Origin of the sequence: Ruminococcus sp. RTP21198st1_G1_RTP21198_201120, from assembly GCF_040924265.1 — a bacterium.
GTDB classification, from domain to species: domain Bacteria; phylum Bacillota; class Clostridia; order Oscillospirales; family Ruminococcaceae; genus Hominimerdicola; species Hominimerdicola aceti.
On the sequence record NZ_JBCOMH010000011.1, the window covers coordinates 1 to 115,343 of the forward strand.

Here is a 115,343-nt window from a genome sequence, read left to right on the forward strand (position 1 = left end):
TTTCTAATGCGCTGTCTTAAATCAGCTTATCTATTATATCATATTAGCTAAGCTTTGTCAAGACTTTTCTTTGTGAACTTTTTATGAAGTTCTTTTCGAGCTACTCCTCAGGTCTCTACTGTTCTCCCGAACCTTTTACCTTCGTTTCGCTTCTTCCTTTATCGCTCTCTCTCGAGGCGACTTGTTTATTTTATCACTTTTATGCCATTTTGTCAAGCGTTTTGTACCGTTTCTATGTTTTTTATAGATATTTTCATTATTTTGCACAGAAACAGTACAAAACTTACACAATATTGACGATCAGAAGAACGTCGAATATATCTTTGACTCGCCTACACTATAAACTACCCCTTCATTGAACGTAAATACAACTGTTAAAGTAAAAGTACCCTTGCTATCTGTAAAAGCTCCGTTCTGAGAACGTACAGTAAGCGTTCTGCATTCATTAGTATAATTAACACCGAATGTCTTATTCACTTCCTCTATAGTTGATCCAGTCTTTATTCCGCCTATAGAGAACTCAGGACAGTTATCCAAAAACAATCCCATGACATCACAATTGCTTGCTTTCGCTTCCTCATAAGTGTTATTGTCAATTGTCATGCTTCCTGAATATCCTGTTGCTCCATTACTGAAAAAAGTTTCCATATCATCTTCCGCTATCACATAATTTTTCGGGTCAACGCTCTCAGAATAACCACTTAGACCTGCCGCCCAAAGACCCATATCCGCTACATCACTATACTTTGCAGGAAACGCAAATGCCCTGCCCTTTAATGTCATATCAAAAAGCCTTTCGTCCTGCACATATATCTCAGGGTAAACAGGGTCTTTTTCATCGAACTCTATAGGGTCTTCCGTTTCATTTTTGGACGATGTGGTCTCCGATTTGCTGTCGTTTGCATTACTATCTGTATTTTCTGTATTACTATTGTCTGAAATAATTCCGCCATTGTTGTCACTTATGCGGTCATTGTCTGTTATGTGCGTATTTCCACCCGTATTGTTGTTTATATTGGGCGTATCGTCCGTCTTGCCGTTGTCGATCTTTGAATCATGTGTACTGTCGACAATGCTTTCCTCTGTTTCGCCACCAGCTACTGTCTTATTTTCGTCAGAGCCGTTCCCATTTCTATTTATAAGGTCAGGCGACCAACTGTCATTGTACTGCACTGATGAACTGCCGCTTGTCTTTATGCTGTTTTTATCAGTTTTGCTGTCGGATAAAAACAGACCTGCTCCAACTGCCACACACAGTGCCGCCGCACATACTCCGCCTATCCACATAGGTTTCCTGCTTACCGCCGCAGTATTTTTGAGCTTATTTTTCAGCTCCTCGACCTGCTCTTCATCAGGCTCTATCTGCTCTTTCATGCCTCTGAAAAATTCCTTATTCATAGAAATATCCTCCTTTCAGCTTTTTTTTCAACATTTCTCTTGCCCTTGTAAGCTGCATTCTCACCGTTCCACTGCGTACTTTCATTATCTCAGCTATCTCATCAGTAGACACCTCTTCAAAATAGTAAAGATAAACCACCATTCTGTATTTTTCAGGCAGTTCCGTTACAGCACAGAAAACATCATTTTCCTCGCGGCTTCTGAAAAAGCTTACCTCTTCCTTTCTTTCTTCAAGGGGAACTGTACGCCTGCGCCAGCTTGACAATGTTATCTTTTTGCACTGATTGAGAGTAGTCCTGATAAGCCAGAACTTCTCCTCATCATTGTCCTTGACTGTTATCCCCTTTCGATAAGCTGCAAGAAACACTTCCTGAAAAACATCGTCTGCATCTGCTTTTGAGCCAAGACGTGCTATAGCGATTCCATAAACGGTACTTTTATATTTATCTATAAGCCTGTCTATCTCTGAAAGCGTATTTTTCAAATTGACGTCCATTTGATCACCCCTTTATAATAAATACTTTTTCTCTCCTGAAATGTCACAAAAAAATAAAAATTTTTTCAAAAGCCGCCTGAGCATATGCCCAGACGGCTCCACTTTCTTTAGAACAATCCCTGCTCCTCTGCAGCAGACGGCACATATTCCTCGTTCTCGATTATATAGTCCACCACTCTGCAATAGAAGTCTGTAGGATTCATCTGAATTTTCGATTTTATATAATTTGCCTGCTCCTGATCGGGTGCGTAAAGAGTTATGTCCATAAGCACCATATCATCGTCACAGCAGCGGCAATGCACGTTATAACCACGCTTTGCAGGCTTTATATCAAAACTTACATCACGATCGTTTTTAAGCTTGACGAACAGTCTTAGACCTGCCGCATATATCTTATCTCTAAAACTTTTCGGCACAAGTTTTTTGAATTTCTCAGCGCCCTCAATGCCCTTTTCAGTGAGCCGATAGTAATTCGTGCCTTCTATTTCCGCAAGCTCCAGCGTGCCGTTTTCCAACATTCTGCTGACAGCCTCAGTGTACACAAAATAATTCACAACGCCTTCGCCCGTGGCTATCTCAGTAAGCTGATTAGGCGTACAAAGCTGATTTATCTGACCGAGAAAATAAGCCAGAAGTATTTGAACCTCATACACGTCGGAAATGTTCTTCATGTTCTCTGATATATGAGCCTCAGGATTTTGTACCAAGCTATCAATCCTCCTTTGGAAATTTCTCTAAAAATTTGGGTATTCAAGCATATGATTGAGCAAAGCTATATTAACAGCCGCCTCAACACATGGCACAGCTCTTGGAACAACGCAAGGGTCGTGTCTGCCCTTTACTTCGAGAGTTTCATTTTTCATAGCTGAATAGTCCACAGTTGCCTGCGGTCTTGCTATTGACGGAGTAGGCTTGAAAGCAACTCTAAGTGTGATAGGCATACCAGAAGCTATTCCGCCCAGTATTCCGCCGTGATTGTTTGTCTTTGTCACAACGTGACCCTTATCATTTACATAGAACTCGTCATTGTTCTCCGAACCTGTCATTTCCGCCACCTTAAAGCCTGCACCAAACTCCAGACCCTTTACCGCAGGGATACCGAAAATAAGCTGAGCTATAGAGTTTTCAAGTCCGTCAAAGATAGGCGAGCCGATACCGGCTGGAACATTGATAGCGATACATTCTATAATTCCGCCAACGCTGTCCTTATCCTTTCTTGCCTTGTCTATCTCCTTTATCATTTCGTTGCCCTGAACGTCGATAATAGTCGGGAACTCTTTCTCACGAACTTCCCTTATCATATCCTTAGTGGTATCGATAGGGTCAAAAGCCTTATCCTTTATGCCATGGACTTCTGCGATATGAGCGCCCACATAGATACCTCTTTTTTCAAGTATCTGACCTGCCACTGCTCCTGCAAAGCATAGGGGCGCAGTAAGTCTGCCTGAAAAATGTCCGCCGCCTCTTACATCATTGAAGCCTCTGTATCTCAATGCGCCTGTATAATCAGCGTGACCTGGTCTTGCAAGCCTTGAAAGATTTGAATAATCCTGTGAGTGCTGGTCTGTATTGGCTATAAGCGCACAAAGAGGAGTACCCGTAGTCTTGCCGTTGAAATAGCCAGACATTATCTGCGGCATATCCTTTTCTTTTCTCTGTGTAGAGGTCTTGTTCTGCTTAGGCGCTCTTCTTGCCATAAATTGATATATCTTGTCAAGGTCGATGCTCTCCCCCGGCGGTACATTATCCATAACAACGCCTATTGCAGGGCCGTGGCTCTCACCGAAAACGGTAAAGCCTATATTGTTGTTCCATGTTGATGACATTTTACTTCCTCCTGTCAGCTTATAAAGCCTGTATAAATAACGGCAGATACCCGCCAGATAAGTACAAATTTTTGTACTAGCCCACGTTAAGGCTCACGGCTTATCTCTCCTCCAATGCTCTCATATACCTCAAAGAAATCGGGATATGACTTGCTGACGCACTCCGCACCGTTTATCTTCAGTGGTGAAGTACATCTTGTGGCAGCCACCGCCATTGACATTGCGATCCTGTGGTCGTTGAAGCTGTCAACTTCTCCGCCATTCAGTGAGCCAACACCATCTATCTCCAATCCGTCCTCAAGCTCAGTTACCTTTCCGCCAATTGCGTTAAGGCACTGTGAGATAGCCGAAAGCCTGTCGCACTCCTTTATCCTAAGACGTGCGGCATTTCGTATATAGCTTTTTCCCTCGCAGAAGCTTCCAAGTACTGTAAGAACAGGTACAAGGTCAGGTATATCCGAACAGTCGAGGTCAAAAGGCCGCAAACCGCCATTTTTATTATACACTATTTTCTCGCATATTTCAACAATTTTTTTATCTCCCTGAAAAGATTTTTCAGAAAGCCCTGCGATATCAATATCACTGCCCAAAGAATTTGCCACCTTGAAGAAAGCCGCCTGAGAATAATCCCCCTCAACTCTGCCGCTGAAAGGCATATAATGCTGACCGCCCTTTACAAAATATCCGTTCTCTGCTTCCTCAACCTGACAGCCATGCTCTCTCAAAGTGCCGAGAGTTATGTCAACATATGGCTTTGACTCCAAATGAGAAGTGAGTATTATCTCGCTGTCCTCCTCAAGAAGCGGCAGAGCAAACAGAAGCCCTGTGATAAACTGAGAAGATATTCCACCATCAACATAGAACTTGCCCCCTGTCAGCTTGCCGTTCACAGAAAAAGGCATGGTGTTGTTGTATTCAAAGCTTATGCCATGTTTCGGAAACTCTTCAAGATATGGTGTGATAGGTCTTTGCGGAAGCCTGCCCCTGCCGATGAACTGAGTATCCACCCCAAGCGCACAAGCAACAGGTATGAGAAATCTCAGCGTTGAGCCGCTCTCACAGCAATCCAAAACTGCGCTCTCAGGAATATCCTTTATGCCCTCTATCACAGCCTTGTCACCGTCAAAATCTATTTTCGCCCCAAGCGCCCTCATGCAATCCATAGTCGCAAGGATATCCACCGAGGGATAAAGATTTGTTATCTCAGAAATGCCGTTTGACAGCGCCGCCGCTATCACCATTCTGTGTGCAACGCTTTTTGAGGGCGGAACTGTCACCTGTCCGCTGAGTTTTTTCGGAAATACAGTTATGTTCATCGCTATCCTCCGTTACATCTCTGTGATTATTTCAGCTATCTGCTCCTCGGATATCTCTTTGCCGTACTGATTTTCACCGAAGCACATCATCTCGCCTATTTCTTTTTGGAAAACAAATCTCAGCTTTCCGTCACGGACCTTTTTATCTGTATAAAGCTTTTTCACAAGAGCCTTTCTGTTGATATAGTCAGGTATTTTTGTAGGCAGCTTTGCCCTTTCAAGAAGCTTTTCCACACGCTGTTCATTTTCATGGGATATGAAACCAAGCTTCTCGCCCAATCTTGCCTGTGCCACCATACCGATAGCTACAGCTTCGCCATGATATAGTCTATAATCAGACACAGTTTCGATAGCTCTGCCGACAGTGTGGCCGAGATTGAGCACCTCTCTCAGACCCAACTCTCTCTCGTCTTTCATTACCACTTTGTACTTGACTTCGCAGTTTTTCTTTGCGATATACTCGCAGGCTTCACCGTCACATTCAAGCACCTTTTCCACGTTTTTTTCAAGATACTCAAACAGCTCCTTATCACCAAGACAGCCGTGCTTTATAGTTTCCGCAAGACCGCTTGAAAGCTGTTTTTCAGGCAGAGTTTTCCATGTGTCTATATCGAGATAAACTTTCTTGGGCTGATTGAACAGACCGATAAGATTTGTAGCAAGGGGCGTATCAACGGCAGTTTTTCCGCCCACAGAAGCGTCAGCCGCCGCAAGGAGCGTTGTGGCATAATTCACAAAAGGCACTCCTCTGCCGAATGTCCCTGCAACAAAGCCTGCAAGGTCTGTGACAACTCCGCCGCCAACGGCTACCACACAGCAATCACGGCGAAAGCCTTTTTCAAGCATAGAGTCCTCAACAAACTCTTTCATCTGCCTGGTTTTGGACTTTTCTCCCTCAGGTATCACAAAAAGCTCAGCCTTTAAGCCTGCGGCGTTGAGCCTGTCATAAATATCTCTGCCATAGAGATCCACAACGATAGAATCCGTCACAACGGCAAATTTCTTTATCTTTCCCACAAGACCGCCTTTAAGGTCGCTGACCAGCGTATCCTGCAGTTTTCTGCCTATTTCTATATCATAAGAATCGTCCACGACCCTTTTAAGCTCGCAGTTGAATTTCATTAATATCAAAACCTTTCAGTACAATTTTTTACACAGCTATCATAAAAGCCTAATTGCCGTCTGAGCATTTCTCGGCGTCTATCGCAAGTGCAATGAGCAATCCTGCCAAAGCATTGCTATCGTCATAAACGTCTATGACATAGGTATCAGTAAGGTGCAAAAGCTCCTTTGACACATACATTATCTGTTCAGCACCGCTATAAACGGAATAGTCCCAGCCGAAAATATCACCATCCACTCTCCAGCCGCAGAAATCTATATGGAACTTTGGCTTGAAAAAGGTGAACTCTTTCTTTATACAGCCCATATACTCTCCGCCTATGTATATCTCAAAGGTAGGGAAAATTTTCAGCACCTTTTCTTTCAGCACGCCGACCTTGTTTCCCATGTTGTCGTATATCTCCAGCAAGTGACCCCATGCGAGTCTGCCTTTTACGCTGAAAACTGCGTTACCGTATTCGTCGCACACATCATAGCTGTCAAACCATGAAAAAAGCCTTTGTTTAAGCACAAGTTTCATCGTTCTTCCTCCTTTGTACTTTATCCATTTACAGTTCTAAAACATTATACCACATAACTGAATATTTGTAAAGAAAAAGAGGTGCGAAAACACCTCTTTTTCAATGTCTTGTTTATTCGTTTACATCAAGAGGCTTGCCCATGAACTCGGAAAGTGCCTTAACTTTCTTCATTGTTTCAGCGAACTGTGCAGGCGTAAGTGACTGCGCACCATCGCTCCATGCGTTCTTAGGGTCATTGTGTACCTCTATCTCAAGTGCGTCACAGCCTGCTGTTACAGCACAAAGTGCCATTGGCTCAACAAGTGAAGCGATACCTGTAGCGTGGCTAGGGTCGACAGTGATAGGAAGGTGTGTTTTCTGCTGAAGCAGAGGTACGGCTGAAAGATCGAGAGTATTTCTTGTGGCAGGCTCGAATGTACGGATACCTCTTTCGCAAAGGATAACGTTCTGATTGCCCTCAGACATTATGTACTCAGCGGACATGAGAAGCTCCTGAAGTGTTGATGAAAGTCCTCTCTTGAGAAGAACTGGCTTGTCGCTTCTGCCGAGAGCCTTTAGAAGTGTGAAATTCTGCATATTTCTTGCTCCTACCTGAACAACGTCAACGTCAGCAAAGCAGTCAAGATCAGAAAGATCCATGATCTCAGTAACGATAGGCAGACCTGTTATCTTTCTAGCCTGAATAAGAAGGTCGATGCCCTCCTTGCCAAGACCCTGGAATGAATATGGTGAAGTCCTTGGCTTAAATGCACCACCTCTGAGCATTGTTGCACCTGCTTCCTTTACAGCGATAGCAGTTGTGATTATCTGCTCCTCAGTTTCAACAGAGCAAGGGCCTGCGATGACCTGAAGCTTTCCACCGCCTATCTTTCTGCCTGCAACGTCGATAACAGTATTATCGGGGTGGAACTTTCTGTTAGCATTCTTGTAAGGCTCCTGAACACGCTGTACATTTTCAACACATTCCTTAGCCTGAACTGCTTCTATATCGATCTGAGTTGTGTCGCCAATATGACCGATAACATTTGAATGAACGCCCTCTACCAGATTTGTCGATACATGGAACTGGTCGAGCCAGTTCAAAAGCTCTTCTACCTGTTTTTCCTGTGAATTGTTTTTCAATACGATGATCATGTTACTTTCCTCCGAAAATCAAATTTGTATAGGCAATAAAAACAGCCGTGACATTCTTTTACAAGAAAGCCACGGCTTATAATAAACGCAGATATAAAAACAGAAACTTCTCTATACGCCTATTCTGATCTCGTCGCTTTCTTCACACGCCAAAAAAACTCGAAGCCATAAAAGTAGCTCAAGCTCATAAAGAAGTATGTAAAGACTGCAGACATGATAACAGTAGACATATCCTGTTTTTTCCTTTCGATTTATTTGTTATTGCTAACCACGATTATTATACTCTCACAGGCAGGGCTTGTCAATAGCCAAGCCGAGAGTTTACATTTTTTTAACGTTTGAAAAACACTTTATTCTTCATTTTTTACCTTATAGCTTTCCACAAGATGATAGACCTTGATATCCACAAGAGCGTCAAGAACGATACCCTCAGCGGTATAATCCTCGCTGAATATCCTGCCCTCCTGCCTTATGGTGTTCACAAGACCCGCCTTGTCAAAAGGCAAAAGAAGCCTGCATCTTACGCTGTTTTCGGGTAATGCCTTTTGTATAGCCGCAAGCAGGCTGTCAATACCTGTGCCGTTTTTGGCGGATATCTTCACCGCTTCACCTGATGTGTCAAGCTCGTTTATATAAGGCACTTTGTCGCACTTGTTGAACACTGTCACCACAGGTATTCCCTCACAGCCAAGCTCTTTGAGCAGTTCAAGGGTAACTTTTGCCTGTTCCTCGCAGTCATCAGCCGAGGCGTCGCACACATGGATTATAACGTCCGCACTTGCCGCCTCTTCAAGAGTGGATTTGAAAGCTTCCACAAGCTGGTGCGGCAGACGTCTGATAAGTCCAACCGTGTCAATAAGCGTCACCGACCTGCCGTCAGGAAGCTCTATAGCCCTTGATGTTGTTTCCAAAGTCGCAAAAAGCTTGTTCTCTGCAAGCACGCCCGCTTCTGTAAGATAATTAAGCAGTGTGGATTTGCCCACGTTTGTATAGCCCACTATCGCCGCTGTAAGAACACCGTCTTTCTTGCGACGTTTTCTCATAAGCCCACGACGCTTCTCTATCTCCTTAAGTTCGTCTGAAAGTGCCGCAATACGTGTTCTGATGTGTCGCTTGTCAGTTTCAAGCTTCGACTCACCAGGACCTCTTGTGCCGATACCACCGCCAAGACGTGACATATTGGTTCCCATGCCTGCAAGCCTTGGAAGTCTGTATTTGTTCTGTGCTATCTCTACCTGCAATCTGCCCTCACGAGTAGTCGCACGCTGAGCAAAGATATCCAGTATGAGCATAGTTCTGTCGATAGTGAAAACGCCGCACACGTCCTCGATATTTCTTATCTGTGTGGCTGTCAGTTCGCAGTCAAAAACTATCCTGTCAATATTTTCATTTCTGCATATCTCAGCCAGTTCTTCAAGCCTGCCTGAGCCTATGCAAGTGCCGCTGTCAAAGGACGGCCTTTTCTGTGTTACTCTCGCTATCACCTCACCGCCTGCTGTTTCTGTCAGCTCTTCAAGCTCGTCAAGGGAAAGCTCCACGTCATACGAACCTGTATCCACTGCCGCCAACAGCACACGGTCTTTCTTTATTGTGTTGTCAAACATTTCTGCCATATTAATCACTCCTAATGTCTGTTATCAAGCCGCTCTTCGGCTTTTTCAGGCATAAAAAAACACACCCTCAGGCGTGTAACCAAAACGTTATACGGAAGAGTCGGAGCGGCTTGTGCCAATGCACCTGCCTGATATTCGGTTTAATAGTTTCTCACCCATATTCTTGTAATTCTCATGTCATCCGACGCTCCTTTCGTAAAATATGTTTTATTATATCACAGCCATGATTTTTTGTCAAGCATAAAAACAAAAAGCAGGCTGCCTTTTTCAGACAGCCTGCAAATGTTATTCATAATCGCTTTTAAGTATGCTCCTCTTATGCTTTTTCTCCTCATAAAGCAGGATATCAGCATGGCTGAGAAGCTCTCCTATCTCAAGCGTGGCACTGCATACGAACGGATAAACGCCTACGCTCGTATGGATTATATATGGCTTATCGGCGGCATATTTAATATTGTATTCTCTTGTGACCGCTTCTATATGATTTCTCATTGACGGGATATCTATTGCGTTATCAAGAAAAGCACATACAACGAACTCATCGCCACCTATACGACCCACTATCTCACTGTTGCCAAAAGAGTGTTTAAGTATCTTTGCCGCAGATAGTATAGCAAAGTCGCCCTCCTCGTGACCAAATTTATCATTTATGGTTTTCAGACAGTCAAGGTCGGCAAAGACCATGATAGCCTTTTCACCCTCGTTTTTGTCATTGCTGAGTCTTTTACGAAGTTCCTCAAAAAATCCCCTTCGATTGTAGCAACCCGTCAAAGCGTCCTGCCTTGAAAGATCTCGAAGAAGCTCATTGTTCTCCTTGATCTCGATCAGGCTCTTTTTAAGCTGCTTCTGGGTAACAGCCTGCTGCTTCATCAAGGTTATTATTTTAAGTGCCGCACAAAGTTGAACTGTCACCGACTGCAAATAATTAAAATACTCATGCTTTATCTCACACATCAGTATTCCGTAATGCTCCTCGTTAGAGAACAATGGTGATACCACTAATGTATAACGTCTGTCTGTTGGCAGATACTTATTCGACAACAGCTCTGTATACTTTACAGCCTGCTCTTCATGTGGGAGCTGGATAGCGTCAGAACCATTGTGATAGGCTTTGAGATACATATATTCCGGCGGTTGCCACTTATCTGTACCAAAGTGAATAATGGCAGGCTCGAAGCTGAACAGAAAGCTTGATTCCATATGAAGCCTCGTAAGCTTATCCACAACGGTCTCATATGCTCTGTCATCATAAGCTTCAAATACAAGCATATCCCTTGTGATAGAATTTGCCTGCCATGCAAGAAACTCATTATCCTCAAGTTTTTCCTTACAATAATTCGCATTGCGTTCTGCCAGTATCTTGTATATCTGAATAAAAGTCTGATTTAACTTCAAATGCTTCTCCACGTTATCAAAACGAGAGATAAGCTTTTGCTGAATATACTCAACAGAAGCATAAAGCTCATCAACGTTCACAAACCTAAAAAATTCTTCACTGGCAAGAGTTGAGACCATTTCTAATACTTTGTCTTTTTTGATCTCATTATCAAGATTTTCCTCACGGGCATAATCATCAAGAGCATATATTATCTTGACGTAAACTTCTCGCATTTTCGCAGTTGTTTCACTTGCACTGTATTTATTGAACAAAAACTGGCTCATTCTTCTTGCAAACGCTTCCGGATCATCTGATATGCGGCCAAAAGATATGGTCTTTAATTTTGAGTTGCCCTGACAGCCGCAGGAATTTCTTCTTACCATTTCTGAAGAGATCTTATCGTTGTTTATAGCCTTATTTATAACATAGTTCACAGCCTCCTGAACGGCATGATAGCCAAGCTCAGAAGGGTCAGCCTTGACAGTCGTCAAATGCGGATTAAGCTCCTCAGCCACTGGATCGTCATCAAAGCCTGTCACAAGGATATCCTTACCAGGACGTATTCCACGCTCTTCCATAGCCTTATAGCCTGCGATTGCCATCTGGTCGTTTGCAAAAACTATAGCTTCAAGTTCTGGATTATCGTCAATTAGCTTTCCGACTTCGTCAACACAGAATTTTGAAAAATTACCATATGCAACACGCTTTTCGTCATAGATGATACCATTTTCCTCAAGAGTCTCCTTGTAAACGTCAAGTCTTTCAAGGGCATCATCACTTGTTTTAGGTCCGCTTACCATACCTATCTTTTTACAGCCATGCACCTTTATAAGATGTTCTATAGCCTCCTTCATTCCCGTTCTGTTGTCGAGCATGATACAAGGATAACCATCAATATGTGCCGTTATAGTTATAACAGGCGTTCCAGCAAATTTTTTCAGAAACTGAACCTTATGCTCGTTGTCAAGATATGTTCCCAGTGTGCCGATAAGCACAAGCAGAACGTCGAACTTATTTGCCGCCGCCATATCGAACAAAGTATTATACTGATACTCATACACCGTTCTCAGCTTGTCGGCATAGATCCCATCTATATATCTGCCTGGAAAAATAACGAGGTCGGCGTCGCACTGCTCTGCGCCTATCATTGCGCCCTCTGCAACTGCATCGTCAAAATCATCTTCAAGGTGGCTCACCAAAAGTCCTATTTTTATACGTCTGCGTTTAGCAGTATCATTCATCATCTCATGATCCTCCGTACAAATCAGCCGTGCTGCTTCAGACGATCTAAAGCAGCGTCACACAAGGCACGCCTATGGGCTTTGCCTTATTTGTTTATCTTGATATCTTTCTTACAGTCGACTACTGAAAGCGTACCATTTGGACTTCCAAGCCACCAGCCATCGCCTGTAAGGAACATTACGTCGAACTGACAGCTTTGTGCTGTCACGTCACCTTTACCAGTTTTATCTCCAATGCCTGAGACAGAACCGCCCTCGCAATAAAGCTTAAAGACAGTATTTTTAAGCTCACAATCCAGCTCGCCGTCCCTTGTTCCCACACAGTTGAGAGTTCTTCCCTTCATAGAAATGTTGAGCCTGCCATCAAGAATACATATCCTTCCGGTCCCGTTACTCATAACTCCCACTGCAGTCAGGTTATTTCCAGAAAGCTCACAACTCATGTTATAGTCTGAAATGCTTATATCAGCACTGCCCTTTACAGCACCAACGCCCACTGACATCCCTGCCGCAAGCTTTAGCCTGCAGCCACAGTTTGATATAGTCACATCTGCGTCGCCGTCGATGCTTCCAATACCAACGCACCTATCGCCACTGCAATTTACAGCTATATCACCGCCTGCAATGACAATACCATCTTTGCAGCCTCCTCCGCCTATTCCGACGCACTTGTCGCCATTTGCAGTTATATCAAGAATACCTGTCATTGCGACAGTTATCCTTCCGCAAGGCTGCCTGCTGTCAGTGCCTATTGCATAGCAATCCTTCGACTCTGATCTGACATAAAGCTCACCTGAGCCTACAAGCTCTAACGACGATCCCTCAGGGACATAAATGCCTCTGCCGTCTATATGATCTTCACCGCTGCACACTATCCTTACTCTCGAGCCAGTGCCAAGCTTTATGTTCGGTAGTTCCCCATATGTAGTGAGCCATGCGTTTTTCAAGTGAATGACGCAATCAACGCCACTACCAACTGTCACAGACAGAGGCACTGCATGATCGTCCTCAGCCTTTCCTGAAAGAGTAAATGTACCTGTGCCGAGAAAAATGTCAGAATATCTTTTTTTATACATCTCAGCAAGGTCGATAACGTCATTATCCTCAGCGTGGAAGACCTTTTTATCTTTATCTCCAGCCTCGATACTGTAAGCCACTATCTCCTCACGGATATTTTCCGAGATATCGTGGATAAGCACAGGCTTCGGCTTAGAAACATAATAACCCTGAATAAGATCGACGCCGAAATATATCATGGTCTTAAGTTCTTCGCTTGTTTCAACGCCCTCTGCAAGTGCGGTATATCCGCTTGAATGGAAATATTCCACCATTTTTGAAACTATCTTCTGAGCCTTAGGATTCTGGTCAATGCCAGAAATGAGGGAACGGTCTATCTTTACCACCTCAGGATCATATCGCAGAAGATTCGATGTATTTGAATAGCCTGTGCCGTAATCGTCAATAGCAAGGCTCATATTGTTCTTTTCAAGACGCACCCTTATTCTATCGAGGTCGTCCTCGCTGATCTCTGTCTGCTCTGTCATTTCGATAACGACCTTTTCAAGAAGTTCGCCATAGTCATTGACGATCGCATAAAAATCCTTATCGTCAAGAGCATGAGATGATATTGAATTTATATACAGCCTACGGTTTTCAAAATCGAGCTGATGCTTGCTGAGATATTTAAGAGTATTTTTCAGTGTAGCCTTCTCTATATCGTAAAGTCTGCCGAAATTTTTAGCACAGTTGAGTATCTGAAGCGGATTGAGTGCTATATTTCCCTTTGTTCTCATAAGCGCTTCATAAGCGACTATCTCGCCTGTTGAAGAACTAACGATAGGCTGAAAATGATATGTAAACAGATTTTTATCAAGAAGCTCTGAAAAAGCCCTGATACTCTCAATATCACTCTTCTGCTTTGCATATTTTTCAGGATCAAAGCAACAAATACTGCCTGCACCCTTTGCCTTAGCTTCATAGAGTGCAAAGCCTGCTGCGTGCATGAGTCTTGCTGGCACTTCAAAGCCGCTGCTTATGCCTGCCGTCACAGACAGCGAATGATTCGAAGATGATCTCACTCCAAATTCATCTGGCAGGCAACACTCCTTCACCGCTTTACGTATATTGTCAGCAAACTCCTCAAGCTTACCTCCAAAGCGTGGAACATATATCCAAAACTGACCGTCTGAATTGAATGCCGTCACAGTATTTTCAGGCAAAACCGCAACAGCCGCCTTAAGTGCCTCCCCTATGCAGTAGTCTGAATCCAAAAGCTTCCCTGCTCCATCAAATCTTACAAGAGCAAGCAATGATGAGCGTGTCATTCCATCAAGAAGTCTTACAAGCTCTGATTGTGGTATAATGTCGAGCCCTTCAAAAACACTTTTTGACATATATTCTTTCGACAGATACACTATTCCGGCGGCAATGCCACTTGGAGTGTCAAGAAGTTCTATACACAACGGCAGACCAAGATCTCGTCCTCCGCCGTTCAATGCAACTATATCTCTGAACTTGTCATAATCTGTGTTCTCTCTAAGTCCCATAAGAGCACGACAGTTTTCATCGGCATAAAACTCTCCGCTTTTCTCGTCCATAACAAACCCGCCGATATTGTGCCATATTGAACAAACCTTTCCCCAGACAGCACCAAAATAGCTTTGCCACAATTTATTTTCCATATCCATGATCTTCACCATGCCTGAATATACGACTGTGTTCAGACAACCCTTCCTTTGGAGATTTGTTAATTTTTTATATTTTTATAACTAATTATTTACCAAGCCTATTATAACACAATCCCGATAAAATTACAATAGCGACTAAGGAAAAGATGTTACAAAATCGTGCATGGAATTTTGTATATCTGTTTGACTTAGCTGGTTTTTGGTAGTATAATATAAGCATACACACAATGGAAAGTTAGGATAAAATGACAGATTTTCGCAATAAGTATTCAGTGCTTCAGGACTTTTTCGGGCACTCTCAGTTCAGAAACGGTCAGGAGCAGATAATAGACAGCATACTTGCAGGGCGTGACTGCCTTGGAGTTATGCCAACAGGCGCAGGCAAATCTATGTGCTATCAAATACCTGCTCTTATGTTTGACGGGATAACTATAGTTGTTTCGCCGCTCATATCCCTTATGAAAGATCAGGTGAACTCGCTGATACAATCTGGAGTGAGGGCAGCGTATCTGAACTCCTCACTGACGGCGGCACAGTATGAAATGGCTATATCAAACGCCGCCCGTGGTATGTACAAGATAATATATGTTGCACCTGAAAGGCTGATGACAGGATCGTTTCTGTCACTGGCTTCGTCGGTGAAGATATCCATGCTTGCGGTGGACGAAGCCCACTGCGTTTCTCAGTGGGGACAGGATTTCAGACCTTCCTATATGAAGATACCCGAGTTTCTTGGTAAACTTCCCTACCGTCCCATAGTCAGTGCATTCACCGCCACTGCCACCGCAGAAGTAAAAGCAGACATTATCAAAATGCTTGAACTACGTGACCCTTTCACCATAACCACAGGCTTTGACAGAAAAAATCTCTACTTTGGCGTTTCTCACCCTCATGACAAATACAGTGAAGCAGTGAGGATAGTTGAGAAATACAAGGACAACTGCGGAATAATCTACTGCTCCACAAGAAAAAATGTTGAGAGCGTGTGTGAAAAGCTCTGTGCCGACGGCTACAACGCTTCACGCTATCATGCAGGACTTTCTGATGAGGAAAGGCGTAAAAATCAAGATGATTTTATTTTTGACCGTGTCCAGGTCATGGTGGCGACCAATGCTTTCGGCATGGGAATAGACAAATCAAACGTGAGCTATGTCATACATTACAATATGCCTAAGAATATTGAAAGCTATTATCAGGAGGCAGGCAGAGCGGGACGTGACGGAAACGAAGCAAAGTGCATTTTGCTCTACAGCGGTCAGGACGTTGCGACCAACAAGTTTCTTATAAACAATTCACATGACAATCCCGACCTTGACGATGACACTCTTGAAATGATACGCAAACGTGATCTTATGCGTCTGAAAAAGATGACCGATTACTGCAACACAAACGGCTGTCTGAGAGAGTTTATCCTTGGATATTTCGGTGAGAAGCAGGACAAGCCTTGTCAGAACTGCTCAGGCTGTTTGGGTGATTTCGGAGAAACAGAAGAAGTTGACGTGTCTGTAGATTGCCAAAAAGTGCTTTCCTGCATTTATAGACTTCACCAGCGAAACCTTTCTTTTGGAGCAGGTGTCATAGCACAGATACTTAAAGGCTCAGACTCCGAAAAGGTAAAGCGTTTTGACCTTTCCACTCTTTCAACCTACGGCATAATGAAAGACTCCACGCAGGTATATATCCGCAGGCTCATAGCTTTTCTTGAAGCTGATGATTACATCACACAGACTTCACACGGGGATTTTTCTGTGCTTACACTTACCAGAAGGTCTGCAGAGATATTAATGGACAAAAAGACTATTACAATACGCCTTCCAAAGAAAAAGCCAAAGAGCGAAACGGTCACAAAGATCGGCAGGGACGAAGTTACGACATTTGACAAGGAGCTTTTCGGACGGCTCAGAGCTGTGCGGAGCAAGCTTGCGACACAGGCGAGTCTGCCTGCATATATCATTCTTACAGACGCTTCACTGCGTGATATGTGTATAAAGCTGCCTAAGACGCAGACGGAGCTTTTGAATATCTCAGGGGTGGGAAAGTCAAAGCAGGAACGTTATGGAAGATACTTTGTAGCTGAGATACAGAAATATCTCAAGGAAAATCCTGACGCTGCTTCGGGTTATAAATATATCCCAGAGGGCTATCTGCAAAAGCAAAATGCGGTTGGCGGTCAAAGCACAAAGGAATATATAATCGCCCACGCAGGTGAGCTTTCAGGCAAAGAACAGGATATGACCCTTTCAGAAGTATGCGACAGCATTTTCTATCAGCTCGGCACAGACGGCGATATAAGAAGCATAAAACTTGCCATAAAAGAATGGCTCATAGGTGAAAATTATCTTGCAAAAGACGGTGCAAACGGCAGGGGCTTTCTTGAAACTACAATACTTTCCCCTGAAGCAGGAATAATAGAGCGTGAAAAAATATCACAGCTTGGAAACAGCTACAAAACGATACTTTTTCCAAAGCAGGCGCAGGAATTTATTTTTGAGAACATAGAGGAGATACTCAGCAAAGATGTACAAAACTCATAATAAAATGCGGTTTTGCGGCTGTTTTCATTCATGCAGAAAAAAGGACGAACACAAAATGTTCGTCCTTTTATTTATCAGTTATAACCGCAGGCAAGACGTTTTTCAAACTCAGCCGCAGGCAGAGGCTTGTCAAACACAAAGCCCTGAACAGCGTCACAGCCAACTTCTCTGAGATAGTCAAGCTGCTGCTCAGTTTCAACTCCCTCGGCGATAGTTTCCTTGCCAAGCTTTTTAACCATTTTTATAATGTAATAGAACATTATAAGATCTTTATCCTTGCCCTCATAATCCTTTTCAAGAGGAATAAAGGACTTGTCTATCTTTATTACCTGCAGATCAACGTTCTTTATCATATTGAGCGATGAAAAGCCAGTACCAAAATCGTCCATAGATGTGACGATACCATTAGCTCTCAGACCATTCACAATCTCTGTGATAAGCTCAAAATTCTGATAATCCTCGCTTTCAGTAAGCTCTATTTCTATAAGCTGGTGATCAAGCTCGTATTTGTCGATCAAGGCAACTATATTGCCTATCATATTTTTTTCTTCCAGGTGCTTCCTCGAAAAATTCACTGATATCCTCAAGGGTTCAAAACCCATATCTATGCGTTTTCTCAGCCATTTGCAAACTTCTTCAAGCACATAGTAGTCAAGCTTTATTATGCTTCCGTCATTCGTAAGAAGCGGAACAAACTCCACCGGTGCTGATAACCTTCCCTTTCTATGCCAACGTACAAGGGCTTCTGCACCAAATATCTCCTTGGTTTCGATGCGTACCTTTGGCTGATAATACACCTCGAACTCACCTGCCATAAGCCCAGCCATGAAGTTTGACAGCACTCCCTGAATTTTCATCAGTTCTTGTTTTATATTTTCGGAATACTCCATTACATGGCCTGCACCAACTCGTCTTGCAGCAGAATATGCAATGCTCGCACGAGCCATTACTTCTCTTGGATATCTTATACCCACAGTTGACGAATATCCGATGGTTGCACTAAAAATAAAATCCTTTGATACTTTGCCATCGTCATACCTTATGTTCATAAAGCTGAGCATATCAATATATTCTCTGAGCGATTCGTTCTTTACAAGCATAACGAAATTATCGCCGCCAAGTCTTGTGATCATCTCACCATCTGAAAGATTTCGGTATATTGTCTTTGTATAATTACGCAAAACAACGTCGCCCTGTTCGTAATTTAATACCTTATTTACATATTTGAAGTTATGTATATTGAAAAAGATTATACTGAAATCCTCTATCCTGTTTTGCGCTATAAGCATACCGGCGTAATTTATCAAAGCGTCTAAAGTTGCTGCACCTGTTTCGATATCCGTTTTTATAACATGAGTAACAAGCTCCTGCATAATTACCCTGTTAAATTGGGTAAAAACAGTGTTTGCGATTATCTCTACGATATTCCTTTGCTCGTTATCAAAGCCATTGGAATTACCAGAATAAAAGGTCACTGTTATAAAGCCGCCTTCAAACAAAGGAAAACTTGCCTCAAAAGGCTTGTTTTCCACGTCCTTCTCTCTGTCATAAAGCACCATGAGCATATCTGCTCCATCCTCACAAAGCTTTGTTGCAGGCATTTTCACTGCAAGCTCCGCTCTGACGATGTCAAGCTTGTCTGCCACAGCAGCCACAGCACTTTTCACCTTGGCACTGCATTCGTCCATATTCTCCGAATCTTCATATATCGTTCGGAAGAAAAGCATCAAATCATTATCAAAATTCATTTTTATCCCCACTAATTTTTTATTCAATGATCACGTTCAGGAAAACGTTTTCAAAAATACCTGTACTTACCTTATTTCATTTTACTACTTTTTATAAAAAAAGTCAAGCAAGCATAGCAAAACGCCGTCATTTTCCGACGGCGTTTTATCGTCTTAGTATCTATAGCTGCTTTCACCTACAAACTCCCTTGCAAGGGAATTTACAGGCACACTTTCGAGCATCACCGGCTCTATCTCCTCAAGGGCTTTTAGCATAGGCAAAAAGCGTTCAAAATCCTTATAGCTCCTGCTCTCACGTCGCAGTGTATCCAAAAGATAGTTCTTATACAAGGCAGGCTCATAAGCGTGAAAAGTATCCACTGAAAACTCAGCCCTGTGCTTGTATGGCATTATATACTTGTTCTCGCCAGCCTCAACGCTGTCGAACATATCTAGTGTTTCCGCTGCACTTCTGCCACGGAAAAATCCGTCCCTTATAAGTCTGCGCATAAGCCTGATATAGCAAGGATGCAGAAGCTCACCGTCTTTCAATTCGAGTCTGCTTCTTACACTGACGTACATACATCTTGCATAATCTCCTGCCGCACCTGTGACCTCCGGGTTAAGGGCATGGATACCCTCAAAAACAACTATGTCGTTTTTGTTTCGTCTGAGTCTTTCTCCATCACGCCTGCATTGTTCTGAAAATTCAAACTTCGGCAGAACGACTTCCTCACCGCTGTTTATCTTTTCCATATGCTCATAAAGAAGCTTTCGGTCTATTCTGTCAGGAGATTCATAGTCAGGCTTTCCGTCCTCTCCTATAACAGCGGTGAAGCTGTCCGATGGAAGAAAATAATCGTCCATAGAGATAGTGTGGGTGTGTATCCCCCTGCTGTCAAGTATTTCCTCTATTTTCAACGCTGTTGTGGTCTTGCCCGCCCCTGACGGACCTGCCAAAAGCAATATAGGCTTCTCCTTTTGATGCTCCTCGATGCTGTCTGCAATGGCAACGAGCTTTTCATTATATTTTCTGTCGCACTCTTCAACAAAAAGCTTTTCGTCATCTCTGACCTTTCTGTTTATAGCACTGACGTGTATCTTTTTCATTGTGTGGTTTGTTCCTTTCGTATGCATCAGGCAACACCACACATAAAGCGTGCAGTGTTGCCCTGTATCTCATATTATATGTGGAGCAAAGGCTAATCGTTCCACTTCGCACAGATATTATTTATGGTATCAGTGAGCTTTGCGAGGTCTTTATTCGTAAGACCTGAGCTTTTGTTTACCAAAGCCGTCAGCCTGTCAAGAGCGCTGAGCAGACGCTGATAGTTAGGGGACGCACCTGTCTTCTTGACTATCTTTATAGGGGTCGTGTTTTTGAACTCGCCGCTTATAAGGTCAAGCTCCGCACCGCTGTATGGTGCAAAGGCGTTAAGCCCGAAATCGTTGCGCAGATGCTCCTTATACGCCTCGGCAACTGAATCCTCGCCGTGGTTGACAAAGACTTTCTTAGGCGGCTTTTCATAGCTTTTTATCCACCTGTCCAGACCGTCAACGTCAGCGTGACCGCTCACGCCTGGCAGCACCAGTATCTCAGCCCTGACAACAATTTCCTCACCGAAAAGCTTTGCAGTTTTTGCACCCTCCACAAGACTTCTTCCAAGGGTATTCATAGCCTGATAGCCCACAAAAAGTATGGTGTTTTCAGGCTTCCACAAATTGTGTTTGAGGTGGTGTTTTATTCTGCCTGCCTCACACATACCGCTTGCGGAAATTATTATCTTAGGTGTGTCGATAAAGTTTATGGCTCTTGACTCGTCACTTGTGACAGCGATATTAAGTCCGCTGAAAGTGATAGGATTTATGCCCTTGTTCACATAGGACATTGCTTCCTCGTCAAAGCATGAATTTTTGTTTTTATTGAATATCTGCGTTGCCTCGATAGCAAGTGGAGAATCCACATACACAGGAAAATCCCCATGTCCAGTCACCATATTCTCCGCCTTGATATGCCTTATAAAATACAGCAGTTCCTGTGTTCTGCCCACTGCGAATGACGGTATAACAAGGTTTCCTCCCCTATCAAAGGTCTTTTGAATGACCTCTGCAAGACTCTTTGCATAGTCCTTCGGCTTATCATGGCGACGGTTACCATATGTGGACTCCATTACAACATAATCCGCCTCCGTTATATACTGCGGATCTCTTATAAGAGGCTGGTTAAGGTTTCCTATATCTCCCGAAAATACGATCTTACGTTCTTCACCGTTCTCTTTGAGCCATATCTCGATGCTTGATGAGCCAAGCAGGTGACCTGCGTCAATAAAGCGTACCTTTATGCCCTCGGATATCTCCGTCACCTCACTGTATGGGTGTGGGCAAAGGCAAGCAATAGCCGCCTCTGCGTCTGCCATAGTATAGAGTGGCGACACCTCGCCAGTGCCCTTACGTTTGCCCTTTCTGCTTCTCCACTCAGCTTCAAACTCCTGAATATGTGCTGAATCTCTCAGCATTATCTCACATAAATTACAAGTGGCCTCAGTTGCGTGTATCTGTCCAGCAAAGCCGCCTGCCGCCAACAGTGGAAGCAGACCTGAATGATCTATATGAGCATGAGTCAGCAATACAAAATCTATATTTCCAGGAGGACAAGGTATCTTCGCATTTTCAAAATAGTCAACGCCCTGCTCCATTCCGAAATCCACCAGAAATCTCTTTCCGCAGGCTTCTATATATGTACAACTTCCCGTTACCTCATGTGTTGCACCGATAAAATTAAGTTTCATTGCCCTTATCCCCTCGTTTCGTTCATATTCTGTGACAGTATCTCTATCACACTTACATTATAGCACATTCCCAGTGTGATTTCAAGCATTTTGCATAAAAATATTTGATTATCGGCAATTATTTTGTAAAGTCTGAAAGAACGTCAAGTAATAATGAAGTAAGGAACAGCATATAGATTACTACAGAAAAATTTAATGGGGTGTGAACAATGAATGGATCCGAAAAGGAACGATGTGTGCTGCTTGGAGAATATGTTGCGGCACACAGAGCCACGGTACGCTGTGCGGCAAAGGAATTTGGCATAAGCAAATCCACTGTACATAAGGATCTGACAGAACGTCTGCCGAAAATCTCTCCTCAGCTTTTCAAAAGCGTAAAAGAGGTCCTTGAGGAAAACAAACGTGAAAGACATATAAGAGGCGGAATAGCGACCAAGCATAAATATGAACAGCAGTTCAAAAAGGCTGTAAAATGAAAAAAGGACGGTTTGAGCCGTCCTTTTTATGTTATCAGAATTTTCTTGCTTCCGCCCTTTTAGAAATAAGATCTTTCCATGCAGAGGGGTGGAAAAGTATCAGCAGAGGGAAAAGCTCCAATCTGCCTGCAAGCATATCGAACATGAAAACGAACTTTGAAAAAACAGAGAAGTTTGAAAAGTTGCCTGCTGGACCTACCTCCGCAAGACCAGGTCCCATGTTATTGATGGTTGTCAGCACAGCAGTAAAGTTTGTTACAAGATCTTTACCATCAAATGCCACCATAAAAACTGATGAAGCAAAAATTATCACGAATGTTACGATATAAACATTTATAGAACGTACTATCTCATGCTCAACCGGTTTGCCGTCAAGGTTTACCTTGCGTATGCTCTTTGGGTGTATATATGAGTGAAGCTCCTTTATCATTGTCTTGAAAAGCACGATCACTCTTGATACCTTTATACCTCCGCCCGTACTGCCTGCGCAAGCTCCTATGAACATTATAAGTACAAGCACCGTCCGGCATATCTGAGGCCACAGATTAAAGTCAGTGCTTGAAAAGCCCGTACTTGTAATGAGCGACGCCACCTGAAATACTGATTTTGTGAGTGCGTCAAAAATGCTAACACAGCGGTCGAGGATATTTGCGAATATTATAGCTGTGGCAATGAGGATTATAGCAAAATAGCACCGTACTTCCTCCATTTTGAATGCCTTTTTAAAGTGCCTGTATATAATATAATAGTATGCGTTAAAATTCACGCCAAACAGTATCATGAAAATGGCAACCACCCACTGCAAATATGGCGAATAGCTTCCTAAGCTGTCGTTCTTGACTCCAAAACCACCCGTGCCTGCCGTTCCAACGGCTGTACAAATGCTGTCAAACACAGGCATTTTGCCAATAATAAGGAAAATAAATTCCAATATGGTCATGCCAAAATAGATTATATAAAGTATCCTTGCGGTATATTTCATCTTTGGAACAAGCTTGCCCACTGATGGTCCAGGGCTTTCCGCCCTCATAAGATTTATATTTGAGCCACCGCTCAGCGGTATGATAGCAAGCAGGAAAACTAAAACTCCCATACCGCCTATCCAGTGCGTGAAACTTCGCCAAAAAAGTGCAGTATGAGAAAGCGCCTCAACATTGGTAAGGATCGAAGCACCAGTTGTTGTAAAGCCGGAAACTGTTTCAAACATAGCATCCGTGAAGCTTGGTATCTCTCCGCTTATCCAAAAAGGCATACACCCAACAAGGCTCATAACTATCCAGCTCAAAGATGTTGCTATACAACCCTCTTTGAGATAAAACACATAGTTTTTAGGCTTTTTCCAAGCCATTACCACGCCAAAAGCAAGGCACACAATGGCTGTTCCAAGATAATAAAGTCCCACGCCTTCCCCGTAAACCAGCGACACTATACAAGGCAGCAGCAAAAAGCAGGCTTCCATTCGCATAACGTTTCCTAAAATATATCGAATGATCGAGCTGTTCATATTTCCTCCGCTATTTCAGAATATCAGTGATATCGTTAAATCCCGTATGAGTAGTGACGACCATTACAGTGTCGCCCCTCTCTATAGTATCCTGACCGCTCGGGATAATGATCTTGCCGTTTCGGTTTATGAACGCCACAAGCAAATGTCTTTTTAAATCAAGAGCCTGAAGCGGTGTACCTGTGACCTCTGACTCCTGATCCACCTTGAACTCGATAGCTTCTACTCTATGATCGAACAAATGATACAGCGTTTCGATATTGCTATCTCCCGATTCGTTCTTCGCACGGACGTAGGCTATTATCGCCTCAGAGGTGATATATCTTGGATATACTACGCTTCCAAGGTCCAGTCTGCTTATAACGTCCTTGAAGTTTATCCTGTTTATCTTTGTGATAGTCTTAGCATTTGACACCTGTCTGGCATGAAGAGTGAGCAAGATATTTTCTTCGTCTATTCCCGTGAGAGCCACAAATGACTCTGCATACTCTATGCCCTCTTCCTTCAGAAGTTCCTCGTCAGTGCCATCACCGTTTATTATTATCGCCTTTGGCAAAAGCACGCTGAGATCCTCACAGCGCTGTCTGTCATTCTCGATTATCTTGACGTTGATCCCCATGCCAATAAGACGTTTTGCAAGATAATAAGCCGCCTTGCCACCGCCTATTATCATTGTGTTCTTCACCTGATTTGTCTTCACACTGATATCCTCAAAGAACGTTCTTGAAAAATTTCTTTGGGTGCAAAATGAGATAACATCATTCTTTTTCATTGTGAAATCGCCAGATGGAATATATATTTCCCCTTCTCTCTCAACAACACATATAAGCAGGCTTGTTGCCGTTTTACGGCTAAGCTCAGCGATCGTAGTGCCCACAAGAGGATTGCCCTCAGGTATCTTATACTTTATAAGCTCAGCCTGACCATTCGCAAAGGTGTTTACCTCAAGAGCTGTTGGCAGACAAAGTATTCTTGACGCTTCTCTTGAAGCCTCAAGCTCAGGATTTATGACCATTGCAAGACCAAGCTTCTCTCTTAGATAGACTATCTCCTTGCTGTAATCAGGTGTTCTTACTCTTGCTATAGCTGAACACTTTGCTACTCTCTTGGCAAGTGTACAACAAAGCAGGTTAAGCTCATCAGACTCTGTGACAGCAATTATAAGGTCGGCGTTCTCTATGCCGGCATCCTGCTGAACGCTAAAGCTTGCGCCGTTTCCTACGATGCCCATAATGTCATAAAGGCTACTGAGTTCCTGTATCTTCTTTGCATTCTTGTCGACTATCGTGATATCGTGGCCCTCTTTCACAAGCTGTTCAACAAGGGTCGTGCCTACTTTTCCGCAGCCCACAATGATAATATTCAAACCGCCTGCAGGCTTCTTTTGTTTACTCATATTTTTCCTCCAACCGAATGACATACTGCCATTCACAGCAGTTCTCTGCACTTCTTCTCTTCATTAAGCAGAGCCTGATCATCAAAAGCGTATAATTCCATATCATATAATGTATCACTATGCTGTTAATAATATGTTAAAGTATAGTAAAGATATTAATAAAATTTACGACGATTGCCTAACTCATTTTTCCAAATTAGCGATTTTAAAAAAAGTTATAAAAAAAGCACAAAAAAACTGTGCCGCCGATACATACCGACAGCACAGCTCAATTAAGAAAGAATGATTTGGAAGAATTACTCTACATTTTTGAGTGCCTCATCAAGAGGTACTTTCTTTACACGTCTTGTAAGGATAAATGCTATCACCGCATATGAAACGATACCGAGCAACGGCACTTCAACAAATATTTTTGCTGGCACATAATATGGCATCCAGCCTGAATACTGAGCGAAAGCAACTTTGAATATATACTTCAAAGTGACATTTACTATAGGAACAGTCAGCAGCATTGAGGCTATAACGACTATGGTCGTAGTCGTTATATAAAGGCTGTTTATTTCCCTGTTGTTGTAACCCAGTATCTTTGTCATAGAAATAGACTGGCTGTTCTTTTCTATTATGACCTTTGAAAGAAGATAAACAATTAGCATGAACATTATAACACCCGCTGTCGCAAACATACTTATCATAGAACCCATAGACAGTATGAGCTGTCGTGATGTTTTTGTCAGGTCGTCTTTAGTTATAGTTGTCGCAATATACAGATCGTCTATATCCTTTATCTTTGTATTGGAGAAATAACCATTAAAATACCCGTCCTCAAGTTCAAAGGTCTTTATGAAGTCGCTGTCTGTCAGATAAACTGCTATAGTTGCAGGATCGTCATAGATACCCTCTACCTTAAAATTGTATTTTTTATCTCCGTAAGACTCTTTCAGCGTCACTTCATCACCGACCTCTATGTTATACTTCTGAGCATAACCATCAGAGATAAACGCTCCGCCGTCTTTTATATCTGCATGAACGAACTTGCTGTTTTCTTTAACTCCGTAAATTGTTGCCGTTTCCTCTTTGAGCTTGTCATCGACAGTTTTAAGAGAGCCTGAACAATATTTCTCTACACCCTCTGTTTTAGTTTCAGCAGGCATTTTCAGCACATACTGATATTTGCTTATCATATTATCTTCTATTATATCCTGATAATGAAGAAGCATAGGCTTCATGCCAAGGCCAAAGAAGATGATAACATTGGCAAAAAGAATGCCAACAAACACTGTAATATAGTTAGGAATGTTTTGGAAGATGACCCTAAGTCTGAAACGCTTTAATATGCCTATCCTTGTGTTGAGCTTAAAAGCCTTTTTCTTCTGACGCTTTTTAAGATCACGCCTTAAGAATTTAAGCGGTGAAAGACTTAATTTATTTACAAGCATTACAAGGTTTATTACGAAAAGTATTATAAGAGGAACTACTGTCGTCTTTATAAACGCATCTGCGTTCCAGATCGTTTTGTATGTTGGCAGACTGTAGCTTCCATAGTACGCTTTGACTGCAAATTCCTTAAAGCAGGTGTAACCAAGTATGTTGCCTACAATGGCAGATACAAGCACGACTATCATAGGCGTTGCAAGATAATGTCTAACAAGCTCGCCCTTTGTGTAGCCTGAGGCTCTGAGCGTACCTATAACGTTTGCTTCTTTTGCAATAGTGTTTCCCGTTGTTATAGCAAAAACAAATGCGATTATGACCATAACAAGATAAAGAAAAACTGTTATCATGGTGTTATCGCCCTCGATATCGTCGCCTGTAAAATGTATCGCCTGATTTGAGTATTCCGGAATAAACTGAGTGAGCATTGAGATTCCATTTATATGCTTCATGACCTTCTCAGCCATATCCTGAGCTTCCTCGTCGTCTGCCGGGGTTTTATCATATTTCCATGAGTAGCTGTAATGAAGATCAGCCTCACCATAATCGTCAAAAAGCGTATCGGTAACGATAGCTACACCGAACTTCAAAGCGTCAAACATCATATCAGACGGATTAGAATACAGTGCGCTGTAATCTGAAAGTGCAACAAGACCTGTTATCTTAAGCTTCTTGCCGCCGACCGTCAGGCTGTCGCCGACTTTAAGTTTATTATTGTCAGCATACATTCTGTCAATAGCGATCTCGTCATCAGCAGAAGGAAGCTCACCGTCCATTATACATATCTTGTCGATATCCTTACGATTTTTGAAAAGCCTGATTGTGCTGTCAACTTCTTTTGTTTCTTTGTCAAGATAAAAATTTTCGTATACCTTTATCTTCTCCTCACCGTCCTCTATCTTCTTGATAGCATCATCATCGGCTTTTTGAAGAAGTTCAAAATTTCCGCTTTCGATATTGTATTTCTCAAAGCTTTCGTCATAAGCAACAGACATACTGCCTGCCGCAACAAGAAAGCCTGATACTATGCCTATCATCATTGTGATGAACAAAAATAGAACGATGTATTTTCCTATTTCGCCCTTAAGCTCTCTGGGCAAACGTTTGATAAGAGGGTTTTTCATGCTGACCCTCCTTACCAATCAAGCTCTGCGGCTGTGAGCTTAGTTTCATTAAGGTAATTCTTTCTTATCATACCATCTCTAAGCTTTACAACTCTGTCAGCCATTTGCTTGATAGCGTCGTTATGCGTTACCATTATGATAGTGTTGCCATACTTCTTGTTTACGTCCTCTATAAGCTTCAATATCTCCTTGGAGGTATTGTAGTCAAGCGCACCTGTAGGCTCGTCGCAGAGCAGGATATCAGGGTTCTTGACGATGGCTCTGCCAATAGCAGTTCTCTGCTGCTGACCTCCCGAAAGCTGATTAGGAAGCTTGTGACAATGCTCGTAAAGCCCAAGGGTTTTAAGCAGGTCGTCAACGTCAAGAGGGTTGTCGCTAAGATATGCGCCTACCTCGATATTCTCCTTGATATTCAGGTTAGGTATAAGGTTGTACATCTGGAAGATATAACCCAAGTGCTTTCTTCTGTAAAGGGTCAATGCCTTTTCGTTCATGTCGGCTGTTTTTTCACCATTTATTGAGATATACCCCTCGTCAGCGGCGTCAATTCCTCCTATAATGTTCAGAAGTGTTGATTTACCTGAGCCTGACGGTCCGAGAAGCACGCAAAACTCTCCTTTTTCTATTTCGATATCAATGCCCTTAAGCACTTCAACCCTGCTCTCGCCCTCGCCAAAATGCTTTTTTATGTTCTTTATTTCAAGAAACACATTCATTCCCCTTTCTAACTATTTATTTTAATAATGTATCTTTGCCGTTTTTAAACGTCATATTATACATATTTGTATGCCATAACTTACTTCGCATTGTGGTTAATTGCAACTAACTGATATATCTGATAAATCCCGCCAAAAAAGGCGGGATCTAACGATATAAATATTACTAATTTAGCCGTTTGTCGTGCTTTGCAAAGCAAAGCTTACAAGCTTGTCGAGAGCGTCATCAGATATTTGAGAAACAATAGCCACCGAGTCATTCTCGGCATTTTTTCTCTCAACGCCCACACGGTTTTCAAGAAAATCCTGAAGTATCACACTTGGAGTATAAAGCTCATTGGCTGCCTTTATGCCCTCAGATGTCAGTGTGATCTCACGGTAAGGCTCTTTGATTATATAGCCCTCGTCTATAAGCTTCTGAGTCATCTTGACGGTGCTTGCCTTTGTCACGCCCAGAACAGAAGCTACCTCTGTGGACTTGACAGGTCTGCCGTTCTGACCCAGTCTGTATATGGCAAATAAATACCTTTTCTGTGATTTAGTCAGCATTCAGATGACCTCCCCGAAGTTTATTACTGTTTTATCATGATCTGTGACAGCGAGAAGAATTTGGACAACAGCCGCAGCTGCCACCGCAAGAGCTTTTGCCCTGCTTCTTATCCTTTACGAGCTTGTAAATTATAGCTGCCACGATAGCAGCAAGAATCACTGCAACCAGAATCGTACCGCCTACTGTGTCCATAATTATCCTCCCAACTGTTTATGCAAGATCAGTGATGATATTTGCTTTTTATTATGCGTTTGCGCCTACCTTAACGTCCTTTTCAAGCTTTGTGCTTTCCTTATAAGGTCTAACGAGCATATAGATGATAAGAGCGATAAGAGCTATTGCAAAGATAAGACCGATAACATTCACATTACCAGTGAAGAGGTTGCCAAGCTGATTTACGATAAGTGCGATAACATAAGCAAAACCACACTCGTAGCCAATAGCGAACCAGAACCACTTTCTGCTGTTCATCTCACGCTTGATAGCTCCCATTGCTGCGAAACAAGGTGCGCAGAGGAGGTTGAAGATAAGGAATGACATACCTGTGATGCCAGTGAATGCAGCACCGATAGCAGAGTAAACTGAACCATCTCCGCCGCCGTAAAGGATACCCATTGTACCAACGATGTTCTCCTTAGCAACAAGACCTGTAACAGCAGCAACAGTTGCCTGCCAGTTGCCCCAGCCAAGAGGTGCGAAGATCCAGCAGATAGCCTTACCAATGTGAGCCAGGATACTGTATTCCATCTGATCTTCTGTGAGCATACCGAATGAACCGTCTACCCAACCGAAGTATGAAGTGAACCATACGAAGATAGTTGAAAGTGTGATGATAGTACCAGCCTTCTTGATGAATGACCAGCCACGCTCCCACATTGATCTGAGTACGTTGCCTACCGTAGGGATATGGTAAGCAGGAAGCTCCATAACGAATGGTGCAGGGTCTCCTGCGAACATCTTTGTCTTTTTCAGCATGATACCTGAAATAATGATAGCTGCAATACCGATGAAGTATGCGCCTGTTGCTACCCAAGCAGAGCCACCGAAGATAGCACCTGCGATCATTGCGATAAATGGTGTCTTAGCACCGCAAGGAATAAATGTTGTTGTCATGACAGTCATACGTCTGTCACGCTCGTTCTCGATAGTTCTTGAAGCCATGATACCAGGGATACCGCAACCTGTACCAATAAGGATCGGAATAAATGACTTTCCTGAAAGACCGAACTTTCTGAAGATCCTGTCCATTACGAATGCGATACGAGCCATGTAACCGCAAGCCTCAAGGATAGCAAGGAGAATGAAGAGTACGAGCATCTGTGGTACAAATCCAAGAACCGCACCAACACCGGCAACGATACCGTCAAGGATAAGACCCTTGAGCCAATCTGCGCAGTTTACTGCGTCAAGACCGCTTTCGATAAGTACAGGGATACCTGGTACCCATACGCCGTAATCCGCTGGGTCTGGATCAGCGAAGCTGTATTTCTCAGCGGCTGCAACTGCAGCTTTCAGATCAGCATACTTAGCTGTTTTTGTTGTTTCTTCAAGTGTTTCCTCGTCCTCTACTGTATAATCAGCAGTTGCGGACTTATCTACTGTAGCAAGCAGGTTGTCTGCTGTTGCCTTAGCAGCGTCAACGTCAAAGTCATCAGCTTCGTTGTCGATAGCCTCGCCGCCCTGCTGCTCGATAAATGCGTTGATTATGTCAAGCGAGCTGCCATATTCGTCAGCAGCGTCCTCAGCGTCAGAAGAACCGATACCGAACAGGTGCCAGCCGTCGCCGAAGAGTCCGTCGTTTGCCCAGTCAGTTGCGGCTGAACCTACTGTTACCATTGAGATATAGTAAACAAGGAACATGACCACTGCAAAGATAGGAAGACCGAGCCAACGGTTCGTTACGATCTTATCGATCTTATCTGATGTTGTAAGACCACCCTGATTTTTCTTTTTATAGCAATCCTTGATTATTGAAGCTATGTAAATGTATCTCTCGTTTGTGATGATACTCTCTGAGTCGTCGTCCATTTCTTTTTCAGCAGCGCAGATATCCTTTTCGATATGGGTCTTTACCTGCTCAGACATACCGAGCTGTTCGATGACCTTCTCATCTCTCTCGAATATCTTTATAGCGTACCATCTCTGCTGTTCTTCAGCAACATCATTGAGGAATGCTTCCTCAATATGAGCGATAGCGTGTTCAACAACACCGTTGAATGAATGCTGAGGTACCATTGGAACTTTTGACTCAGCAGCCTTTACTGCAAGCTCAGCAGCTTCCTTGATACCGGTGCCTTTAAGTGCGGATATCTCGCAAACCTGACAGCCAAGCTCCTTAGCAAGCTGATCTGTATTTATCTTATCGCCATTCTTTTTAACAACGTCCATCATGTTGATAGCAACAACAACAGGGATACCAAGCTCAACAAGCTGTGTTGTAAGATAAAGGTTTCTTTCGAGGTTTGTACCGTCGATGATATTGAGGATAGCGTCAGGACGCTCGCTTATAAGATAGTTTCTTGCAACTACTTCCTCAAGTGTGTAAGGTGAAAGTGAGTAGATACCAGGAAGGTCCATGATAACTACGTCCTTATGACCCTTGAGCTTACCCTCTTTCTTTTCAACTGTTACGCCCGGCCAGTTACCTACGAACTGGTTTGAACCTGTAAGAGCGTTGAAAAGAGTTGTTTTACCGCAGTTAGGGTTACCTGCGAGAGCAATTTTGATCTCCATACAATTTGATCCTTTCAGAATTTCGGCACTCTGATATATCCTCATCTTCTAAGTACACATCAGCTCTGCCGATGAAATTTTTTGCTGTTTGCCTGAACTATGTATCAGACCGTTTCGATCATCTCAGCGTCAGCCTTTCTGAGCGAAAGCTCATAGCCTCTGACCGTTACTTCAATAGGGTCACCCAAAGGCGCAACCTTTCTTACATGGACTTCAACACCCTTTGTGATGCCCATATCCATGATTCTTCTCTTTACAGCACCAGTGCCGTTGAGCTTCTTCACGGTAACTGTTGAACCGATCTTAGCTTCTTTCAATGTTGCCATAACCTGATCCTCCTAACTATACAAAATATCTTCAAACATATTTATCATGGCTTGACCGCCAAATGTTTCCTATACCATTATCTTCGCAGCCATTTCCTTTGAAACAGCTACTCTTGATTCTTTGACCTTAACGATAACGTTTCCTCCGATAGTGCTTACTACCGTTACCGTTCCACCTGCGACAAAACCCAGATTTTCAAGAAACTTTCTTGTTTCAGGTTTTCCGCCTACTTTCTTTATCATGTTTTCTTCCCCTACGTTTGCAAATGTCAGCGGCATCATTCAGACCCTCCTGTTCTTTTGTCAGTATCAAAAGTTAGATTTGTCTAACTTTTAGGCTTATTAAAAAGGTTAGCATTTTCTAACCCGTAATATAGTTTAGCATGGCTAACCGAATTTGTCAAGACTAAATGTGCCGTTTTTTCAATTTTGTAAGCTTGCACAAAATCATGAGTTAGTTAGGTATAACTTTAGTTAGTTTTCAATAACTTAATCACTGCACAAACGCAGACAGAAAAGCAAAACTGCCATTTTCCGCCTGCGTTTGCAGTTTACATTATTACATTAGAGATATATGCTTACTTAGCAAGAGCCTCGCCCAAAGCCTTGCAGCTTGCGAGAGCATCGTCGTCAGGAGTTTCGTTTACAATAAGTCCCTCGCCATTTACAAGTGTTGCACCGTCGCCCGTAACTCTATCCTGCCACTGACGCATCCACTCGCCGTCACCCCAGCCGTACGAGCCGAAGAGTGCTATCTTCTTGCCTGAGAGCTTGCCCTCGATACCTGCGAAAAATGGCTCGAACTCGCTGTCCTCAAGCTCCTCTGCACCCATTGCAGGGCATCCAAGAGCTATTGCGTCATAATCCTCAACATTGCCGCTAAACTCAGAAACTGCGAAGCACTCTGCGCCTGCACCCTCTGCAACTGCCTTTGCCATAACCTCTGTGTTGCCTGTACCGCTCCAATAAATTACTGCTGTTTTCATTATGATTACCTCCTAAGAAATTTTCAGGGCTTGGTAAATGCTTTCGCCCTGAGCAAGTTTATTACACAGATAATTTCTGCACTTGTCATAATTGCTGAAAATACGTCTTGCTCTGTTTTCGTCAGAGTAGACTTTCCAATATCCGCAAAGAAGATAGTTTCTTCCCTTGTTCTGAATGAACCCTGTCACATCATCTACAGGATAGCCTAGAAACAGACCTATCTCATGAGGAAAATCCTCACTTGCGGATATTCTTCCAGACAGCCTTTCAATCTGCTGTTCAAGGGTCATACGGCTGTCATAGCCAAAGCTTTCAAGAAGCTTTCTTACTCTGTTGTCTGCAAGTCTGTCAGATAAAAGCTTTTCGTTATAGAGAAAAAGCAGCTTTCTGCTTTTGCACTCGCAAAGCACTGTTAGCTTCATGCCCTTTGTATATGCCCTGCTGTTAAAAAGCTCGACATTCTCTTCAAGCCCGTCCTTGTTCTTTTCCATTGACATAAGACAGGCAGGCTTTATTCCAAGCATTGCAGGGGCAAGATGATAAGCCATGCTTCTTTCAAAATTTCTCAGCTCAGACTGTGACATAGTCCCTCCTTTGGTTAGAAATTCCTAACCTATACATATAGATCTATGCGTTTACAACGCCTTTAGTACAATATTTTTCAAGCACGTTCTTCAAAGCCGAACAGCTTGATGAATGGCATATAGCCACGGGAAAATCAAGTTTGCTTGCTCTTTGGTTAAGACCATTGAGCATTTTATGTGACACTGTATCAGTAAACACCACTGCCAGATCAGGACTGCCTATCTTCTTATCAAAACCTGTAGGATATTTGATGAACACCTTAGCCTTGCAATCATATGATTTGCAGATATCCTTATAGCGTGTTGCCATACGGTCATTTCCGCCTACTATTATAACGCTCATACTTTTCTTAACTCCTCCTTTTCATTAATTTAGGTTAGTATTTACTAACCACATTCATATTAGCATAAACTAACCCCGTTTGTCAAGGGAAACTTATGTCAGAAGTATAAACTTTTCATATGATAAAATATTCACGGCAAAAGCGAAGATACTATATATAATATGCGTTACATATCGCAGATTATGTTTGGTATTGTTTTGCAAAAAAATACGGCGAAGTGTCAAAAGACACAACGCCGTATAAAAACAAATATTATTTGCCTAAAAGCTCTGCGAATTGTTTCATGAATGCCTCGCAGACAGTGACAAAGCCGCTGCCATTATAAGTGATATTACCTTTTTCATCTATGTTTTTTCTTTATTAAAGACTATTAGTCCATAGCAGCCTTTATTGCAGCCATAAGCTCATCATATGTTTCATAAGCAGGAAGCTCAGGATATTCAGCCTTTATGCTGTCTGTGCTTCTGAAAAGGAAGCCTGCCTTGCTCGCCTGAATCATGCCAAGGTCATTGTGGCTGTCACCGCTTGCGATAGTTTCAAAGCCGATAGACTGAAGAGCCTTTACAGTTGTGAGCTTTGACTTTTCACATCTCATCTTGAAGCCTGTTATCTCGCCGTTGTCAGCAACTTCAAGAGTGTTGCAGAAGATAGTAGGATAACCAAGCTTCTTCATAAGAGGACCTGCAAACTGTGAGAAAGTATCGCTGATGATTATTACCTGTGTGAAGCTTCTCAGCTCGTCAAGGAACTCCTTTGCGCCTGGCATTGGGTCGATAGTTGCGATAGTATCCTGAATTTCCTTAAGACCAAGACCATGCTCCTTAAGAATGTTGATACGGTATTTCATAAGCTTGTCATAGTCAGGCTCATCTCTTGTTGTTCTTTTAAGCTCAGGGATACCTGTAGCCTCAGCAAAAGCTATCCATATCTCAGGAACGAGAACTCCCTCAAGGTCAAGACAAGTGATATACATACTCATAATTATTTCCTCCTTAGAAATATACAAAAAAATTCGTAATTTGATTATACCATACTTTTTATAATAATACAAGAGTTTTGCTTTAAATCATTAAGGCAAAAATAATACAAAAAATCGTTGCCCATTGTAAAATTTCGCTGTTACCCCTTTCTGATACTTGACAATTTGTGTTATATATGTTATAACTAATACACATACTAATTTATAAATCATTATTAATAAATAATGAAAAGAGGTGATACATATTTCTACAAGAAAAGACGGTATCGAAACGAAAAAAAAGATACTCACTGTATGCGTCCAACTTTTTCTGGAACAGGGGTATAAACAGACAACTATTTCGCAGATAGTGAAAAAAGCTGGCGTTGCAAGAGGAAGCTTTCAGAACTTATTCTCCACAAAAGACGCTATTCTAATGGAACTTGTGGGCACGATGTTCAGCGGACAATTTGGAGTGGCAAAGAACATTGTTGGTGATAATATGTCGCCGATATACACATATGCGGTGGAAACTGCCATACAGATAACCCTCACTGAGCTGAATGAAAATCTCCGAGAGATCTACATTGAAGCTTATACTATGCCTGAAACGGCTGAGTATATCTATGTCCACACTACGGCGGAACTGAAACAGATATTCGGCTCGAATTTTCCGGGCTATACCGAAAGCGATTTCTATGAAATGGAAATCGGAACATCAGGAATAATGCGCAACTATATGGCAAGAAAATGCGATATCCATTTTCCTCTTGACCACAAGCTTAGACGTTTTCTGACGGCGGCAATGCGGGTTTATAAAGTACCGGAGGAAGAACAGGCAAAAGTGATTGCATTCATCGGGTCGCTTGATATTAGAGCTATCGCCACTGAGGTCATGTATAAGCTGTTTGCAATGTTGGAAATGACATTCGATTTTAAACTTCCAAAAGATGATGAAGAGGGGGAAACAATATGAAAAAACGGTTATTGAGCATCATACTTACTCTATGTATGGTAATGTCCATTACACCATTGAACGCATTTGCGGTCACAGAATATGGCATATGGATAGGCGACGAACAGGTAACGTCTGATAAAACATGGAGCAAACAGGGCTGGAAATACGATATACAAAGCAAGACTCTGACGCTTCTTGGCTACAACATGGCGACTATAGGCAAACGTATAAACGGCAACAGCGAAAGGCCCAGCCGATTTGGTCTTATATACGTTGAAGGCGAACAAGATCTGAACATAAAGCTTGTCGGCAGCATTGATCTTGGTGACAGCCCATTTTCAAGCCAAGCCGCAACCAAATACAATGAGAGCTACAGCGGAATTTATGCTCCTGACAGTAATATCACTATCATTGGCAGCGGAACGTTTTCAGCAGTAACACATGACGCAGCAATATACTGCTCAAATCTTACTATCGGCGACGGAACTGAACAAAATGCTACTAATGTATCGTGCGAAAGCTTCGGCGCTTGCATTATCGTAAAGTATAATATGATAGTTAATGACTACAGTACTGTTTGGGCTTGCGCAAACGGACCAACTGTGGGCATGAACGGCATTTATGTCGAGGGGTCGCTTTATGTAAACGGCACTAATACCACCGTAGAGGGTCGTGCTACATACAGACCTGTTAAGGGAGAGTGCACCAATTACACACACTACAGACCAAAAAATCTCACTTCAGGCGGATATTTCAACAATGCAGGTTCAACTATTGCAGGAATAATGGTATATGGAATTTTGACAGTTGACGGCAGTAAGGTCGAAGGTAACGTCTTTAAAGAGATATACAAACCACAAGAGTATGATTCAGAATACACCTCAGGCCTTGAAGCAGGCGGTATCGTAATAAAGAACAACGCCACAGTAGAAGGCAGAAACATTAATCCGTCCACGCCGGGATTCATGGAATATGGCGTACAAGTTCACCATTACGCCATAAAATTTTTAGGAAAAGGACGTGTCCGTGCCGGAACAGAGTATGTGGATTATGAAAGCGTCAATCGTGGTTTCCGTAAATCAGGCGGCAACGAAATAACAGTTTCGGGACGGCTGAAACTCTATGAAAGCGATACTTGTCCCGCTGACTTCAAGAAGTTTGCGCAGTATGGCTTCGGAGGGTATACAGAATATTATACAGAAAACATGGATGACATCTATATAAAAGATGATAATGGCCGTGGTAAAATGTCATATTTCAAGGATATGCATGATTATGAAACATTTTATTTAGCAAGCGGAATAGATCTAAAAGATATATATGAAATCGATCTGGACACCAACGTTCCATTTGATGTAAACATACTTTCAGGCGATATCAAAATGAACATAGATATCAAAAGCGGTTTTGAGCTTCCGAAGATCATTGTCTATGACGGCGCAACTTTAAAATTAAAGACCTCCCCTGATAAAACATATAATTTCACTTATCCTATCGAGCTGAAAGGCGGCACGATAGAATTTACAAACAGTGCGATCGTGCGAGGACTTAACATTGTAGGAGAGGGCAAGGTCATCATTGATAGCGGAAACTACTCTGGAACGCTTGGTGACAACGTAATCTTGCAGATATCAGGCGGAAGCGCTGACTTCAATGACAACGGCAAGGCTGTGGACGCAAAAGGAAACTCGGTACACAAGTACACCTATGTTGCAAGGGGTGCAGATGGCAATGAGTTTATAGGCAGTGCTAACACACGTCAGCCGCCATATGACGATTTTTATGGCTATAACCGCTCAGAAATATTCCATGACGGAAACAAGCTTCATCTCTGGCTCAAGTCACAGGATTCCATTTATGGCGTGAATGCTTTTAAAATAAAAGCTGACGGCACTCTTGAAGATGAGAACACCTATTTTAATCTGCGTTATGGAACGAATATCTTAGAGCATAGGATACCTTTTGATCCTATAACATTAAAATACTTTGTTGTGAAAAAGAACGACGTCGTTACGCTGAAAACAATGGAAAACGAGCCGTCCTCACTGCAAGACAGTGATATCCGAGTAGAATGGTACAGTGTTGAAAACGACAAGCGCACAAAAATAAATGCCCATGGCACAAGCATGTATGTGGGGCGTATGGGCAACAGTGACAATGGTACGCATTATCAGGCAGATGTATATTATTTAGGCTGGGATTCCAAGCTCAATCATTCATATACCTATGACGCATATATCTTCATTGACGAACCGGTATTTACTGCTCCTGACAAATTCCACTTGGATAAAAAGGCAAAATTCGAGGTCACAAACAATACGCCAAATGGCGCAGTAAGGCTCAAATATCTATGGGAAGTGAGCAAGGACGGCGGAAAGACTTTCACCGCCATTGACGGAGAAACTTCTTCTGTTTACGAGCCTACTATAGAAAGCCAAATGAACGGCTGGCAGATAAGATGCAAAACATGGGTATCAACAGGCGACGGACAAAAAACTGAGCCGACCGTTTTCGGCCCTGTTACGATAAACTTCTCCGAAAAAGCACCGGTCATAGTAAAACACCCGCAAAGCGGTGCAACAAACGCTCCTAGCCAGCCTAAACCTGTTAAGCCCGGAGAAATAACTATCGTAATTGAACGTTACTATTTCTTCAATGTAGAAGCAACAGGCAGTGAACCGCTCCAATATCAGTGGCAGGAAAGCAGCGATAATGGAGAAACTTTCGTTGATATCCCACATACCAACGACAATTCACATTCATTAAAAGTGCGAAAAGAAAACAACGGAAAGCTTGTGCGCTGTGTTGTATCAAATGAATACGGCTCTGTAGTTTCAAATGCGGCAAAGCTTACAATATATTATTCTCCTGAGTTTACAGCCTCACTCGGCAATAAGACCATAAACAGCGGAGAAAAGGCTACGTTCACACTTCCTATCGTTCAGGGAAATCCTTACGGAGCTGAGGTGATGTGGCAGGTGAGCAAGGACGATGGAAAGACTTTTGCAGACGTTACCGAAGCTGACGGAACGTTCTCTCTTGATTCAAAAGTCGTGGACGGCAAGGAAAAATGGTCGACTACATTCACCACCTGTGCAACGAACATAAGCTTTAACGGATATATGTACAGATGTACGGTCAAGAACGCTGAAAATGCGGACTATGTGGGTACTTGGGTATCGGAAAAAGCAACGCTTACAGTAATAAGAAACTGCGCAGTAGACGGACATATATTTGACGAGGGAACGATAATCTCCGAGCCGACTTGCATCGATAAGGGTGTGAAGAGGTTTAATTGTTCCAAATGTTCACAGTACAAAGATGAGCCTATAAACCCATTGGGACATGATTGGAAAGAAGCGACCTGCACAGCTCCAAAGACCTGCAAACGCTGTCAGGCTACTGAGGGCGAGCCTATCGAACACAGCTTCGGCGATTATATATCCGATGAAAACGGACATTGGAAGCAGTGCAGTGAGTGCGGAACTGACAGCCAAAAGGAATTTCACGCCTACAAGTGGAATACGGAAGACGGCGAATATTGGCAGGAATGTACAATTTGCGGATATGAAACGAAAAAATCAACTATTTTGAAGATATCCATAAACGGAACTGACGAGACCTGTCCTTTAGGTGATTATGAATTTACATTTGCTCTGCCTGAGGGCTGTACTGACGTGACAGCAGGCTTCAGATTTGCAGGCGACGGTACGGAATTGGCGTTTACCGAAAAAGACGATCTTTACACCGCAAAGGTAAGTGCGTCAGATCTTGAGAGCGGAACAATGACGATTTACGCTTCGGCAAAACTCAAAGACGGTTTTGTCATCACAGGTGAAAAAGAAGTAACCGTGCTGGAAAGCCATGTGGGCGGCACTGCAACTTGTACTGAAAAAGCAAAGTGCAAATTCTGTAATAAAGAATACGGCGACCTTGACCCGACAAATCACACAGGCAAACCTGTTTGGAAATTTGACAGCAAAGAACACGAGAAAAAATATGATTGCTGTGGCGAGGTGACTATCGAGAGAGAACCCCACGAATGGAACGCAGGCGAATGTACAGAGTGCGGATACAAGTGTACACATTCCGGCGGCAAAGCGACCTGCACAAATAAAGCCACCTGCGATATCTGCGGCAGTGAATACGGCGATATCGACCCGAACAATCATGGAAAGCTCACACATATAGATAAAGTTGACGCAACACGTGACAAAGAGGGAAATATCGAGTATTGGTACTGCGAAGAATGCGGCAAGTATTTCGATGACAAGGACGGCACAAAGGAGATACAAAAGGCAGACACTATTACAGATAAGCTGAAAGACACTCCAAGTGATGACAAAAAAGATAACTCAAAGCCAGATAAGACGAAAGGCGATACTAATGAGAGCAAGACAGACAGCTCTACAGCAGAAAAGCCGAAAAACGATTCAAGCGAAACCAAGGCAGACAGCTCCACGGCTGATAAGCCTAAGAGCGAGCAGAAAAATCCACAGACCGGAAGCGGCAGTGGTATGAGCCTTTGGCTTGCAATGCTGTTGATAAGCGGCGGTGCGGCAATGGGAATAAAGAAAAAGCACAAGAAATAACTGATCTCTTAACTGCACACAGCGGTTGTCTCAAACGGCAGCCGCTGTTTTTTGATCAACATGACAAAAAATTTGTTACCCAAAGTTAAATTACCCCTTGACCTGTGGCGAAAATAGTAGTAAAATAGAAATGTAAATACTATAATTGAAAGGAATGTTCATCATGCCAAAGTTTATCGTTGAAACATCTGCACGTCATGTTCACGTTACTCAGGAAACTCTTGAAACGCTGTTCGGAAAGGGTGCAACACTTACAAAGAAGAAAGATCTTTCACAGCCTGGTCAGTTTGCTTGTGAGGAGAGAGTTACAGTTGTAGGTCCTAAGAGAGAGCTTGCAAACGTTTCTATCCTCGGTCCTGTAAGAAAAGCAGACCAGATCGAGCTTTCAGCTACAGACGCACGTTCTATCGGTGTTGCCGCTCCTATCAGAGAGTCAGGCGACACAGCAGGCTCAGGCGCTTGCAAGCTTGTTGGCCCATGTGGCGAAGTTGAGTGTTCTGAGGGCGTTATCGTTGCTAAAAGACATATCCATATGACACCTGCTGACGCTGAAACATTCGGCGTAAAGGATAAGGATATCGTTGCAGTAAAGATAGAGTCTGCAGAAAGAACAGCTATCCTCTGCGACACTGTTATCAGAGTAAGCGACAAGTTCGCTCTTGCTATGCACATTGATACAGACGAGTCAAACGCTGTAGGTGCAGGCAGAGAGCAGTACGGCGAGATAGTTAAGCTCTAATATCGCAGTACATACAACTGTTGATTTGTAGGGGCGAACAGTGTTCGCCCACCTTTTAAAAACTTTCAACCAAAAGACCGCTCATCATAGGGCGGTCTTTTTTCATATAAAAAATCATCGCCGCAGGCGATACCATAATTTCTCACTCCTCACTCCTAATTCCTCACTGACAACAACGTTTCGATTGACACAAAACTCCACCTGTGATATAATTTTCTTGTAAAACACATAACGCAAATATGGAGATTATAAAATGAATAATGATACAATAAAACTTATACGGAAAACCTCAAACGTAAATTCACTTATGGTGATAATTTTCTATATGCTTGATATCGCACTTATAAGACTTGGCGACTTAGTGGTGTACCATATCGCAGGAAAGTCCGCCTACTATGAGGATATCGCTCAGCTTGTGAGCTACTGCATACAGTATCTAGTAGTTGTGCCAATTGTTCTTGTTGTATTCAGACTTGTGAGTGGCAAAAAAGAGGGGCTTAAAATAACAGCCTGTTTCAGAAAACCTTCAATGCCTGCAAAATGGGTCGCAAAATGGATCGTCATATCATTCGGGCTTATCTATGCCGCAAATTATATCAACACATTTATTTTCTCATATGTGCAGAAAGCTTCGGGAACGAGCCTTAAAGGCGTTGACTTCACTTCAAGCGGCACTGCCCTGGGCGGCGTAACGAGCGTGCTGGCAATGTCAGTGCTTGCACCGTTTTTTGAGGAACTTATGTTTAGAGGTACGCTTTTCAGAAATGCCGAAAAATGCGGTCAGCTCACAGGCATTATAATGGTAGGTCTGACCTTCGGACTGTGGCACGGAAGCTATCAGCAGATACTCTATGCGGCTGTTATGGGAATGTGTGCCTGCTTTATGGTTGCAAAAACAGGTTCTATCTTCCCGTCTTTGATACTTCACTTCACCATGAACACTATCGGAGCAATTCAGAGCGTCGCACTTGGTTCCATAGACTTTGACAAGTTTGCCGCAGAACTCGAAAAGGGCAGGATAACAGGCACAGCACCAATGATAATAATAGCTGTCGCACTGCTTTCATTCGGACTTATGATAGTGGGCCTTGTGCTTTTTGTAAAAGAGCTTAGATATCATCGTGACAGCTTCAGGCTCATAAACTTCTGTCCTGACGTTTCACAAGGCAAAAAGATAGTCATCTATCTCACCGCACCTGTTACCATACTCGCCTTTGCCGGGCTTATCTTCATCACAGTCCGCACAGCTTTAGGTCTTGGGCTATTCTAAAATACGCATAAAAATAACGCAGACTTTTTACAGCCTGCGTTTTTTTTTATCAGGAGTTATTTATTATGATTTAAGGCTTGCGATCTTCTGGTTAAGTTCCTTGATCTCGGAATCTACAGTTGCAGAATACTTCTCACGAACCTGCGTCCATGTGGACTGTACACCCTCTTCATCAACGTTTGAAGCATCACTGTAGAGTGCGTCAACAAGGCACTGGTTTCCGTCAAACTGCTTTCTGTCGCCGAGAGCGGAAGATATACCGTAAGCATAGTCAAAGAGCATAAGGTAATCGTCAGAAACAACGTCCATTTTCACATCATACATCTCGTCTGTCCAATTAGGGTTATTCTCCATGAACTTGTCCTTGTTTGTCTGCTCATACTTAGGATCTGTCTTTGAAGCTCTTACGCACTCAAACCAGCACTTAACAGCTTCGCTTCTTGTTGAACCTTTTACCCACATGAAAGCTGTCATATCAGAAGTTGTTATCTTCTGCTGATTATCGTCATACTGAGGGATAGGAACAACGCCCCAGTTCTCGCCCTCCTTTGGAGTTTGGTTGCCTGTGTAAGCCCACTCGCCCATTGCATAGAACAAGCAGTTCTGATTGAAGCAATCTCTTGCAGAGCCTACCCAGCCGTTGAGGATAAGTCCGTCCTTCATCATATTATAAAGGAAATTCTGAGCCTTTTCGATATCAGGGTCGTTAAGATTGCTTGAAAACTCATTTGTTGCAGGATCATAGTTTACAAGACGCTTGCCCGTCTGCTGAACAACGTGCGCTCTAAAGAAGCCGTTTACGCCGTAACGCTCAGTATCAGCCGGTGCGTTGCCAACATATGAGGACATGATATCCTCCCAATTCTTCCAAGTCCACTCATTGTTTACATAAAGCTCATATGGATCGTCAAGGCCCTCTGCGTCAATGATATCCTTATCATAGCAGAGCATAGCAGAAGCAGAATAGCCAAGAGGCGCAACATAATGCTTTCCATTGAGCATGAACTGATCTGCTGTATCCTTTGTTGCAGACCACAAAGGCTGGCTGAAATCAACTATGCTGTCGATAGGCTGATACATATCCTTTACTACCTGTGAAGGGAATGCAAGCCACTCATACTTGAATATATCAGGAATATCCTTGTTAGCTGTGATAGCAGCAGCAAGATTATCAAACCTGTCCTCATTTGAAGTCTGCTGGAATCTTATCTTTCCACCCTTGCTCTCAAAAAGCTGAAGCTCTGTGCTCTTCTCAGGACTGCCCTTAGTAGGGTTAAGGTCGCCCTCACCGAGATAAAGTATCTCTTTTTCAGCACCCTCAGGGATAGCCTCGATAGATTCCGTGTCAGCTACCGCAACGTTCTCTGTTGCAGAAAAATCGTCCTCCGCCTTGCTTGAAGAGTTTGATGAGCTTCCGCAACCCGCTACTCCTGTTGCCATTGACAAAGCCATTACAGCCGCTATGTACTTTTTGTAATTCATAAAATATTCCTCCATAATTCAATATTTTAGCATTAAAGCTGTCCGTATGTAGTTGATGAGTTCATATATTAAATCTTGCTATAATTATACAACACATATAAAGCTATTGTCAATCACCGTTTTAGCACAATTATAAGCAATTTAATTGTACACTTTGCACAATTAAATCCATATGTATTGTTAAAACGCAATATTACAATCAATATAGTTTAAAATATACGCATAAAGTTCAAATATTCAATATGCCCGTTTTGAATGAATATAAAACAGATACAAGAGCTTTTTGTAGAAAACATTAACCAAAACAGCAAAATATGTACAGCATTTATGCAGTTCGTAAAACTTTTTTCATGTAATCGTTTGATGTTTTCAGTGGTACTTGTAATTAGCGAATTATTATAGTATACTTGTTTAAGAAGATTTTTTTACCGAAAGGAAATTGCTTGATATGACAGATTTTGAAAGAAACAAATCAAGGGTGACAGCCAAATATGAGGCTCTCATCAACAGAAAAAACATTGTGTCAGACAGCTACAACGGAATTTATGACAGATACGTTTACCCTGTTCTGACAGCCGCACACGCACCTATTATCTGGAAATATGACATGAACCCTGAGACAAATCCATACTTCATGGAGAGATTGGGCATAAACGCAGTACTGAACTCAGGCGCTATTTATCTCAACGGCAAGTATTACCTTGTTGCAAGAGTTGAGGGCAATGACAGAAAGTCATTTTTTGCAGTAGCAGAGAGCGACAGCCCTGTTGACGGCTTCCGTTTCTGGGACTTCCCTGTTCAGCTTCCTGACACTGAACCGGAGGAAACAAACGTATACGATATGAGACTTACTCAGCATGAGGACGGCTGGATATACGGCGTATTCTGCTCAGAGAGCAAGGACAAGACTTCAAACGATCTTTCTGCCGCTACAGCTCAGGCTGGAATCGTAAGGACAAAGGATCTTAAGACATGGGAAAGACTTCCTAATCTCAAGTCCAAGTCGCCACAGCAGAGAAACGTTGTACTTCACCCTGAGTTCGTTGACGGAAAGTACGCCTTCTACACACGTCCACAGGACGATTTTATCGAAACTGGCTCAGGCGGAGGAGTATGCTTCGGTCTTTGCGAAGACATCACAAACCCTGTTATCTGCACAGACGAAGTTGTTATCTCACCAAGGCAATATCACACAATCACAGAGGTAAAGAACGGTGCAGGCGCAGTGCCTATCAAGACACCAAAGGGTTGGATACACATTGCACATGGCGTAAGAAACACAGCCGCAGGTCTTAGATACGTAATTTATGTATTCGCAACTGACCTTAAAGACCCTTCTAAGCTAATCGCTTCGCCGTCAGGACTTTTCATTGCACCACACGGCAGTGAAAGAGTGGGTGACGTATCAAACGTTGCGTTCACAAACGGCGCGATCGTTCGTGAAAACGGTGACGTGTACATTTACTACGCTTCATCAGACACAAGACTTCACGTTGCGTCAACAACTATCGACAAGCTTATGGATTACACATTCAACACTCCGTCAGACCCACTGCGTTCTGTTGACTGCGTCAAGCAGAGATGCGATCTTATCAGAAAAAATCTCGAATATCTTAACAAGTAATATATCAAACAAAAACAGACGGCTTCTGCTGTCTGTTTTTTTGTACACTAAATCTTTCTTCAAGTCTGCCATATCCGTGCATAAATATTGCACTACCCATGTAGGGGACGTCGAGGGCGCCGTCCCCTACATTTATGCTATGGTTTGTCTGCCGCAAAATTGCTGAGTCCCTTTACCGCAACTTTTTTTATATACCCTCTTGCAATCGTCCACAATCTATGGTATAATTAATTAATAAAAGCACAATATATGCAATATCACGCACAAAATTTTCTCTTAACTAAGGAGTGTTTATAATGAGATGTCCTTTTTGCAACTATGAAGATACAAGAGTAATAGATTCACGTCCAAGCGAGGGAAAAAAGCGTCGCCGCCGTGAGTGTCCGAAATGCGGAAAGCGTTTCACTACTTATGAGGTGGTGGAAAAGCCACAGCTTATGGTATACAAGCGTGACGGCTCGTTTGAGCCTTTTGACAGACAGAAGCTTATAAAAGGCATTCAGAACGCTATCAAAAAGCGTCCTGTCAGTGTTGATGATATGAAAAACCTTGTTGACGATATAGAGAACACCTTTGCAAACAAAATGCAGACCGAGACCACTACAAGTGAGATAGGCGATATGGTGCTTATGGGTCTGAAAAAGCTTGACCACGTTGCATATGTGCGTTTTGCTTCCGTTTACAAGGACTTCTCTGACGTTGATTCGTTCATTCAGATAATCACTGAGCTTTCTGACAAGAAGAAATAAATAAGAGCGTTCCGATAATTTTCGGGACGCTTTTTTCGCACCAAAAAAGCGGACAGCCAAAGCCGTCCGCCATATTTTTTATATTGTATTAAAGCTGTGTATCAACAAAAATTGTATAGATAGCCTTCATTGCAGATTCAAAATCAGCCTCATTCACACCGATGATGATGTTAAGCTCGCTAGAGCCCTGATCTATCATCTTTACGTTTACATGAGCGTGTGCAAGGGCTGAGAATATTCTGCCTGCTGTACCTCTGTTTGACTTCATTGCACGTCCCACAACTGCAATAAGCGCAAGGTCTGTTTCAATATCAATTGTATCAGGGTGACAGTTTCTGTGCAGACCTGACATTATCTCCTGCTCCTTTGGAGCAAACTCTGCCTGATGAACAACAACAGACATTGTGTCGATACCTGATGGCATATGCTCAAAGCAGATACCATTCTTCTCGAATACTTCAAGCACTCTTCTGCCGAAACCAAGCTCTGCGTTCATCATATCCTTTTCGATATTAACTACAGTAAAGCCCTTCTTGCCTGCTATACCTGTGATCGTGAATGCAGGCTTCTGAGATGTGGACTCAACGATCATTGTACCCATATCCTCAGGCTTGTTTGTGTTCTTGATGTTTATTGGGATACCTGCTTTTCTTACAGGGAAAATAGCGTCCTCATGAAGTACGCCTGCACCCATGTAAGAAAGCTCTCTCAGTTCCTTATATGTTATGGTAGTGATAGGCTGTGGGTTGTCGATAATTCTAGGGTCGCATACCAGGAAGCCTGATACGTCTGTCCAGTTCTCATAAAGATCAGCGTTTACTGCTGCGGCAACGATAGAACCTGTTACGTCAGAACCGCCTCTTGAAAATGTCTTGATAGTATCGTTTGGCATTGAGCCGTAGAAACCAGGTATTACCGCATTGTCAAGTGTAGCAAGTCTTTGAGGAAGCACCTCGTTTGTTCTTGCAGAATCAAACTGACCCTGATCGTTAAAATAGATAACATCGGCAGCGTCAACAAAGTTATATCCAAGATATTTAGCAAGAACGATACCGTTAAGATACTCGCCACGAGAAGCCGCATAGTCACGTCCTGCCTTGCCGATAAAGCAAGCCTTGATAGTTTCAAACTCCTTTTCAAGAGAAAGGTCAAGACCCAGATCATTGATTATGCCGTAATATCTTTCCTTGATAGCGTCGAACTCGCTGCTGAAATCCTTGCCCTTTGCAGCAAGATCATAGCAGCCGTAAAGCATATCAGTTACCTTTGTATCGTTTGAAAATCTTTTACCAGGAGCAGACGGCACAACAAATCTTCTTGAGCTTTCCGCTGTGATTATCTCCTTTACCTTTTTGAACTGCTCAGCACTTGCAAGAGAGCTTCCGCCGAATTTTACAACCTTTGTCATTTCACAAACCCCTTATAAACTATAGAATTATTCCTGTCTGCGTACTTTTCCCACGCTGACGTTACAATAAATAGTATACCGAATTTGCGTGATTAAGTCAATGTATAAATGGACTAATTTTTATAGTTTTTTCGATGTATGTTTGTGAAATACGCTTGTATTTGTATGGTGGACAACTCATACTTATCTGTCTGCCTATTATCTGTAATGTTCGTCTATACACTTATCATGTTTTCGTGAAAGAAAACCCCAGCGTTCTTCAACACAAAATGCAGCAGATAAAACAAGCGGCAAAGAAAGCAGCACAGCCGCAATAATAAGAATAGCCATATTACTTACGTTCACAAGAACGCCTCCCGTCTCGGTTTTGTTATGACTACATTATAGCGTTCCTTACTTAAACAGACCTTAACGCAAAGTGAAAACTATGTGAAAAAAAGCCCCGACCGAAGTCAGGGCTTTTTTTCATCAGACTGCTTAAACCGTCACAGCCTGAGTATTATTCTTTTTAAGCACCTCAATAAAATCTTTTTCAGGAACAGGCTTTGAGAAGTAGTATCCCTGAATGAAATCACAGCCCATGCCAAGAAGCGTGTCGAGCTGATGCTTGTCCTCGATACCCTCGGCAACTATCTGCATATTGAGCTTCTTTATCATCGCCACTGTACTCTCAATGGCGATATGCGCCTTTTCGCTCTTGAAACATTCCCAGACTATTTCCTTTTCAAGCTTGATAAACCTGAAAGGCAGGCTGAGAAGATATGTCATATTTGAATATCCCGTACCATAATCGTCAAGTGCAAACTTCACACCATAGTCGGAAAGGGCCTTGATGTTTTTCTCCATAATGTGCGGAGTATACACCGCCGCAGTTTCCGTTACTTCAAGACAAATAGACGATGGGTCTACCTTGTATCTGTCCATAATGCTGAGAAGCTGCTCTACAAGGTCAGATTGCATGCACTGGACTACCGACAGGTTTACCTGCACATATTCGATACCAAGTGAAGTTCCCACGCCTTTCTTTATAAATCGGCAGGCTTCCTCGAAAACATATTTGCCTATTTTGAGTATCTTGCCGTTTTCCTCAGCTATAGGAATAAATTCCTGTGGAGGGATAAATCCAAGCTTTTCATCCTTAAGCCTAACAAGGGCTTCACAGGAAACTATCTTGTTTCTTGAACTTGAATATATCGGCTGATAGTATACCTCAAAGCCACGATTATCCAGAGCCTTGTCTATAGCATTTTCTACCTCGCTTCGACGTTTGCTGTCATAAAAGTTTATGTCAGTTGCATGAAGAAGTCTTTCAGTTTCAGGTTCACGATGCTTGAACTGCTCGATAAAGTCCACCAGCATATCTGCATTGTCAACGTCATCAGGGCAGTCGATACGCATAAAGCAGGCTGTTATCAAAGTATCAACAGTACCTATATTCCAGTTTTCAGACAGCTTTTTCCTTATTGCACGATACGTTTCTCCCACCTTTTCAGAATCCTTCGGAAACATAAGAGCAAAGCATTCGTCCTCCAAATAAAATCCATCGCCAAGATTAACAAAGTTATAAAGATAGTCGGAAAAGCTTCTTAACAGAGAGTTGGAAAAACGTCCGCCAAAGGTTTTCATAAACATTTTGAAATCCGGTATCCTTATGAGCAATAATGTAAAATCAGAAGCTGAGGCATATTTTATGGAACACCTATTGACAAAGCTGCTCCAGTTGAGCATTTTCGTTCCTTGGTCTATCATATCGTCCTGACTTTGCAAAGTGAACATTATTAGAAGCATACATACAGACGCCGCAAAGCACTCCACAAGAAGGAGTTTATTGATCATCTGAACAATTACCGCCACTACCGTCATTGAGATAAAGGCTGTTATAGAAGTGACCACCTGTCTTGATAGCATACTTCTATTACCCATTGCGTAAACGATGCCAAATATAAGATAATAAATCGCCACAATGTATGTAAATGGCTGAAGAGTGCCACGATGATAACCACCTTGACTATCCACATAGATGATAAAATGTGTTGCAGGCGTCGTAATCACAAGCAAAAGATCAACGATCATCGGTGTATATAAAAAGCTTTTGAAAAGAGCAGACATCTCTTTATAGCCGTCCGTCAGGAAAAGTATATATATCACAAATAGAAACGGAATAAGATTATGTGTAAAATAATAAGCCGTATGGAAGAAGATTTTAAGCCCTATGCCCCATTCGCCGGTAGAAAACACACTTAAAATATCCAACACAGTTGACAAAGCCGAGTCGCCCACGAGAATGCCAAAGGCCTTATTCTTGTTGCACGGAATACGCTTTTTGAAATAGAATACAACTCCTGTGATAGCATATATCACAAGGGCACATATATCATAATGGATAATATAACCCACAACGCAGACCTCCCCGTATTGTTATGGTAATATTTTAACATAACTCTGTTATGGCTTCAACCGATTTAACAAAAAGTTATAATATTTTTGGTTGTGTGCATAACTTACATATAAATAAAAGCCCGAATTTATGGTTTTTGTCAATTATTATCTATTCGTTGAAATGTTCATTCTTGCGGTTTACTGATAAGATATCATAAACATTTTAACATTATCCTAAAGCTTCACCCAAAAATGAAAAGTTAGAAAAACGATGATAATTTAACTTACGGCAAAAGATTATATATAGTTTTAAATAATTTTTAAATTTGTCGGTTTGACTTGACTAATAAACAATATAGAGTTATACTGAAATCACGGTAAAGATCCTGTCAGAGGACTTGTTATATGCTCGTATTTTGGCAGAGTTTCTGTATATGCCGAAATAATTAGTTCTTACTAATATCTAAAAACAAAACAGGAGGTAATAATTATGTTAAAATGTTTTAAAGACGAGAAATTCTGGTGTGCAGTAGGCGGAGCAGCCGCAGTCATTCTTGGCAAGAAAGTCGTAAAGGCTAAGAAAACAAGAGAGCTTGCCGTTACAGGTCTTGCAAAGGGAATGAAGCTCAAGAGCGACGCTCAGTCAGCACTTAGAAGCATGAAGGACGAAGCATCTGACATCTGCTATGACGCTAAGGTCGAGGCAGGGATAAATGACGAGGAAGAAGTAACTGAATAATGAAAGCTCAGATCGTTTATGACAAGCCCTGCCGCATACGTTTCCGCTGTGGTAGCGACGCTTTCACAAAAGAACTTGAACGGTCGATACATAAGCTTGTTATGTCAAACCCGTGGGCGGTCGCCTGCGAGGCTCACTATGAGAACGGCGGAATACTTATACGCTATAAAGAGGGTCACAGAGCCGAAGCTGTCGAACTTGTAAGAAAGCTCAGAGGAAGCGACCTAGCACCTGTCAGCGACAATCAGTATGACACCGAGGAGATAGACAGAACATTCAAATCTGACCTTGCAAAGCTTGTGATGCAAAGATATATAAGAAAAGCTATTCTGCCTGCACCTATAGGCGCAGCACTTATCGTGTACAGCGGACTTAAATACATAGCAAAGGGCGTAAGCGCACTGTTTGACGGCAAGCTTACAGTTGAGGTGCTTGACGGAGCGTCAATAAGCGCTTGTCTTATCCAGAAAAATTACAATACGGCTGGCACTGTCATGTTCCTGCTTTCTGTATCAGGCTTGCTGGAGGATTACACAAGAGCGAGAACAAGAGCCGCTCTTACCGACAGCTTGGCGATAAAGGCAGATCAGGTATGGCTGGCAGGCAAGGACGCTGATACTCTTATACCAATGTCACAGCTTCAGGTGGACGATTGCATAAGAGTGCGCACAGGAAGCGTTATTCCTGTTGACGGTCAGATAACCGAGGGCGAAGCTTACATAAATGAAGCTTCCATGACAGGCGAGCCTCTTGCGGTCATGAAGAGCGCAGGAGCAAGCGTATTTGCGGGAACAGTTGTCGAGGAAGGCTCAGTTGTGATAAAAGTTCGCAAGCTTTCATCCGACACAAAGATAAGCAAGATAATCGAGCTTATCGACAACTCAGAAAACCTTAAAGCAGGGGTGCAGAGCAAAGCGGAGCGTCTTGCGGACTCTATCGTGCCGTACAGCTTTCTTGCCTTTGGTCTTACACTGCTGTTTACTAGAAATGTCACAAAAGCAGTTTCCGTTCTTATGGTGGACTATTCCTGCGCTATCAAGCTTTCAACGCCTATAGCCGTTATATCCGCTATTAAAGAAGCCGCTGATGATGACGTTACGGTAAAGGGCGGAAAATATCTTGAAGAATACGCACTTGCCAATTCTATCGTTTTTGACAAGACCGGCACTCTTACAAACGCTGAGCCTGTGCTTGAAAAGGTAATAGCCCTTGGGGATTACTCCGAGGCGGAAACGCTGAAAATTGCGGCTTGCCTTGAAGAGCACTTCCCTCACAGCGTAGCGAGAGCTATAGTAAAGGGTGCGGCCGATAGAGATATCGACCATGCCGAGGAACACGCCGAGGTGCAGTATATAGTTGCCCACGGAATTTCAACAACGCTTCACGGCAAACGTGCTATCATAGGAAGCAGACATTTTGTCTGCGAGGACGAGGGCATAGAGATAACAGACGAACAGCAGGCTGAGATCGACGAAAAGTCGGGAGCATGCTCAGTGGTTTATCTTGCAGTAGGCGACAAGCTCACAGGTGCGCTCTGCATAAGCGACCCGCCTAGACCTGAAGCTGAGGAAGCTGTTAAACAGCTCAAAGAAACAGGCATAACAAATATCGTGATGCTCACAGGCGACAGCGCAAAGGCTGCCGAGATAACTGCACAGAAGCTTGGCATATCAGATTTCAGGGCGCAGGTTCTTCCTGATGACAAGCACAGATATGTTCAACAGCTCAAAGAGCAGGGTCACAGAGTTATAATGGTAGGCGACGGGATAAACGACGCCCCTGCCCTTGCGGCGGCGAACGTTTCTGTTGCAATGAGCGATGCTTCCGATATCGCAAAGGAAACTGCCGATATCACAGTTCGTGGTGCAGACCTTACACAGCTTGCGGCTATAAGACAGCTTAGCGAAAAGCTAATGCACCGAATAAACAGTAACTACAGATTTATACTGCTGTTCAATTCAGTGCTTCTGCTGTCAGGAGCTTTCGGGCTTTTACAGCCGTCAGCCTCAGCGCTTCTGCACAACGCTTCAACAATGGCGATCTGTGCAAAGAGCATGACTCCTTTAGAGGATAAAAAGCGCAAAAAGAAAAACAAGTAAACAAAATATAAAGAGCGAATGATCGTAACGTCATTCGCTCTTTTTGCATCTTAATAAATGTAACGCTTTTTCTTAAATTACCTAGCAGGTGTACAGTAGCAAATAGAATAAACTGTTATATCACCGTTTTTTGCCGCAGCATGAAGCTGATCCAGCTTATCAAAACCTGTACCAAGCTCCTTTACACAGTCTGCATATGTGAACTTAGCATAGTAATGATCATTCGCTCTGCCTGTTTCGCTAGGCTGAACTCTTGCCCAGCTTGCTCCTCCTGACCAGCTCTGGAGAATAAGCTCAAGCTCGTTCTCTGCACCTGAATACTCAACATAGAAATAGCCATTTGCAGAAAGATACGAAACATCAAAACTGCCATAATTTTTTGAAGTCAAAACTGAAACTGCCTGACCCCATGAGCCACATGATTTTGCACCCCAGAAAATAGATACATATGGATCCTGCTCCGGCTTATCAGGGTCAACAGGATCTACCGGATCAACCGGCTCTGTTGACTTTCCGACAATATACTTAACACTAAGAACTTCGATATCTCCGTTAGCCGCACCAACATGGAAGCGGTCTACTTTAGAGAAATCTGTTGTTCCGAATGCCGCAGCAACATCGTCGTAGCTGTACTTTGCGTATACAATGCCGTCCTTTTCTGTTACCTCAGTTGGTGAAACTCTCGCCCAGTCTGCACCGCCTGACCAACTCTGGAGAATGATCTCCGCCTTGTCTGTGCCGCCCTTGAACTGAACTTCAAAATATCCGTCCTTTTCGATAACTGAGCTGTCAAAGCTGCCGCCCTCCTTAGTTGTGGAAAGTGTAATAGCCTGACCCCAGCCTGATGTCTTTGCCGAGCCTGTGAAGATAACAGTTTCCTTTTTGTCACTTACCTCTCCAGTTGCAGGGATAACCTCTGTCTTTATCACCTTGCCGCAAGTTGTACACTCAGTGTGCTTTGAGCCATTTTCTGTCGCAGTAGCCGCCTTGTCGATTATCCATGCGCTTTCGCTGTGACCTGTCGCAGGGATAGTTTCAGTGTACTTTTCACCGCATGAGCAAGTGTATACCTTTTCGCCGTCAGTTTCGCAAGTTGCAGCCTTTGTTGATGTGAGGGTATAGCTGTGCCTGTGACCGATAGGGTCGGTGTAATCGTCCTTCTTTGTCTCGACGCAGGAAGTGCAGGTGTAGATAGTGTAGCCCTTTTCGTTCTCTGTAGGAGCAACTGTCTCGCCCTTTACCCAGCTGTGACCCTTTGCAGGGATAATTTCAGTGTACCTGTCTCCGCAAGTACAAATATAAATTCTCTCGCCCTCTGTTGTGCAAGTAGCTTCCTTTGTTACCTTTGCGGTGTAGCTGTGGGTGTGTGATGACTTAACATTCTTGACAGTGAGTGCAAATGTATCTGTGTTTCCGTCTGAGAATGTGTATGTAAGTGTGTAATTACCATTTGCAAGCGTCTTGAGCCAGCTTTCGTTGAGCATTATCTGACTTCCGCTTGTAGAATAATCTAAGCCGCCTGTAAGCTTCTTGCCGTTTACTATGATAGACTCTACGCTCTTTCCATAAAGCACAAGGTCTGTTCTCACACCGCTTGGAGCATCAGCGTCAAATATGCCTGACTTTGTGGAAAGGTGTGGCTTCTCGATCTGTCCGTCCTCGTAGAAAACAACATCGTCTATGTAAACTGTACCTGTCTTTTGAGCAGAATCTCCGCCCATATAGAACGAGAACTGGTTAAGCTTTGATGTATCAAGATTTCCGCCCGACTGCCAGCTTGGCGCTTTAAAGTCAGCGAATGGTATCTTGATAGTTTTTCCGCCTGCGAAATCAAGTGCTATCTGCGCTTCAAAATAATTGTCGTTTGCGTCTCTAAGCTGAACAGTAAGGCTGTTGCCTGTGCCGTCCCCCTCTACCCAAAGCTCAACGCCTGCAAATGATGAAGCATTTCTTATTGCAATAGGGTGGTTTACTCCGCAGTAGCCGTTTGGCGAGCCGATATCATATCCGAAAGCAAGCGCCTTTGAACCGTTCTTTGCAGCAAGAGAAAGTGAAACTTCATTGCCGCTTGTGTTTCTTGAATAAGACGACCAAAGTGCCTTATCATTTGAATAGCTCTCAAATGTGTCAAGCTCATCAAGGCCTGTGGTGTCGGAAACATTTATTGTAAGCTCCCTATCCTCGCCCTCATAGAAATCGAACTTAAGCGTCACAATGCCTGCTGAAAGCGTCTTGAGATATGCACTTTTAAGGGTCACAGTGTCGCCCGAAGTTGTGTAATCTGTACCCTCTGCGAGTGCTTTTCCATCAGCAACAATGCCTCTGAACTCGCTTGTCTTGCGATCCATGGTGATATCAACATCACTGCACTTCTTAGGGTTTACGTCAACAGAGATTATCTCAGGTGAGATAATAGGCTTAGGGATAGAGCTGTCGCTCACCGTCAGATTGAACTTAGGCTGATTGCCGCCTGTTGTGAGTATCCTGCACGAATACTTTGCAAGCTCCTGCCTTTTAAGATAAGAAGCCTTGATAGTAACAGCGTTGCCACTTATGGTGTAATCGTCTGACGAGAGTTTCTTTCCGCCGACCTCAACACCGCTTATGCTGCCCTCTTTCATAGAAACATTCACCACAACGTTACCTGACTTGCTTCTGTCAAAACTGTATGTAGACTTGTCAGTAGTGTTTACAATGTTCTTCTTTTCCATTTTTGCAGCAGCGTTCATCATAAGAGTTCTTGTGCTGTCCGTCTTTTCGATACCCTCAGGGCCGTAAACGGTGTAGCCGTCATAGTCCTGATAAAGAGTGCCGTCATCAAGATAGGAAGCTATCATCCAATAGTTGAAGCCCTGATATTCGACACCCTCATAGTAGTCCCCTGTTACAATATCCAGCCAATCGGAATAAGCGGCGTCACGCTTTGTTTTGTCTGTAAGACCGAATTCCTCAAAGATAATAGGCTTGTCAGCGGAAGATGTGGTCTGGGCATGGCGCTTTATCCACTCGAGGTCATCATCGCCAAGGTCAAAGCCCCACTGATCAACGTACATATGCGGTGTTCCAAAGTCTACAGTGTCGATAGTCATAAGCTTGTCAAAGTCAACACCGTAGTAGCCTGAATATGCGGAAGACGGAAGATCTTGCCTTGCAGCTTCCTGATAGCCAAGGTTATAAAAGCCCTCGTCGCCAACTGATACCATGTGATAAGGGTCGATAGACTTTACATATGCTGACATTTCCTTTGCCCAGTTATAAAGAATATCGTCCTTGCAGAACTCGTCAACAGTACATCTCGGCTCGTTTGAAAGCTCCCAAGAAAAAACAGCTTCAGAATCCATAAGCTTCTCGCCTGTGTAGTAGTTGGTGTGATTTAACAAAGTCTTGATATAATCCTTATACCAACCCTTGATAGTTTCATTAGTGTAAAAATCGCAGGTGTCCTTTTCGTCCACTTTGCTATTACCAACGCTCTTGCCCTGTGACATCTGATACCACTTTACATACTGACCCATTCCGCCGAACGCTTCCCAATAGTTCGTGAAAGTGATAACAAGCTTCATATCATGTTCTTCAGCCTGCTTGATAATATAATCAAGATGTCTCAGACCGTCCTCGCCCTCGTTCACAACAGGCTTTCCAGCCTCATCGTCCCAATACTGGAAGTAAACTCCGTCCTTTTCGCCCGTTCCGTCATTGTTGCCCTCAAAGGTCTCATGACCAGACTGCGAGTCGATCTCGCCTGTTTTCCTACCAACGTCAAGATTTCCCCAAATTCTTATTACTTTAAGCCCCATTTTTGAAGCGTCATCGAAAACATTCTTTACCTCACTCTTTGACTTATAGGTGAGATAATAGCAGTTCGTGCCGCCGTAATAGTAAGGGCTTCCGTCGCACATAAACTTTGAGCCGTCAGCATAAACAAATCCCTCCGGGTGTGTCGCCGCATACTCCGCATATGCGCTGATATCTGCGAAAGGCACAATACTAACAGCCATTGCAGCAGCCGCCAGAGCCGCAGAAAATCTTCTCATTACTCCTGTCATAACCATACTCCTTTTTCATTACTTTAGCTAATTTTTGATTAATTTAGCTTGCCGAATTATTGCATTTTTACTTTATCACAAACTTAATTTAATGTCAATCTCTTAAAACGATTAAGCAAGCAAGTTTTTAAAAATCAATGTTTTTGACAAATAAAGAAGTGCAAACTTAGTGAATTGTGCTATAAGTAATCATCATTTTATATTATTTTTGTCTTTCATTACCAAAGAAAATAATAGTTAAAAAACGTTTACATTTCATATTAACATCAAACGTTTAAGATAAACAAATTAACAAATGCAATTTACACACAAAACAAAGCCGGGCATATCATTTCAAAATGATATGCCCGGCTATACAAAAAGATATTCAATACACTTACCATGCATAAAAATGATCCCTATGTAAACATAAAAAAACACCTATCCAAGTGCCACATCAAGTATCATCATAAGCACAAAGCCCAGCGCAAAAACTATCGTTCCAATATTGGAGTGTGGCTTTTCCGACATTTCAGGTATAAGCTCCTCCACCACGACATAAATCATAGCACCTGCCGCAAAGCTTAGAAGATACGGCAAAACAGGGATTATAAACTGTGCCAAAAGTATCGTCAGCACAGCCCCAACAGGCTCGACAACTCCCGATAAAACGCCGTAAACAAAGGCTTTTCCCTTTCCCATACCCTCCGAACGCAGTGGCAAAGATATTATCGCACCCTCTGGAAAGTTCTGTATTGCGATACCGAGGGATAATGCCAACGCACCAGCGGCGCTTATGGCATGATGGTCAGCCGCCCAGCCTGCATATACAACGCCAACAGCCATTCCTTCGGGGATATTGTGAAGCGTCACCGCAAGCACAAGCATGGTAGTTCGCTTGAAACCGCTTTTCGCTCCCTCAGGCTCGGTGGCATTCATGTGAAGATGCGGTATAACTCTATCGAGAAAAAGAAGAAAAAACACTCCAAGCATAAATCCAACTGCCGCAGGAACAAACCTCAGTCTACCCATTTTCGCTGATTGCTCCATAGAGGGTATTAGCAAGCTCCACACGCCTGCCGCCACCATTACTCCTGCCGCAAATCCTGTCAAGGCTCGCTGGACAAGATAATGCAGATTTTTCTTCATGAAAAGCACACATGCCGCACCAAGAGATGTACCCAAAAACGGTATCAGAATGCCTTTAAAAATAGTCATGCTCATTGTTCTTCACTGATATGCTTCTTCAATGCCGCAAAGCTCTCGTCAGACAAAACGTGTTCTATCTTACAGGCGTCATGTTCAGATATTTTTCTGTCAACTCCAAGACTTACAAGCCACTCTGTCAATACAAGGTGCTTTTCGTAGATCTTTTCCGCAACATATCTGCCGGCATCAGTTAGAGTGATAAAACCGTTTTCGTCCATTGTGATGAACTTTCCCTCACGAAGTATCTTCATAGCGTTTGATACGCTGGGTTTTGTAACATTCAGTTCCCTCGCAACATCAATGCTCCTCACCTCGCCGTTTTGCTTGTTCCATAAAACGAGTATCGTCTCCAGATAGTCCTCCCCAGACGTGTGAATGTTTCCCATTTGTATGCCCCTTTCTTTGTTAGCTATAGCTAACTTGCTTCTATAAAATTACTGCACGCCACGAAGCTAAGCCTATCGAAACAAAATGCCTTTTCACAAAAAGCTTTTTGCAAACTTAGCCGCACCCTTCTTGTGCAGTATCAAAAGTATAGAACATCAGTTAATGTATACTAACTGATATTTATTATATCACAGAAAATATGTTTTGTCAAGCAAACAAAAAAGCCGTGACAGACCTTTTCATCTGCCACGACTTTGTGCATAGCTATTTACTTGAATCTTGCAAAAAATCCTTTTTTCTCATAAGGCTCTCTTTCAGCGGAAATAAAAGTGTAGCCTGTTTTCTCAACTGCTTCTTTAAGCTTTTCATCAGGGATATCCTCATCAACTATAGCCACAGTTTCGCCCTTTGCATGGGAAGAGCTTACCTTTTTCACCTTGAAATTCTGCCTGAAAGTGTCATTCATATGCGATTCACACATTCCGCACATCATTCCGTCTATTTTTACAGTTATCTTTTCCATTTCTGACCCTCCAATGCTTAATAGGTTAGAACTTGCTAACCATGCTTATTGTAACACAGCCTATAGCTTTTTTCAAGTCAATAATGTAAATTTTAATCTGCCGTTTGTCTGTTGTTCTCCGCAAGAAGATAATTCTTCACTTCCCAAAGCTTTTGAGAAAGGTCAACATAATAAGTGTGCGGATTTTCAAATCTTGTAATCTCGTCCCAAAGAGTGTCTATCTCAGATGCCGCATACTTTACGATATCCTCATATGCAGGCTTCTTGTATACGCACTTGCCGTCCTTGAATATCTGCTGTTGAATAGGCTTTGCCTCAAAGTTTTTGACGACCTTTTTCTTCCATGTAAACTGTGGGTCAAAAAGCGTAAGGGGTCTGCTTTCATCTATCACCTCGTCATGAACACACAGCAGGTCAGCCACAGCCTTGTGGTTATTCTTATCATAAATTCTGTAAAGCTTTTTGAAGTGCGGAGTCGTTATCTTCGCCACATTTTCAGAAATCTTTATCTTAGGCTGAATATTGCCATCATCGTCCTCCACAGCCGCAAGCTTGTAAACTCCTCCGAAAACAGGCTCGCTCTTTGCGGTGATAAGTCTTTCGCCCACTCCGAACATATCCACCTTAGCGCCCTGATATATCATATCTCTTATAAGATACTCGTCAAGGGCGTTTGAGGCACATATTTTGCAATCAGGATAGCCTGCATCATCGAGCATTTTTCTTGCTTTCTTGGAAAGATAAGTTATATCTCCCGAGTCTATCCTTATTCCCACAGGTCGGCAGCCCATAGGCTTCAGCACCTCGTCAAAAGCCTTTATTGCGTTAGGCACACCGCTCTTCAGCACATTATAAGTATCCACAAGCAGAACAGTGCCATTAGGATAGCACTTACAGTAAGTCTTGAAAGCTTCAAGCTCGCTGTCAAACATCTGCACCCATGAATGTGCCATTGTACCTGTTGCATTGAAGCCGAAAAGCTGGTCTGTGATAGTGCAGGCTGTGCCTGAGCAACCGCCTATGCCTGCGGCTCTTGCACCGAGTATGGCAGCGTCTGCACCATGAGCACGTCTTGAACCAAACTCAGATACCGCCCTGCCCTGAGCCGCCCTTACAATACGGTTAGCCTTTGTTGCAATAAGTGTCTGATGATTTATGCAAAGCAGAAGATAAGTTTCCACAAGCTGAGCCTGCACCGCAGGTGCTCTCACCGTTATGATAGGCTCGTTTGGAAACACCACCGTACCCTCCGGCACAGCAAATATATCTCCTGTGAAGCGGAAATCCTTAAGATATTCAAGGAAGCCTTCGTCAAAAATGCCCTTTGAGCGCAGGAACTCTATGTCCTCTTCGTCAAAATGCAGATTTTCGATATAGTTTATGACCTGCTCAAGACCGCAGGCAATGGCAAATCCGCCACCGTCAGGTATCTGTCTGAAAAACAGGTCAAAATAAGATATCTTTTCCTGCATACCGCTTACAAAGTAGCCGTTTCCCATTGTCAGCTCATAAAAATCGCACAGCATAGTGTAATTGAATTTGTCCATTTTGCTCTCTCCTTTTCAGCTTATAACAAGAGGGACTAATGTCCCTCCTTGCTGTTTTACAATATTATATCACGCCACAGGTGCAAAAGCCTGAACTAAAGCGCAAACTTTTCTGAATATTCAGCCAGCAGCTTCTCGTAATAGTCAGGACCGTTTCTGTGAAGCTTATCAAGATATTCATGCTTTTTAAGGCTGTTGTATTTCTCTTGGTTTGCAATAAGATAGACCGCAATATTTGAGCAGTGGTCTGATATTCTCTCAACATTTGTGAGTATATCAAGGAAGTTCACACCCACCTCGATGTTGCAAAGACCATTCTTAGACCTGTCGATATGAACAGCCTTAAGCTCCTCAACAAGTCTGTCTACTACTTCTTCAAGTGGCTCGATCTCCTTGAGAACGTTCATATCCCCTGTCTTTGTGGCTTCGATAGCAAGCCCGATTATCTCCTGAATGGCGTTGCACACAACGTCAAGCTCATGCTTCGCCTGCTCAGAAAAACCGATCTCCTTTTCATAAAGAACATCCGCAGTTTCATAGATGTTTATAGTATAGTCGCCTATTCTCTCATACTCTGAAATAAGGTGGAAAAGCGCAGTAACAGTTCTCGACTCATCCTCGTTCAGACCGCAGTCGTTGAGCTTTATAAGATATGAACCTACTCTGTCCTCAAGCCTGTCGATAAGCTCCTCACGCTCTTTTATCTTGTCGATAGACTTAAGGTCATACTTGTCATAAAGCTCTCTTACTGATATGAAATTCTTCTGTGCCAGCACGCCCATTTGAACAACTGCCTCTGTAGCCTGTGCGATAGCAACGTTTGGAGTAACAAGAAATCTGTCGTCAAGAAGATCCTCCTTAGTGAAAGTATCATCGTCCTCAGCGTTCTTCTTATCTCTGATAGTCCATTCGGCAAGCTTTTCAAGCACTGTATAGAACGGCAGAAAGATTATAGTTACCACAACATTGAAGATAGTATGGAAGTTTGCGATGCTTCCCGTTGTAAAGCTCTTATTCCAGAACGGAAGTCCTATTGTATACTGAATGATATAAACGCCGATAAGAAAGATTATAGTACCGATAAGGTTGAAATAGAAGTGTATCATAGCGGCTCTCTTAGCGTTCTTTGAAGCACCTATACTTGAAATAAGAGGTGTAGCACAAGTACCGATGTTAGTACCCATTATGATAGGAAATGCAGAAGCGAATGTGATAGCGCCTGACACTGAAAGTGCCTGCAAAATGCCTATAGAAGCGGCTGATGACTGTATGATAGCCGTGAATATCGCACCCACCAATACGCCCAGAACAGGGTTTTTAAGCACTGCAAAAAGCTGCTCGAACTGTGGAAGCTCTGCCAGCGGAGCTATCTTCTCCTGCATAAGTATCATTCCGGTAAAGAGGATACCTATACCCATCATTATCTCGCCCACGTTCTTTGTCTTGTTCTTCTTTCCCACCATTATGATTATAAGACCGATAACGATAAGTATAGACGAGAAGTTAGACGGCTTGCAAAGCTGCAATATAGCAGGGCCGCTGCTGTCGCCCTCGAGGTTTGTGAGCCTTAATATCTGCGTTGTCATGGTCGTTCCGATATTTGCGCCCATGATTATTCCAACTGCGCCCTTAAGCTTCAAAAGGCCTGCGTTTACAAGTCCCACCACGATAACAGTAGTTGCAGATGATGACTGCACCGCTGCTGTTACCAATGCACCGAAAAGTATTCCTGAGAACACGTTTCCCGTCATTTTCGCAAGGACCTTCTCCATAAGTCCGCCCGAAGCCTTTTCAAGTCCCGAACTCAATATGGTCATTCCATATAAAAACAGACCAAGTCCGCCCGCCATTCCGATAATGTTAAAGATACTCAAATCAATTCATTCCTTTTCTTGTTTTTTCCACTGCACAACGTCCGAGCACGCCCCTGCGCACCCCATTACTTACCTTACCTTTACGCCGATTTTACTTAATAAATAAAACAAAGCCAAAGCCTGCACGGATATCCCGCAAGGCTCTGACTTTGATAATTATTTCTTTCCTGCCACCACAAGTCTGTTCATGGCACGTCGCAGTTTCTGCTCCGCCCTTTCAAACTCTTTCTGGCTAGCATTTTCTCTGAGCTTGTTCTCTGCCGCCGCCTTTGCCTTTTCGGCTCTTGCAACGTCTATCTCATCAGCCCATTCGATAGCAGATGTCACCACTGTCACACCGTCAGCAGACACCTTTATAAGCCCTCCCGAAATAGCGGCTGTTCTGAACTCACCTTCTATTTTGATACGGAAAGGAGAAGAAACGATATTTGCCACATATGGCGCATGACCTGCAAGTATACCGATATCACCTGATACGGTCCTCACAATGATCTGCTCAGTATTTCCCTCAAAAAAAGTTTTTTCAGGGGTTATTATCTTAAGATCAAAAGGCGTCATAATCTTTCTCCATAAGTTTTTTACAAATCAGCGCGTGCGGCACAAAATTGCCACATACATTCACTATATACTATAATCCGACTCTTGTCAAGTATTTTTCTTTAAACGTTCTGTTACTACTGTTCACTTTCTGCGATCTGTCTGCCCTTTTCAACAGCCTCGTCGATAGTTCCCACAAATAGGAAAGCAGATTCAGGAAGATCGTCATGCTTGCCCTCGATAATCTCCTTGAAGCCTCTGATAGTTTCCTTGATAGGCACATATTTGCCCTTCATGCCCGTGAACTGCTCCGCAACGGAGAACGGCTGTGACAGAAAACGCTGTATCTTTCTTGCTCTTGATACAGTAAGCTTATCCTCATCAGAAAGCTCGTCCATACCCATGATAGCGATGATATCCTGAAGCTCCACATACCTCTGCAAGATAGACTGGACCTGTCTTGCCACTTGATAATGCTCGTTGCCCACTATCTCAGGTGAAAGTATCCTGGAGTTTGACTCCAGAGGGTCAACGGCAGGATAGATACCAAGTGATGAAATACTTCTTGAAAGCACAGTTGTTGCGTCAAGGTGAGCAAACGTAGTTGCAGGCGCAGGGTCTGTCAAATCGTCCGCAGGCACATAAACTGCCTGAACGGAAGTGATAGAGCCTTTTGTTGTTGAAGTGATACGCTCCTGTAGCTGACCCATTTCAGTTGCAAGGGTAGGCTGATAACCAACGGCTGACGGCATTCTGCCAAGGAGTGCCGACACCTCAGAACCTGCCTGAGTAAATCTGAATATGTTGTCGATAAAAAGCAACACGTCCTGATGCTCAACATCTCTGAAATACTCCGCCATTGTCAGACCTGAAAGTGCAACTCTCATTCTCGCTCCGGGCGGCTCGTTCATCTGACCATACACAAGCACAGTCTTATCGATAACTCCCGACTCTTTCATCTCATAATAAAGGTCGTTGCCCTCACGGGTACGCTCTCCAACGCCTGTGAATACCGAGATACCACCATGCTGATTGGCAACGTTATTTATAAGCTCCTGAATAAGCACCGTCTTGCCTACTCCTGCACCGCCGAAAAGACCTATCTTTCCGCCTTTCAGATATGGTGCGATAAGGTCGATGACCTTGATACCGGTTTCCAGAATCTCGTTTGAAGCAGACTGCTCTTCGTATGTCGGCGGTTCTCTGTGTATCTCCCAGCGCTCCTTAGTTTCAGGGGCAGGCAGATTGTCAACAGGCTCGCCCAGAAGATTGAACATTCTCGAAAGAGTTTCCTTGCCCACCGGAACAGAAATAGCCTTGCCCGTATCAACAGCGTCGATACCTCTCATAAGTCCGTCTGTAGAGCCCATGGCGATACATCTTACTATATCGTCGCCTATATGCTGAGCCACCTCAACAACGAGCTTTTCGCCCTTGTTGTCTATCTCAATGGCATTGAGCAGATCAGGCAAGCTGTCCTTTTCAAAGTGGATATCAACTACCGCACCAACTATCTGGACTACCTTGCCTATGTTTTTGCTTTCCATTTATTTACCACCTTTCAAAAAGGGATATAAGCTATCATCATAGCCGTCACATCTTTTAAATACTATCTTCCGATAGTTGCCGAGCTTATCTCTGTAAGCTCCTGAGTTATCTGCGCCTGTCTTGCTCTGTTGTAAAGAAGCGACAGATTGTCTATCATTTCTCCTGCGTTGTCCGTTGCAGACTCCATTGCAGTACGTCTTGCCGCCTGCTCAGAAGCGTAAGAATCCACTATCGCAGAATAAAGCATACCGCCTATATACTGCGGTATCATACCGTCAAAGACCTCCTCAGGGGACGGGTCATAGATAGTTGACGGGTGCTTTTTGCCGCCCAGCTTGTCAAGATCCTCCACGGGAAGTATCTGCAAACTGCAAGGCTCCTGTGTCAGCGCCGACACGAATGTGGTATACACAAGCTCTACCTTGTCATAATCCCCATTTCTGAAGCCTGCGATAATATCTTCCACAATGTCTATAACAGTGTCAGTGTCAATGTTCTCCGCTATCTGCGGATATTTCCACACAAGGTCATAGTCACGCTTCTCAAAGAACTCAACAGCCTTTTTGCCCACAGCCATAACACGAAGCTGACCGCCTGATGACAGCACATCGTCAGCCTTTGCCTTAGCCATTTTCAGCACGTTGGAGTTAAATCCTCCTGCAAGTCCCCTGTCGCCTGCCACCACTATAAGCAGTGTGGAATTAAGAAACTTCTTCTTTGTATACACCGACTTGAAAGCTCTGTCGCAGGATATATCGCACATTGTCTTAAAAAGCGTTTCAAAGAACGGCTGAACTGCCACCGCCTTGTCTTTGGCACGTCTGAGCTTAGAAGCCGCCACAAGCTGCATGGCTTTTGTTATCTGCATGGTGCTTTCAACGCTTTTGATACGTCTTTTGACGTCTTTCATATTAGCTGTTGCCATTGCTCAGCGCTCCTTATCTGCTTTGAAGAAACTTCTGTGAATACTCCGCAAGCACGTCCTTTATTGCCTGTTCATTCTCTTTTGTAAGCTCTCCTGTTTCTCTTATTGAAGAGAAAATATCAGGGTGAGTTTCATCTATATACACAAAAAGGTCTTTCTCAAATTCAGCGATATCCTCAACTCTGATATTCTTCAGATAGTTGTTTACCACCGCATATATTATGACAACCTGCTTCTCAACGTCCAGCGGTGAGGTCTTGCCCTGTTTGAGCACCTCCACTATACGTTCACCCTGTGCAAGTCTTTCCTTAGTGTCCTTGTCAAGGTCAGAGCCGAACTGCGAGAATGACTGCAATTCTCTGTACTGAGAATAAAGCAGTTTCAGCGAGCCTGAAACCTTTTTCATAGCCTTTATCTGTGCCGAACCGCCTACACGGGATACTGATATACCAGGGTTTACCGCAGGTCTGACGCCTGAGAAGAACAGCTCAGATTCAAGGAATATCTGTCCGTCAGTGATAGATATAACGTTTGTCGGGATATAAGCCGAAACATCGCCTGCCTGAGTTTCGATAATAGGCAGAGCGGTTATAGAGCCTCCGCCGTAGTCCTTGTTAAGACAGCAGGCTCTCTCCAAAAGTCTTGAATGGAGATAGAATACATCTCCCGGATAAGCCTCTCTGCCTGTCGGTCTTTGAAGCAGAAGTGACATAGTTCTGTACGCCACAGCGTGCTTTGAAAGGTCGTCATAAACGCACAGCACGTCCTTGCCCTGAAGCATGAAATACTCAGCCATTGCAACGCCTGCATATGGTGCTATATACTGCAAAGGTGCCATTTCAGAAGCCGTTGCCGATACAACTATAGAATAATCCATAGCCCCATGCTTAGAAAGGGTATCCACCACGTTTGCCACAGTAGACTGCTTCTGACCTATCGCCACATAGATACAGATAACGTCCTTTCCTTTCTGATTTATGATAGTGTCAAGTGCTATAGAAGTTTTACCTGTCTGTCTGTCGCCTATAATAAGCTCACGCTGACCTCTGCCTATAGGTATCATAGAGTCGATAGCCTTGATACCTGTCTGCAATGGTCTGTTTACTGATTGTCTTGTAATTATTCCGAAAGCAGGGCTTTCCACAGGTCTTGTTTCTGTTGTAAGCACAGCGCCCCTGCCGTCGATAGGTGCACCGAGAGCGTTCACAACTCGTCCGAGAAGCGCATCTCCCACAGGCACAGAAACTATCCTGCCTGTTCTCTTTACTCCAGACCCCTCTTTTATTCCGTCCTCAGAGCCGAGAAGTACACAGCCTACAAAATCCTGCTCCAAGTTCATTGCCATGCCGTATGTTCCGTTAGAAAATTCAAGAAGTTCGCCCGACATACACTTGTCAAGTCCATGAACTCTTGAAATTCCGTCGCCAACAGTGCAGACCGTCCCCACATCGTCAAGCTCCAGCTTGCTGCGGTAGTCCTTGATCTGCTGTTTTATCAAGCCTGTTATTTCATCAGGACGTAATTTCATGTTAAAATACCGTTCCTTTCCTATGCAATGACCCCGTCGATCTGAGCCTTGATATCATCAAGCTTAGTTCTGACGCTGCCGTCTATTTCTGTGTCTGAATATCTCAGCACGATACCGCCCATAAGGCTTTTATCCACCTTTTCCACAAGCACTATCTTTGCCCCCGAAACAGCCTCCAGCTTAGCCACAAGCTTGTCCCTGAGCCTTTCAGACAGAGGCATAGCCGTCACCGCAGTGACCTCTATGATATTATTATGCTTTTCATAAAGCTCCTTGAACTTTGCGCATATCTCAGGCAGAAACCTTATCCTGCCCTTTTCACTCACAAGGCAAAGAAAATTAAGCGTAACAGGCTGTATCCTGTCCATAAACACCTTTTCCAGCGCCGCCCTTTTTTCGTCCTCCGTTACCAGCGGTGACGCAAGCAGCTCCACATATTCCTCCTGACCCTGAGAGAAAATTATATCCCTTATGCTCCCAAGCTCACCATAGACTTCATCAAGGCAGTTTTCCTCGCAGCACACCTCGAAAAGTGCATTGCCGTAAATATTCCCGATACTGTCTGCCATTACATCTCACCCACATTGTCGATGAACTTCTCGATAAGACGTTCGTTGTCCTCGCCTGTCATATCCTTTTCCACAACTGCCGCCGCAGCCGAGAAAGCAATATCGGTGATCTCGTTCTTGATCTGGTTGACAGCGATCTTCTTTTCTCTTTCGATCTCTCTTGAAGCGTTGTCCACAAGACCCTTTGCCTCAGTTCTCGCTTCGCTGATTATCTCGTCAGAACGCTGTTGAGCCTTTCTTGTTGCCGTCTGTATAATCTGTGCAGACTCTTCCTTTGCACCCTCTAATCTGCTTGTATACTCAGCTTCAAGCTTCTCGGCATTTTCTTTTGCCTCGTCAGCCTGCCTGTAAGTTTCCTTAACATCATTTTTCCTGTCCTCGATGACCTTGTTCACCTTATCGAACAGAAAATGCCTGAGCACCAAAAACAGTATGAGCGTATTGAGCAAAGTCGCAATTATCGTTGTCAGATCTATTGACAGAAACTCTGTCACATCGCCTGCTGCCAATACCATTTATCCAACCTCCCCTCCGCACCAATGCAGAGCAAATCTTGTTTGAAGCTTTTTATTAAAGCTTTCCGATAAATGGGTTAGCAAAGAGCAGGATAAGTGCTACAACGAATGCGTAGATACCTGTTGACTCAGCCATAGCAACGCCTATGAACATTGTTCTTGTGCAGTCGCCCTTAGCCTCAGGCTGTCTTGCGATAGCCTCGATAGTCTTTCCTACTGCGTAGCCCTCACCGATACCAGGTCCGATACCTGCGATCATTGCAAGTCCTGCGCCGATTGCTGAACAGCCAAGAAGAATAGCCTTTTCCATAATGATAAACCTCCGTTATTTACATATTTATACTTTTCCGCAAAAGCGGTAATTTACTCTGTTTCCGCAGCCGCACCAACGTTTACCATGGTGAGCATCGAGAAGATATAAGCCTGTATGCACCCTGAGAACAGGTCGAAATACATGCTAAGCACTGCAGGTATACCTACCTGAAATACACTGAACGCCCATGAGCCTGCCTCAAAAGTCAGACCCAGTGCAGATGACAGCGAGCCGAGCGCACCATAAAGCAGTCCCGTTATTACCATGCCGCCTGCAACGTTGCCGAACAGACGGAACGCCATAGACGCAGGCGTTGCCACCTCACTGATGATATTAAGCGGCAGGATAAAAGCCACAGGCTGTGCAAAGCTTTTAAGGTAGCCCTTGAAACCGTTCGCTTTTATCTTGTTGTATGTGATAAGCACGAATGTCATAAGAGCCCACGTTGCCGTAACATTGATGTCCGCAGTCATAGACCTCAGACCTATCATACTGATAAGAGCGCCAAACACCGCATAAATAAGCAGCGTAGCAATATAAGGGGCATACTTCATCATCTTAACGCCCATATTCTCTTTGACCATGTTGTTGATGAAGTTCACAAACATCTCAACGACTACCTGGCGCTTTTTCTCAGGCACTTTTTTCAAATCGTGTGTGAGCCACAAGCACAGTATCAGCACCGCAACTATAATAAGCCAGCCCATCACCACCGTTTCGGTGATCCTCAGACTGCCTATCTCAAACACTATCTTAGGGCCGTTTCCTATACCCGTCATTTATTTATCCCTTCCTTCTCTTATCTGCATGACATACAGAATTATCCTCGGATAAAACTGCGGCAGCAGTATCCCCACCGCACTCACAGCCTTCGTGAGCATAGCCCCCGCACAAAGCACAAAAAGCACTCCATACCTAGTCATGTAACACCCAAGCATTGTCCGCTTAGCCTTTTTGCCCTCAAGCTCCACAGCCTTTTCGCAGGTCACACCAAGGTAGTACATACAAAGGCACATATAGCCCCAGCCCAATGCAAAGCCCGCAAGCTGTGTGATGTCAAAGCCCCACAGCAAAGTAAATGCCCAGCATACAGTAGCCATAACACCGCCCCATAAGCATATTTTTTTCAGCAAGCCGCCAAGCTCAGAGCCTATATTTTTCACTTATTTTCTCCAATTTTCATAAAGAAATCCACCATAAATCTTTACATTTTCTTAATAGCAGAAAATATCTGCCTGATGTATTTCATTATACCACACAGCCCCACATTTTTAAAGAGCAAACCGCAAACTTAAACATTTATTTTACATGGATTTTACACTTCGTTCACAGTTAGTCAAATAATTAGTTAATTATGATTTGGCGTTAATAATTTATCAATAGTCAACCATTGACTTTTGACATTGTTTGAGTTTTATCATACGATTTCACAATAAAAAACGGACTGCCGCAAGCCGAAATAATATCACGGCTGAGCAGTCCGCAAGCATATGTGCAGCTTATCTGATGATATCGTCAACAACGCTTTCTACAGTGCTTACAGTATCATCAATAATATCCGCACCACCGCTTACAGTGTCCTTGATACCATCGCCAACACGGCTCACAAGCGTGTCGCTGTCATCACGTCTGCTTGTTACCTCATTTTTAGAAGTTGTGGTCGAAGTAACGCCGGAAGATGTCGAACCTGAGTTATCGTCATTTCTTGAACAGCCTGCGAGCATAACACCGCAAAGACCGAGACAAGTTAGCATAGCGAACATTTTTTTCATAATTAAGTTCCTTTCAGTATAAGATATGCCATTTTAGGCTAATGCTATTATTTCTCGGAGATGAGGATATATTCATAAAAAAACAAAAAAGAGACGAGCTAAAAGCCCATCTCTTTGTCAGATCAAAAAATCAATAGAACCGCGATTTCTTTTTCTTGATAACGAAAATAACAGCACCGACAATAACCACCGCAACGACCACAATAACTACAATGCCTACTACTCCGATACCCTTTGAAGATTCAGCCTCAGATGACGAAGTGCTGCTCAGTCCGTTTGACTTAGGCTGTATCTTTAAGCCCTGCACGATCTCCTGTGCCTTTGCACTTTTATTGTAGCCATCGAGATTCATTACCTGAAGATCTACATCGTTCTTCTGCAACGGAGTATCTATTACAAGATTATCAATATAAAGCACATCTGTCTTATCCATTTTCTTTATAACCGGTATCTCAAATACGAACTTTGTTGCTCCGCACTTGTCAGGTACTGGTATAAGTGCTGTCGCATACTGAGTAACATTATTGCTTGCATCTGTATTTATTTCAAGCTGAACACTATTGCTGGTCACCTTTTTGTATTCCTCAGTACAAGGAAAAGCAAACACAGAATCTCCCATAAGCTTGCCCTGAGCGTCCTGATTTATCCTGTACTTAAAAGAAATCATACAGCCGTCAAAACAAGTCATACCAAAATCCTTGGCGTCGATCTCAACGCCCATCGTTATATAAGGCGCATCTTCAGAATCAGAGCCAGGATAAACCAAATTCTTATCGTCATCTCTTATAAGCGAAGCAAAAGTACAATAATCGCTTATGTCATTAGGCTGTGTTGCTGTTATCTTAAGGCTTGCACCCTGATAAGCATAGGTCTTTTCTTGGGATGCTCCCACTGATATCTTCTCACCGTCAGGAGTCACCTTGATATATCTCTCCCAATCCTTCATATCAAACGACAAGGACGGTGCTGAAGTATCTGTTGTAAGGATACTCTTGTCGGCACTATATTCAGGTATTTCAGCCTCACTGTCGGCATAAGCAGGCACAGCACAAACACCAAGCATCATTATCGCTGATACCACGCCAAGTATTCTCTTTGATCTCATTTTAATTCTTATCCTCCCTTGATACTATTGTATGTAAACGCTTTCATAGCCGTTCACACAAGTATCGAAACGTTATAAAACACTATTAATATTTTACACCTTTTTAACAAATCTGTCAAGTGTACCATACAATTTTTCATATAATGTAACTGTTTTGTAATACAAGCTAAGCGTTTTAACCAAAATAACCACACGATTTTTATGAATAAGCTCTTATTGACAGCCATTTTTTATCAAAAAAAGACCGCCTTCTCAGACGGTCCTGCGAACTTATTGAATACCAAGGAACTGGAAATACTGCTTATCCGGCATTGTTGTAACAGAAGTAGCTCTCAGATCATCAGCCTCCGAAAGTCTGTACTGCACCTTGAGAACTCCGTCCTCCTTTACCCAGCCAACATCAGGAACTGTTCCTCTTATACCCTTGTTGGAAATGGTCTTTTTGATACCTTTCTGCTTAAGAGTAAAGAATTTAAGCTCGATATCCTGATTATATGGCACTACGCATATCTTTACAGCACCCTTGTCGCTGTCCTTTACATCATAAAGTATTATCTGATACTGGCCGTCAGGCGATATGGTATTTGATTCTGACGTTACTTCAGTGAGCTTCTTGAAGTTATCCCTGTAGAGAGCATAAACACTTGACGATGTGTCAAGATCTGAATTTAGCACAGTTTCAACAGACGTGCCTCCGAAAAGGATATTAAGCACAAAGTATGCAACTATTCCAAGAACATACAAAAGCAGATATATTGTACCCATTATAACCTTTACAGTTTCGTTCGTGCCTGCTGCAAAGAACATTATGATAGCAACAATGAACGGCGGAACTATCAATATCCAGTCGCCCATGTTGAAAAGTATCATGCAGAACACGACCGGAAGCATGAGTATGCTCAGTATCTCCGTCACAAGCTCACGTCTTGAAAAGAGCATAAGTCCCATAAAAACTACGTTAAGCACCACATACACTGTGAAAAACGATTTTTCTCTGCCTGCCGCAAACTCCAGATCATACAGGAACGTTGCATAAGTGAGCAGAGTTATTACAGCAAAGTAAGCGACATTGAAAACTGATACCGCTCGCTTTACCCATACGTTAGATAAAAAATCCTTCATTTTTAGTCCTCCCTAGACACTCTGTTCTTTTATTTTACACGAAATTACGCAAAAAATCAAGTGCTTTATTTCTTTATTTTTTCTTAAAACACAAATCAGACATATCAAATAATATTTAATTGGCTGAATGCCGTCAATTGAGTATTATCTCCTCACCGCCGCTGAGTCCCGAAAGTATCTCAACGTTGTCGTTGTCCTCAATGCCAAGCTCTACGTCCTGCTCTATCTTTACACCGTCCACAAGCAGGTTCACATAGTTGCGTCCATCAAGCTTCTTCACCGCCTTCTGCGGAACTATAACAGTATCAAGCCTTGAATACACGTCAAAGACAACCTCTATGCCGCCAAGATCCAGCATATCGTTCTCCTCGTCAGGGGTTATAACATAAACATATGCCGAGAAATCTCCGCTCTCATTGTAGATTATATCCGTCACAGTGCCGCCCATCGTATTGGCACCCTGCACTATCTGCACCGCAGTGCCAAAATTCACGTTTGTGAGCGCGTTATCAAACACAGACACGCACAGAGCCTTTTGTGATTTATCGGAAGTATACCCTAGCACCTCGCCCTTATTCACCGGCATGAACGCTGTCAGCTCCTGACCTTGTCTGTCTGCAAGATCAAACTGTCCGTCACATGGAGCGTAAACCTTATAATCCTCCAAGGACGCCACAAGACTGTCATATTTGAGCTGTTCTATCTGTAAGTCATACTGAGAAAGCTGTATCTCACTGTAGTCAGCACCGTTCGCCTGCAATGTAGCGACCGTCTGCTTCGCCTGATTGAGCCTTATTTCTTCCTCTTCTATCTGTTCGTCCACATCGTCAGAATAAAGTGTGCAAAGCAGGTCGCCCTTTTTCACATCACAAGGCGACTCCACATCTATAGACTTTATCTGACCGCTTGCCTTGAAGGTGACGGTTTCACTGTAAGGGTAATCATAAACGCCCTCCTGATGATACTCCTGAGAGATATCTCCTATCTCAGCTTTTACCGTCTTATATGTTATATCCTTAGTTTCCAGAATAGGCACAGCTATCTCGTCTTTTTTCTCCGACTTTCCGCAGGCACAAAGTCCGAAACACATTGCCGCTGCTGAGATCAAAGCAATAAATCTTATACTTTTCATAAAAAAGCCCTCTCGGTAATATAAAACTGCGGACACACTCCGCCGCAGTGAATTATACCACATTTTCTGTCATTTTTCAAGCTTATCCCCTACATATCGTATATCTATTGTATAACTGCACAACACTGTCTGCCTATATTTATACAGGTTTACCACAGCAGTTCACCGATAATAGAGTTTGAAGCCAGAAAACCCGCAGGCGTAAGCCTTAAAATACCCTTTTCGACCACGCAAAGCCCCTGTTTCTGAAACAAAGCCGCCTTCTTGCGGATATTCTCCCCAAGCTCTTTACCACCAAGCTCCTCGGCTTTACCTATGTCAATGCCCTCCGTGAGCCTTAACCCCAGCATGACATACTCCTCTGCCTTGTCAGGGTCGTCCTCAAGCACCACCATGCTCTGCACCTTGTCAGAAATAAACTCCTCAACATCGCTCTTGCAGTAATATCTCTCATTATCAAAGAAAGAATGTGCCGACGGGCCAATGCCTATATATTCTTCCCCGTGCCAATATTTAAGATTGTGCCGTGATTTTCCGCCCTCTTTGGCAAAATTTGATATCTCATACTGTAAAAAGCCCTTGCTTGCAAGCTGTCCCACAGTTTGCAAATACATATCGCACAGCATATCGTCATCAGCTACAGCGTTTCTCATCTCATCACAATCAAAAGCCGTACCCTTTTCTATTTTCAGCATATAAGCCGAAATATGATCAACAGGGAGTGCCGTAAGGCTCTCTATGCTATCCCAAAGGCTTTCAAGGGTCTGACCCTTTACCCCGAGCATGATATCGCATGAGATGTGTCTAAATCCCACCTGAGCCGCCGTTTCCACAGCCGACTTTGCCTGAGAAAAGTCATGAAGCCTGCCCAAAAAGCCAAGCTCCCTGTCATTAGCCGATTGAACGCCAAAAGAAAGCCTTGTTACCCCTGCTTTTCTCCACCCTGACATCTTCTCCCTGTCCACAGAGCTTGGATTAGCCTCCAAGGTTATTTCAGGCTGGCAAAGATCAAAGCACTTTCCTGCCGTATCTATTATCCTGTCAACCTGTTCAGCCGACAGCACAGATGGCGTACCGCCACCGAAGTAGATAGTATCGCATTTTATGTCCCTACCCTTGAAAGCCTCAATATTGCGGCACACAGCCTGCGTGTAGTCCTCATAAAGCTCAGGCCTGCAAACGGAATAGAAGTCACAGTAAGGGCATTTTCTTTTACAGAAAGGCACATGGATATAAATTCCTGTCATAGCATATCCTCGTCATCATCAAAAGCCTTGTCGATATACTCTCCTGTTTTTTCACGATTGAGCCGAAATCTCTCTATCGCCTTTTTCACACCAAATATACCGCCCCACACAAGGAACATACAAAGGCTTATAAGCACCGCATAAAGCACGAAATAAGCCTGCTGTTTCAAACTGAGCTGAAAATACACCGACCGCCTGTTTAGCATATCGGAAACTTTGGGGTGGATAACGATATAGCAGATAACGCCAAGAATACCTGCATAAGCAAGTGTGCATACCATGCCCATAAAAGCTTCCTTGAATTTGAGTGCCGAGAATTTAGCTCCTGCACACACCGCCCACACAGCGATAAGCACAAGCCCAGCCGCCGCAGAGATATTGGCATACACCTCATAAAGCACAGGCAATATCACCGCACCGCTCAGCCCGAAAGCCAGCGACAATTTCATAGACTTTTGTATATCAGGCATAGCTGCTCCTTTCAAAAAAATGTTGATATATTTGTATAAACCAAAACCTATCCACTCTCCGAACGGGCTGTCGAGGGCGCCAGCCCCTACGCCAAAATTCTACCGTTGCAAAATTACTCCGCTCGGTGTTTTCTCTACTTTGTATTGGTGATTTGCTCGGTATGGCTTCGCCATTCCTCACTCCTCACTTAAACTACGCTACTCGTCCAGCTTCAGCACCGACATAAACGCTTCCTGTGGCACTGACACAGATCCAAGCTGTCTCATTCGCTTCTTTCCTTCTTTTTGCTTCTCCAACAGCTTCTTCTTTCTTGTAATATCTCCGCCATAGCACTTAGCAAGCACGTCTTTTCTCATAGCCTTGATAGTTTCTCTGGCTATTATCTTTCCACCGATGGCCGCCTGCACAGGTATTTCAAAGAGCTGTCTTGGTATATTCTCTTTAAGCTTCTCCGTCAGTCTTCTGCCCCTTGAATAAGCCTTATCCTCGTGTACGATGAAAGAAAGTGCGTCAACCACCTCGCCGTTAAGGAGTATATCAAGCTTCACAAGCTTAGACTTCGCATAGCCCATCATCTCATAGTCAAATGAAGCATAGCCCTTTGTGCGTGATTTCAATGCGTCAAAGAAGTCATAAACTATCTCGTTGAGGGGAAGCTGATAATGCAGGTCAACTCTAGTTTCGTCTATATACTTCATATCCTTGTATACGCCACGTCTGTCCTGACAAAGCTCCATTATATTTCCAACATATTCAGACGGCGTATAAATATGTGCATTAACTATCGGTTCTTCCGCCGATGCAATATTTGCCACATCAGGATAATTTGTCGGGTTATCTATGAACACAGTTTCGCCGTTAGTCAGATTTACCTTATAAATAACTGACGGCGCAGTTGTGATAAGGTCAAGATTATATTCTCTCTCCAAACGCTCTTGGATTATCTCCATGTGCAGAAGTCCGAGAAAGCCACATCTGAAACCAAAGCCCAGTGCAATTGAAGTTTCAGGCTCAAAGGACAGTGATGCGTCATTGAGCATAAGCTTTTCCAAAGCGTCACGAAGGTCAGGATATTTTGCTCCGTCCGCAGGATAGATTCCACAGTATACCATAGGGTTTACCTTTTTGTATCCCGGCAGTGCCTCAGCGCAAGGCTCAGCCGCATTTGTCACAGTATCGCCCACACGAGTGTCGCCGATATCCTTGATAGAAGCAGCGATATATCCTACCTCGCCTGCATGAAGCTCGCCCACAGGCACAAGGTCAGTTGCTCCCATATAGCCTATCTCCACCGTCTGAAACTCAGCCCCCGTAGCCATAAGCCTGATGGTATCTCCGGCCTTGATATGCCCCTCTTTCACACGACAGTATATTATAACTCCCTTGTACTGGTCATAATAGCTGTCGAAAATAAGAGCCTTAAGCGGAGCGTTCTCGTCGCCCTTTGGGCATGGTATATCCTTTACAACACGTTCAAGCACCTCTTTGACGTTCGTACCCATTTTAGCTGATATCCTCGGAGCGTCCATAGCAGGAATGCCTATAACGTTCTCTACCTCTGTGCAAGCCCTTTCAGGGTCAGCGGACGGCAGGTCTATCTTGTTTATAACAGGCACTACCTCGAGGTCATGTTCGATAGCAAGATAAGTGTTTGCAAGGGTCTGCGCTTCTATACCCTGAGATGCGTCAACGATAAGCAATGCACCCTCGCAGGCAGCAAGAGAACGTGACACCTCATAGTTGAAGTCAACGTGACCTGGAGTGTCGATAAGGTTGAAAACATAGTCCTGTCCGTCGTCAGCGTGATAATTAAGGCGCACCGCACGAGCTTTGATAGTGATACCTCTTTCACGCTCGATATCCATATTATCGAGAAGCTGATCTTCCATATCTCTCAGCTTCACAGTATCGGTAAGCTCCAAAATTCTATCGGCAAGAGTAGATTTGCCGTGGTCTATATGAGCTATAATGCAGAAATTTCGTATATTATTTTCGTTCATTTACTGATTTTCCTCTCTCAGACAAGTATACTTTTCCATAATACTTTATTATAACACGCTTGCCCCACATTGTCAATTTCTCCGCAAAGAAAAAAGGCAGACACAACGTGCCTGCCCCAAAATACATATTATTCTGCGCTGATATATGCCGTTACAGCGTCATCAGAGCTGTCAGAAGTTGTTCCCTCTGGATAAGAGCTGAATGTGAACTTGTAATCCTTGTAGCCCTTTACCATAAGGAAAAGGTTTACATACTTGTATGTATTTCCAACAAAATATTCGTTCTTTTTCTGTGTAAGAAGCTCAGTAGTTCCGCCCATGCCGATATAAGTAGAAGCTCCGTCAGCAGAAGGTATTCCTCCGCCGCCCTTGTTGGAAGCAGAATAGTTTACATCAGGAGAGATTATGCCCCATTCATTGCTAGGGAAATCCTCAGGAACATAGACCTCATATTCCATAACGCAAAGCTCACAGTCATCAGGTATTTTCAGCTCGCTCTCGTCTATCTTAGAAAAATCACTGCCAACAGAGTTGTTGAGCTCGATAGCCTTGTTTACATAATCTGCATCCTCACTTTTGCTAACTACCTTTGTTATCCTTGTATAGATAGTGTGGTAGATCTTGTCTGTAGCACAGTATCTGGTAGTCTTTATCCACTGACCGATAGGCGCAAGATTTTCCTCGCTTGTTTCAGAAGGCTCGATAGCACTAGCCGCAATATCGTTGCTGTCAACGCTTGCAGGCTTGTTTTCGTCAGCAGTGCTTGTGTCAGCCACCTCAGCCTGTGATGATTCCGTTACCGCAGGAGCAGTTGTTGTGGTAGTTGTCGTTGCTGTTGCATCTTCTGATGAGTCAGCAGCACTGCTTTCCGTCTGCACAGCCGCAGCAGAGCTTTCGTTATCACTGTCGGAAGAACCACTGTCAGAACAGCCTGCCATGCCAAAAGCCATTACCACTGCCAATAAAAGAGCAGATATTTTTTTCATAATGTTACCTCCATATTTCTTTAATAAATTTATTTTACAACATTCTCCTATGCAAGTCAACAATATTTTCGACATTTATAAATATTTTGTTAAATACCCACAAACAGCCATAGTGTTTTTACAACATAATGTAGTAAGAAAAGCACAACATAATGTTGTATGATATATTAAATATAGACTATCAGAAAGGAATGGAGCGCCGCATGGTTTTTCAAAGAATACGAGATATGCGAGAAGATGCAGACCTTAAACAAAACGATATGGCAAAAATACTCCATTGCTCACAGCAAGCTTACAGCAACTACGAACTAGGACAGCGTGATATTCCCACGGATATCCTCATAGCCCTAGCTGAATATCACAAAACAAATGTAGACTATCTTCTGGGACTAACCAAAAACAAGACCTACTATAAAGATATGTAAAGCGGAAAGAACATCTCTTTCCGTTTTTTCGCAACCCATTTCATACACATTTATACAATCCTCTTCTATGTAGGATTTGTTAAAATTGCCTATGACATTTTTAGAAAAAAAGTGTTATAATGTATATAAGAGACAAAATAAAGTTGTATTCACGATTTAATGTGGAAGGAGCGTTAAAAATGCTAAAAAAAGGCGACGTCATATCATACGGTACAACCGGAGTGTGCAAAGTCGAGGGCGAGTGCGAACAGACCGTCAAGGGTCAGAAAAAGCGCTACATAGTTCTAAAGCCTGTCCACCAAATCAATTCCACCTTGTATGTGCCGGTAGATAATGACGAGCTTAAAACAAAGTTCAAACCTCTGCTCACAGGCGATGAGATAGAGGAGATCATAAAAGAAATGCCCGAGGAGAGCTCCCTTTGGAAAGAAAGCAGCAGCGAGCGTGCCGAGCTTTATTCACAGGTACTTGAAAGCGGTGACAGAAAGCGACTTGCACAGCTTGTGAGAACATTGTATCTCAGACAGAAACATCTTATTGCGAAGGGCAGACATCTTCATTCATTGGACGAACGTTTTTTCAAGAATGCGGAAAATCTGCTCTTTGACGAGTTTTCAGCCGTTCTAGGCATATCCCAAGACGAGGTCTTCGACTTTATAGAAACCCGCCTGAGCAAAGCCTAAATATATACAAATGACACAAATTATATCGGCAAATAAAAAAAGGACAAACCACAGTGGCTTGTCCTTTTTGTTTTCATAAATGATACTCGATTATTCCTTGTCAACGTCCTCAACAGGCTCCTCGATAGCGTCGAGCTGAACTTCAACGTCAGCGTCCTCCTCAGTTGCAGCCTCGTCCTCAGCAGGCTCTTCAGCCTTTTCCTCAGACTTCTCAGCGTCCTCTGCCTTGTCAGCTTCATCAGCCTCGTCAGAGCACTCGTCGCAGCCGCAGCAATCGTCGAAATCCTCGTCGAGATCTTCGTAATCGTAGTTTTCAAGCTCCTTGTGCTTTTTAAATGCAAAAATAGCAGCAGCTCCTGCAGCGATCGCACCGAGTGCAGCTATAACTTTCAATCCGCTTGCCATAATAAAACGCTCCTTTTTTTGAATATTCCACTCTGAACTGCGTTCAGACTATCTACAGTATAGCATATTTGTTATAAAAAATCAAGACGTTTACAAAAAATACTGATTTTTTATACAACCTGCTCAAAAAATCTCAGTAAGCTTTGACAAATTGCCCACCGCTACATATTTCCCGTAAGGCTCATTATCACGCTAAGAGCCGCCAGTGGAGCTGTCTCGCATCGCAGTATCCTAGGTCCAAGACTCACCACAGTGACCCCTGCCTGACTACAGCTCTCCGCCTCATGGCTCTCGAAACCGCCCTCACAGCCGATAAACAAGCCAATAGTCTTTTCCTCGCCCTCACTGACAGGGGCAATGCCTGTCTTACTAAGGCTCACACCGCCCTTTTCGTAACACATAAAGCTCTCGTCGCACTCTTTAAGTTCACCAAGGCACTCCTCAAAGCTGATAAAATTCGTCACCTCAGGCACATATCCCCTGCCTGACTGTTTCGCCGCTTCCAAAGCTATCTTATTGTATCTCTCCACACGCTTTTCATAGCCGCTTTTTGCAGGTCTTGAAACGCACCTCGACGTAATAACAGGCACTATCTTGTATACTCCAAGCTCCACAGCCTTTTGCACTATAAGATCCATTTTATCAGACTTAGGCAACGCCTGATAAAGCACCACATTCACAGTAGGCTCGTTTTCGCTTTTCTCAGCAGAAAGCACATCGCAAACCACTTCCTTATCAGAAATGGACAGAATTTTTGCCCTATATTCCACCCTGTCCGCACATACCGTAATGACATCGCCCAACCTCATACGCAAACTTCTGCCGATATGATAAGCATCATTACCCCTGATAGAAATCGTATTCCCCGATACGCTGTCAACAAAAAATCTAGGCATATTCCCAACCAGTGTCAAGCACTGTCCTCCAATCTCAAATCACGATTTTACGCACTTTCACGACGCTTCCGTCGCTTCTTGGTATAGTATACCACACCTTCAAAAATTGTTCAACAAAGTTCACATAACTAACACAAAACTTTCATACGCAGTACATACGGGCAGGGTATTATATAGTTGTCGCAAGGGACAAGACCCACTGAGGAAAGTTCCAAGAGCGGCAGTTGATTTTTGGTATGTAGGCTTTTACCCCAAGCCTTCATATATACAGCTTGTAGATTAATTTCTACTAGCTTCTCCCCTATAATTTTTATTTTTTGGCACCCACAGTTTTCTGTGGGTGTTTTTTTGTCCTGTCGAGGATATCGCAGAACGAACCTATTTTATGACGCATGACGCAAAAAAAGCGGAACGCCCCACACAGAACATTCCGCTTAAATCAAACTATTCTATTTAGTTATATTCAGGGAGCGATTATCTTGCACCCTCAGCAAAGCCACTGTCAACAAGGTCAACAAGACCCTTTACTGCTGCTTCCTCATCTGGACCGTCTGCAATGATCCTGATAGTTGTGCCGCCTACGATGCCAAGTGAAAGGATTCCAAGAAGGCTCTTTGCGTTTACTCTTCTCTCCTCTTTCTCTACCCAGATAGATGACTTGAATTCATTTGCCTTCTGGATGAAAAATGTTGCAGGGCGTGCGTGAAGTCCTACCTGATTCTGTACTACTACGTCTTTTACGAACATACTGATCTCTCCCATTCATTATAATGCTGTTAAACTCCCTAATTAAGGGACTTTTTCAAGATACCCTCAGGTTATTTGATATATTTATTATACTCGACAAGTCTGCCTTAGTCAACGCAAATTTTAGACAAACAAGCGAAAAACCCTCAATTTTCAGCACAATGCTCTAAACTTTGCAACTTTTATGATTAAACTTGTGATATATTCACAACACAGATTTTTACATCATATCATTTTGTACAAATTCATTTAACAATTATGTGAAAAGTGTTGAAAACCAATATCACTTTTTATTCTCTTTTTCTTCTAATTTGTGTATAATAGCCAAATCTTTTTCCGTCAGCGGACTTCTTTCCAACAGCTCAGGACGCTTCAAATAGGTGGCTTTTACAGCCTCCTCACGGCGCCATTTCGCTATCTCAGCATGATTGCCCGATAGAAGCACTTTAGGCACTTCCCTGTCGTGCCACACCTCAGGACGTGTGTACTGTGGATATTCCAGCAGACCATTATAATGACTCTCGTCCTCATAGCAATCCGCCTGCGAAAGCGTTCCCTCCAGCATTCTCACAACGCAGTCCACCAGCACCAACGCAGGAAGTTCTCCGCCGGTAAGCACATAATCCCCCACGGATATTTCTTCATCGACTATTTCGTCAATGACCCTGCTGTCCACTCCCTCATAATGACCGCATAATATAAATATGCTGTCAAGCTGAGAAAGTTCCTTTGCACGCTTCTGGGTCAGCGTTTTTCCCTGTGGGGACATATAGATAACGTGAGGCTTTGCCTTTCCAGCTGTCACCGACTTGTAGCAGTTGTAAATAGGCTCGCACTGCATGAGCATACCCTGTCTTTCACTGTAAGGGGTATCGTCTACTCTGCGGTGCTTGTCCTGAGTGTAATCCCTGATATTATGACACGTTACCGTGAAAATATTCTTAGCCCTTGCCCTGCCTACTACGCTTTCAGAAAGATAATTCTCAAGCATTTCAGGAAAAAGCGTTGCAATATCTATGTTCAAATCAATTCCTCCATATCATGTCAAAAGGCTGGTAAGCCCAGTTTTCCTCAGCGCTGTTCAAATGCTCCTGCACAGAGCCGCCGCTTTTTTCATAGTATCCTATGCCCTGCACAACACCGATAGTCACCACAATAGCGATTATTATCACCACAAATAAGCTCCACAAAGCAGACCTGCGCTTCTTCGGCTTGTTGCCCTCGTTATTATAGTATACCCTCAGACTTGTGAGCATATTGTCAAGCTCCATAAAACTCAGCCCCTCGCCCTTATATGTGTTGGCAAGCCTGTTGAATCCGCTCTCTTTTCTCAGCCTTTTTATAAGCCATTTTTCCTCAGCCCTGGAACTTCTCAGCCGTGGACTTTCATCTATGTATGCTGTAAAAACTCTCTCGATACATTTCAGCGACTTTTCACGGCTGTTCACCTTTGGAAATATCAGGCTGAACATTCCGTCAGAATAATCTCTGACAAGCCTTTCCAAGTCCTCGTATTTGCAGAACTTCATTAATCAAAAAGCCCCTCCAGCGGAGTTATCTTCATCACGCCACCCTCGATATCCGTTTCAGCCACAACTTCAGGTATCGCAGGGATAAGCTTAACGTTTCCCTTTTCATCGGTTATGTGGTAAACATCGTTAGCACCCGTCTGACTTACATCTGTTATCTTGCCGTAGCTTTCACCGCTGTCAGCGTCGACCACTTCAAGACCTATAAGATCCAGAACAAAATAACAGCCCTCATCAAGCTCCACATCGTCACGGTCGATATAAAGCACCCTGTTGCGAAGCTTCTGAGCCTCCTCCACAGTGTCAACGCCCTTGACTTTCATTACAACGATATTCTTTGCAACTCTCGAACGCTCTATCTCCACAGGAGTACCACTCTTATAATATAGTGTGTCAAATCCGCAGAGAAATTCAGGTCCATCACACCATGGCTGTACTTTTATCTCGCCCTTTATGCCGAACACCGATACTATCTTTCCTGCTTCAAGATATTTTTTTACGTCCATTTTGATTACCTCCCGATAACAAATCTTACAGCTTTCTTTTTATAGATTGTAACATATTTTTTTACCCTTTGCAACGCTTTAACTACGCTGTTATGCACATAGCTCAGGATATTTACAAAAAGTTTATTAATTACAATTCGGTTACTCAAAACGAACTTTACGCCCCTCTTTTGTACAAAATCACCATGAAAACCTGTGATTTAACAAAAAATTCACACATAAGAGAGCAAAATGTGTTACAATTTGTAATATATCAGACCGCAGACCAGTGCTTGAAACTGCGGTATAAAAGTTTTTTTGCATATTTTCACTATAAAACACTTGCAAAACATATCGTTTTTTGTTATAATAACAATGTGCAGACATCTGCCCTTATGGGGTAATTATGCCCATGGCAGAACTTAGGTCGAAAATTTTTGCAAGTAGAGGGGAATAACTTATGTCAAACAGATTATTTCAGAGCGTTGTTCATCAGATGCGTGACACTATCGACTGCGTCATAGGCGTAATAGATGAGAACGCAACTATCATTGCCTGCTCTGAGCTTTCACAGGTCGGAACGACTAACGAATTTGTTTCGTTAGATCTGGGCGATTCACACGACATTTTTGTTAGAGACGGTTATACCTATAAGCCATTCGGTGCTCATATGAAACCTGACTATGCTGTTTTCGTTGAGGGAACAGACGAGGTGGCTGCAAAGTATGCAAGCATACTTGCCATTACTCTTTCCAGCATAAAGCAGTATTATGACGAAAAATACGACAGAAACAATTTCATCAAGAACGTAGTGCTTGACAACGTGCTGCCGGGCGACGTTCATGTTAAAGCTAGAGAGCTGCATTTCAGCGCTGACATTTCAAGAGTCGTGCTGCTTATCAGAATACTCTCCACAAATGACGTTTCAGCTTACGATGTTATCCAGAACCTTTTCCCTGACAAGTCCAAGGACTTCGTTTTCAACATCACTGAGAGCGATATCGTGCTTGTTAAGGAAGTGGCAAACGGCGTTGAGTCAAAGGATCTGGAAAAACTGGCACGTTCTATTTCCGATACCCTTTCAAGTGAATTCTATACAAGAGTCACTGTAGGTATAGGAACAGTAGTAGAGGGCGTAAAGGATCTGGCAAGAAGCTTCAAGGAAGCACAGATAGCTCTCGAGGTAGGAAAGGTGTTCGATACTGACAAGAATATCGTTTCTTATGACAATCTTGGTATCGCAAGACTTATCTATCACCTGCCTACAACACTTTGCGAAACATTCCTTAAGGAAGTTTTCAAGAAAGGCTCTATCGAGTCGCTGGATCATGAAACACTTTTCACTATCCAGAAGTTCTTTGAAAACAACCTGAACGTTTCTGAAACTTCAAGAAAACTGTTTGTTCACAGAAATACTCTTGTGTACAGACTTGAAAAGATCAAAAAGCTCACGGGTCTTGACCTGAGAGAGTTCGACCACGCTATCATCTTCAAGATAGCTCTTATGGTAAAGAAATATCTCTCCGCTAATCCTGTCAAGTTCTAAGTCCTACGAGCGAAAAAGAGGCTTGCTTGCCTCTGTAAAACTAAGGCGGTGTAAATTTTGGTAGAGTTTAAAGACGTGTCCGTTACCTATTCAAGCGGTGTGGACGCTCTGAACAAAGTAAACCTGAAGATAAACGACGGCGACTTCGCTTTCGTGGTAGGTCCTTCAGGCGCCGGAAAATCAACACTTATCAAGCTGGTGCTTAAAGAAATAGATGCGACCAGCGGTACAGTAATGGTAAACGGCTTCAATCTGAAAAAGCTGAGAAGAAGAAAGATACCTGCCCTTCGCAGAACTATCGGCGTTGTTTTTCAGGATTTCAGACTTATCCCTACAATGACAGTTTATGAGAACGTGGCGTTCGTGCTGAGAGTGATCGACGCTCCTGCAAAGTACATAAGAAGCCGTGTTCCGTATGTTATAAGCCTTGTGGGACTTTCCGATAAGGCGAAAAGCTATCCGACCGAGCTTTCAGGCGGTGAGCAGCAGCGTGTGGCACTTGCAAGAGCACTTGTAAACGACCCACAGCTCATCATTGCCGACGAGCCTACAGGAAATATCGACCCTGCTCTTTCATATGAGATAGTAGAGCTTCTCAAGGGCATAAACGAGTGCGGCACTACCATTCTTATGGTTACCCACGAGCATGACCTTGTGCGCTATTTCGGAGGCAGAATTATCAACATCAACAAAGGTCAGATCGCCTTTGACGAAGTGATAGGAGGCTCCAATGAAAGCAAGTAGTTTTAGATATCTTATAAATCAGGGCTTCAAGGGCATTTGGAAAAACAGAATGATGACGTTCGCCTCTTTCTGTATCCTGCTCGTTTCCCTGCTTATGGTAGGCACATCAGTGCTGGTTTCCATTAACCTTACAAGAATAATCGGCGGTATCGAGGACAAGAGCGAAGTCATCGTTATCGTAAAGGACGGCACAAGTCAGGCTGATATGCAGACCCTTGAAAATAAGCTCAAAGAGGTCGGAAATATCAATACGGTGAGCCTTTATTCAAAGGACGAGGCGTGGAAAAATATGCTCAAGGGCATGACTGATGAGGAAAAGGATTTCTTCCAGTATGCTGACGATAACCCATTGCCGGACACATACAAGGTAACGGTCAAGGATATCGAGAAGATGAGCGAAACAACCACTCAGATAGAGACCTTTGACAATGTTGACTCAACAAAGTCCCCTACAGCATTTGCTGATATCCTTATCAGTATCAGAAGAGTATTTACGATAGTTGCCTTTGCGGTCATTGTGGCACTTGTTGTGGTTTGTCTGATAATCATTTCAAATACCACCAGAGCAAGCGTTTTCGCAAGACGTAAAGAGATCAACATCATGAAATATGTAGGCGCTACCAACAGCTTTATCAGGATACCTTTCTTTATCGAGGGTATGATAGTTGGTCTGCTTGCAGCCGCAGGCGCACTGCTGCTCACAAAGTTTGCATACGAGGGAATTTACAACATCTTCAATGATGACTTCAAGCTCTGGAGCATTCTCGGTGTTCAGAATTTGTATTCGTTCAAATCCCTCTTGCTCCCTGTTGCAGTATCTTATCTTATCGCAGGCGCTGTTATCGGTGCGGTGGGTACTTCTATAAGCACAGGCAAGCATCTTAAAGTATAATACATTTGCCAAATATAGACATAAGGCAGGCTATGATCCAACGGGGTTTTTAGACTGCCTTTTGTTGCAGTTTAAAGCATATCCTGACATGAGATAAAAAAGAGAGAACGTGCGGGATAATGCGTTAGAGAAAGATAAAAACGTGTAAAAATGGTCTTTTTTAAGACGGAGGACAGGTATGAAAACAGGTATATTCACAATGAAGCGAGTATTGGCTTTCACTATCGCCGTAGTCGCTTCCATGACAATGCTTGCAGGCGGCACACAGCCGGTCATGACAGCACAGAACGCTTCTGCAGAAAGTCAGGCAATAAAGAACAACAAGAAAAAAATATCCTCTGCCAAGGATAAAATAAGCGAGCTTGAACAAAAGCAGGCTGACCTTGACAAGCAGATAAACAGCACAAAGGACGATATCTCCAAGGAGGAAGAAAATCAGAAAGCTATCCAAGAGCAGATAGAAACTGTTCAGGAAACTATACTGACCCTTGAGGATTCTATCACTGACCTTGAAACTGAGATAGCCGACCTTGAAGAGGCTATCGCAAAGAGCGAAATAAAAATAAAAAACAAGAGAACTGAGATAGAAAATGGCGTTGTTGACTTCAAACAACGTCTTAGAGCAATGTATGTTGCCGGAAATAGTTCATACACCGATATTCTTATTGGTTCGACGGACTTTTATGATATGCTTATGAAAATAGAGCTTGTCAAAAGAGTGGCTGACCATGACAACACCATGATCGACGGACTTGTTGAGCTTAAAGGCGAGTATGAATCTCAGGAAGCAGAGCTTGAAGCCAACAAGACTGACCTTGAAACTAACAAAACTACCCTTGAAGAACAAAAGGCCTATCACACTGAGCAGAAGAAAAAGCTTGACGACCTTTATGCAAAAAGTCAGGCTGTTATCGACCAGCTTGAGGAAGATAAGGCGGCTTATGAAGCCAATAAGGAGCAGATAAACAAGGAGCAGGAAGACTTCGAGACACAGCTCCAGAAGCTTTACAAGGAGCAGGAGCAGATCAAAAAGAAGGAAGAAGAGGAACGTAAGAAAAAAGAAGAGGAAGAACGTAAGAGAAGAGAGGAAGAAGAACGTAGACAACAGCAGCAACAGCAGAATAATAACGGCAATTCTTCATCTTCTAATGCAAACGGCAACACCTCTAACAGCGGTCAATCTTCTACCAATAACGGTGACTACAATTATACCGACAAGAGCCAGTTTACATGGCCTGTGCCGGGTTATTATCATATTTCCTACGGCGTGGGTTGGCGCTGGGGCGCTTATCACAAGGGTATCGACATCTGGTCTCCTGGAATAAGAGGCGCAAAGATATGCGCTGCCGCTGAGGGTACTGTTATACTCGTCAGCAACACCTGCACACACGATTATGGCAAGAACGGCTCATGCGGCTGCGGCGGCGGATATGGAAACTACTGCATAATCGACCACGGCAACGGCTACTGGACCCTTTACGGTCACTCACAGTATATGAGCGTAACACAGGGTCAGCACGTCAACAAGGGCGACGTTCTGGGTATTGTCGGCTCAACAGGATATTCAACTGGCGACCACCTGCACTTTGAGGTGCGATTGAACGGCGTGGCACAGAATCCGTCAAATTATGTATAAACAGGCAATGCCGAAAGGTCTTGCCCCACAACCAAAGGAGTCTTTTATTTCATGAACAGGCTTTACAGCTTAAAACGTATTCTCACTTTCATTATCGCATTCGCTGTTACCGCTGGTATTGCAGGAAGCAGCTACAATTCTTCTTTGAAGATAACCTCAGCGGACACTGAAAGCTCGCAGGGGGAGGACTATAACTATACTGATTCTGTGGCTGACGGAGGTCAGCAAAGCGATGAACAAACAGAAAATGACGATAATTCTCAGGAGGAGTCAACAGGTTTTGACATCACACAGTATGCAGAACAGCTTAGAGAGCTATCAAAAAAGCAGACGGAAATAAACGAACAGCTCGACAAATATGATGAGGACATTGAGAAAAGCGAGAAAAAGCAGAAGCTTCTGAAAGAAAAGATAGATTCTATAAATGACGAAATAGACGTTCTCAACTCTTACATGACCGCACTGGAGCTTCAGATAAACACCAATCAGCGAAATATCGATAAGAAGCAGGCTGAGATAAACAAGGGCATAGAGGACTTTAAACAAAGATTAAGGGCAATGTATATCGCAGGGTCGGACAGCTACACCACAATGCTTTTGGAATCAGACAGCTTTTATGACATACTCATGAGATTAGAGCTTATAAAGCGTGTGGCACACCATGATGACACTATCATTGATAACCTTATAAAACTTAAAACTGAATATGAGGATATGCAAAAGACCCTTGACAAACAGAAAGCCGAGTATGACGCTCAGTACACACAGTATACACAGCAGAAGGATATGCTCAGTCAGCTTTACCGCTCCAGTACAAAAACACAGCAGGAGCTTAAAGCTAAGCAGAAAAAGCTCAGAGAGCAGAACGAAGCCTATGAGGCGGAGCGTGAGCAGTTTGAGGGCAGCCTTTCCGGCATACTGAAATCGTCAGGCTCAGGCGGAACAGCAAGAGATAACGAAGTTTCCGCCACAATGGCACTTGCAGATGTGAAGCTTGAGGAGCTTCACAAGGAGATAAATGACCGCCTTGACAAGGGCGAAAAGCTTGGAGATACCGAGCCTGATTACTACTTCGCATGGCCTGTTCCGGGGGCTTACTCCGTATCATCAGGCGTGGGCGCACGCTGGGGCTCATATCACACGGGTCTTGACATTCCTGCGGCTCACGGCACGCCTATTCACGCTTCATGCAGTGGCAAGGTCATAAAGATTAACACCACCTGCACTCATGACTACGGCAAGGAGGAGTCCTGCGGCTGTGGCGGCGGTTATGGAAACTATGTTATCATCGACCACGGCAACGAGTTCATCACCCTTTACGGACATCTCACAGAGGTAGATGTGGAGATAGGTGACGAGGTGAAAAAAGGCGACGTTATCGGCAAAATGGGTTCGACCGGCTTTTCAACAGGCGACCACCTGCACATTGAGATACGCTATCAGGGTTATATATTGAACCCTGCGTTCTATCTTGATGTTACACAATAAAAAAATCGACCTCTTATGGAAAAACATAAGAGGCCTTTTTTATCTTATTTTGAAGCACTCACACGCTTACAAAGACGTGAAATAATCGCTGTGATAAATCTTGTTCCTGCAGTGCAAAGAAGCATTATCACGGGGATAAATGTGACGATATATCTCGGTGGATTTTCCCAGATAAGGAAAAAGAGTATAACTCCCGTGAGAGTCACTATGCTGAAAAACAAAACAGAGTGGCGATGCTTGCCAGCGGCATAAACTGCACCAAACGCCATTGCTATGAGCATTGCACTGTGATAGCCGTCTACATAGCTACCAAGTAAGCGACTGTGCAATACCTCTCGAAGACCACCTGAGGGTTCGGAGCGTGATAGATATTTGCCATAGGAAAAACCACCGCTGTCCCACGTTCTGGCGACTTTGTGATAAGCCATTTTGCAGGCTTCATAAGGGGTGCTTATGTTTTCAAGGCGGGCTTTTATTTCCCGGATATTCGCCTGCTTTTTGGCGTCATATGTATCAAATGACATTGTGAAGTCAACGTCCTCGTCAACGTGGGTCTTGTATTCGCTGTTAAGGCTCATCATTATCCAGTGTGTAACAGGAAAACGATATCTGTCTACCATTTTTTCATCAGAGATACCCATGGCAAGACCGCCATAGTATGCCGCCTTTGACACGCCAATAAACAGCATAACAGCCGCAAGGCTCAGGATAGCTCCCCTTTTTACACCCATTTTCAGCACAAAAAATATCATCACTGAAATCAGAATTATTGCAATGCTTCCCTTTACAGTGTTTCCAAGTGCGATAAAAAGGCTTGCTATAAGAGCATAGACAACGCTTTTGGTTTTGCTTTTTTCTTTCACCGCAAGGGTCAGATAATAAAGAGTACAGCTTACAAATATCATGCCTGCTGTATCAGAATGAAAAAACGGAGTATAAAGCAGCATAACAGGCATAAGTGCCGAAATAATGCCGCAAAAAAGCCTTTGGCTGTTAAGTTTGAATATCCTCTCCCCTGTGAGAAAGGTCATTATTACGCTAAGTTGAATAAGAATTACGTTAAAGGTCTGCCCCGCATAGATGCTCACGCCACCGGTGAAAAGCTTCCATAAGGCGAAAAAGGGTATCTGCAAATATATCATGCCCCATGCGTTAGGGTATTTTGCAGCATAAATACGATAGCTTTCTTTGATGCTCCCCAGATCCTCACCCATGACAAAGCGTTTTGCGAACTCCCCTGTTATTTTTGGGTCAACCATTTCGTAATTGTAATAAAGATAACGCACAAACAATATCTGCAATGCAAGCAAAATCAGGCAGAAAAAAGCAAATATAAGTCTGACACGCTTTTTGGTAAGCTTCTTTTCACAGCGTTTCAGAGCAATATACAACACTATCGCCGCCGCAAGGAAAAATGGTCCAAGACAAAGCATTCGTATGTTACTGCGTTTTATGTATGAGATAAACACAGTTGCAGTGCAACAGCAGCACACGATCATGCTTGTGACCGCAAAAAATCGGCCGGTTTTCTTCACAAACATTTTTATCTCCTTATTAGGATGTATCCTCATAATATATTTTTTTACATGAGTTCGCCCTGTTTTTTTATTTTGTTCTATATTTCTACATTTGAATTATATCATCAACGGAAATAAGTTTCAATTATTTTAACAACTGAAATTGAAGGAACTTTTTAAAGTTTTTTTAGTGAATAAAACAAAAAAATCGCCGCTCTGTTGCAAAAAACAAAGCAGCGAGTATTAGTATAAGACCATTATTTTGTGCCGAAGATCCTGTCACCTGCGTCGCCAAGACCAGGAACGATATAAGCGTCCTCGTTGAGCTTTTCATCAAGGTTGCCTACATAAATGTCGATATCAGGGTGAGCCGTTCTCAGAGCGTCAAGACCCTCAGGAGCAGCGATTATGCACATGAACTTGATGTTCTTGCAGCCCTTGTCTTTCAAAAAGTCAACAGCCTGTATCGCAGATCCGCCTGTCGCAAGCATTGGGTCACAGACAATAACAAGTCGCTCGTTTATTCTATCAGGGAGCTTGCAGTAATACTCGTGAGGCTCGTGTGTGACCTCGTCACGATAAAGACCGATATGACCGACCTTTGCAGACGGAACAAGTGCAAGAAGTCCGTTTACCATGCCAAGACCTGCCCTCAGGATAGGCACGATAGCAAGCTTTTTGCCGCAGAGCATAGGGAGCTTTCTTGTGGTTATAGGTGTTTTCACCTCAACGTCCTCTGTTGGCAGATCTCTCATAGCCTCATAGCCCATGAGCATTGCGACCTCTTCCACAAGTATACGGAACTCTCTTGTTCCTGTGTTTTCGTCACGCATAAGTGTTATTTTGTGCTTTACAAGCGGGTGATTGATGATATTTACGTTCCCCATTTTTATGATTTCCTTTCATAGTATATTTTAAATTTACATTTTTGTACGCAGTGACGGGTGAATACTGTTCGCCCCTACGTTTTATTATTTCTTAGCTACATTGCCCTTTTTCTTTGAAAGCATAACGTTTGTAAGTATGCCGAGGATAAGAGCTGCGGCAACTTCGGTGAGTGTTATATCACCGAATGTGAGTGTCAGACCGCCGATACCTGCAATGAGGATAACGGACACAACAAAGAGATTTCTGTTATCGTCAAGGTTTGCGTCCTGTATCATTTTAAGACCTGAAACTGCGATAAAGCCGTAAAGAGCGATACAAACGCCACCCATTACGCATGCAGGGATAGAATCAACGAACGCAACAAGCGGAGTGATGAACGAAAACAGCATACAGCCTATTGCTGCCGCAAAGATAGTTATTACAGATGCGTTTCCTGTGATAGCAACGCAGGCAACGGACTCACCGTATGTTGTGTTCGGACAGCCGCCGAACAGTGCGCCCGCGATAGAACCTACACCGTCGCCGAGAAGCGTTCTTGTAAGACCAGGCTCTTCAAGGAGGTCATGGTCGATAATAGAAGAAAGGTTTTTATGGTCAGCAACGTGTTCTGCAAAAACAACAAGTGCAACTGGCACATAGGCTACAAATATAGTTGCAAAATATGTGAAGTCGAACTCTTTAAGACCTTTCAGACCTGAAACAAATGCAAAGTCAGGCAGGCTAACAAATGTTTTCAGTGAAACGCTGCCGTCTGTGAGCATATAGCTGCTGAAAATGCTGAAATCTACTATTTTAAGTGCGTCAATATCACATATATTGCCGATAACAGTGAAGATCGCTGCGGCTGCATAGCCTGCGAGGATACCGATTATAAAAGGTATAAGTCTGAGTGTTTTCTTGCCATATGTTGAGCAAAGCATTACCACTGCAAGGGTGATAAGTCCGCAGATAAGAGCCACATATGACGAGCCTACAGGCACGTTGGATACAGTTTCGATTATCTCAGGTGTGCCGCTGTCGGTGGAGACTGCATACTCTGTTACCTGCTTTGTTACGTCGCCTTTGACGAGGTCGCCGATAGCATTTCCTGCAAGGGAAAGTCCGATTATAGCAACGGTCGGTCCTATTACCACCGCAGGCATGAGCTTATTGAGCCAGCCTACTCCAACAAATTTTACTACTATTGCGATAACGACATATACAAGTCCTGCAAGGAATGCACCGACGATAAGTCCAAGCATACCAAGCTGCATTGAAACGCCGCCTGCAAAAGCCGCCGCCATTGAGCCTAAAAAAGCAAAGGACGAGCCAAGGAACACAGGGCTTTTTCTTTTTGTAAAAAGGATATAAACTATAGTTCCCACACCTGCACCAAACATTGCAGCCGCAGGAGTAAGACCTTTGCCGATAATAAGCGGCACAGCGATGGTCGCCGCAAGGATAGCCAACATCTGCTGAAGTGCGAACACTACCAGTTGACCAGCCTTTGGCTTGTCTGAAACATCAAAAATAAGTTTCAATATAACACCTCATTCATATAAATTTTCTCACGTTTTCCATTTCCGATATAAACAGGAAAACACTTCTTTGCGGTACGTTTTGACACAAACCGCCTTTTTAATTTTAACTTATAACAATATTTTTGTCAATGAGCTAAATGCCGTATTTCAGCAGGATTTTTTGTGCGTAATTGCCCATTTTCTTTGACAAATAAGCCGTTTTGCGTTATAATAGCAATTGATATATTGTATTATGTGAGGTAATGACATGAAAAATTACAGATATGTTCTTTTTGACCTTGACGGCACGCTTACTGAGTCGGGCGAGGGCATAATAAATTCGGCTGTATACGCACTGAAAAAGTTCAGCATAGAGCCTGAGATGAGCACGATGACAAAGTTTCTCGGTCCGCCGCTGAAAGACTCTTTCAGGGATTTTTACGGCTTTGATGATGAAAAATGCGAGCAGGCTGTTAAATACTACCGTGAATACTACACCACCAAGGGCATTTTCGAGAACCGTGTTTACGAGGGAGTGGAAGATTGCCTTAAAATGCTGTCGGAGGCTGGGCTTCACCTTGCGGTGGCGACTTCTAAGCCGCAGGTCTTTGCGGTGAAGATACTGGAGCATTTTCACCTTGCACAGTATTTTGACTACATAGGCGGTGCGGAGCTTGACGGCTCCAGGAGCGTAAAGGCGGACGTTATCGTGCACACTTTGAAAAACTGCGGTGTTAATGACCGCTCACAGGTGATAATGGCAGGCGACAGGCATCATGACGTGCTTGGTGCAAAAGCTCTTGGTATAGATTGTATCGGTATGCTTTACGGCTACGGCACAAGAGAGGAGCTTTCCAAGGCAGGTGCGGTGTATATAGCCGAAACGCCTCTGGAAGCCGCAAAATGGCTTCTGGGATAAATTTGACAGGTGTATAAAAGAGCGAAAACCTATTGCAAAAGTCAAATGTTTATGATATAATAAAATAAATTATTATGTGGCGGCATAAGAAATAAGCTTGTGATCCTGCCACGATCAAGAGGAGTTGTTTTCTGTGATAAAGTTTCGCAACCATATAGGGACTATAGGTATATCCACCGGATATCTCAGACAGCTTATCTCGGATACTGCCGAAAGCTGTTTCGGCGTGGCAGGACTTAACGCCTATGGTGCAAAACAGGGCGTTTCTGCAATGCTAAAGAAAGAGAACACCACAAAGGGCGTTATAATCCGTCAGGACGGGGACGAGCTTATCGTTGACCTGCACATCACTGTGAACTACGGCATAAATGTCGGAGCTATCGTTGACAGCATCATTCACAAGGTAAATTATGTTCTGACAGAGCAGGCAGGGGTCAACGTTAAATCTGTGAACGTTTACGTTGACGAAATGAAAGGCTGAACGTCCTAGGATATCTATAACAGTATAGGAGGAAAACTATAGTGATAAACGGAGGCTTGCTGCGTGACGCTGTCATAAGTGCCGCACACAGCATATCTAACAAGAAAAAATCAGTTGACGAGCTTAACGTGTTCCCAGTACCTGACGGAGATACAGGAACTAATATGTCAATGACTATAACAAATTCCGTAGCAGAGCTTGAAAATCTCAGCGACGATACAGACTGCTCAGTTGTGGCAAGCACAACAGCTTCTGCACTTCTTAGAGGTGCAAGAGGAAACTCAGGCGTTATACTTTCGCTTATTTTCAGAGGCTTTGCAAAAGGACTTGCAGGCAAAAAGGAAATGGGTGCGAATGAGCTTGTGGAGTCGCTGGAACAGGGCGTTTCAGGAGCATACAAGAGCGTAATGAAGCCTACAGAGGGAACTATCCTGACAGTTGCAAGAGAGTCTGCGGAGAAAGCAAGAGAAATGCTCCACTCCACAAACGATCCTATTATTATAATGGAGGAAGTTTGCAAACAGGCTGAACTTTCACTGAACGAAACACCAAAGCTTCTCCCTGCTCTTGCCAAGGCAGGCGTTGTTGACGCAGGCGGCAAGGGACTTCTCATTATCTTTGAAGCAATGAGAGATGTATTCAAGGGTGGCGAAATAGTAAAGGCTGATGCTCCTGCACAGAAACAACAGGTAACAGTCGACACATTTGCGGCTACTGTTGGTCAGTATGACTGTGAGATACACTTCACATACTGCACTGAAATGATAATCACAAAGAAAGCTGACGCTGACGATTCATCAAAGCTGAGAGCTTATCTTGAAACCATAGGTGACTGCGTTGTAGTTGTCGAGGACGATGAGATAATAAAGGTACACGTTCATACCAACGACCCTGGTAAGGCTATCCAGAAGGGTCTTGAATTTGGCTACATCAATCTGCCAAAGATAGAAAATATGAAGCTCCAGCACAAGGCCAGACAGAAAGAAGCAAAACAGGAGTTCGTTCCTGCAAAGCCTGAAAAGCAGTACGGCTTTGTTGCAGTTGCGGCAGGAAACGGCATTGAATCAATGTTCAGAGATATCGGCGTTGACTGCATCGTTAAGGGCGGACAGACCATGAACCCTTCCACTGAGGATATACTTGCGGCAATAATGTCATGCCCCGCTGAAACGGTTTTCGTTCTGCCAAACAACAAGAACATCATCATGGCGGCTGAGCAGGCTGTTAAGCTTGCAGACAGAAAGGTATGCGTGCTTCAGACAAGGACTATACCGCAGGGAATGTCAGCAATGCTGGCATTTGACCCTGACGCTGATTTCAATACGAACCGCATTGAAATGACCAATGCACTTGAAAGAGTTGCCACAGGTCAGGTAACATTTGCGGCAAGGGATTCTGACTATGAGGGTCACGCTATCAAGCAGGGCGAGATACTCTGCATTGAAAACGGCAAGCTGAGCTTTGTGGAAAAGGACGTTTCAAAGGCAGCTTACAAGCTCACAAAGAAGCTTGTTAAGGGTGACAGCTCATTCATCACGATCCTTTACGGCTCAGACGTTACAGACGAGGCGGCTGAGGCACTGCAAAAGCAGGTAGCTGCGAAGTTCTCAAATCTTGATGTAAACCTTATAAACGGCGGTCAGCCTGTTTACTACTACATCATTTCTGTAGAATAAGATAACAAGGCGGACGGCATTGAGCTGTCCGCTTTTTTGTACAATGGAGAAATTTTTATGAGTGATATAACAAAGGTTCAGTGCAGGAAATGCCTGTTGGAGGATATGGACGAAAATGATTTTCTCCGTGATATGCGTTCGCACATTGCGGCATATCCTGCGGACAAGAAAGTATCAGAGGAAGAGTATCGTCAGCGTTTGGCGTTTTGCAAGGATTGTGAAAAGCTTGTGGACGGAATGTGCGTTTTATGCGGCTGTTATGTTGAGCTGAGGGCGTTGAAGATAGGTATGCGTTGTGCGGATATAAACAAGAAGTGGTAAAGGCATACTGTTCATTCAGGCAAGTTCCTTCCACCGCAAAATCGCTACGCTCTTTGCGGGTTTTACTTTGTTTATTTGGATAGAAAAAGCGGTGCAGAGATTTGTTCTCCGACACCGCTTTATTGTTTCTTTTACTGTTGTGTGCTTTTTTTACTTTTCTGCACCGCTTAGTCGGCTGTCGCCGAATGAGGCTCTGCCTCATACTCCGCAGGGGCTTTGCCCCTTGACCCCACAAGCCCTCTAACGCCGGGCTTGAGCCTGCGTTTTATCTCTCGCTACGCTCGGTGTTGGGGGCACAACTTTGGTCAGCTATGCCCATTCCTCACTCCTCACTTACTCCGCCATTGCTTCTTCCATTTCCTTTACAAGCTCTCCGAACATTGCAAGTGCCTCATTGATAGGCTGAGTTGTTGCCATATCTACACCTGCACCCTTAAGCAATGAGATAGGGTCAGTTGAGCAGCCACCTTTCAGGAATCCTATATAGTCCTTTACCGCAGGTTCGCCATACTTCAATATCCTCTGTGAAAGTGCGATAGCCGCAGAATAGCCTGTTGCATACTGATAAACATAATAGTCATAATAGAAGTGAGGTATCCTTGCCCACTCCAATTTTATCTCATCATCAAGCACTATTCCGTCACCGAAATAAAGCTTGTTTAGCTCGCCGTAAAGCTCGTTCAGTCCTTCGACTGTCAGACTCTCCCCTGCCGCTACCATTTCATTTATTTTCAGCTCAAACTCTGCGAACATTGTCTGGCGGTAAAGTGTGGTACGGAACTGTTCAAGGAAGTAATTTATAAGATACGCTCTCTGCTTTTTATCCTCGGTGTTTTTCAGCAGATACTGCATAAGAAGGGCTTCGTTGCAAGTTGAGGCTACCTCTGCCACAAAGATAACGTAATCTGAATATACCACAGGCTGATTTTTATTTGAAAGATACGAGTGGATAGCGTGACCCATTTCGTGCGCCAGCGTGAACATACAGTTAAGTGTATCCTTATGATTGAGCAGCACATAAGGGTGAACTCTTGCACCTGCGGAATATGCTCCGCTTGTTTTGCCCTCGTTTTCGTAAACGTCTATCCAGCGGTTTTCAAAGCCCTTTTTGAGTATCGCAAGGTAATCCTCTCCCATAGGTGCAAGGGCTTTCAGGACAGTTTCCTTAGCCTCCTCAAAGGTTATCTTCATATCTGCGTCAGGAACAACAGGCGTATAAAGGTCATAGAAATGCAGCTCGTCAACGCCCAAAAGCTTCTTTCTCAGTGCAACATAATCGTACATATAGTGCATATTGTCATGGACGGCTTCAATAAGGTTTTTGTACACTGAAACAGGCACTTCTGTTCCGTCCAAAGCGGCTTCAAGGCTTGAATCATATCTTCTAGCCTTTGCATAGAAGTTCACCGCTTTTATCTGTGCCGACAGTGTTGCCGCACAGGTGTTCCTGAACTTATCGAAGGTGCTGTACATAGACTCGAAAGCCGACTTTCTCAGTACTCTGTCCTCGCTCTGCACCAGTGGGATATAGCTTCCGTGTGTGACCTGATGAGCCTTGCCGTCCTTATCCACAGCGTCAGGGAAACGCAGGTCAGCGTCAGAAAACATAGAGTATATATTTTCAGGGGACTGACCCATTTCGCCAGTCAGGGCAAGTATCTTCTCCTCAGCCTCAGAGAGGATATGAGCCTTTTTACGACGTAGCTTATCCAGCGCACGCTTATAAAGCTTCAACTCAGGCTTATCCTCATAGAATTCCTGAAGCTTATCCTCCTCGATAGAAATGATCTCAGGTGTTTCAAAGCTTCCTGCTGAGTTTACCGCAACATAAGCGTTCATAAGCTGACCGAGAAAGCCCTGATACTTTGCATTTGCAGTGTCCTCGTCAGAACGTCTTTGAGCATAGTTGCCAAGGCTGTCGCAAAGAACAGATATCTCGTCTGAAAGTTTCATAAAATCATAAAGCGTGTCAGCACTCTCGCTAAGTCTGCCCTTGAACGCCGCTATTCTCTCAGGCATAGCCTTCAGCTTCTGCAAGTCCTCCGCCCACTTTTCGTCAGTGGCATAAATATCCTCCAGTGCCCACTTGAACTGTTCAGGCACTTCACTTCTCTTAGGTATTCTTTCCTCGCTCATTTTCATGACCTCGTTTCTATAATAATAGGTATAGGCTTGTCTTGTGTGGTATTGCCTATAATTAATTTGCGTAACGCTGGTTACATTATACTCCATTGACGTACTTTTGTCAAATTAGGGCAGGTGAACTGTAAAATAATACACGATACAAATAAAAACACAACCAGCGGCATAAAGCTAGGTGCCAATCTCCTTTGCGAGCTTTATTGCCTGCTTTTTAAACTCTTCATCATATTGTTTTCCTGTTCCCATTGATGACACACTCCCTTGTTTTTATTATACTTTGATTGTTTTGTATGTGTCAAGTTTTATTATACAGGATTGCAACTATGATGCAGGAGATTCAGGGCTGATATAATCACAGCATAAAGAAAAGGGCAATGTCCTCCGTGAGTGGAAGGCATTGCCCTTTTTTCCTTTAGAAAAAATCAGTTCAATTGTTTTTGCAGTCATTGAAGGCGATACAGATCATCAAATAAAGTGTCTGCTTTGTACTGCTCCCTAAAACTATAATTTCATCATACGATACCCAATACCGATATGTGTTTGTATCAGCGCCTGACTGCTGTCACTAAGCTTTTTTCGCAGGGTAGCCATAAATACACGCAGGGAGGCTTCGCTGTTATCCGCAGGAGTTCCCCATACACTTTGGATAATGTACTTATGCGTCAGCACCTTGCCGACATTCTTGGCAAGCAGGCAAAGCAGCTTGTATTCTATCGGTGTCAAGTGAATTTCTTCATCATCAAGGTGAACACAGCCTGAAACATAGTCTATCCGTAATCTGCCATTGACAAACTCCGTGACCGAGATGTTTTCGGACTTCATAAGCCGCCTTTGTATCACCCTGAGCCTTGCGAGAAGTTCATCAACAGAGAAAGGCTTTGTCAGGTAATCATCTGCACCTTTGTCAAGGGCTGTTATCTTGTCCCTTTCCTCGCTCCTTGCACTGACTATGATGATAGGAACATCGCTCCAAGTGCGTATATGCTCTATCACCTCAACACCGTCAATATCAGGCAGTCCAAGGTCAAGTATGATAATATCAGGCTTATGCGAAGCGCTGAGCATGATCGCTTCATTGCCCCTGACAGCAGTAATAAAGCGATAGTCATTCATTTTAAGAGTAGTTGTAATAAGATTTCTGATAGGCTTGTCATCCTCCACCACCAGAACAAGATATTCATTCATTTAAATCGACCTCTCCTATTGGCAGAGTAAAGCTGACAACTGTACCGTTTGGTATGTTGTCGCTGACAGATATAGTACCGCCGTGTGAAGTAATAATTGACCTGCACAGTGCAAGCCCCAGCCCCAGACTTCTTCTGCTGTCTGAGGAACGGCTGCCGCCCGTATAGAACATATCAAATACCTTTTCTTTTTCTTCATCGGAGATACCAGAGCCGTGATCGGACACGGATATCACAACAGTATGCGCATTTTCTCGGCGCACACTGACGGTAACATCAGAATCCTCATCACTGTACTTAACAGCATTATCCAGAAGATTGACTATGACCTGTACGATAAGGTTCGCATCTGCCATAACGGGGATTATCTCGTCATACATATCAACGATGATATTTCGCTTTGGGTGAGTGCGTTTGGTGTGTCTGACAGCCTCCTGAACAATGTCATCAAGTATCTCTACCGAGATATTGAGCTGCATTCTGCCGTCCTCAATTCGTGTAGCGTATAAAAGATTTTCCACCATTTCGATAAGCCACATTGATTCGGAATAAATATCCGTGTATATCTGCTGACGTGCTGATTCATCAAGCGTATCGCCGCCGGAAATGAGCGTACTGGCATTGCCTGATATGGAGGTCAGCGGTGTTCTGAGATCATGGGATATGGAACGGAGCATATCAGCTCTAAGCTGTTCATTCTGCGCCAGAAGTGCCGCCTCCTCCTTTTCACGGGCATTCTGCTCAGCGATCAGGATATTGCGTTTCAGCTTATTGGCAAGCGTTCCTGCAATGAACGCTGTAATAAACATCGTCACAAATGTGACAAGATAGCCTGCATCGTGAACTGAAAGAGAAAACTCAGGATAGGTGAAGAAGCAGTTGAAAAGCATCACTCCTACTAATGATGATATCAGGCAGAAATACATCTTTGATGTAAAAATGGATATCACAAGCACAGCAATAATATACAGCATGATAATGTCCGCATCGGCAAGTTGAAAGGCTTTGAATGCGTATCCGGCAAGTGTTGCGGCTGTCAGCACCACAATACATATAGCGGAGTCTTTGAACACAGAAAATGCTTTAGAACTTTTTATAGAATTAGCAGTCATAAGGATCACCCTTGTTATTATAACATATCACTTTTGTGTTCGTCAACATCATCTTCTGACAGGTCGTGTTCACGTCTGCTCTTTTGTATCTCCTCGATGAATTCATCTACTTTTTTTCATAATATAAAAACCGTAGAGAAACATTGCTCATACAGACAGTGCAAGCAGAACATCTCTCACACGATCATCTCCTAGATTCTGAAACACTTCTGGATATCCCGAACCTCACCTATGACAAATGCGATGTCATCAGTTTCAATTACAGTGTCCGGTGAAGGGATAAATACCTCTTCTCCGCGTTTGATCGTCAGAATATTGATCTTGAATTTCTTTCGTATATCAATCTGTGAAAGCGACTTTCCGAACCAGTCCTTCGGTACTTTCAGTTCGTAGATCGAGTAATTGTTATCCAGATGAATAAAGTCGAGTATGCTGTCTGATGCATATTTTGTAGCGATGCGAAGTGCCATCTGCTTCTCAGGATAGACAACCTCATCGGCTCCGTTTTTAAGCAGGAATTTCATTTGTACATCATTTGTCGCACGGGATATGACTTTCTTTGCCCCCAGCTCCTTGAGCAAAGACGTTGTTTCCAGAGAAGACTGAAACCGGCTGCCGAGTGCAACGATACAAACATCATAGTTTCCTACACCAAGCGAACGGAGAAATTCCTCATTGGTGCTGTCACCGATCCTTGCGTTGGTCACATAAGGCAGGATATCGTTGATATGCTTCTCATTTTCATCTACTGCCATGACCTCACACCGAAGCTCCTCCATGCGTCTGGCAATATGACTGCCGAATTGACCTACTCCGATAATTAAAACTGTTTTCATATATAAGACTCCTTATCCTACAGATATTTTTTCAAGCGGTAAGCGTGAATTCTGGCTGTCCGCCGACGGCAGAGCTGCATAAATGAGTGTCAGTCCGCCGACTCTCCCGAAAAACATAAGTATCATCAGTATCACACGGGATACAGCAGACAGACCGCTTGTAATGCCGAGTGACAGCCCTACAGTACCGATAGCTGAGCTTGTTTCAAACAGACAGGTCAGCAGCGGTAGATTTTCCACTCTGCTGATAATGACACCGCTTGTAAAGAACAATACAAGATACATAAACAAAACAGCGCCTGCACTGCGGACAGTTTCGTCTGATATTCTTCTTTTGAAACACTGCACATCATTTCTGCGGCTAAACACTGTGATCGCAGAAAGGAACAGAACAGCAAAAGTCGCTGTTTTCATACCGCCCGCGGTGGAACCTGGAGAACCACCTATAAGCATAAGAATGATCATAATGGCTGTACCTGATTCATCCATAGCAGCGAGATCAGTTGTGTTAAAGCCTGCGGTTCGTGTTGTGACAGACTGAAACAGTGAATGGATCGTCCGGTCATGGATAGTCCCATGGTCATATTCAAAAAAGAAGAAATACAGCGCAGGCAGAACGATCAAGACAGCAGATGTCATCAGTACGACCTTGCTTTGCAGAGAGTAGCGCCTGATCCTGTGCTTGTGTGTTCCGATATCGCCCCAGACGAGAAAGCCGATGCCTCCCGTAATAATTAGCAGCATAATGATGATATTGAGATAGATGTTGCTGTGGTAAAAGGTCAGCGATGAGAACGGTTCTTTTATGCCTAACAGATCAAAGCCTGCATTGCAAAAAGCCGATATGCTGTGAAACAAGGAATACCACAGTCCCTTAGCGATACCAAGATCATTGCAGAAAACGGGTGCAAGCAAAGCCGCACCGATCATCTCTATGATAAGTGATGTTTTAAGGATAAAGCCTGTCAGCTTCACAATACCGCCTACCTGCGGTGCGGAGATGGATTCCTGCATCGTACTGCGCTGCCACAGACCGATTTTCCGCCCTGATGCTCTAATGATCGCAAGCCCGACGGTGATAACGCCCATACCTCCGATCTGAATTAGCATCAGAATGACCACCTGCCCAAACAGAGACCAGTATGTAGCAGTATCCTTTACAACAAGCCCAGTCACACAGGTAGCTGAAACGGCTGTGAACATTGCATCAGGGAATGAAGTCACACACCGCTGCCTTGATGAGATCGGCAGCATCAGAAGCAGCGTGCCTACCAGAATTAGGCAAAAGAAGCTGATAATGATGACCCGAAATGAAGTCATATGAGTTCTGTTTTTTACTCTATTTTTATGTAACATCGTACACCTCTCGTTCAAATTATAGCTTTATTATATCACATGAGCGGTTAAAGTGCTGTTAAGATTACGGTTACGGCGTTAAGATTTCGTTAAGGCACAATATTGATGTGTGCCGCTTGCCCGTAGTCTATTAGAACACCTGCAAACCGTTCCACACAAGTCCGTATCATCATTATGGCGCGCGCCACAATGACAGCATACCCTTTTTGAAACTGAATAACCTGAGATTTGCTCACACAAGTACTTCTCAGGTCTTTTCTTTTCAGGCGGTTAGTTTTCCGCTCGGCAGGCTCGGACGGCTCTGAGGGGCGTTTCCGTTCGTCTGAAAGCACTGTCAAGCCGAGGTCATCGCCAATGCTCTTGGTGGTGAAGCAGAGACAGAAGAGAATGAGGACACTAATAAAAAAAACAGGCTCTTGATACAAGAACCCGTTTTCATGGTGCCGGTGACCGGGGTCGAACCGGTACGGTATCGCTACCATCGGATTTTGAGTCCGACACGTCTGCCAATTCCATCACACCGGCACATAACATTATGATTATAGCACACTTTTTTCATTTTGTCAAGCAAACTGCAAGTAAATTCTGCATTTACTGGTTTGTATATTTTCAACATAAAACACATTTGACGACTCTTGACTTTTGGAGAATTTTATGATATAATTAAAAACAAGGCAGTAAAGAAATTATTTTCTCCGTCATCGGCAATTACGGAACTGCTGCCGCAAAATAATCGGGAGGGATCTATCGTGAATATAAATGAAATGACAGTGCTTATATGCGACGATTCTATGTTCGCTCGCAAAAAGCTCAGTATGTCTATTTCTGGATTTGGAGTAAAAGCCGTTTATGAAGCAGCCGACGGTGAGGAGGCTGTCAGCAAATATAAGGAGTTCAAGCCTGACGTGGTTTTCATGGATATCATCATGCCAAAGGTAACAGGTATTGAAGCCCTCAAACAGATAATAGCAGAAGACCCTGACGCTAAGGTGATAATGGCTTCTTCTGTTGGTACTCAGAGCCATTTGAAAGACGCTCTTAAGTCGGGAGCTGTGGACTTTTTGCAGAAACCTATAGCTGATAATGACGCTCTTAATGTCCTTGAGAACGTTGCAAAGGGGGTACTGTAAATGTTTGCGCAGTTTTTTGGAGGCTACCTCTTTAACCATAAGCTTTGTACCGCTGAGGATCTTACTCAGGCTTTCGAGGCTAAAAAGCATACAAGACTTCGCCTTGGCGTTCTCGCTATAAACGCTGGTCTTATGACAGCCGAGCAGGTGGAGCACGTCAATATCACTCAGCAGAGTGTCGATAAACGTTTTGGCGACCTTGCCGTGGAGCTTGGCTATGTTACCGCTGACGACGTTGAAAAGCTTCTCGCTCAGCAGCCTACAGATTACCTTCTCCTGGGTCAGACCCTTGTTAATAACGGTGCTCTTACCAATGCTGAGTTTGAAAAGGCACTTAAAGACTATAAGGCTGAAAATCAGATAACCGACGATATTTCAGACAATCAAACAGAAACTCTACATAACCTTATCAATGAGTTCTATCATTTTGACAATGATGAAAATGCTCGTATCTGTACTGATTATGTTACTTTGCTTTTCAAAAATCTTATCAGATTTATCGGTGACGATTTCACTCCTATGGAAGCGTCAGTTATAAAGAATTTTGCAGCAGAACATATCGTTATCCAAAAAATAAATGGAAAGTATAACGCTGAGGCTTGCATTGCCACAGATTCAAAGACATATATGGCTTTCGCTGAGAGGTTTGCCAAAGAGAGCTTCACGGAGGTCGATGACTTTGTAAACGCTACAGCAGGCGAATTTCTGAACGTAAACGACGGTCTGTTCGTTGTAAATGAGTCAAACGAGCATGGCGTTGAACTTACACTCACACCGCAGGAATTTTTGGAAAATGGTGAGCTTGCCCTGTCAGGCACTGCATTCTGTATCCCGGTGAACTATCCGTTTGGCAAGCTGAATTTCATCATTGCCACCTGATATAATTTTACAAGCACATAATATCCGCCGCTGTCCAGCTTTGTTCAGCGGCGTTGATGTTCTTTGCCTTTTTTTATAACTTTTTTTCAAAAACACTTGAAATTTCATTGGAAGTATGTTATAATAGTAAGGTAACAAAAGTTAGATTGATATGATTCAGTTATTGTTCCTCATCAATCCGAGATATAGGTGTGCGGGTCCTGTGCAATGAAACGCTGTGAACCATGTCAGGCGGGGAACCGAGCAGCATTAAGCGGTTTGTTTCGTGTGTCACAGTTCCGCCCGCACGCCCATATGTCGGATTGATTTTTTTATTTTCTTGATTGGAGTGAGAGTTTTGTATCAGGCATTGTACAGAAAATGGCGTCCAATGTCATTTGACGATGTTGTTTCACAACCGCATATTACAACTACTCTCAAAAATCAGATAAAAAGCGGCAAGACCGCCCACGCCTATCTTTTCACAGGCTCGAGAGGTACGGGAAAGACCACCTGCGCAAGAATTTTTGCAAAGGCTATCAATTGCCTTGACCCACATGACGGTGAGCCATGCCTTGAATGTGAGATATGCAAAGACGCTGACAACGGCACTCTTTCCGATATTATCGAGATTGACGCTGCTTCAAATTCTAAAGTAGACGATATCAGAGAACTGCGTGAAGGCGTTGTCTATACTCCTGAAAGATGTAAATATAAGGTATATATCATAGACGAGGTGCATATGCTTTCCGCCGGCGCATTCAACGCCCTGCTGAAAACTATGGAAGAACCTCCTCCGCATGTCAAGTTTATTCTTGCCACTACGGAGATACATAAAGTTCCTGCAACTATCGTGTCGAGATGCCAGCATTTCGACTTCCACAGGATAAGAAACGAGGATATCGTTTCAAGGCTTATGTATATTGCTTCTCAGGAGGGCTTTACCCTCCACGAAGATGCCGCAGGCATGATAGCAAGGCTTTCTGACGGTGGTATGCGTGACGCACTTTCCCTTTTAGACCAGTGCGTTGCCTATGAAAATGACATCACCCTTGACGTTGTTTCCTCAGCTTCCGGCATTGCAGGACGTGATTATCTTTTTGATATTCTCGAAAAGATAGCCGAAAAGGACGCCGCAGGCGCACTCAGAGTCGTTGACAAGCTTTATGATATGTCAAAAGATCTGAAAGTCTTGGCAGGTGAACTGCTCGCTCAGATGAGAAATGTCATGATAATCAAAACTATCGACAACAACAAGGATCTTATAACTTGTCTGCCTGACGAGTATGAAAGACTTAAAGCCCTTGCAGAACGCATGAAGCTGGACGAGATACTCGGGGATATAAATACTTTGCAGGAGTGCAGCGAGCGTTTTGCAAAAAGCACATCAAAGCGTATCGAGCTTGAAATGTGTATCATAAAGCTGTGCGGAGCTGCTCAAAAAGCAGGTGCAACTGTGCAGGCTGTATCAGGCAATGCTGAGATCACGGTGCTTCTTAATAGAATAACTCAGCTTGAGAATGCACTAAAAAATGGTGCCGTTTTGCAGACTCAACCGCAGATCGCCACTCCAGTTCAGCAGGAACAAGCTCCACCACCAAAGCCTTTAGACCCGGATTTCAAGAAAATGAAAGCAAGCGACTTCAAGCTTGTGCAGACTTGGGACAACATTGTGGAGCAGGTCAAGCAGACAAATCCTGCCATAGGCTGTTTCTTAGTCAATTCAAAGGCTTATATGTGTCAGAATGTGTTGCTTATGATAGTACACAATGACTTTTATCTCAAAAAGTTCAAAGCAAGCGGCGATGCTACGGTGCTTAATGAGATACTGAAAAATAATTTCGGACAAAACTTCACTATCAAAGTCAAATCAGCCAAAAATGTCGCACCTGAGGATACGGAAAATCCTATAAATCAGTTGCTTGACAAAGCGAAAAAACTTGATATTGAAGTTGATATAAAAAAATAATTTTGAATATAAGGAGTTTTTAAAATGAAAGCAAGACTTCCACAGGGAATGGGCAAGGGTCCTTCCAATAACATGAATCAGATGCTCAAGCAGGCTCAGAAAATGCAGGACGAGATCACAGCTCTTCAGGCAGACCTTGAGCAGAGAGAGTTCACAGGTACAGCAGGCGGCGGAGTTGTTGAGGTAACTATCAACGGCAAGAGAAATGTCCTTAAGCTTGATATCAAGCCTGAGGTAGTTGATCCAGAGGACGTTGAAACACTTCAGGACCTCGTTATGGCAGCTTTCAATCAGGCTGTTGCTAACCTCGATGAAGTAAGCGACACTGAAATGCAGAAACTCACAGGCGGAGTATCATTCCCAGGTCTGTTTTAATGGCTGAGTCAAACGCACTGCCTTTGGTACTTCTGGCAGAGCAATTTGCAAAGCTCCCTGGTATAGGCATGAAGTCCGCACAGCGCCTTGCCTACTATGTTATGTCCATGACAGACGAGGACGCATCGGCTTTTGCAGCGGCTATCACTAATGCCCACAAAAGCGTTCATCTTTGCAGTGTTTGCCAGAACTTTACTGACAAGCCAAAGTGCCCTATCTGTGCCGACCCAAGACGTGACCACACAACGGTCTGCGTAGTAGAAGACCCAAAGGATATAGCCGCTTTCGAGCGTACTAAGGAGTACAAAGGCGTTTACCATGTTTTGCATGGACTTCTCTCCCCTATGGACGACATTTCCCCTGACAAGCTTAAAATAAAAGAACTGCTTGCGAGGATAGAGCCTGAGAATGTTAAAGAAGTCATTATGGCTACTAATCCTACAGTTAATGGTGAAGCTACGGCAATTTACATTTCAAGGCTGCTGAAACCCCTTGGTGTAAAGGTCACACGTTTGGCGTTCGGTCTACCCGTTGGCGGAGTGCTTGAATATGCTGATGAAGTGACGCTTTACAAGGCTTTGGAAAATCGAAACGAAATATAAGAAAAAACCTCCCCGAACTATTCGGAGAGGTTTTTTTTACGTCTAAGATTTTTGAAAAATTCCGTCAGTGTATCTGCACACCGCTCTTGCAGTATACCGCCTGTGCAAAGAGGTTTGTGATTATAGGGTAGCTCAAAAAGATTTACCACCGACCCGCAAGAACCAGCCTTTTGGTCATACGCACCAAAAACCACACGCTCAATTCGAGAATTTATTATCGCACCCGTACACATAGGACAAGGCTCGAGAGTAACAAAAAGCTCACAACCCATAAGCCGCCAACCCCCAAGATTGCGACTCGCTTCCTCAATAGCCACAAGTTCGGCATGAGTCAAGGGGGAACGCCCATACTCACGACGATTGAATCCCCTGCCGATTATTTCACCGCTGGAACGCTTCACAACTATCGCACCCACAGGTACTTCCCCCTGCTCTGCGGCAATTTCCGCAAGCTCCAACGCTTTTTTCATGTAAAGCTCATCTCTCGTCATATTATCCTCGCACACACAAACATAGTCACAAGAATTGCAGCTATCCACACTGCGATCGAGTTAGTTGAAATGAAAGATTTAACTCGCTTTGACATGGTCATAAAAGAATTATCATTTTCAATGTTGAATGTCCAGTCACCAAAGCTTGTAAGCTTCGAGTACATCACAAGTGATACACCAACGATCACTGTACAGATTATGACTTCTGCTATTTTGGCATAAGGAAGATCATAGAGAACAATGTAACTTAATACAAAATTCGTGATGTGGGCGCAAATACTCATTGAAATTGCAGTAAAAACCGAGCCTGTTCGTATAGTAAAAAGTCCAAGAACTGCAGTGCAGCACACAACAAAAGGCAGATATGTAATATCATAGTAGCACAAACCGTTCACAACAGCAGTGATCATAATAGCGAAGGTGTCACCAAATTGACGAAAAGTCTGCAAAAAAACTCCTCGAAATACTATCTCTTGCATTATAGGAACAATGATCGCAAAGAAAGCAAAAGAAACAAGAGCAACAACAGGATCCTCAGAGAATACAAAAATAGAATATATCCCGTCTAAATGCACAGTTGAAAACAGCAGACTAAGGATATATTGTCCAACTCTGCCCACAACGATTATGACCATCATAATTACCACAGCAGTTCCACGCATTTTTTCGTAGCCCTTTGAATTTGCAAAAACGACTTTGTTAGGGATCTTAGTAACGATCTTAAAAATAAGACCAGGCACAACAAACTTTGCAGCAAACAACAGACCTAAAATAAAAGTCATTCCAACACCATATCTGCCATATCCGCCATCTGTTTGAGAAAAATACACAAATGTACCAGTTGTATCCGGTGCGTATTTATTCACTATAAAATAGTTAAGAAAATCAATAGCAAGCATTACCACAAGACAAATGCCCAACAAACTACAGCATTTTAGCATAGAGATCCTCTCAGCTACCTCTGCCTTATGAGGCACAAAACCCTCGCCATCAATGTATGAGTGTTCTCTTGTATCATGTGTAAACTGGAATCCAAACGAATTCTGAGGATTTGAACGCCACTTTGCAAACGACTTCTTATAATCATCACTCTGATTTTGATAAGTTGTATCCTGGGCAACGTCAATCATATAATCTTTAGTATTTGTATCGTTCAAATTCTCACCTCCGATATACTAATTATAGCATATCACCGTACTTTTTTAAAGCATGCAAATATCATTTAACTTATTATTCATAATATTTTAAGACAAAAAAAGATCGGATACATATTGTACCCGATCTTTATATAGCAAACTAAAAATTAGTCTCTAACAGCAGTAACGACGCCAGAACCTACTGTTCTACCACCCTCACGGATAGCGAAACGAAGTCCCTCTTCGATAGCGATTGGAGTGATAAGCTCAACGTCCATCTCTACGTTATCGCCAGGCATGCACATTTCCTTGTCAGCAGGAAGTGTGATAACGCCAGTAACGTCAGTTGTTCTGAAATAGAACTGTGGTCTGTAGTTGTTGAAGAATGGAGTATGACGGCCGCCCTCTTCCTTCTTCAGAACGTAAACCTGACCTGAGAACTTTGTGTATGGGTGAATGGAACCTGGCTTACAAAGAACCTGGCCTCTCTGAATGTCAGATCTCTGGATACCACGGAGAAGTGCACCGATGTTGTCGCCTGCCTCAGCGTAGTCAAGGATCTTTCTGAACATCTCGATACCTGTTACAACAGTCTTTGGTCTCTCAGTTGAAAGTCCGAGGATCTCAACTTCGTCACCAGTCTTGAGCTGACCTCTTTCAACTCTACCAGTAGCAACTGTACCACGGCCTGTGATTGTGAATACATCCTCAACAGGCATCAGGAATGGGAGATCAGACTTTCTGTCTGGTGTTGGGATGAATGTGTCAACAGCGTCCATAAGGTCAAGGATTGGCTTGTAAGCTGGATCTGAAAGATCGTCTGGAGCTTCAAGAGCTGCAAGAGCTGAACCCTTGATGATTGGAGTCTCGTCGCCAGGGAAATCGTACTTGTCGAGGAGCTCTCTGATATCCATCTCAACGAGGTCGAGAAGCTCTTCATCGTCAACCTGGTCAGCCTTGTTCATGAAAACAACGATAGCTGGAACGCCTACCTGTCTAGCAAGGAGAAGGTGCTCTCTTGTCTGAGCCATAGGACCATCAGAAGCAGCAACTACGAGGATAGCGCCGTCCATCTGAGCAGCACCAGTGATCATGTTCTTTACATAGTCAGCGTGGCCTGGGCAGTCAACGTGAGCATAGTGACGGTTCTTTGTCTCATACTCAACGTGAGCTGTGTTGATTGTAATTCCTCTCTCTCTCTCCTCTGGAGCTGAGTCGATGTTGTTGTAATCCTTCTTCTCAGCAAGACCTTCAAGAGCAAGAGTCTTTGTGATAGCAGCAGTAAGAGTTGTCTTACCGTGGTCAACGTGACCGATTGTACCAATGTTAACGTGTGGTTTGGTTCTTTCGAAATGTGCCTTTGCCATAGGAATTTTCCTCCTTAAAATTTAATAGTTTCCGATTTAACATACCGTAGTATAATTATATCAAATAAAATGCAAATTTGCAATAGAAAAAGCAGAAAATTTTCCGCAAATTTATTAGTCCTTGTTTCTTGAAGCCATGATCTTCTCAGAGATAGACTTTGGTACCTGAATGTAGCTGTCAGGCTCCATTGTGTACTGTCCACGGCCCTGTGTCTTAGAACGCAGGTCATTTGAGTAACCAAACATTTCAGACAGTGGAACGAGAGCGTCTACCTGAACAGCACCAGTTCTCTGCTCCTGACCGAGGATCTGTCCACGACGGGAGTTGAGGTCGCCTATAACTGTTCCGAGATAATCATCAGGAGCGATAACGCAAACCTTCATGATAGGCTCAAGAATGATTGGTGAAGCCTTTCTCATAGCCTCCTTGAACGCCATAGAACCGGCGATCTTAAATGCCATTTCAGAAGAGTCGACTTCGTGATAAGATCCATCGTACAGCTCAACCTTAACGTCAACTACCTGGAAGCCAGCGAGAACACCGTTCTCCATAGCGCCCCTGATACCTGCGTCAACTGCAGGAATGTATTCCTTAGGAATAGCACCGCCGACAACCTTGTTGATGAACTCATAGCCCTTACCGGACTCGTTTGGCTCAACGTTGATCTTAACGTGACCGTACTGACCCTTACCACCTGACTGCTTAGCGTACTTGTAATCAACGCTTGCAGGAGCAGTGATTGTTTCCTTATATGAAACCTGAGGAGCACCGACATTTGCCTCTACCTTGAACTCACGGAGAAGTCTGTCTACGATGATCTCAAGGTGCAGCTCGCCCATTCCGGCGATAATTGTCTGACCTGTTTCCTCAGAAGTATAAGTTCTGAATGTTGGGTCCTCTTCAGCAAGCTTTGCAAGAGCGATACCCATCTTTTCCTGACCTGCCTTAGTCTTAGGCTCAATAGCGAGCTGGATAACAGGCTCAGGGAATTCCATTGACTCAAGAAGTACAGGGTGCTCTTCATCACAAAGAGTGTCACCTGTTGTTGTGTTCTTCAGACCGATAGCGGCACCGATATCACCAGCGTAGATAGTATCGATATCCTTTCTAGCGTTAGAGTGCATCTGAACGATTCTTCCGATTCTCTCGTCCTTATCCTTAGTGGAGTTATAAACTGTAGAACCAGCTGTCAGAACACCTGAATAAACTCTGAAGTAGCAGAGCTTACCAACGAATGGGTCTGTAGCGATCTTGAATGCGAGAGCAGCGAATGGCTGATCGTCGCCTGAAATTCTCTCAACTTCCTCACCTGTATTTACGTCAGTACCCTTAATGTGTGGTACGTCGATAGGTGAAGGCATATAATCTACAATAGCGTCAAGAAGCTTCTGAACGCCCTTGTTTCTGTATGAAGTTCCGCAGGTAACAGGTACCATTGTGTTAGCGATAGTACTCTTTCTGATTACCTTCTTCATCTCGTCGATAGTGATCTCTTCGTCTGCGAAATACTTCTCAGCGAGATCGTCATCAACTTCTGCAAGATGCTCGATAAGGTCAGCGTGATACTGTTCAGCCTTTTCCTTGAGATCCTCAGGGATCTCTTCCTGACGGATATCCTTTCCAAGGTCATCATAGTATACATAAGCCTTCATTTCGAGCAGATCGACGATACCCTTGAAGTCGTCCTCAGCACCGATAGGGAGCTGGATAGGAACGGCATTACAATGAAGTCTTTCATGGAGCATATTCAAAACGTTGTAGAAGTCTGCACCCATGATATCCATCTTGTTGACATATACCATTCTTGGTACCTGATAGTTATCAGCCTGTCTCCAAACCGTTTCAGTCTGAGGCTCAACACCACCCTTAGCACAAAGAACTGTTACAGAACCGTCGAGTACACGAAGTGAACGCTCAACCTCAACTGTAAAGTCAACGTGGCCTGGAGTATCTATAATGTTGAGTCTGTGACCCTTCCAGTAGCAAGTAGTAGCAGCAGAAGTAATTGTGATACCTCTCTCCTTCTCCTGTGCCATCCAGTCCATTGTAGATGCACCGTCGTGTGTTTCACCGATCTTATAGTTTACACCGGTATAAAACAGGATACGCTCTGTAGTAGTAGTCTTGCCGGCGTCGATGTGTGCCATGATACCGATATTACGGTAGTCCTGCAATTTACATTCTCTTGCCATATATATCCTCCTTTATACCTCTTACCATCTGTAATGAGCGAAAGCCTTGTTAGCTTCAGCCATCTTATGAGTTTCGTCACGCTTCTTGCATGAGCCGCCAACGCCGTTAAGAGCGTCGAGGATCTCTGCTGCGAGTCTCTCTCTCATTGTGTCCTCGTTTCTCTCACGAGAATACTTTGTTATCCATCTCAGACCAAGTGTCTGTCTTCTGTCAGGACGAACCTCCATTGGTACCTGGTAAGTCGCACCGCCTACACGGCGAGCCTTGACCTCCAGCTCAGGCATGATGTTATCCATAGCCTCCTGGAATACTTCAAGAGCAGGTCTGCCTGTCTTTTCTTCGACAATTTCAAATGCTCCGTAAACGATCTTCTGGGCAACACCCTTCTTACCGTCAAGCATGATGTTGTTTACAAGACGTGTAACAAGCTTAGAATTGTATACTGGATCCTGAAGCACGTCTCTCTTTGTAACTCTACCTCTTCTTGGCACTTTAATTCCCTCCTTCACAAATAATGAATTCACAGGTACTCGCTCTGTAACCACGGCACACAGCCGTTTTACAGCCCCGTCAGTTCCTTGTAGAGTCAACTAATATATATTAATCACTCCACATAAACTGTGGTCTTCGCAATATGCGACAATGAGTTATTACCTTGTTACTAAAATGAGCTTTTCAGTTTTTGATTACTTGGCTGCTCCTGCCTTTGGCTTCTTAGCGCCATACTTGGATCTCGCCTGCATTCTCTTAGCAACGCCCTGAGCGTCGAGAGTGCCTCTGATGATGTGATATCTTACACCAGGGAGGTCCTTAACACGTCCGCCTCTGATAAGAACAACGGAGTGTTCCTGAAGATTGTGTCCGATACCAGGGATGTAAGCTGTAACTTCGTTTCCGTTTGTGAGCTTAACTCTGGCAACCTTTCTCATAGCTGAGTTTGGCTTCTTAGGTGTAGCAGTTCTTACTACTGTGCAAACGCCACGCTTCTGTGGGCAGCTCTGATCGATAACTACCTTCTTCTTTGAGTTGAAACCCTTCTGAAGAGCAGGAGCTGTAGACTTGTCTGCAAGGACATTTCTTCCTTTTCTTACTAACTGGTTAAAGGTTGGCATATTTTCTCTCCTTTCATAGATTTGATACTATACGCTGATATACAATACATCAGCATACCTTGATATTATACACTATTCTCCGTCTCTTGTCAAGCACTTTTTCTTGACTTTTTTAACTTTTTGAAAATTTCAGTTAAATTTTCTGTCAAAAGCTATAAAAAGCACAGGGCAGCGGCTTTTCACGCCCTGCCCTGCAAATATATTCCCTCATTCCGTCTTGCTGTCTGTATCTAAAATTTCTCCTTTATCCGCCACTTCGACCTCTGTCTCGCTGAATCTATGATAAGTTATAACACAATCGCTGTCGTCAGTCTTGTCCGAATAGGTTATATCGTTTTGTACTTCATTGATATAAAGTTTCAGATCATCACTAAAATAGGTGTTTGCACCCGTTGCGAATTTAATTGCAACGAGCCA

At 43.5% G+C, this 115,343-nt stretch carries 101 protein-coding genes, 1 tRNA gene and 1 other RNA gene (1 of these 103 running past the window's edge); 27 read left to right on the forward strand and 76 right to left on the reverse strand.

What is annotated here, in order from left to right:
- Positions 1-300: 300 nt before the first annotated feature.
- From AB5627_RS08340 to AB5627_RS08390, 11 genes are all read right to left on the reverse strand, one after another.
- Positions 301-1,398 carry a hypothetical protein gene (locus tag AB5627_RS08340; protein WP_333635000.1) on the reverse strand — a complete coding sequence of 366 codons (1,098 nt, stop codon included), beginning with the start codon at positions 1,396-1,398 and terminating at the stop codon, positions 301-303.
- Positions 1,391-1,894, reverse strand: a complete 504-nt coding sequence (locus AB5627_RS08345) for an RNA polymerase sigma factor (protein ID WP_022288566.1) — start codon at positions 1,892-1,894, stop codon at positions 1,391-1,393. The genes AB5627_RS08340 and AB5627_RS08345 overlap by 8 nt, the downstream gene beginning before the upstream one ends.
- 107 nt (positions 1,895-2,001) lie before the next feature.
- The gene (locus tag AB5627_RS08350; protein WP_022288567.1) at positions 2,002-2,601 is read right to left on the reverse strand and encodes a DUF4364 family protein; all 600 of its coding nucleotides are present in this window, start codon (positions 2,599-2,601) and stop codon (positions 2,002-2,004) included.
- Between the two features lie 27 nt (positions 2,602-2,628).
- Positions 2,629-3,720, reverse strand: coding sequence for a chorismate synthase (gene aroC, locus AB5627_RS08355; protein ID WP_022288568.1), 1,092 nt, complete (start codon positions 3,718-3,720; stop codon positions 2,629-2,631).
- A gap of 86 nt (positions 3,721-3,806) precedes the next feature.
- Entirely contained in the window at positions 3,807-5,036 is a 1,230-nt protein-coding gene (gene aroA, locus AB5627_RS08360) for a 3-phosphoshikimate 1-carboxyvinyltransferase (RefSeq protein WP_265290428.1), read from the reverse strand.
- Between the two features lie 12 nt (positions 5,037-5,048).
- Positions 5,049-6,158: a 3-dehydroquinate synthase gene (gene aroB / locus AB5627_RS08365; protein WP_022288570.1), complete on the reverse strand. Its 1,110-nt coding sequence runs from the start codon at positions 6,156-6,158 to the stop codon at positions 5,049-5,051.
- Between the two features lie 49 nt (positions 6,159-6,207).
- Positions 6,208-6,678 carry an LURP-one-related/scramblase family protein gene (locus AB5627_RS08370; protein ID WP_022288571.1) on the reverse strand — a complete coding sequence of 157 codons (471 nt, stop codon included), beginning with the start codon at positions 6,676-6,678 and terminating at the stop codon, positions 6,208-6,210.
- Between the two features lie 112 nt (positions 6,679-6,790).
- Positions 6,791-7,813, reverse strand: a complete 1,023-nt coding sequence (aroF, locus tag AB5627_RS08375; protein ID WP_368369792.1) for a 3-deoxy-7-phosphoheptulonate synthase — start codon at positions 7,811-7,813, stop codon at positions 6,791-6,793.
- A gap of 350 nt (positions 7,814-8,163) precedes the next feature.
- Positions 8,164-9,417 (reverse strand): GTPase HflX, encoded by a 1,254-nt coding sequence (hflX, locus tag AB5627_RS08380; protein WP_265290435.1) that lies wholly within the window; start codon positions 9,415-9,417, stop codon positions 8,164-8,166.
- A gap of 294 nt (positions 9,418-9,711) precedes the next feature.
- Positions 9,712-12,048: a GGDEF domain-containing protein gene (locus tag AB5627_RS08385; protein ID WP_265290427.1), complete on the reverse strand. Its 2,337-nt coding sequence runs from the start codon at positions 12,046-12,048 to the stop codon at positions 9,712-9,714.
- Between the two features lie 83 nt (positions 12,049-12,131).
- Complete coding sequence (locus AB5627_RS08390) at positions 12,132-14,726, reverse strand: EAL domain-containing protein (RefSeq protein WP_368369793.1); 2,595 nt, start codon at positions 14,724-14,726, stop codon at positions 12,132-12,134.
- Positions 14,727-14,977: 251 nt separating this feature from the next.
- Here AB5627_RS08390 and recQ point away from each other — a divergent pair, with 251 nt between their 5' ends.
- Positions 14,978-17,266, forward strand: coding sequence for a DNA helicase RecQ (recQ, locus tag AB5627_RS08395; RefSeq protein ID WP_287239791.1), 2,289 nt, complete (start codon positions 14,978-14,980; stop codon positions 17,264-17,266).
- Positions 17,267-17,340: 74 nt separating this feature from the next.
- Here the strand turns inward: recQ and AB5627_RS08400 are convergent, their stop codons facing one another.
- From AB5627_RS08400 to AB5627_RS08410, 3 genes are all read right to left on the reverse strand, one after another.
- On the reverse strand, positions 17,341-19,014 hold the full coding sequence (locus AB5627_RS08400; protein ID WP_333634998.1) for a bifunctional diguanylate cyclase/phosphodiesterase: 1,674 nt from the start codon (positions 19,012-19,014) through the stop codon (positions 17,341-17,343).
- A gap of 153 nt (positions 19,015-19,167) precedes the next feature.
- Positions 19,168-20,103: a uridine kinase gene (locus AB5627_RS08405; RefSeq protein WP_022288579.1), complete on the reverse strand. Its 936-nt coding sequence runs from the start codon at positions 20,101-20,103 to the stop codon at positions 19,168-19,170.
- Between the two features lie 92 nt (positions 20,104-20,195).
- Complete coding sequence (locus AB5627_RS08410) at positions 20,196-21,782, reverse strand: MBL fold metallo-hydrolase RNA specificity domain-containing protein (RefSeq protein WP_022288580.1); 1,587 nt, start codon at positions 21,780-21,782, stop codon at positions 20,196-20,198.
- A gap of 209 nt (positions 21,783-21,991) precedes the next feature.
- On the opposite strand from AB5627_RS08410, the gene spoIIID reads away from it, so the two are divergent.
- Positions 21,992-22,258 (forward strand): sporulation transcriptional regulator SpoIIID, encoded by a 267-nt coding sequence (spoIIID, locus tag AB5627_RS08415; protein WP_038671255.1) that lies wholly within the window; start codon positions 21,992-21,994, stop codon positions 22,256-22,258.
- A gap of 34 nt (positions 22,259-22,292) precedes the next feature.
- Here spoIIID and AB5627_RS08420 read toward each other — a convergent pair whose 3' ends face one another.
- From AB5627_RS08420 to thrH, 13 genes are all read right to left on the reverse strand, one after another.
- Positions 22,293-23,762: a TrkH family potassium uptake protein gene (locus AB5627_RS08420; protein WP_022288582.1), complete on the reverse strand. Its 1,470-nt coding sequence runs from the start codon at positions 23,760-23,762 to the stop codon at positions 22,293-22,295.
- 10 nt (positions 23,763-23,772) lie between these two features.
- A complete protein-coding gene (trkA, locus tag AB5627_RS08425; protein WP_022288583.1) occupies positions 23,773-25,158 on the reverse strand; it encodes a Trk system potassium transporter TrkA in 1,386 nt (461 codons plus the stop codon).
- Between the two features lie 296 nt (positions 25,159-25,454).
- A complete protein-coding gene (locus AB5627_RS08430; RefSeq protein WP_368369794.1) occupies positions 25,455-27,713 on the reverse strand; it encodes an ABC transporter permease in 2,259 nt (752 codons plus the stop codon).
- Positions 27,714-27,724: 11 nt separating this feature from the next.
- A complete protein-coding gene (locus AB5627_RS08435) occupies positions 27,725-28,423 on the reverse strand; it encodes an ABC transporter ATP-binding protein (RefSeq protein WP_368369795.1) in 699 nt (232 codons plus the stop codon).
- Positions 28,424-28,600: 177 nt separating this feature from the next.
- Positions 28,601-28,978 carry a metal-dependent transcriptional regulator gene (locus AB5627_RS08440; RefSeq protein WP_022288586.1) on the reverse strand — a complete coding sequence of 126 codons (378 nt, stop codon included), beginning with the start codon at positions 28,976-28,978 and terminating at the stop codon, positions 28,601-28,603.
- Positions 28,979-29,012: 34 nt separating this feature from the next.
- Entirely contained in the window at positions 29,013-29,171 is a 159-nt protein-coding gene (locus AB5627_RS08445; protein WP_022288587.1) for a FeoB-associated Cys-rich membrane protein, read from the reverse strand.
- Positions 29,172-29,222: 51 nt separating this feature from the next.
- Positions 29,223-31,712, reverse strand: coding sequence for a ferrous iron transporter B (locus tag AB5627_RS08450; protein WP_022288588.1), 2,490 nt, complete (start codon positions 31,710-31,712; stop codon positions 29,223-29,225).
- A 104-nt stretch (positions 31,713-31,816) separates the two neighbouring features.
- A complete protein-coding gene (locus tag AB5627_RS08455) occupies positions 31,817-32,038 on the reverse strand; it encodes a ferrous iron transport protein A (protein ID WP_022288589.1) in 222 nt (73 codons plus the stop codon).
- A gap of 69 nt (positions 32,039-32,107) precedes the next feature.
- Positions 32,108-32,320, reverse strand: a complete 213-nt coding sequence (locus tag AB5627_RS08460; RefSeq protein WP_022288590.1) for a FeoA family protein — start codon at positions 32,318-32,320, stop codon at positions 32,108-32,110.
- Between the two features lie 296 nt (positions 32,321-32,616).
- Positions 32,617-33,024 carry a flavodoxin gene (locus AB5627_RS08465; RefSeq protein WP_022288591.1) on the reverse strand — a complete coding sequence of 136 codons (408 nt, stop codon included), beginning with the start codon at positions 33,022-33,024 and terminating at the stop codon, positions 32,617-32,619.
- A 12-nt stretch (positions 33,025-33,036) separates the two neighbouring features.
- Entirely contained in the window at positions 33,037-33,609 is a 573-nt protein-coding gene (locus AB5627_RS08470; protein ID WP_022288592.1) for a DUF3793 family protein, read from the reverse strand.
- Positions 33,610-33,652: 43 nt separating this feature from the next.
- Positions 33,653-33,952: a DUF2325 domain-containing protein gene (locus tag AB5627_RS08475; protein WP_022288593.1), complete on the reverse strand. Its 300-nt coding sequence runs from the start codon at positions 33,950-33,952 to the stop codon at positions 33,653-33,655.
- A gap of 371 nt (positions 33,953-34,323) precedes the next feature.
- Entirely contained in the window at positions 34,324-34,926 is a 603-nt protein-coding gene (thrH, locus tag AB5627_RS08480; protein WP_038673078.1) for a bifunctional phosphoserine phosphatase/homoserine phosphotransferase ThrH, read from the reverse strand.
- 241 nt (positions 34,927-35,167) lie between these two features.
- On the opposite strand from thrH, the gene AB5627_RS08485 reads away from it, so the two are divergent.
- The 4 genes from AB5627_RS08485 to AB5627_RS08500 all read left to right on the forward strand — a co-directional run bounded on the left by AB5627_RS08485 (position 35,168) and on the right by AB5627_RS08500 (position 42,470).
- Positions 35,168-35,887, forward strand: coding sequence for a TetR/AcrR family transcriptional regulator (locus AB5627_RS08485; RefSeq protein ID WP_022288595.1), 720 nt, complete (start codon positions 35,168-35,170; stop codon positions 35,885-35,887).
- Positions 35,884-40,461, forward strand: a complete 4,578-nt coding sequence (locus tag AB5627_RS08490) for an NPXTG-anchored protein (RefSeq protein ID WP_333634997.1) — start codon at positions 35,884-35,886, stop codon at positions 40,459-40,461. The genes AB5627_RS08485 and AB5627_RS08490 overlap by 4 nt, the downstream gene beginning before the upstream one ends.
- A 163-nt stretch (positions 40,462-40,624) precedes the next feature.
- Positions 40,625-41,200, forward strand: coding sequence for a phosphate propanoyltransferase (gene pduL, locus AB5627_RS08495; protein WP_022288597.1), 576 nt, complete (start codon positions 40,625-40,627; stop codon positions 41,198-41,200).
- 253 nt (positions 41,201-41,453) lie between these two features.
- Positions 41,454-42,470, forward strand: a complete 1,017-nt coding sequence (locus AB5627_RS08500) for a CPBP family intramembrane glutamic endopeptidase (protein ID WP_022288598.1) — start codon at positions 41,454-41,456, stop codon at positions 42,468-42,470.
- A 63-nt stretch (positions 42,471-42,533) separates the two neighbouring features.
- Here the strand turns inward: AB5627_RS08500 and AB5627_RS08505 are convergent, their stop codons facing one another.
- The gene (locus AB5627_RS08505; RefSeq protein ID WP_038671232.1) at positions 42,534-43,952 is read right to left on the reverse strand and encodes an ABC transporter substrate-binding protein; all 1,419 of its coding nucleotides are present in this window, start codon (positions 43,950-43,952) and stop codon (positions 42,534-42,536) included.
- A 448-nt stretch (positions 43,953-44,400) separates the two neighbouring features.
- On the opposite strand from AB5627_RS08505, the gene AB5627_RS08510 reads away from it, so the two are divergent.
- Complete coding sequence (locus AB5627_RS08510; RefSeq protein ID WP_022288600.1) at positions 44,401-45,576, forward strand: glycosylase; 1,176 nt, start codon at positions 44,401-44,403, stop codon at positions 45,574-45,576.
- A 296-nt stretch (positions 45,577-45,872) separates the two neighbouring features.
- Positions 45,873-46,325, forward strand: coding sequence for a transcriptional regulator NrdR (nrdR, locus tag AB5627_RS08515; RefSeq protein ID WP_022288601.1), 453 nt, complete (start codon positions 45,873-45,875; stop codon positions 46,323-46,325).
- Between the two features lie 88 nt (positions 46,326-46,413).
- Here nrdR and AB5627_RS08520 read toward each other — a convergent pair whose 3' ends face one another.
- The 3 genes from AB5627_RS08520 to AB5627_RS08530 form a co-directional block, all read right to left on the reverse strand.
- Positions 46,414-47,733, reverse strand: a complete 1,320-nt coding sequence (locus tag AB5627_RS08520; protein WP_022288602.1) for an aspartate kinase — start codon at positions 47,731-47,733, stop codon at positions 46,414-46,416.
- 198 nt (positions 47,734-47,931) lie between these two features.
- Entirely contained in the window at positions 47,932-48,078 is a 147-nt protein-coding gene (locus AB5627_RS08525; protein WP_181984364.1) for a hypothetical protein, read from the reverse strand.
- 132 nt (positions 48,079-48,210) lie between these two features.
- Entirely contained in the window at positions 48,211-50,130 is a 1,920-nt protein-coding gene (locus AB5627_RS08530) for an EAL domain-containing protein (protein WP_368369796.1), read from the reverse strand.
- 472 nt (positions 50,131-50,602) lie between these two features.
- Between AB5627_RS08530 and AB5627_RS08535 the strand changes: the two genes are divergently transcribed.
- The gene (locus AB5627_RS08535; RefSeq protein WP_038671197.1) at positions 50,603-50,851 is read left to right on the forward strand and encodes a hypothetical protein; all 249 of its coding nucleotides are present in this window, start codon (positions 50,603-50,605) and stop codon (positions 50,849-50,851) included.
- Positions 50,851-52,950: a heavy metal translocating P-type ATPase gene (locus AB5627_RS08540; protein WP_368369797.1), complete on the forward strand. Its 2,100-nt coding sequence runs from the start codon at positions 50,851-50,853 to the stop codon at positions 52,948-52,950. The genes AB5627_RS08535 and AB5627_RS08540 overlap by 1 nt, the downstream gene beginning before the upstream one ends.
- 77 nt (positions 52,951-53,027) lie before the next feature.
- Here AB5627_RS08540 and AB5627_RS08545 read toward each other — a convergent pair whose 3' ends face one another.
- The 23 genes from AB5627_RS08545 to AB5627_RS08655 all read right to left on the reverse strand — a co-directional run bounded on the left by AB5627_RS08545 (position 53,028) and on the right by AB5627_RS08655 (position 78,285).
- Complete coding sequence (locus AB5627_RS08545) at positions 53,028-56,996, reverse strand: X2-like carbohydrate binding domain-containing protein (RefSeq protein ID WP_333634995.1); 3,969 nt, start codon at positions 56,994-56,996, stop codon at positions 53,028-53,030.
- Positions 56,997-57,416: 420 nt separating this feature from the next.
- Positions 57,417-58,199 (reverse strand): ZIP family metal transporter, encoded by a 783-nt coding sequence (locus AB5627_RS08550; protein WP_022288607.1) that lies wholly within the window; start codon positions 58,197-58,199, stop codon positions 57,417-57,419.
- Complete coding sequence (locus AB5627_RS08555) at positions 58,196-58,570, reverse strand: metal-dependent transcriptional regulator (protein ID WP_022288608.1); 375 nt, start codon at positions 58,568-58,570, stop codon at positions 58,196-58,198. Before AB5627_RS08555 ends, AB5627_RS08550 begins: the two co-directional genes overlap by 4 nt.
- Positions 58,571-58,839: 269 nt before the next feature.
- Positions 58,840-59,094, reverse strand: coding sequence for a heavy-metal-associated domain-containing protein (locus AB5627_RS08560; protein WP_022288609.1), 255 nt, complete (start codon positions 59,092-59,094; stop codon positions 58,840-58,842).
- A gap of 92 nt (positions 59,095-59,186) precedes the next feature.
- Positions 59,187-60,641 carry a nicotinate phosphoribosyltransferase gene (locus AB5627_RS08565; protein WP_022288610.1) on the reverse strand — a complete coding sequence of 485 codons (1,455 nt, stop codon included), beginning with the start codon at positions 60,639-60,641 and terminating at the stop codon, positions 59,187-59,189.
- A gap of 95 nt (positions 60,642-60,736) precedes the next feature.
- Positions 60,737-62,515, reverse strand: coding sequence for a Na/Pi cotransporter family protein (locus tag AB5627_RS08570; protein ID WP_022288611.1), 1,779 nt, complete (start codon positions 62,513-62,515; stop codon positions 60,737-60,739).
- A gap of 156 nt (positions 62,516-62,671) precedes the next feature.
- Positions 62,672-63,073 (reverse strand): ATP synthase F1 subunit epsilon, encoded by a 402-nt coding sequence (gene atpC / locus AB5627_RS08575; protein WP_022288612.1) that lies wholly within the window; start codon positions 63,071-63,073, stop codon positions 62,672-62,674.
- A 116-nt stretch (positions 63,074-63,189) separates the two neighbouring features.
- Positions 63,190-64,599: a F0F1 ATP synthase subunit beta gene (gene atpD, locus AB5627_RS08580; RefSeq protein ID WP_022288613.1), complete on the reverse strand. Its 1,410-nt coding sequence runs from the start codon at positions 64,597-64,599 to the stop codon at positions 63,190-63,192.
- 62 nt (positions 64,600-64,661) lie between these two features.
- Positions 64,662-65,525 (reverse strand): ATP synthase F1 subunit gamma, encoded by an 864-nt coding sequence (gene atpG / locus AB5627_RS08585; RefSeq protein WP_022288614.1) that lies wholly within the window; start codon positions 65,523-65,525, stop codon positions 64,662-64,664.
- Between the two features lie 13 nt (positions 65,526-65,538).
- On the reverse strand, positions 65,539-67,053 hold the full coding sequence (gene atpA / locus AB5627_RS08590) for a F0F1 ATP synthase subunit alpha (protein ID WP_022288615.1): 1,515 nt from the start codon (positions 67,051-67,053) through the stop codon (positions 65,539-65,541).
- Between the two features lie 20 nt (positions 67,054-67,073).
- The gene (gene atpH, locus AB5627_RS08595; protein ID WP_022288616.1) at positions 67,074-67,622 is read right to left on the reverse strand and encodes an ATP synthase F1 subunit delta; all 549 of its coding nucleotides are present in this window, start codon (positions 67,620-67,622) and stop codon (positions 67,074-67,076) included.
- Positions 67,622-68,137, reverse strand: coding sequence for a F0F1 ATP synthase subunit B (gene atpF, locus AB5627_RS08600; RefSeq protein ID WP_117938415.1), 516 nt, complete (start codon positions 68,135-68,137; stop codon positions 67,622-67,624). The genes atpH and atpF overlap by 1 nt, the downstream gene beginning before the upstream one ends.
- A gap of 55 nt (positions 68,138-68,192) precedes the next feature.
- On the reverse strand, positions 68,193-68,447 hold the full coding sequence (gene atpE, locus AB5627_RS08605; protein ID WP_022288618.1) for an ATP synthase F0 subunit C: 255 nt from the start codon (positions 68,445-68,447) through the stop codon (positions 68,193-68,195).
- 53 nt (positions 68,448-68,500) lie between these two features.
- Positions 68,501-69,229 (reverse strand): F0F1 ATP synthase subunit A, encoded by a 729-nt coding sequence (locus AB5627_RS08610; RefSeq protein ID WP_265290421.1) that lies wholly within the window; start codon positions 69,227-69,229, stop codon positions 68,501-68,503.
- Positions 69,230-69,613, reverse strand: coding sequence for a hypothetical protein (locus AB5627_RS08615; RefSeq protein WP_265290420.1), 384 nt, complete (start codon positions 69,611-69,613; stop codon positions 69,230-69,232).
- 336 nt (positions 69,614-69,949) lie between these two features.
- Complete coding sequence (locus tag AB5627_RS08620; RefSeq protein WP_265290419.1) at positions 69,950-70,222, reverse strand: hypothetical protein; 273 nt, start codon at positions 70,220-70,222, stop codon at positions 69,950-69,952.
- Positions 70,223-70,352: 130 nt separating this feature from the next.
- Complete coding sequence (locus AB5627_RS08625; RefSeq protein WP_022288622.1) at positions 70,353-71,327, reverse strand: hypothetical protein; 975 nt, start codon at positions 71,325-71,327, stop codon at positions 70,353-70,355.
- A gap of 270 nt (positions 71,328-71,597) precedes the next feature.
- Complete coding sequence (locus tag AB5627_RS08630; RefSeq protein ID WP_256321386.1) at positions 71,598-72,449, reverse strand: hypothetical protein; 852 nt, start codon at positions 72,447-72,449, stop codon at positions 71,598-71,600.
- A gap of 133 nt (positions 72,450-72,582) precedes the next feature.
- On the reverse strand, positions 72,583-73,581 hold the full coding sequence (locus AB5627_RS08635) for an efflux RND transporter periplasmic adaptor subunit (RefSeq protein ID WP_038671177.1): 999 nt from the start codon (positions 73,579-73,581) through the stop codon (positions 72,583-72,585).
- Positions 73,582-73,730: 149 nt separating this feature from the next.
- Entirely contained in the window at positions 73,731-74,828 is a 1,098-nt protein-coding gene (hemW, locus tag AB5627_RS08640) for a radical SAM family heme chaperone HemW (RefSeq protein WP_117864455.1), read from the reverse strand.
- Positions 74,825-75,298: a hypothetical protein gene (locus tag AB5627_RS08645; protein WP_022288626.1), complete on the reverse strand. Its 474-nt coding sequence runs from the start codon at positions 75,296-75,298 to the stop codon at positions 74,825-74,827. The genes hemW and AB5627_RS08645 overlap by 4 nt, the downstream gene beginning before the upstream one ends.
- Positions 75,299-75,496: 198 nt before the next feature.
- Positions 75,497-77,299, reverse strand: a complete 1,803-nt coding sequence (gene lepA, locus AB5627_RS08650; protein ID WP_022288627.1) for a translation elongation factor 4 — start codon at positions 77,297-77,299, stop codon at positions 75,497-75,499.
- Between the two features lie 128 nt (positions 77,300-77,427).
- Positions 77,428-78,285: a hypothetical protein gene (locus AB5627_RS08655; protein WP_265290418.1), complete on the reverse strand. Its 858-nt coding sequence runs from the start codon at positions 78,283-78,285 to the stop codon at positions 77,428-77,430.
- A 203-nt stretch (positions 78,286-78,488) separates the two neighbouring features.
- On the opposite strand from AB5627_RS08655, the gene AB5627_RS08660 reads away from it, so the two are divergent.
- Both AB5627_RS08660 and AB5627_RS08665 read left to right on the forward strand, forming a co-directional pair.
- On the forward strand, positions 78,489-78,710 hold the full coding sequence (locus AB5627_RS08660; protein WP_022288629.1) for a helix-turn-helix domain-containing protein: 222 nt from the start codon (positions 78,489-78,491) through the stop codon (positions 78,708-78,710).
- Between the two features lie 179 nt (positions 78,711-78,889).
- Positions 78,890-79,393: a CarD family transcriptional regulator gene (locus AB5627_RS08665; protein WP_022288630.1), complete on the forward strand. Its 504-nt coding sequence runs from the start codon at positions 78,890-78,892 to the stop codon at positions 79,391-79,393.
- Positions 79,394-79,483: 90 nt separating this feature from the next.
- Here AB5627_RS08665 and AB5627_RS08670 read toward each other — a convergent pair whose 3' ends face one another.
- The 6 genes from AB5627_RS08670 to rimM all read right to left on the reverse strand — a co-directional run bounded on the left by AB5627_RS08670 (position 79,484) and on the right by rimM (position 83,476).
- Entirely contained in the window at positions 79,484-79,798 is a 315-nt protein-coding gene (locus AB5627_RS08670; RefSeq protein ID WP_022288631.1) for a hypothetical protein, read from the reverse strand.
- Positions 79,799-79,959: 161 nt separating this feature from the next.
- Positions 79,960-80,712 (reverse strand): 16S rRNA (uracil(1498)-N(3))-methyltransferase, encoded by a 753-nt coding sequence (locus AB5627_RS08675; RefSeq protein WP_022288632.1) that lies wholly within the window; start codon positions 80,710-80,712, stop codon positions 79,960-79,962.
- Positions 80,713-81,168: 456 nt separating this feature from the next.
- A complete protein-coding gene (locus AB5627_RS08680; RefSeq protein WP_022288633.1) occupies positions 81,169-81,441 on the reverse strand; it encodes an HPr family phosphocarrier protein in 273 nt (90 codons plus the stop codon).
- Between the two features lie 283 nt (positions 81,442-81,724).
- On the reverse strand, positions 81,725-82,465 hold the full coding sequence (gene trmD, locus AB5627_RS08685) for a tRNA (guanosine(37)-N1)-methyltransferase TrmD (RefSeq protein ID WP_022288634.1): 741 nt from the start codon (positions 82,463-82,465) through the stop codon (positions 81,725-81,727).
- Between the two features lies 1 nt (position 82,466).
- Positions 82,467-82,970 (reverse strand): hypothetical protein, encoded by a 504-nt coding sequence (locus tag AB5627_RS08690; protein ID WP_022288635.1) that lies wholly within the window; start codon positions 82,968-82,970, stop codon positions 82,467-82,469.
- Complete coding sequence (gene rimM, locus AB5627_RS08695; protein WP_022288636.1) at positions 82,970-83,476, reverse strand: ribosome maturation factor RimM; 507 nt, start codon at positions 83,474-83,476, stop codon at positions 82,970-82,972. Before rimM ends, AB5627_RS08690 begins: the two co-directional genes overlap by 1 nt.
- Positions 83,477-83,915: 439 nt before the next feature.
- Here rimM and AB5627_RS08700 point away from each other — a divergent pair, with 439 nt between their 5' ends.
- From AB5627_RS08700 to AB5627_RS08720, 5 genes are all read left to right on the forward strand, one after another.
- Complete coding sequence (locus tag AB5627_RS08700; protein ID WP_022288637.1) at positions 83,916-85,001, forward strand: CdaR family transcriptional regulator; 1,086 nt, start codon at positions 83,916-83,918, stop codon at positions 84,999-85,001.
- 57 nt (positions 85,002-85,058) lie between these two features.
- Positions 85,059-85,745: a cell division ATP-binding protein FtsE gene (ftsE, locus tag AB5627_RS08705; RefSeq protein WP_022288638.1), complete on the forward strand. Its 687-nt coding sequence runs from the start codon at positions 85,059-85,061 to the stop codon at positions 85,743-85,745.
- Positions 85,732-86,637, forward strand: a complete 906-nt coding sequence (gene ftsX / locus AB5627_RS08710; RefSeq protein WP_117896466.1) for a permease-like cell division protein FtsX — start codon at positions 85,732-85,734, stop codon at positions 86,635-86,637. The genes ftsE and ftsX overlap by 14 nt, the downstream gene beginning before the upstream one ends.
- A 178-nt stretch (positions 86,638-86,815) precedes the next feature.
- Positions 86,816-88,273 (forward strand): murein hydrolase activator EnvC, encoded by a 1,458-nt coding sequence (locus AB5627_RS08715; RefSeq protein ID WP_243240668.1) that lies wholly within the window; start codon positions 86,816-86,818, stop codon positions 88,271-88,273.
- A gap of 51 nt (positions 88,274-88,324) precedes the next feature.
- Positions 88,325-89,761 carry a murein hydrolase activator EnvC gene (locus AB5627_RS08720; protein ID WP_278461696.1) on the forward strand — a complete coding sequence of 479 codons (1,437 nt, stop codon included), beginning with the start codon at positions 88,325-88,327 and terminating at the stop codon, positions 89,759-89,761.
- A gap of 44 nt (positions 89,762-89,805) precedes the next feature.
- Here the strand turns inward: AB5627_RS08720 and AB5627_RS08725 are convergent, their stop codons facing one another.
- The 3 genes from AB5627_RS08725 to AB5627_RS08735 form a co-directional block, all read right to left on the reverse strand.
- Positions 89,806-91,296 (reverse strand): glycosyltransferase family 39 protein, encoded by a 1,491-nt coding sequence (locus tag AB5627_RS08725; protein ID WP_368369798.1) that lies wholly within the window; start codon positions 91,294-91,296, stop codon positions 89,806-89,808.
- A gap of 239 nt (positions 91,297-91,535) precedes the next feature.
- Complete coding sequence (gene upp, locus AB5627_RS08730; protein ID WP_022288643.1) at positions 91,536-92,165, reverse strand: uracil phosphoribosyltransferase; 630 nt, start codon at positions 92,163-92,165, stop codon at positions 91,536-91,538.
- A gap of 84 nt (positions 92,166-92,249) precedes the next feature.
- Positions 92,250-93,686, reverse strand: coding sequence for a uracil-xanthine permease family protein (locus tag AB5627_RS08735; RefSeq protein WP_022288644.1), 1,437 nt, complete (start codon positions 93,684-93,686; stop codon positions 92,250-92,252).
- Between the two features lie 247 nt (positions 93,687-93,933).
- On the opposite strand from AB5627_RS08735, the gene AB5627_RS08740 reads away from it, so the two are divergent.
- The 4 genes from AB5627_RS08740 to AB5627_RS08755 all read left to right on the forward strand — a co-directional run bounded on the left by AB5627_RS08740 (position 93,934) and on the right by AB5627_RS08755 (position 97,062).
- On the forward strand, positions 93,934-94,584 hold the full coding sequence (locus tag AB5627_RS08740; protein WP_038671160.1) for an HAD family hydrolase: 651 nt from the start codon (positions 93,934-93,936) through the stop codon (positions 94,582-94,584).
- A gap of 133 nt (positions 94,585-94,717) precedes the next feature.
- Positions 94,718-95,065: an Asp23/Gls24 family envelope stress response protein gene (locus AB5627_RS08745; protein ID WP_022288646.1), complete on the forward strand. Its 348-nt coding sequence runs from the start codon at positions 94,718-94,720 to the stop codon at positions 95,063-95,065.
- A gap of 41 nt (positions 95,066-95,106) precedes the next feature.
- Complete coding sequence (locus AB5627_RS08750; RefSeq protein ID WP_022288647.1) at positions 95,107-96,741, forward strand: DAK2 domain-containing protein; 1,635 nt, start codon at positions 95,107-95,109, stop codon at positions 96,739-96,741.
- Positions 96,742-96,798: 57 nt separating this feature from the next.
- The gene (locus AB5627_RS08755) at positions 96,799-97,062 is read left to right on the forward strand and encodes a DUF6171 family protein (protein WP_022288648.1); all 264 of its coding nucleotides are present in this window, start codon (positions 96,799-96,801) and stop codon (positions 97,060-97,062) included.
- Between the two features lie 333 nt (positions 97,063-97,395).
- On the opposite strand, the gene pepF is transcribed toward AB5627_RS08755, so the two are convergent.
- The 6 genes from pepF to AB5627_RS08785 all read right to left on the reverse strand — a co-directional run bounded on the left by pepF (position 97,396) and on the right by AB5627_RS08785 (position 104,217).
- Positions 97,396-99,198, reverse strand: coding sequence for an oligoendopeptidase F (gene pepF / locus AB5627_RS08760; RefSeq protein ID WP_368369799.1), 1,803 nt, complete (start codon positions 99,196-99,198; stop codon positions 97,396-97,398).
- Positions 99,199-99,705: 507 nt separating this feature from the next.
- The gene (locus AB5627_RS08765; protein ID WP_022288650.1) at positions 99,706-100,389 is read right to left on the reverse strand and encodes a response regulator; all 684 of its coding nucleotides are present in this window, start codon (positions 100,387-100,389) and stop codon (positions 99,706-99,708) included.
- Entirely contained in the window at positions 100,382-101,500 is a 1,119-nt protein-coding gene (locus tag AB5627_RS08770; RefSeq protein ID WP_022288651.1) for an ATP-binding protein, read from the reverse strand. Before AB5627_RS08770 ends, AB5627_RS08765 begins: the two co-directional genes overlap by 8 nt.
- A gap of 191 nt (positions 101,501-101,691) precedes the next feature.
- A complete protein-coding gene (locus AB5627_RS08775; protein WP_022288652.1) occupies positions 101,692-102,336 on the reverse strand; it encodes a TrkA family potassium uptake protein in 645 nt (214 codons plus the stop codon).
- 12 nt (positions 102,337-102,348) lie between these two features.
- Entirely contained in the window at positions 102,349-103,692 is a 1,344-nt protein-coding gene (locus AB5627_RS08780) for a TrkH family potassium uptake protein (protein WP_278945744.1), read from the reverse strand.
- A gap of 438 nt (positions 103,693-104,130) precedes the next feature.
- Positions 104,131-104,217 (reverse strand) — tRNA-Leu (locus AB5627_RS08785).
- A 224-nt stretch (positions 104,218-104,441) separates the two neighbouring features.
- Between AB5627_RS08785 and AB5627_RS08790 the strand changes: the two genes are divergently transcribed.
- From AB5627_RS08790 to recR, 6 genes are all read left to right on the forward strand, one after another.
- A complete protein-coding gene (locus tag AB5627_RS08790; protein ID WP_022288654.1) occupies positions 104,442-104,822 on the forward strand; it encodes a response regulator in 381 nt (126 codons plus the stop codon).
- A complete protein-coding gene (locus AB5627_RS08795) occupies positions 104,823-105,701 on the forward strand; it encodes a chemotaxis protein CheX (protein WP_022288655.1) in 879 nt (292 codons plus the stop codon).
- A gap of 191 nt (positions 105,702-105,892) precedes the next feature.
- An RNA gene (gene ffs, locus AB5627_RS08800) (signal recognition particle sRNA small type) lies at positions 105,893-105,992 on the forward strand.
- 37 nt (positions 105,993-106,029) lie between these two features.
- A complete protein-coding gene (gene dnaX, locus AB5627_RS08805) occupies positions 106,030-107,649 on the forward strand; it encodes a DNA polymerase III subunit gamma/tau (RefSeq protein ID WP_265290433.1) in 1,620 nt (539 codons plus the stop codon).
- A 24-nt stretch (positions 107,650-107,673) separates the two neighbouring features.
- On the forward strand, positions 107,674-108,024 hold the full coding sequence (locus tag AB5627_RS08810) for a YbaB/EbfC family nucleoid-associated protein (protein ID WP_022288657.1): 351 nt from the start codon (positions 107,674-107,676) through the stop codon (positions 108,022-108,024).
- A complete protein-coding gene (recR, locus tag AB5627_RS08815) occupies positions 108,024-108,626 on the forward strand; it encodes a recombination mediator RecR (RefSeq protein WP_022288658.1) in 603 nt (200 codons plus the stop codon). The genes AB5627_RS08810 and recR overlap by 1 nt, the downstream gene beginning before the upstream one ends.
- Positions 108,627-108,643: 17 nt before the next feature.
- On the opposite strand, the gene tadA is transcribed toward recR, so the two are convergent.
- From tadA to AB5627_RS08850, 7 genes are all read right to left on the reverse strand, one after another.
- Positions 108,644-109,117, reverse strand: coding sequence for a tRNA adenosine(34) deaminase TadA (tadA, locus tag AB5627_RS08820; protein WP_022288659.1), 474 nt, complete (start codon positions 109,115-109,117; stop codon positions 108,644-108,646).
- The gene (locus tag AB5627_RS08825; RefSeq protein ID WP_022288660.1) at positions 109,114-110,274 is read right to left on the reverse strand and encodes a CPBP family intramembrane glutamic endopeptidase; all 1,161 of its coding nucleotides are present in this window, start codon (positions 110,272-110,274) and stop codon (positions 109,114-109,116) included. The genes tadA and AB5627_RS08825 overlap by 4 nt, the downstream gene beginning before the upstream one ends.
- Positions 110,275-110,420: 146 nt before the next feature.
- The gene (gene tuf, locus AB5627_RS08830; protein ID WP_022288661.1) at positions 110,421-111,620 is read right to left on the reverse strand and encodes an elongation factor Tu; all 1,200 of its coding nucleotides are present in this window, start codon (positions 111,618-111,620) and stop codon (positions 110,421-110,423) included.
- Between the two features lie 114 nt (positions 111,621-111,734).
- On the reverse strand, positions 111,735-113,813 hold the full coding sequence (gene fusA, locus AB5627_RS08835; protein WP_022288662.1) for an elongation factor G: 2,079 nt from the start codon (positions 113,811-113,813) through the stop codon (positions 111,735-111,737).
- A 21-nt stretch (positions 113,814-113,834) separates the two neighbouring features.
- Complete coding sequence (gene rpsG / locus AB5627_RS08840; RefSeq protein ID WP_022288663.1) at positions 113,835-114,305, reverse strand: 30S ribosomal protein S7; 471 nt, start codon at positions 114,303-114,305, stop codon at positions 113,835-113,837.
- Positions 114,306-114,500: 195 nt separating this feature from the next.
- Positions 114,501-114,926, reverse strand: coding sequence for a 30S ribosomal protein S12 (gene rpsL, locus AB5627_RS08845; RefSeq protein WP_022288664.1), 426 nt, complete (start codon positions 114,924-114,926; stop codon positions 114,501-114,503).
- A 207-nt stretch (positions 114,927-115,133) separates the two neighbouring features.
- Positions 115,134-115,343, reverse strand: the final stretch of a protein-coding gene (locus tag AB5627_RS08850) for a hypothetical protein (protein ID WP_368369800.1). It continues 1,134 nt past the right edge of the window; the window shows 210 of its 1,344 coding nt (coding positions 1,135-1,344); its start codon lies beyond the right edge, outside the window; it ends in the stop codon at positions 115,134-115,136.

What these genes read in the sequence shown, in the direction of transcription:
- AB5627_RS08390 (WP_368369793.1), bottom strand. Translation starts at nt 14,726, where the DNA reads ATGGAAAATAAATTGTGGCAAAGCTATTTTGGTGCTGTCTGGGGAAAG.
- AB5627_RS08400 (WP_333634998.1), bottom strand. Translation starts at nt 19,014, where the DNA reads ATGAATTTTGATAATGATTTGATGCTTTTCTTCCGAACGATATATGAA.
- AB5627_RS08550 (WP_022288607.1), bottom strand. Translation starts at nt 58,199, where the DNA reads ATGAGCATGACTATTTTTAAAGGCATTCTGATACCGTTTTTGGGTACA.
- rpsL (WP_022288664.1), bottom strand. Translation starts at nt 114,926, where the DNA reads ATGCCAACCTTTAACCAGTTAGTAAGAAAAGGAAGAAATGTCCTTGCA.
- atpH (WP_022288616.1), bottom strand. Translation starts at nt 67,622, where the DNA reads ATGGCAGACAGTATCGGGAATATTTACGGCAATGCACTTTTCGAGGTG.
- AB5627_RS08475 (WP_022288593.1), bottom strand. Translation starts at nt 33,952, where the DNA reads ATGAGCGTTATAATAGTAGGCGGAAATGACCGTATGGCAACACGCTAT.
- AB5627_RS08645 (WP_022288626.1), bottom strand. Translation starts at nt 75,298, where the DNA reads ATGCCTGATATACAAAAGTCTATGAAATTGTCGCTGGCTTTCGGGCTG.
- AB5627_RS08755 (WP_022288648.1), top strand. Translation starts at nt 96,799, where the DNA reads ATGAGTGATATAACAAAGGTTCAGTGCAGGAAATGCCTGTTGGAGGAT.
- AB5627_RS08405 (WP_022288579.1), bottom strand. Translation starts at nt 20,103, where the DNA reads ATGAAAAAGATACACGTCAGTGCTATAAACAGAAAGGTCAGAGATGAC.
- AB5627_RS08345 (WP_022288566.1), bottom strand. Translation starts at nt 1,894, where the DNA reads ATGGACGTCAATTTGAAAAATACGCTTTCAGAGATAGACAGGCTTATA.
- trkA (WP_022288583.1), bottom strand. Translation starts at nt 25,158, where the DNA reads ATGAGTAAACAAAAGAAGCCTGCAGGCGGTTTGAATATTATCATTGTG.
- AB5627_RS08625 (WP_022288622.1), bottom strand. Translation starts at nt 71,327, where the DNA reads ATGAGATCAAAGAGAATACTTGGCGTGGTATCAGCGATAATGATGCTT.
- AB5627_RS08440 (WP_022288586.1), bottom strand. Translation starts at nt 28,978, where the DNA reads ATGCTGACTAAATCACAGAAAAGGTATTTATTTGCCATATACAGACTG.
- AB5627_RS08680 (WP_022288633.1), bottom strand. Translation starts at nt 81,441, where the DNA reads ATGTTCGTAAAAGACGTAGTAGTACAGAATCAGGTAGGACTTCACGCA.
- aroA (WP_265290428.1), bottom strand. Translation starts at nt 5,036, where the DNA reads ATGAACATAACTGTATTTCCGAAAAAACTCAGCGGACAGGTGACAGTT.
- atpC (WP_022288612.1), bottom strand. Translation starts at nt 63,073, where the DNA reads ATGACGCCTTTTGATCTTAAGATAATAACCCCTGAAAAAACTTTTTTT.
- pduL (WP_022288597.1), top strand. Translation starts at nt 40,625, where the DNA reads ATGCCAAAGTTTATCGTTGAAACATCTGCACGTCATGTTCACGTTACT.
- fusA (WP_022288662.1), bottom strand. Translation starts at nt 113,813, where the DNA reads ATGGCAAGAGAATGTAAATTGCAGGACTACCGTAATATCGGTATCATG.
- AB5627_RS08635 (WP_038671177.1), bottom strand. Translation starts at nt 73,581, where the DNA reads ATGAAAAGTATAAGATTTATTGCTTTGATCTCAGCAGCGGCAATGTGT.
- hemW (WP_117864455.1), bottom strand. Translation starts at nt 74,828, where the DNA reads ATGACAGGAATTTATATCCATGTGCCTTTCTGTAAAAGAAAATGCCCT.
- AB5627_RS08810 (WP_022288657.1), top strand. Translation starts at nt 107,674, where the DNA reads ATGAAAGCAAGACTTCCACAGGGAATGGGCAAGGGTCCTTCCAATAAC.
- AB5627_RS08620 (WP_265290419.1), bottom strand. Translation starts at nt 70,222, where the DNA reads ATGAAAAAAATGTTCGCTATGCTAACTTGTCTCGGTCTTTGCGGTGTT.
- AB5627_RS08420 (WP_022288582.1), bottom strand. Translation starts at nt 23,762, where the DNA reads ATGAACAGCTCGATCATTCGATATATTTTAGGAAACGTTATGCGAATG.
- AB5627_RS08505 (WP_038671232.1), bottom strand. Translation starts at nt 43,952, where the DNA reads ATGAATTACAAAAAGTACATAGCGGCTGTAATGGCTTTGTCAATGGCA.
- upp (WP_022288643.1), bottom strand. Translation starts at nt 92,165, where the DNA reads ATGGGGAACGTAAATATCATCAATCACCCGCTTGTAAAGCACAAAATA.
- AB5627_RS08715 (WP_243240668.1), top strand. Translation starts at nt 86,816, where the DNA reads ATGAAAACAGGTATATTCACAATGAAGCGAGTATTGGCTTTCACTATC.
- AB5627_RS08535 (WP_038671197.1), top strand. Translation starts at nt 50,603, where the DNA reads ATGTTAAAATGTTTTAAAGACGAGAAATTCTGGTGTGCAGTAGGCGGA.
- aroC (WP_022288568.1), bottom strand. Translation starts at nt 3,720, where the DNA reads ATGTCATCAACATGGAACAACAATATAGGCTTTACCGTTTTCGGTGAG.
- AB5627_RS08770 (WP_022288651.1), bottom strand. Translation starts at nt 101,500, where the DNA reads ATGACTGCTAATTCTATAAAAAGTTCTAAAGCATTTTCTGTGTTCAAA.
- AB5627_RS08610 (WP_265290421.1), bottom strand. Translation starts at nt 69,229, where the DNA reads ATGACGGGTATAGGAAACGGCCCTAAGATAGTGTTTGAGATAGGCAGT.
- AB5627_RS08465 (WP_022288591.1), bottom strand. Translation starts at nt 33,024, where the DNA reads ATGAAAACAGCAGTAATTTATTGGAGCGGTACAGGCAACACAGAGGTT.
- nrdR (WP_022288601.1), top strand. Translation starts at nt 45,873, where the DNA reads ATGAGATGTCCTTTTTGCAACTATGAAGATACAAGAGTAATAGATTCA.
- AB5627_RS08370 (WP_022288571.1), bottom strand. Translation starts at nt 6,678, where the DNA reads ATGAAACTTGTGCTTAAACAAAGGCTTTTTTCATGGTTTGACAGCTAT.
- AB5627_RS08490 (WP_333634997.1), top strand. Translation starts at nt 35,884, where the DNA reads ATGAAAAAACGGTTATTGAGCATCATACTTACTCTATGTATGGTAATG.
- AB5627_RS08510 (WP_022288600.1), top strand. Translation starts at nt 44,401, where the DNA reads ATGACAGATTTTGAAAGAAACAAATCAAGGGTGACAGCCAAATATGAG.
- thrH (WP_038673078.1), bottom strand. Translation starts at nt 34,926, where the DNA reads ATGTATATCACTTGTCTTGACCTTGAGGGAGTTCTCGTTCCTGAGATA.
- AB5627_RS08670 (WP_022288631.1), bottom strand. Translation starts at nt 79,798, where the DNA reads ATGGCAAGCGGATTGAAAGTTATAGCTGCACTCGGTGCGATCGCTGCA.
- AB5627_RS08455 (WP_022288589.1), bottom strand. Translation starts at nt 32,038, where the DNA reads ATGGCAACATTGAAAGAAGCTAAGATCGGTTCAACAGTTACCGTGAAG.
- AB5627_RS08780 (WP_278945744.1), bottom strand. Translation starts at nt 103,692, where the DNA reads ATGTTACATAAAAATAGAGTAAAAAACAGAACTCATATGACTTCATTT.
- pepF (WP_368369799.1), bottom strand. Translation starts at nt 99,198, where the DNA reads ATGAGCGAGGAAAGAATACCTAAGAGAAGTGAAGTGCCTGAACAGTTC.
- recQ (WP_287239791.1), top strand. Translation starts at nt 14,978, where the DNA reads ATGACAGATTTTCGCAATAAGTATTCAGTGCTTCAGGACTTTTTCGGG.
- atpF (WP_117938415.1), bottom strand. Translation starts at nt 68,137, where the DNA reads ATGGTATTGGCAGCAGGCGATGTGACAGAGTTTCTGTCAATAGATCTG.
- AB5627_RS08460 (WP_022288590.1), bottom strand. Translation starts at nt 32,320, where the DNA reads ATGATGCCGCTGACATTTGCAAACGTAGGGGAAGAAAACATGATAAAG.
- atpD (WP_022288613.1), bottom strand. Translation starts at nt 64,599, where the DNA reads ATGGAAAGCAAAAACATAGGCAAGGTAGTCCAGATAGTTGGTGCGGTA.
- tadA (WP_022288659.1), bottom strand. Translation starts at nt 109,117, where the DNA reads ATGACGAGAGATGAGCTTTACATGAAAAAAGCGTTGGAGCTTGCGGAA.
- AB5627_RS08665 (WP_022288630.1), top strand. Translation starts at nt 78,890, where the DNA reads ATGCTAAAAAAAGGCGACGTCATATCATACGGTACAACCGGAGTGTGC.
- AB5627_RS08630 (WP_256321386.1), bottom strand. Translation starts at nt 72,449, where the DNA reads ATGAAGGATTTTTTATCTAACGTATGGGTAAAGCGAGCGGTATCAGTT.
- atpA (WP_022288615.1), bottom strand. Translation starts at nt 67,053, where the DNA reads ATGAAATTACGTCCTGATGAAATAACAGGCTTGATAAAACAGCAGATC.
- tuf (WP_022288661.1), bottom strand. Translation starts at nt 111,620, where the DNA reads ATGGCAAAGGCACATTTCGAAAGAACCAAACCACACGTTAACATTGGT.
- recR (WP_022288658.1), top strand. Translation starts at nt 108,024, where the DNA reads ATGGCTGAGTCAAACGCACTGCCTTTGGTACTTCTGGCAGAGCAATTT.
- AB5627_RS08690 (WP_022288635.1), bottom strand. Translation starts at nt 82,970, where the DNA reads ATGAAGTTCTGCAAATACGAGGACTTGGAAAGGCTTGTCAGAGATTAT.
- aroF (WP_368369792.1), bottom strand. Translation starts at nt 7,813, where the DNA reads ATGATCATCGTATTGAAAAACAATTCACAGGAAAAACAGGTAGAAGAG.
- AB5627_RS08410 (WP_022288580.1), bottom strand. Translation starts at nt 21,782, where the DNA reads ATGAAACTTAATTTTATCGGTGCAACACATGAGGTAACGGGAAGTTGT.
- AB5627_RS08795 (WP_022288655.1), top strand. Translation starts at nt 104,823, where the DNA reads ATGTTTGCGCAGTTTTTTGGAGGCTACCTCTTTAACCATAAGCTTTGT.
- AB5627_RS08740 (WP_038671160.1), top strand. Translation starts at nt 93,934, where the DNA reads ATGAAAAATTACAGATATGTTCTTTTTGACCTTGACGGCACGCTTACT.
- AB5627_RS08565 (WP_022288610.1), bottom strand. Translation starts at nt 60,641, where the DNA reads ATGGACAAATTCAATTACACTATGCTGTGCGATTTTTATGAGCTGACA.
- rimM (WP_022288636.1), bottom strand. Translation starts at nt 83,476, where the DNA reads ATGGACGTAAAAAAATATCTTGAAGCAGGAAAGATAGTATCGGTGTTC.
- AB5627_RS08545 (WP_333634995.1), bottom strand. Translation starts at nt 56,996, where the DNA reads ATGACAGGAGTAATGAGAAGATTTTCTGCGGCTCTGGCGGCTGCTGCA.
- AB5627_RS08430 (WP_368369794.1), bottom strand. Translation starts at nt 27,713, where the DNA reads ATGAAAAACCCTCTTATCAAACGTTTGCCCAGAGAGCTTAAGGGCGAA.
- AB5627_RS08775 (WP_022288652.1), bottom strand. Translation starts at nt 102,336, where the DNA reads ATGAAAACAGTTTTAATTATCGGAGTAGGTCAATTCGGCAGTCATATT.
- spoIIID (WP_038671255.1), top strand. Translation starts at nt 21,992, where the DNA reads ATGAATGGATCCGAAAAGGAACGATGTGTGCTGCTTGGAGAATATGTT.
- AB5627_RS08500 (WP_022288598.1), top strand. Translation starts at nt 41,454, where the DNA reads ATGAATAATGATACAATAAAACTTATACGGAAAACCTCAAACGTAAAT.
- hflX (WP_265290435.1), bottom strand. Translation starts at nt 9,417, where the DNA reads ATGTTTGACAACACAATAAAGAAAGACCGTGTGCTGTTGGCGGCAGTG.
- AB5627_RS08700 (WP_022288637.1), top strand. Translation starts at nt 83,916, where the DNA reads ATGTCAAACAGATTATTTCAGAGCGTTGTTCATCAGATGCGTGACACT.
- ftsX (WP_117896466.1), top strand. Translation starts at nt 85,732, where the DNA reads ATGAAAGCAAGTAGTTTTAGATATCTTATAAATCAGGGCTTCAAGGGC.
- AB5627_RS08520 (WP_022288602.1), bottom strand. Translation starts at nt 47,733, where the DNA reads ATGACAAAGGTTGTAAAATTCGGCGGAAGCTCTCTTGCAAGTGCTGAG.
- lepA (WP_022288627.1), bottom strand. Translation starts at nt 77,299, where the DNA reads ATGAACGAAAATAATATACGAAATTTCTGCATTATAGCTCATATAGAC.
- AB5627_RS08540 (WP_368369797.1), top strand. Translation starts at nt 50,851, where the DNA reads ATGAAAGCTCAGATCGTTTATGACAAGCCCTGCCGCATACGTTTCCGC.
- AB5627_RS08655 (WP_265290418.1), bottom strand. Translation starts at nt 78,285, where the DNA reads ATGAAAAAAATATCTGCTCTTTTATTGGCAGTGGTAATGGCTTTTGGC.
- AB5627_RS08765 (WP_022288650.1), bottom strand. Translation starts at nt 100,389, where the DNA reads ATGAATGAATATCTTGTTCTGGTGGTGGAGGATGACAAGCCTATCAGA.
- AB5627_RS08660 (WP_022288629.1), top strand. Translation starts at nt 78,489, where the DNA reads ATGGTTTTTCAAAGAATACGAGATATGCGAGAAGATGCAGACCTTAAA.
- AB5627_RS08555 (WP_022288608.1), bottom strand. Translation starts at nt 58,570, where the DNA reads ATGGGAAACATTCACACGTCTGGGGAGGACTATCTGGAGACGATACTC.
- atpG (WP_022288614.1), bottom strand. Translation starts at nt 65,525, where the DNA reads ATGGCAACAGCTAATATGAAAGACGTCAAAAGACGTATCAAAAGCGTT.
- AB5627_RS08385 (WP_265290427.1), bottom strand. Translation starts at nt 12,048, where the DNA reads ATGATGAATGATACTGCTAAACGCAGACGTATAAAAATAGGACTTTTG.
- AB5627_RS08340 (WP_333635000.1), bottom strand. Translation starts at nt 1,398, where the DNA reads ATGAATAAGGAATTTTTCAGAGGCATGAAAGAGCAGATAGAGCCTGAT.
- AB5627_RS08720 (WP_278461696.1), top strand. Translation starts at nt 88,325, where the DNA reads ATGAACAGGCTTTACAGCTTAAAACGTATTCTCACTTTCATTATCGCA.
- AB5627_RS08445 (WP_022288587.1), bottom strand. Translation starts at nt 29,171, where the DNA reads ATGGACACAGTAGGCGGTACGATTCTGGTTGCAGTGATTCTTGCTGCT.
- AB5627_RS08470 (WP_022288592.1), bottom strand. Translation starts at nt 33,609, where the DNA reads ATGTCACAGTCTGAGCTGAGAAATTTTGAAAGAAGCATGGCTTATCAT.
- AB5627_RS08450 (WP_022288588.1), bottom strand. Translation starts at nt 31,712, where the DNA reads ATGGAGATCAAAATTGCTCTCGCAGGTAACCCTAACTGCGGTAAAACA.
- atpE (WP_022288618.1), bottom strand. Translation starts at nt 68,447, where the DNA reads ATGGAAAAGGCTATTCTTCTTGGCTGTTCAGCAATCGGCGCAGGACTT.
- AB5627_RS08560 (WP_022288609.1), bottom strand. Translation starts at nt 59,094, where the DNA reads ATGGAAAAGATAACTGTAAAAATAGACGGAATGATGTGCGGAATGTGT.
- aroB (WP_022288570.1), bottom strand. Translation starts at nt 6,158, where the DNA reads ATGAAATTCAACTGCGAGCTTAAAAGGGTCGTGGACGATTCTTATGAT.